At 52.2% G+C, this 87,350-nt stretch carries 64 protein-coding genes and 6 pseudogenes; 28 read left to right on the top strand and 42 right to left on the bottom strand.

The window, feature by feature from the left end:
• Positions 1 to 34: 34 nt before the first annotated feature.
• The 7 genes and pseudogenes from fdnG to fadE all read right to left on the bottom strand — a co-directional run bounded on the left by fdnG (position 35) and on the right by fadE (position 12,118).
• Positions 35 to 3,085: pseudogene (fdnG, locus tag CWM52_RS14625) on the bottom strand (formate dehydrogenase-N subunit alpha).
• 197 nt (positions 3,086 to 3,282) lie between these two features.
• Positions 3,283 to 4,053 (bottom strand): amidohydrolase, encoded by a 771-nt coding sequence (locus CWM52_RS14620; RefSeq protein WP_100684764.1) that lies wholly within the window; start codon positions 4,051 to 4,053, stop codon positions 3,283 to 3,285.
• Positions 4,054 to 4,325: 272 nt separating this feature from the next.
• Positions 4,326 to 5,675: a GntP family permease gene (locus CWM52_RS14615; protein WP_100684762.1), complete on the bottom strand. Its 1,350-nt coding sequence runs from the start codon at positions 5,673 to 5,675 to the stop codon at positions 4,326 to 4,328.
• 43 nt (positions 5,676 to 5,718) lie between these two features.
• Positions 5,719 to 7,686, bottom strand: coding sequence for a YjhG/YagF family D-xylonate dehydratase (locus tag CWM52_RS14610; RefSeq protein ID WP_100684761.1), 1,968 nt, complete (start codon positions 7,684 to 7,686; stop codon positions 5,719 to 5,721).
• Positions 7,687 to 7,697: 11 nt separating this feature from the next.
• A complete protein-coding gene (locus CWM52_RS14605) occupies positions 7,698 to 8,603 on the bottom strand; it encodes a dihydrodipicolinate synthase family protein (protein WP_100684760.1) in 906 nt (301 codons plus the stop codon).
• Between the two features lie 4 nt (positions 8,604 to 8,607).
• Positions 8,608 to 9,396: an IclR family transcriptional regulator gene (locus CWM52_RS14600; protein WP_100684759.1), complete on the bottom strand. Its 789-nt coding sequence runs from the start codon at positions 9,394 to 9,396 to the stop codon at positions 8,608 to 8,610.
• A gap of 277 nt (positions 9,397 to 9,673) precedes the next feature.
• On the bottom strand, positions 9,674 to 12,118 hold the full coding sequence (gene fadE, locus CWM52_RS14595; RefSeq protein ID WP_100684758.1) for an acyl-CoA dehydrogenase FadE: 2,445 nt from the start codon (positions 12,116 to 12,118) through the stop codon (positions 9,674 to 9,676).
• Positions 12,119 to 12,356: 238 nt separating this feature from the next.
• On the opposite strand from fadE, the gene lpcA reads away from it, so the two are divergent.
• Positions 12,357 to 12,938, top strand: coding sequence for a D-sedoheptulose 7-phosphate isomerase (gene lpcA / locus CWM52_RS14590; protein ID WP_004099149.1), 582 nt, complete (start codon positions 12,357 to 12,359; stop codon positions 12,936 to 12,938).
• A 108-nt stretch (positions 12,939 to 13,046) separates the two neighbouring features.
• Positions 13,047 to 13,814, top strand: a complete 768-nt coding sequence (locus CWM52_RS14585; protein ID WP_100684757.1) for a class II glutamine amidotransferase — start codon at positions 13,047 to 13,049, stop codon at positions 13,812 to 13,814.
• On the opposite strand, the gene dpaA is transcribed toward CWM52_RS14585, so the two are convergent.
• Complete coding sequence (dpaA, locus tag CWM52_RS14580) at positions 13,785 to 14,525, bottom strand: peptidoglycan meso-diaminopimelic acid protein amidase (protein ID WP_100684756.1); 741 nt, start codon at positions 14,523 to 14,525, stop codon at positions 13,785 to 13,787. The genes CWM52_RS14585 and dpaA overlap by 30 nt on opposite strands.
• Before the next feature lie 413 nt (positions 14,526 to 14,938).
• Here dpaA and CWM52_RS14570 point away from each other — a divergent pair, with 413 nt between their 5' ends.
• The 9 genes from CWM52_RS14570 (at position 14,939) to CWM52_RS14530 (ending at position 23,023) form a co-directional block, all read left to right on the top strand.
• Positions 14,939 to 16,282, top strand: coding sequence for a Na(+)-translocating NADH-quinone reductase subunit A (locus CWM52_RS14570; RefSeq protein WP_100684755.1), 1,344 nt, complete (start codon positions 14,939 to 14,941; stop codon positions 16,280 to 16,282).
• 3 nt (positions 16,283 to 16,285) lie between these two features.
• Positions 16,286 to 17,524, top strand: coding sequence for an NADH:ubiquinone reductase (Na(+)-transporting) subunit B (locus CWM52_RS14565; RefSeq protein WP_100684754.1), 1,239 nt, complete (start codon positions 16,286 to 16,288; stop codon positions 17,522 to 17,524).
• Entirely contained in the window at positions 17,517 to 18,311 is a 795-nt protein-coding gene (locus CWM52_RS14560; RefSeq protein ID WP_100684753.1) for a Na(+)-translocating NADH-quinone reductase subunit C, read from the top strand. Before CWM52_RS14565 ends, CWM52_RS14560 begins: the two co-directional genes overlap by 8 nt.
• Complete coding sequence (locus CWM52_RS14555; RefSeq protein ID WP_100684752.1) at positions 18,304 to 18,942, top strand: NADH:ubiquinone reductase (Na(+)-transporting) subunit D; 639 nt, start codon at positions 18,304 to 18,306, stop codon at positions 18,940 to 18,942. Before CWM52_RS14560 ends, CWM52_RS14555 begins: the two co-directional genes overlap by 8 nt.
• Before the next feature lie 3 nt (positions 18,943 to 18,945).
• Positions 18,946 to 19,545 (top strand): NADH:ubiquinone reductase (Na(+)-transporting) subunit E, encoded by a 600-nt coding sequence (gene nqrE / locus CWM52_RS14550; RefSeq protein WP_100684751.1) that lies wholly within the window; start codon positions 18,946 to 18,948, stop codon positions 19,543 to 19,545.
• Between the two features lie 11 nt (positions 19,546 to 19,556).
• A complete protein-coding gene (gene nqrF / locus CWM52_RS14545; RefSeq protein WP_100684750.1) occupies positions 19,557 to 20,780 on the top strand; it encodes an NADH:ubiquinone reductase (Na(+)-transporting) subunit F in 1,224 nt (407 codons plus the stop codon).
• Positions 20,781 to 20,782: 2 nt separating this feature from the next.
• Positions 20,783 to 20,998: a (Na+)-NQR maturation NqrM gene (gene nqrM / locus CWM52_RS14540; protein ID WP_004858255.1), complete on the top strand. Its 216-nt coding sequence runs from the start codon at positions 20,783 to 20,785 to the stop codon at positions 20,996 to 20,998.
• A gap of 511 nt (positions 20,999 to 21,509) precedes the next feature.
• Positions 21,510 to 22,565 (top strand): DNA polymerase IV, encoded by a 1,056-nt coding sequence (gene dinB / locus CWM52_RS14535; protein WP_100684749.1) that lies wholly within the window; start codon positions 21,510 to 21,512, stop codon positions 22,563 to 22,565.
• A gap of 5 nt (positions 22,566 to 22,570) precedes the next feature.
• Entirely contained in the window at positions 22,571 to 23,023 is a 453-nt protein-coding gene (locus CWM52_RS14530) for a GNAT family N-acetyltransferase (RefSeq protein ID WP_416308809.1), read from the top strand.
• A gap of 40 nt (positions 23,024 to 23,063) precedes the next feature.
• Here CWM52_RS14530 and pepD read toward each other — a convergent pair whose 3' ends face one another.
• Positions 23,064 to 24,521 carry a cytosol nonspecific dipeptidase gene (pepD, locus tag CWM52_RS14525; RefSeq protein ID WP_100684747.1) on the bottom strand — a complete coding sequence of 486 codons (1,458 nt, stop codon included), beginning with the start codon at positions 24,519 to 24,521 and terminating at the stop codon, positions 23,064 to 23,066.
• Positions 24,522 to 24,778: 257 nt separating this feature from the next.
• Here pepD and gpt point away from each other — a divergent pair, with 257 nt between their 5' ends.
• The 3 genes from gpt (at position 24,779) to crl (ending at position 27,045) form a co-directional block, all read left to right on the top strand.
• Complete coding sequence (gene gpt, locus CWM52_RS14520) at positions 24,779 to 25,237, top strand: xanthine phosphoribosyltransferase (RefSeq protein WP_004858267.1); 459 nt, start codon at positions 24,779 to 24,781, stop codon at positions 25,235 to 25,237.
• A gap of 107 nt (positions 25,238 to 25,344) precedes the next feature.
• Entirely contained in the window at positions 25,345 to 26,589 is a 1,245-nt protein-coding gene (frsA, locus tag CWM52_RS14515; RefSeq protein ID WP_100684746.1) for an esterase FrsA, read from the top strand.
• A 57-nt stretch (positions 26,590 to 26,646) separates the two neighbouring features.
• On the top strand, positions 26,647 to 27,045 hold the full coding sequence (gene crl, locus CWM52_RS14510) for a sigma factor-binding protein Crl (RefSeq protein WP_100684745.1): 399 nt from the start codon (positions 26,647 to 26,649) through the stop codon (positions 27,043 to 27,045).
• 140 nt (positions 27,046 to 27,185) lie between these two features.
• On the opposite strand, the gene gabD is transcribed toward crl, so the two are convergent.
• Positions 27,186 to 28,634, bottom strand: coding sequence for an NADP-dependent succinate-semialdehyde dehydrogenase (gabD, locus tag CWM52_RS14505; RefSeq protein ID WP_100684744.1), 1,449 nt, complete (start codon positions 28,632 to 28,634; stop codon positions 27,186 to 27,188).
• A gap of 567 nt (positions 28,635 to 29,201) precedes the next feature.
• Between gabD and CWM52_RS14500 the strand changes: the two genes are divergently transcribed.
• The 4 genes from CWM52_RS14500 to CWM52_RS14485 all read left to right on the top strand — a co-directional run bounded on the left by CWM52_RS14500 (position 29,202) and on the right by CWM52_RS14485 (position 33,544).
• Positions 29,202 to 30,158: a TRAP transporter substrate-binding protein gene (locus CWM52_RS14500; RefSeq protein WP_227521304.1), complete on the top strand. Its 957-nt coding sequence runs from the start codon at positions 29,202 to 29,204 to the stop codon at positions 30,156 to 30,158.
• Between the two features lie 74 nt (positions 30,159 to 30,232).
• Positions 30,233 to 32,107, top strand: a complete 1,875-nt coding sequence (locus CWM52_RS14495; RefSeq protein WP_100684742.1) for a TRAP transporter large permease subunit — start codon at positions 30,233 to 30,235, stop codon at positions 32,105 to 32,107.
• Positions 32,108 to 32,314: 207 nt separating this feature from the next.
• The gene (locus tag CWM52_RS14490) at positions 32,315 to 33,079 is read left to right on the top strand and encodes an SDR family NAD(P)-dependent oxidoreductase (RefSeq protein ID WP_100684741.1); all 765 of its coding nucleotides are present in this window, start codon (positions 32,315 to 32,317) and stop codon (positions 33,077 to 33,079) included.
• 45 nt (positions 33,080 to 33,124) lie between these two features.
• A complete protein-coding gene (locus tag CWM52_RS14485; protein ID WP_100684740.1) occupies positions 33,125 to 33,544 on the top strand; it encodes an RbsD/FucU family protein in 420 nt (139 codons plus the stop codon).
• Positions 33,545 to 33,606: 62 nt separating this feature from the next.
• Here the strand turns inward: CWM52_RS14485 and CWM52_RS14480 are convergent, their stop codons facing one another.
• Both CWM52_RS14480 and gstA read right to left on the bottom strand, forming a co-directional pair.
• Positions 33,607 to 34,716 (bottom strand): LacI family DNA-binding transcriptional regulator, encoded by a 1,110-nt coding sequence (locus CWM52_RS14480; RefSeq protein WP_117433782.1) that lies wholly within the window; start codon positions 34,714 to 34,716, stop codon positions 33,607 to 33,609.
• A gap of 215 nt (positions 34,717 to 34,931) precedes the next feature.
• Positions 34,932 to 35,570 carry a glutathione transferase GstA gene (gstA, locus tag CWM52_RS14475; RefSeq protein WP_100684738.1) on the bottom strand — a complete coding sequence of 213 codons (639 nt, stop codon included), beginning with the start codon at positions 35,568 to 35,570 and terminating at the stop codon, positions 34,932 to 34,934.
• A 130-nt stretch (positions 35,571 to 35,700) separates the two neighbouring features.
• On the opposite strand from gstA, the gene CWM52_RS14470 reads away from it, so the two are divergent.
• On the top strand, positions 35,701 to 36,036 hold the full coding sequence (locus tag CWM52_RS14470; RefSeq protein WP_100684737.1) for a winged helix-turn-helix transcriptional regulator: 336 nt from the start codon (positions 35,701 to 35,703) through the stop codon (positions 36,034 to 36,036).
• A gap of 26 nt (positions 36,037 to 36,062) precedes the next feature.
• Here the strand turns inward: CWM52_RS14470 and CWM52_RS26845 are convergent.
• Positions 36,063 to 36,191 (bottom strand): annotated as a pseudogene (locus tag CWM52_RS26845) (transcriptional regulator); the annotation flags it as partial.
• Between the two features lie 259 nt (positions 36,192 to 36,450).
• Between CWM52_RS26845 and CWM52_RS14460 the strand changes: the two are divergent.
• Positions 36,451 to 37,656, top strand: a pseudogene (locus CWM52_RS14460) (IS256 family transposase); the annotation flags it as partial.
• A 210-nt stretch (positions 37,657 to 37,866) separates the two neighbouring features.
• On the opposite strand, the gene CWM52_RS14455 reads toward CWM52_RS14460, so the two are convergent.
• The 6 genes from CWM52_RS14455 to CWM52_RS14430 all read right to left on the bottom strand — a co-directional run bounded on the left by CWM52_RS14455 (position 37,867) and on the right by CWM52_RS14430 (position 45,690).
• Positions 37,867 to 39,093, bottom strand: a complete 1,227-nt coding sequence (locus tag CWM52_RS14455) for an MFS transporter (RefSeq protein ID WP_100684736.1) — start codon at positions 39,091 to 39,093, stop codon at positions 37,867 to 37,869.
• An 18-nt stretch (positions 39,094 to 39,111) separates the two neighbouring features.
• The gene (locus tag CWM52_RS14450; RefSeq protein ID WP_100684735.1) at positions 39,112 to 40,812 is read right to left on the bottom strand and encodes an L-tyrosine/L-tryptophan isonitrile synthase family protein; all 1,701 of its coding nucleotides are present in this window, start codon (positions 40,810 to 40,812) and stop codon (positions 39,112 to 39,114) included.
• 419 nt (positions 40,813 to 41,231) lie between these two features.
• Positions 41,232 to 42,002: a DeoR/GlpR family DNA-binding transcription regulator gene (locus CWM52_RS14445; protein WP_100684734.1), complete on the bottom strand. Its 771-nt coding sequence runs from the start codon at positions 42,000 to 42,002 to the stop codon at positions 41,232 to 41,234.
• Between the two features lie 13 nt (positions 42,003 to 42,015).
• Entirely contained in the window at positions 42,016 to 43,662 is a 1,647-nt protein-coding gene (locus tag CWM52_RS14440) for an ABC transporter permease subunit (RefSeq protein ID WP_100684763.1), read from the bottom strand.
• Complete coding sequence (locus tag CWM52_RS14435; RefSeq protein ID WP_040225637.1) at positions 43,659 to 44,657, bottom strand: ABC transporter ATP-binding protein; 999 nt, start codon at positions 44,655 to 44,657, stop codon at positions 43,659 to 43,661. The genes CWM52_RS14440 and CWM52_RS14435 overlap by 4 nt, the downstream gene beginning before the upstream one ends.
• 16 nt (positions 44,658 to 44,673) lie before the next feature.
• A complete protein-coding gene (locus CWM52_RS14430) occupies positions 44,674 to 45,690 on the bottom strand; it encodes an ABC transporter substrate-binding protein (protein WP_100684733.1) in 1,017 nt (338 codons plus the stop codon).
• Positions 45,691 to 46,059: 369 nt separating this feature from the next.
• Between CWM52_RS14430 and CWM52_RS14425 the strand changes: the two genes are divergently transcribed.
• On the top strand, positions 46,060 to 47,415 hold the full coding sequence (locus tag CWM52_RS14425) for an aspartate aminotransferase family protein (protein WP_100684732.1): 1,356 nt from the start codon (positions 46,060 to 46,062) through the stop codon (positions 47,413 to 47,415).
• Positions 47,416 to 47,592: 177 nt separating this feature from the next.
• Here the strand turns inward: CWM52_RS14425 and CWM52_RS14420 are convergent, their stop codons facing one another.
• Positions 47,593 to 48,351 carry an MFS transporter gene (locus tag CWM52_RS14420; RefSeq protein WP_227521302.1) on the bottom strand — a complete coding sequence of 253 codons (759 nt, stop codon included), beginning with the start codon at positions 48,349 to 48,351 and terminating at the stop codon, positions 47,593 to 47,595.
• 410 nt (positions 48,352 to 48,761) lie between these two features.
• Between CWM52_RS14420 and CWM52_RS14415 the strand changes: the two genes are divergently transcribed.
• Both CWM52_RS14415 and CWM52_RS26840 read left to right on the top strand, forming a co-directional pair.
• Complete coding sequence (locus CWM52_RS14415) at positions 48,762 to 49,649, top strand: LysR family transcriptional regulator (protein ID WP_100684730.1); 888 nt, start codon at positions 48,762 to 48,764, stop codon at positions 49,647 to 49,649.
• Between the two features lie 225 nt (positions 49,650 to 49,874).
• Positions 49,875 to 49,982, top strand: a pseudogene (locus tag CWM52_RS26840) (SymE family type I addiction module toxin); the annotation flags it as partial.
• A 178-nt stretch (positions 49,983 to 50,160) separates the two neighbouring features.
• Here CWM52_RS26840 and CWM52_RS14405 read toward each other — a convergent pair.
• Both CWM52_RS14405 and CWM52_RS14400 read right to left on the bottom strand, forming a co-directional pair.
• The gene (locus CWM52_RS14405; protein WP_100684728.1) at positions 50,161 to 50,394 is read right to left on the bottom strand and encodes a hypothetical protein; all 234 of its coding nucleotides are present in this window, start codon (positions 50,392 to 50,394) and stop codon (positions 50,161 to 50,163) included.
• Positions 50,391 to 52,505: pseudogene (locus CWM52_RS14400) on the bottom strand (hemagglutinin repeat-containing protein); the annotation flags it as partial. The gene CWM52_RS14405 and the pseudogene CWM52_RS14400, both read right to left, overlap by 4 nt.
• A 305-nt stretch (positions 52,506 to 52,810) precedes the next feature.
• Here CWM52_RS14400 and CWM52_RS26505 point away from each other — a divergent pair.
• Together CWM52_RS26505 and CWM52_RS26500 are read left to right on the top strand one after the other, a co-directional pair.
• On the top strand, positions 52,811 to 53,056 hold the full coding sequence (locus CWM52_RS26505; protein ID WP_100684727.1) for a hypothetical protein: 246 nt from the start codon (positions 52,811 to 52,813) through the stop codon (positions 53,054 to 53,056).
• Positions 53,057 to 53,067: 11 nt separating this feature from the next.
• Positions 53,068 to 53,208, top strand: a complete 141-nt coding sequence (locus CWM52_RS26500) for a SymE family type I addiction module toxin (RefSeq protein ID WP_100684726.1) — start codon at positions 53,068 to 53,070, stop codon at positions 53,206 to 53,208.
• 104 nt (positions 53,209 to 53,312) lie between these two features.
• Here CWM52_RS26500 and CWM52_RS14385 read toward each other — a convergent pair whose 3' ends face one another.
• The 9 genes and pseudogenes from CWM52_RS14385 to CWM52_RS14345 all read right to left on the bottom strand — a co-directional run bounded on the left by CWM52_RS14385 (position 53,313) and on the right by CWM52_RS14345 (position 71,711).
• A complete protein-coding gene (locus CWM52_RS14385; RefSeq protein WP_206057717.1) occupies positions 53,313 to 53,639 on the bottom strand; it encodes a zinc ABC transporter substrate-binding protein in 327 nt (108 codons plus the stop codon).
• Positions 53,640 to 53,674: 35 nt separating this feature from the next.
• Positions 53,675 to 54,301 (bottom strand): annotated as a pseudogene (locus tag CWM52_RS27160) (adhesin); the annotation flags it as partial.
• A gap of 72 nt (positions 54,302 to 54,373) precedes the next feature.
• The gene (locus CWM52_RS14375) at positions 54,374 to 54,928 is read right to left on the bottom strand and encodes a hypothetical protein (protein ID WP_100684724.1); all 555 of its coding nucleotides are present in this window, start codon (positions 54,926 to 54,928) and stop codon (positions 54,374 to 54,376) included.
• Positions 54,915 to 64,769, bottom strand: a complete 9,855-nt coding sequence (locus tag CWM52_RS14370; RefSeq protein ID WP_227521300.1) for a hemagglutinin repeat-containing protein — start codon at positions 64,767 to 64,769, stop codon at positions 54,915 to 54,917. The genes CWM52_RS14375 and CWM52_RS14370 overlap by 14 nt, the downstream gene beginning before the upstream one ends.
• 12 nt (positions 64,770 to 64,781) lie before the next feature.
• Complete coding sequence (locus tag CWM52_RS14365; RefSeq protein ID WP_100684723.1) at positions 64,782 to 66,443, bottom strand: ShlB/FhaC/HecB family hemolysin secretion/activation protein; 1,662 nt, start codon at positions 66,441 to 66,443, stop codon at positions 64,782 to 64,784.
• Between the two features lie 351 nt (positions 66,444 to 66,794).
• Positions 66,795 to 68,192 carry a dihydrolipoyl dehydrogenase gene (gene lpdA, locus CWM52_RS14360; protein WP_100684722.1) on the bottom strand — a complete coding sequence of 466 codons (1,398 nt, stop codon included), beginning with the start codon at positions 68,190 to 68,192 and terminating at the stop codon, positions 66,795 to 66,797.
• Positions 68,182 to 69,717 (bottom strand): 2-oxo acid dehydrogenase subunit E2, encoded by a 1,536-nt coding sequence (locus tag CWM52_RS14355; RefSeq protein ID WP_100684721.1) that lies wholly within the window; start codon positions 69,715 to 69,717, stop codon positions 68,182 to 68,184. Before CWM52_RS14355 ends, lpdA begins: the two co-directional genes overlap by 11 nt.
• 3 nt (positions 69,718 to 69,720) lie before the next feature.
• Positions 69,721 to 70,740, bottom strand: coding sequence for an alpha-ketoacid dehydrogenase subunit beta (locus tag CWM52_RS14350; RefSeq protein WP_100684720.1), 1,020 nt, complete (start codon positions 70,738 to 70,740; stop codon positions 69,721 to 69,723).
• Positions 70,741 to 70,751: 11 nt separating this feature from the next.
• The gene (locus CWM52_RS14345; protein ID WP_160702574.1) at positions 70,752 to 71,711 is read right to left on the bottom strand and encodes a thiamine pyrophosphate-dependent dehydrogenase E1 component subunit alpha; all 960 of its coding nucleotides are present in this window, start codon (positions 71,709 to 71,711) and stop codon (positions 70,752 to 70,754) included.
• A 255-nt stretch (positions 71,712 to 71,966) separates the two neighbouring features.
• On the opposite strand from CWM52_RS14345, the gene CWM52_RS14340 reads away from it, so the two are divergent.
• Together CWM52_RS14340 and CWM52_RS14335 are read left to right on the top strand one after the other, a co-directional pair.
• Positions 71,967 to 74,732: a LuxR C-terminal-related transcriptional regulator gene (locus tag CWM52_RS14340; protein ID WP_100684718.1), complete on the top strand. Its 2,766-nt coding sequence runs from the start codon at positions 71,967 to 71,969 to the stop codon at positions 74,730 to 74,732.
• A 656-nt stretch (positions 74,733 to 75,388) separates the two neighbouring features.
• Entirely contained in the window at positions 75,389 to 76,042 is a 654-nt protein-coding gene (locus tag CWM52_RS14335; protein WP_100684717.1) for an AbiV family abortive infection protein, read from the top strand.
• A gap of 146 nt (positions 76,043 to 76,188) precedes the next feature.
• On the opposite strand, the gene CWM52_RS14330 is transcribed toward CWM52_RS14335, so the two are convergent.
• The 11 genes from CWM52_RS14330 to CWM52_RS14280 all read right to left on the bottom strand — a co-directional run bounded on the left by CWM52_RS14330 (position 76,189) and on the right by CWM52_RS14280 (position 85,759).
• Entirely contained in the window at positions 76,189 to 78,348 is a 2,160-nt protein-coding gene (locus CWM52_RS14330; protein ID WP_059334104.1) for a YecA family protein, read from the bottom strand.
• Between the two features lie 301 nt (positions 78,349 to 78,649).
• Positions 78,650 to 80,125, bottom strand: a complete 1,476-nt coding sequence (locus tag CWM52_RS14325; protein ID WP_100684716.1) for a relaxase/mobilization nuclease domain-containing protein — start codon at positions 80,123 to 80,125, stop codon at positions 78,650 to 78,652.
• On the bottom strand, positions 80,122 to 80,493 hold the full coding sequence (locus CWM52_RS14320) for a plasmid mobilization protein (RefSeq protein ID WP_100684715.1): 372 nt from the start codon (positions 80,491 to 80,493) through the stop codon (positions 80,122 to 80,124). The genes CWM52_RS14325 and CWM52_RS14320 overlap by 4 nt, the downstream gene beginning before the upstream one ends.
• Positions 80,463 to 80,753 carry a hypothetical protein gene (locus CWM52_RS14315; RefSeq protein WP_100684714.1) on the bottom strand — a complete coding sequence of 97 codons (291 nt, stop codon included), beginning with the start codon at positions 80,751 to 80,753 and terminating at the stop codon, positions 80,463 to 80,465. Before CWM52_RS14315 ends, CWM52_RS14320 begins: the two co-directional genes overlap by 31 nt.
• On the bottom strand, positions 80,750 to 80,926 hold the full coding sequence (locus CWM52_RS26355) for a hypothetical protein (protein WP_164478971.1): 177 nt from the start codon (positions 80,924 to 80,926) through the stop codon (positions 80,750 to 80,752). Before CWM52_RS26355 ends, CWM52_RS14315 begins: the two co-directional genes overlap by 4 nt.
• On the bottom strand, positions 80,923 to 81,297 hold the full coding sequence (locus CWM52_RS14310) for a hypothetical protein (protein WP_100684713.1): 375 nt from the start codon (positions 81,295 to 81,297) through the stop codon (positions 80,923 to 80,925). Before CWM52_RS14310 ends, CWM52_RS26355 begins: the two co-directional genes overlap by 4 nt.
• Positions 81,298 to 81,756: 459 nt before the next feature.
• Positions 81,757 to 82,032, bottom strand: coding sequence for a hypothetical protein (locus tag CWM52_RS14305; protein ID WP_071883304.1), 276 nt, complete (start codon positions 82,030 to 82,032; stop codon positions 81,757 to 81,759).
• Positions 82,033 to 82,043: 11 nt separating this feature from the next.
• A complete protein-coding gene (locus CWM52_RS14300) occupies positions 82,044 to 82,331 on the bottom strand; it encodes a hypothetical protein (RefSeq protein WP_020231154.1) in 288 nt (95 codons plus the stop codon).
• Between the two features lie 1,288 nt (positions 82,332 to 83,619).
• The gene (locus tag CWM52_RS14290) at positions 83,620 to 83,895 is read right to left on the bottom strand and encodes a hypothetical protein (protein ID WP_000711964.1); all 276 of its coding nucleotides are present in this window, start codon (positions 83,893 to 83,895) and stop codon (positions 83,620 to 83,622) included.
• 122 nt (positions 83,896 to 84,017) lie between these two features.
• Positions 84,018 to 84,218, bottom strand: a complete 201-nt coding sequence (locus tag CWM52_RS14285) for a helix-turn-helix transcriptional regulator (RefSeq protein WP_020231157.1) — start codon at positions 84,216 to 84,218, stop codon at positions 84,018 to 84,020.
• Between the two features lie 326 nt (positions 84,219 to 84,544).
• The gene (locus tag CWM52_RS14280) at positions 84,545 to 85,759 is read right to left on the bottom strand and encodes a tyrosine-type recombinase/integrase (RefSeq protein WP_003029571.1); all 1,215 of its coding nucleotides are present in this window, start codon (positions 85,757 to 85,759) and stop codon (positions 84,545 to 84,547) included.
• Between the two features lie 340 nt (positions 85,760 to 86,099).
• Here CWM52_RS14280 and CWM52_RS14275 point away from each other — a divergent pair, with 340 nt between their 5' ends.
• On the top strand, positions 86,100 to 87,305 hold the full coding sequence (locus CWM52_RS14275; RefSeq protein WP_100684711.1) for a tyrosine-type recombinase/integrase: 1,206 nt from the start codon (positions 86,100 to 86,102) through the stop codon (positions 87,303 to 87,305).
• Positions 87,306 to 87,350: the final 45 nt, after the last annotated feature.

The raw sequence follows: 87,350 nt of genomic DNA, 5'->3' as shown, positions 1-87,350 counted from the left end.
TGTCTTGCGATTGATAAGCCATAAGTCGTCTCCGTTACACCTTTTCCACGTTCACAAGGAAAGCTTTGTATTCCGGAGTTTGCGAATTCGCATCGCCCACTGAAGGCGTCAGCGTGTTCGCCAGGAACCCTTTCCGGGTCGCCCCCTCAAAACCCCAGTGACAGGGAATACCGATCGTATTGACCGTACGCCCATCGATGGTCAGCGTTTGCAGACGTTTCGTCACCACCGCTTTGGCCTTGATAAAACCGCGTTTCGAGACGATTTTGACTATGTCGCCGCTCAAAATACCTTTCTCTTTAGCCAGATTTTCGCCGATTTCAATAAACTGCTCCGGCTGGGCGATGGCGTTCAGACGCGCATGCTTGGTCCAGTGACGGAACAGTTCGGTGATCGAATAGGTGGTCGCTACATACGGGAACTCATCCGCATGACCCATATTCGCCAGATCATCGCTAAAGATCCGCGCCACCGGGCTGGAGACTACCTTCGGGTGGAGAGGGTTAGTACCAATCGGCGACTCTATCGGCTCATAGTGCTCAGGGAAGGGGCCATCGTTCATTTTGTTCAGGGAGAACAAACGGCCCACCCCTTCAGGGTTCATGATGAACGGCCCGACGTTGCTGTCCGGTACCGCCAGGCTATAGTCGGCGACATCCATTCCCGCCCAGCGTTTACCGTCCCAGTGCAGCAGCGCGCGCTGCGGATCCCAGGGTTTACCCGCCGGATCGGCGGATGCGCGGTTATACAGGATGCGGCGGTTAGCCGGCCAGGACCAGGCCCAGCCGGGCGTACAGCCCAGCCCGTAAGGATCGCTATTATCACGATTCGCCATCTGGTTGCCCTGTTCAGTCCAGCAGCCGCAATAGACCCAGCAGTAGCTGCTGGTGGAACCATCATCCTTCAATTGCGCAAAGCTGCTGAGCTGCTGGCCTTTTTTGACGATAACCTGGCCCTGGTCATCAACAATATCGCGCAGCGCTTTACCATTGGCCTCACGGGCCACCTCTTCCGGCTGCGGGTCAAGGGGATCGTGATAATCCCACGACATATTCAGCACCGGCGCCGGGTTGGCGCCGCCTTCCTGCCGATAAAGATCGCGCAGGCGCATAAACAGGCGGCCGAGAATTTTGCCGTCGTGGAGCGCTTCGCCCGGCGGTTCAGCCGCCGCCCAGTGCCACTGCAGCCAGCGGCCCGAGTTGGCAATCGAGCCGTTCTCTTCGGCGAAACAGGAGGATGGCAGACGGAAGACTTCGGTCTGGATATCTTCAGGACGAACGTCGTTCATCTCACCGTGGTTCTGCCAGAAGTTCGACGACTCTGTCACCAGCGGGTCAATCACCACCAGGTACTTGAGCTTCGCCAGCGCGCGGGAAGATTTGTTCTTATCAGGAAACGCCGCCAGTGGGTTAAAGCCCTGGACAATATAGCCATTGATTTTTCCCTGCGTCATCAGCTCGGCCTGAGTCATCACATCGTATAGCCGGTCCCATTTCGGCAGCCAGTCATAGCCCCAGTTATTCTCCGCTGTTGCCGAATCGCCCCAGAAACTCTTCATCATGCTGACGAAAAATTACGGCGTATTTTGCCAGTAGTTAACTTCACCCGCGCCTAAGGCCGCAGGGGTGATTTGCGCAATATAGGTTTGATAATCCGGCTGTTTTTCCGATGGTAACGGCATATACCCCGGCAGATTGGTGGAGAGTAGCCCCAGGTCGGTATAGCCCTGAATATTGGAGTGCCCGCGCAGCGCGTTAATCCCGCCGCCGGCCATGCCGATATTGCCCAGCAGCAGTTGCAGCATCGCCGCGGCACGGATGGTTTGCGCGCCCGCCGTATGGTGGGTCCAGCCGAGGGCATATAAGATAGTGGCGGTGCGATTCGCCACGCTGGTGCTGGCCAGAAGCTGACAAATGCGCAGGAAATCGTCGATCGACGTTCCGCACAGGCGGTTGACCATTTCCGGGGTGTAGCGCTCGACATGCTGCCGCATCAGATTCCAGACGCAGCGCGGGTGGCGATAGGTTTCATCGCGCATGGCGAAACCGTTCTCATCCAGCTCGTAGTTCCAGCTGGTTTTATCGTACTGCCGTTGTTCAGGATCAAAACCGCTGAACAGCCCGGCATCGAAAGCATAATCTTCGCGCACGATCATGCTGGCGTTGGTGTAGTGGCGCACGTACTCATGCTGCACCCGATCGTGCGCGATCAGATAGCGAATGACGCCAAGCAGGAAGGCGCTGTCGGAACCGGCGCGGATCGGCGCGTACAGATCGGCTACCGCCGCGCTGCGGTTAAAACGCGGATCCACGACGATGACCGTCGCATTATTTTTAATTTTGGCTTCGATAACCCATTTAAAGCCAACCGGATGTGCTTCCGCCGCGTTGCCGCCCATAATCAGCACAACGTTGGCGTTTTTGATATCCACCCAGTTGTTGGTCATCGCCCCGCGGCCAAAGGTCGGCGCCAGCGCCGAGACCGTCGGGCCATGGCAAAGACGCGCCTGGCAGTCAATCGACACCATCCCCAAGGCGCGGGTAAATTTGCCGTCGAGGATCCCGGTTTCATTACTCGCCGCCGAAGAGCACAGCATGCCGGTGGTCAACCAACGGTTCACGGTGACGCCCTGGGCATTCTTTTCGATAAAGTGGGCGTCGCGGTCGTCTTTCATTAACCTCGCGATGCGATTAATCGCCTCATCCCAACTGATGCGCGTCCATTTATCCGCCCCCGGCGCCCGATATTCCGGATAGCGCAAGCGGCTGTCGCTATGGATATAGTCCAGCACTCCGGCGCCTTTCGGGCATAAAGAACCGCGGCTCACCGGATGATCGGGATCGCCTTCAATGTGGTAAATACTTTCACGTACGTTCTTCGCGTTATCCCCGAGGCTATACATGATGATGCCGCAACCCACCGAGCAGTAGGTGCAGTTATTACGGGTTTCTTTGGATTTTAATAGCTTATATTGACGCGTCTCGGCGTTAGCGGAAAACGCAGGAAGAAAACCAAGCGATGCTACGGTTGTCCCTGCCATCCCACCCACGCAGATGCGAAAGAACTGCCTGCGACTGAGCTCCATTGTATCTCCAGCTTAAACTTAAGACAGGAAAGGGTGCAGCGATTATAAGGTTATTTTGCAGGGCTGCGCCAGAAAACCGGCGTATTAATGCTGTGACCGCGAGCACAGCTAAGCTCATCCGGGGCCTTTTGCGGTGGCGGCGTTTTCAAAAACGAGTGGGAAGGCTGTTCCCCTCGATGACGAGGGGAAGAGGGAAATTAATCCAGGCTAAACGGATCGGCATCCTGCCAGGCGGGGAATTTTTCGCGATACTCGTTGAGCGCGGTGAGCGACAGTTCCGCATCGAGGCGCGTGGCCTGGTGAGGTTCCGCCGTTGCCAGAATCTCCCCCTGAGGGCTGATAATGCGGCTGTCTCCCCGGTAGTGGTGGCCATTTCCATCGGTACCGACCCGATTGCAGCCGGCGACGTAAGCCTGGTTTTCAATGGCCCGGGCGACCAGCAGCGACTGCCAGTGCAGCGAACGCGGCGCCGGCCAGTTGGCCACGTACAGCGCTAAATCGTAGTCGTTATGGTTGCGTGACCAGACCGGGAAGCGCAGGTCGTAGCAAACCAGCGGCAGGATCCGCCAGCCGCGCCACTCGAAAACGACCCGTTCATTGCCCGCCGTATAATGATGATGCTCTTCGGCCATCCGGAACAGGTGCCGCTTATCATAAAAATGGGTTTTACCGCCGGGCTCCACCAGCAGGAAGCGGTTAACCGGGCCGCGTTCGGTTTGTAGCGCAGCGCTCCCCGCAATCAAGGCATTGGTCTGCACCGCTTTCGCCAGCATCCAGTCAATGACCTCTTCCTGCGGCAGCGACTGTTTCGCGGCTTCCATCGCGAAGCCGGTGGTAAACATTTCCGGCAAAACAATCAGATCGCGCCCGCTGACACCTTCCAGCTGGCGATCGAAATGGCGCAGGTTGGCGGGACCGTCCATCCACACCAGCGGTTGTTGCAATAGCGTAATTTTCAGGCCAGGCACAGTGGTGAACTCCATTATCATTAGGCGGTTATAGTTACTTTAACACCATATCAGTCTCTGGATAGTCAGCGGAATATTTTGTTAAAGAAATGCTAATTCTGGAAACGATTTGTGCGGGGAAGGGGTTGCCAGAGGCAAAGGGGGAGGCAAGCCGCAAAGACGGGTTGGGGCGGATTGACTCACGCGGCTTTTTTTAGTTCTACGATGGTGCCCCGTAAACCCGGGCCCGCGAGGGGAGTTTAAGGGGCACTGCGTGAGGCATGGCGCGTGGCTTAAAGCGCCATGCTGGCCAACAGAATGAAGATCAGGCCGCAAAGAGATAGCATTGTTGACATTAACGTCCAGGACAGTAAGGTTTCCTTGATGGTCAGGCCGAAGAAATCCTTTATCATCCAGAAGCTTGCATCATTGACATGCGAGCAAATGCAGGAGCCTGCGCCCGTCGCCAGAGTAATTAAGGCCAGGTTTGTATTTGGGTGTGCAGACAGCAAAGGGATCACCAGGCCGGCGGTGGAGATAGCGGCAACCGTTGCGGAGCCGAGACAAATCCGCAGAAAGGCCGCCACTCCCCACGCCATCAGAATGGGGTTGATATCCGTGCCTGCCACCAGCGTCGAAATATACTGGCCGACGCCAGAATCAATCAGCACCTGTTTGAATGCGCCGCCGCCGCCGATAATCAATAACAGACCGGCAATACCCGCAATCGCTTTCCCGCAGGAGTCCATCAGTTCCGGAATCGTTTTGCCTCTCCCGAGCCCCATGGCCCAAATGGCGAACAGCAGCGAAATCAGCATCGCGATCGTCGAGTTTCCTAAAAACAGGAACACGGAATAGAGCATACCGGGGTCGCCTGCGTCTTTTGGCCGGACCATTTGCATAATGGTGACCAGCGCCATCAGGATAACTGGCAGCATGGCAGTCAGAAAACTTATCCCAAACCCCGGCATTTCGCTTTCGCTAAAACTCTTTGTTGCCCCAAGGGACGCAATATTGCCTTCTTTGGCAAAGGCCTCCGGGATCAGCCGTTGGCATACTTTATTCAGCAGTGGGCCACAGAGAATAAAGGTTGGAATGCCCACGATGATGCCATAAATCAGCACGACACCAACATCTGCGCCATATTCTCTGGCGATGACGGTAGGGCCGGGATGCGGCGGCAGAAAACCGTGCGCCACTAACAAACCCGACAGCATTGGTACGCACATATACATCGGTGATATTTTGGCTTCCCTGGCGATGGCGAATAAAATCGGTACCAGCAGGATTAAACCAACTTCGAAAAATAGCGCAATACCGACAATAAATGCCGAAGTCACTACCGCCCAGTCCAGTCTTTTGACACCAAAATAGTTTAGCATGGTCAACGCAATACGCTGCGCGCCGCCGGCATCGGATAATAATCGTCCGAGCATTACGCCAAAACCGAATATCAAGCCGATATGACCCAGCGTGCCGCCTAGTCCGGATTCGACAGACACAACGACCTTATTCAGGTCCATGCCGCTGGCAATAGCTACGGCCAATGAAACAATAATTAATGAAACAAAAGTATTGAGTTTTATTTTTATGGTTAAAAGCAGGAGTACAGCGATACCTGCCACAACAATTAATAGTGGCATAACGTCCTCTCATTAATAATATTAAATAGTTTTAATTATTCCTTCAGGATTTTTTCATATGCTGGTGCAGTGCTGCGCTAATTTTATGAACGTCGTAGATGCAGCCACGCCAGGTTCCGCCGCTTACTGCCTGGAGCATCGCCCAGAGTTGGGTATCATCTGGTAAATCAGGATCGGGCATTAAATCAGGATGGCTGCTTCTGCCATTTAATATAATAGTCGCCTCCTCGCGTGAGGGGAGAGTCTGAGCGTTAGCGAGACCCAGAAAATTGACCTCTCCCTGGAGTTGTTTGCAGTCGATTTTAATTTCGATGAGATCCCCGCTGCGTAATTTCCCGATGGCACCGCCGGCCAGTGCTTCCGGCCCAACGTGACCAATACAGGCGCCGGTGGAAACACCGGAGAATCGGGCGTCGGTAATAAGAGAAACATGTTTCCCATAGGATAAATGCTTCAACGCGCTGGTCACCTGATAAGTTTCCTCCATCCCGGTGCCGGACGGCCCTGCGCCGATAATAACCAGAATATCGCCCGCTTTAATTTTGTCGTGTTTGATATCATAAATGGCGGTTTTCTCCGAGAGGTACACTTTCGCCACGCCCTGATGATAATAAATACCTTCTTCATTAATGACCGAGGGATCGATGGCCGTGGATTTTATGACCGAACCCTCCGGAGCGATATTTCCGACCGGGAAGGTCATCGTGGAGGTTAACCCGCGTTTTTGCGCCTGTTGCGCAGACATGATGACCTCCTGGGGATCAACCTGCTCCTGGCTGAGCAGCAGGTTTTTAAATATCTGCCGACGCTCGGAGCACTGCCACCAGTCGAGATTTTCTCCTAGCGTACTGCCCGTTACGGTCATGACATCCTCATGCAGAAGACCCAACTGGCGCAGATGCAGCATCACTTCAGGTACGCCGCCAGCCATAAAGGCCCGTATGGTTGGGTGATAAACCGGGCCATTGGGCAGTACGCTGACCAGGCGCGGCACCTGTTTATTTATGCGTATCCAGTCCTCCACCGTCGGAATATGGCAGCCTGCCTGATGGGCAATCGCCGGAATGTGCAGCAGGAGATTGGTGGAGCCGCCGAATGCCGCGTGGACCATCATGGCGTTTTCAATCGCGCGATCGGTGAGGATATCCTTCGTCGTGATGCCCTTCTGGCTCAGCAGCAGCGCGGCCCGCGCTGATGCCCTGGCGATCTCCGTCCAGACCGGTTCACCTGAAGGCGCCAGCGCAGAATGAGGAATCGCGAGGCCGAGGCCTTCAGCGACGACCTGCGAGGTGCCTGCGGTTCCGAGGAACTGGCAGCCGCCACCCGACGACGCGCAGGCCTGGCAGCCCGCCCGACGAGCGTCCTGCAGCGATAATTCGCCGTTGGCAAAACGCGCGCCGATAGTCTGCACCTTGCCGTTATCTTCGCCATGTAAAGCCGGCAGCGTGGCCCCGCCGGGGATCAATACCGTCGCTTTATCATGCTGCGATGCCAGCGCCATCATGGTCGCGGGCAGCCCTTTATCGCAGGTTGCCACGCCAATCACCGCTTTGGCTCCCGGCAGGGAACGGATCAGGCGGCGCATCACCATAGAGGCATCATTGCGATAAGGTAATGAATCGAACATGCCGGTGGTGCCCTGCGTGCGTCCGTCACAGGGATCGGAGACATACACCGCATAAGGCAGGGCGTGATGGTTTTTGATGACCTCCGCTGCCGCTTTCATCTGGATGTCCAGCTCGTAATGTCCCTGATGAAGCGCCAGCGCGACGGGTTTGCCGTCCTGCCCGCGCAGCCCGCCCAGCGTGCTAAGCAGCAGGATACCGTCCTGATTCAATTCATCCGGCGACCAGCCCATCCCGGCATTCATGGTCATGCCAAAAATATCGCCGCTAGGGCGATTGATTAGCATATCCCCGGTCAGCGGCAGTTCGCCCTGCGGACCCGGCGCGTGGGTTCTGACGCGGTAAATGTCCGGGTTATCACCAGCAAAAATATCGTCAATAGACATCGAATGCCTCCTCATGATGTTAAAATGCCCTGTGCGGCCAGCAGCTCACGAACCCGCGCTTTCGCCTCTTCCGACGCCTCCAGAATCGGCGGCAGGCAATAGGTATTCACCCGCAGCCCCACACACTGCATGGCATATTTGATCAGGGAGACAAACGGTGTTTCCAGTGAGTAGATAGCCGGTAGCTGCAGCAATTTTTTATTCAGCGTCGCCGCGGTCGCGAGATCGCCATCTTGCCAGGCGCGAAAAATGCCGACAGACAGTTCCGGCGCGAAGTTTGCGCTGGCGGTAATGGCGCCATCCCCGCCCAGCAGCAGGTTATTGAGTAAATGGTCGTCGAAGCCGCAGAACACGGAGAAATCGGGGCGCACGGCTTTGACGGTGTTAATCATCGCCCGCAGGTGGCCGACGCTGTCGATTGTGTCTTTAATCCCGACGATATTTTCATTTTGCAGCGCCAGCCGTTTGACGATATCGGGGGTGAGATCCTGGCCGGTAAGGTCCGGGAAGTTATAAACGATAGCTGGCAGGCGGACGCTGCTGGCGATGCGGTGGTAATAGTCGTCAAGATTGCTGGCGGCAACTTTCCAGTAATAGGGGTTAATAATCACGATGCCGTCCGCGCCGCTGGTTTCGGCGTGTTTTGCCAGTTCGACCGCTTCGTCAGTGGAGGGGGAGCCTACGCCAATTAATACCGGAACGCGCCCGCCAACCGCCGCGATTGCTGCCTCGGCGAAGTCCATCCTTTGTCCGGCGTTCATCTGACTGAATTCACCGCCGGTTCCCAGATAAAACAAACCGTCGACACCTTTCTTAATAAGAAAATCGGCGACGTCTGCTAAGGCTATTTTATCAATGTTACCGTTGTCATCGAACGTCGTGGAGACCGGTGGAATAATTCCCCTGATTTTTTTCATTAGATCAATTTCCTTTTCTTAAATATTCATTTTCGTTTCTATAACCCAGACCATACGAGATCTGATCGGCGCATTGCCTGAGCAATTCGAGATAGCCATCGATCTTCTTTCCCGAATAAACGATTGGGTCACCCGATAATGAAATGGCATAATTCACGCGATGATACATATCGAAAACCGGCATGCTCAGGCATACGGCCCCGTTGGTCGATTCTTCATTATCTATCGCCCATCCTCTGAGACGCGTTTTCTGTAGCTCTTCACGAAATAACTTTTTATCAGTGAAGGTATTGTTAGTGTGCTTTTTCAGAATTAAAGCATCGAGAAAATAATCCATCTCTTCTCGCGGCTTCCAGGCCAGCAGTGCCTTACCAAGCGCGGTAATATGTAATTCTAGCTTTTTACCGATCCAGCTTTTTTTCGTCGGTACGGAATCCGGGCTCTCGACTTTATCCAGGTAAATGGCGGAGTAACTCTCCATAGCCCCTAAATGGCAGACCAGTCCGCTTTTCAATGAAAGCTCCTGCATCGGGCGCTTGGTTACCTCGAATATGTTTTTCCTGTGCAGCGACTGGCACCCAAGCTCGTAATTTTTTATGCCGAGCGAGTATTGATTACGCTCACTTTTTATTAAAAATCCGCAGTCGACCATGGCATTTAATAAATTCAGCAGGCTACTTTTCGGGTACTGGAATTCTTTTAGCAGCTCCATAAAACTGGCCGCCCCGACATAAGCAATATGGGTCAGAATTTTTTCTGCCCGGATTAATGAATTACATCCCTTACCGCCCATAACGGCCCCCGTTTCTTGTTGGTATAAAGCCTATCGACTCTGGAAAGCGGAAAATACGCCTTGTTCAGCAGGCTGAACCGAGTTGCAGGAGGGAAACGTGATCTACGTAGGTATTTTTATTATTGCGCGGGAATTTGCTGCGCGTGGAGCTGGCCGATTGGCCGCCTGTCGCGCGAGTGCGGGAAATGATTTTTTGCGTAACCGGAGGGCAAAGCAGGGTAAAAAAAAGAGGCGGAGGAAAGCCCCCGCCCCGATCGTGATGTGATTAATTTATTATTCAGGCCGCTTCAATCTTGCGGACTTTCTCCGGTAGCTTTACCGGCTTCGTCGCCAGTTCATCGGCTGCGAAATCATCAACGTTAATGCTGCGCAGACGGCTGGTTTCCGCACGGGTCAGAATATCGGCTTCATCCTGATTGATTAAACCTTTCGCCAGCGCGTTGCGGGCCAGTTCATCCAGACGGGTAAACGGCAGGTTTTTGCCCAGCTCTTTGCAGATACGCTGATGAATCGGATCGGCGGCCATGACCTCGATCAGCGCCTCTTCCAGCAAACCGACCGGGTTATGTTCACTCGGGGTCAGGTACTGACCGCGGCCGATACGTGAACGCGTCGCGCTCGGGACCTGCAGGATTTTCGCCACTTTATGATCCAGCTTATCGGACGGCGCGTTATAGTGACGGCCGGTCGGGAAGATAGCCATGCGCAGGGCGCCCGCGACAAAACGGTTCGGGAAGTTCTTCAGCAGATCGTCAATCGCCTGTTCTGCCTGATATAACGCATCCTGAACGCCCCAATGGACCAGCGGGAGGTCGGCTTCATTGCGCCCTTCATCGTCATAGCGTTTCAGCACCGCAGAGGCGAGATAGAGCTGGCTCAGGACATCGCCGAGACGCGCCGAGATGCGCTCGCGACGCTTCAGGCTACCGCCCAGCACTGCCATGGAGACGTCGGAAAGCAGCGCCAGGTTCGCGCTCAGGCGGTTCATATGCTGGTAGTAACGGCGGGTCGCGTCTTGGGTCGGCGTGCTGCTTGTCAGCCCGCGGGTCAGGCCCAGCCAGAAACTGCGGACTTTGTTACTGCCGACGTGACCGATATGCTTAAACAGCAGTTTGTCGAAAGCGTTAACATCGTTATTTTGCGCGGCAGCCATTTCATCCAGTACATACGGATGACAGCGAATTGCCCCTTGACCGAAGATCATCATGCTACGGGTCAGGATATTAGCCCCTTCCACGGTGATGGCAATGGGCGCGCCCTGGTAGGCACGGGCGAGGAAGTTACCTGCGCCCAGCATGATGCCTTTCCCGCCGGTGATATCCATGGCGTCAATAATTGAGCGTTGGCCGCGATGGGTGCAGTGGTACTTGACGATGGCCGACAGCACCGCCGGCTTCTCTCCCAGCATAATGCCGTAGGTAATCAGCGAGGCGGCGGCATCCATCACGTATGCGTTACCGGCAATACGCGCCAGAGGCTCTTCGATGCCTTCCATTTTACCGATGGAGATTTTGAACTGGCGACGAATATGGGCATAGGCGCCGGTCGCCATCGCCACGGATTTCAGTCCGCCGGTAGCGTTAGACGGCAGGGTGATGCCGCGTCCCACGGACAGGCATTCCACCAGCATCCGCCAGCCCTGACCGGCCATCGTTGGGCCGCCGATGATGTAGTCGATAGGGACAAAGATATCTTTACCCTGGGTCGGACCATTCTGGAACGGCACGTTCAGCGGGAAGTGGCGGCGGCCAATTTCAACGCCAGGAGTCGAGGTTGGGATCAGCGCACAGGTGATACCCAGCTCCTCTTCTCCCCCCAGCAGACGGTCAGGATCGGAGAGTTTAAAGGCCAGACCCAATACGGTCGCGATAGGCGCGAGGGTGATATAACGTTTGTTCCAGGTCAGGCGCATGCCCAGTACCTGCTCGCCTTGCCATTCGCCCATGCAGACGACGCCGCTATCCGGGATAGCGCCGGCGTCGGAGCCTGCTTCCGGGCTGGTCAGCGCAAAACACGGGATTTCCTGACCCCGCGCCAGGCGCGGCAGATAGTGGTTTTTCTGCTCTTCAGTACCGTAATGCTGCAGCAGTTCGCCCGGGCCTAAGGAGTTCGGCACGCCGACGGTAATCGCCAGGATCCCGGAAACGCCGGAGAGCTTTTGCAGCACCCGTGACTGGGCGTAAGCGGAGAATTCCAGACCGCCGTACTCTTTCTTAATGATCATCGCAAAGAAACGATGCTCTTTCAGAAAGGCCCACAGCGCTGGCGGCAGATCGGCCATTTCATGGGTAATTTCAAAATCGTTCGCCATGCGGCAGGCTTCTTCTACCGGGCCGTCGATAAACGCCTGTTCTTCGGCAGTCAGGCGCGGCTGCGGATAGTTGTGCAGTTTCTGCCAGTCCGGCGTCCCGCGAAACAGGTCGCCTTCCCACCAGGTCGTGCCTGCGTCGATGGCCTCTTTTTCGGTACGCGACATCGGCGGCATCACCTTACGGAAGGCGCGGAAGGCCGGTGCCGAGAAAATGGACTTGCGCATCGGCGCAAAGTTGAACGGCAGCAGAATAATCGCCAGCGGCAGCAGCAGCCAGATATTCCACAGCCCGGCAACGCTGAGCGCTGCGGTCCAGACGAGCAAAATCACACTGCTCAGCAGGAGACTAATTCGGTGATAGAAGAGTGCGCCGAGTAAAACAACGGTTGCAACAATACTCAAAATCATCATAGAGAAATGCTCCCTGTCTTGTAGGAGGTCTGACCACTTGTGATGATATGGTTGTAGTGGATGTTATTGTCTTTAGCAATGTGTTTACAAAATAATTACAACCTTGCTCACATTGTTGTATGTAAATGCGGCACGTAAAATCAAAACCCCGGCGGATTACGTCGGCTGCTGCTTCTCGCTTCGGCGCCTATCCGGTACACTGCCAGGGTTATTCCAACCATACTGAAGGATTATCCTCATGTACCAGGATCTTATTCGTAACGAACTGAACGAAGCGGCGGAAACGCTGGCTAACTTTCTGCAGGACGAAGCCAATATTCACGCGATTCAGCGTGCCGCGGTGCTGCTGGCTGATAGCTTTAAGGCCGGTGGTAAAGTCCTCTCCTGCGGTAACGGTGGTTCCCACTGCGATGCGATGCACTTTGCCGAAGAACTGACCGGGCGCTATCGTGAGAATCGCCCTGGCTACCCGGCGATTGCGATTTCTGACGTTAGCCACCTGTCCTGCGTCAGTAACGATTTTGGCTATGAGTACGTCTTCTCCCGCTACGTCGAGTCCGTGGGTCGCGCCGGCGATGTGCTGCTGGGGATCTCCACTTCCGGCAACTCCGGCAACGTGATTAAGGCGATTGAGGCTGCCCGCGCGCAGGGGATGAAGGTCATCACCCTGACCGGTAAAGACGGCGGTAAAATGGCGGGATCCGCCGATGTTGAGATTCGCGTACCGCATTTTGGTTATGCCGATCGTATTCAGGAAATTCACATTAAAGTGATTCATATTCTGATTATGCTGATCGAAAAAGAGATGGTTAAGGCCTGATGACATGGTGTCGGGCGGCACGGTGCGTGCCCGACCAGCGGACTGAGTTGTAGGCCGGGTAAGCTGCGAGCCCACCCGGCACTGCCTGAAAGTGCGAAGAGGTGATGTATGTGCGAATTGCTCGGGATGAGCGCGAATGTGCCAACCGATATTTGTTTTAGCTTTACCGGGTTGGTCCAGCGCGGTGGAGGCACCGGCCCGCATAAAGATGGCTGGGGTATTACCTTTTATGAAGGTAAAGGCTGCCGCACATTTAAGGATCCGCAGCCCAGCTTCCAGTCGCCGATTGCGAAACTGGTCCAGGACTATCCCATCAAATCGTGCTCGGTCATCGCCCATATTCGCCAGGCTAACCGCGGTATCGTTGCGCTGGAAAACACCCACCCCTTTACCCGCGAGCTGTGGGGACGCAACTGGACCTATGCGCATAACGGCCAGCTAGAGGACTATGAGTCCCTGGATACGGGCAATCTCCAGCCGATCGGCGAGACCGACAGCGAAAAAGCTTTCTGTTGGCTGCTGCACTGCCTGACCGAGCGCTATTGCGGAAGTCCGGATGATATGGTTGAGGTGTTCCGCTTTATCGCTACCCTGGCGGGTTCGCTGCGGGAAAAGGGCGTCTTCAATATGCTGTTGTCGGACGGACGTTACGTGATGGCGTTTTGCTCGACCAATCTGCACTGGATAACGCGGCGGGCGCCGTTTGGCGTGGCAACGCTACTGGATCAGGACGTAGAAATCGATTTTCAACGGGAGACCACACCCAACGATGTGGTCACCGTTATCGCCACTCAGCCGCTGACCAGCAACGAGACCTGGCATAAAATCATGCCAGGCGAGTGGGCGTTATTTTGCCTCGGGGACCGTGTAGTTTGACGCCAGCTGTGGCTGGATAACTTCATGGCTAAGCGGTTTGCTGACGATATAGCGGCCATCGGCCACTGAGATAACCGGTGGCTTGTGGGTTTGCTGGAAATAGTCGTAGCCTGGCTTCAGCTGTTTCCAGAAATCCGCATAGTAGGAGTATTTGTGGCGCTCCATATTGGCGTTGGTCATGCGGAAAGGATAAATGCTGACCTGCACGCTGGACTGGCCGAACACTAACGCGCCGGTTACAAACTGGAAAATCTCATCAATGCCGGTATCGGTCATCGCGTAGCAGCCGATGGAGACGCAGGCACCGTGAATCATCAGATACTTACCCTCATAGCCGTGGGCGCGATCGTAGGCGTTCGGGAAGCCGATATTAATGGCTTTATAGAAACGGCTGTCAGGCTTGAGCTGACTGCGCGCCACGGAATAAAACCCTTCCGGGCTTTTGAAGTCGCCCTGACGCTGCTTCGGCCCCAGACCGCCGGAATAGTTACAGATCCGGTAGCTGTCGAGTAGCTGGTAGGTTTCGCCCATTTTGACGTAGAGATCGAGCGTGCGCTCTTCTTTGAAGATCTCAATGTAAACCGGGGAACCCATTAATTGTTGCTTATATTCTTTGCTAACCGGCGTCGTCGAGCCGCCATTGCTGAGTAACCCAGCAAATGAAACGCACGGCAACAGAAGCATCGCAATAAATAATGCGATTTTGCGCATACTGCTTATTCCTTGATAAATCAAAAACCACATTGCCAGGACGGCAAGAGATACCCGAAATCAGACTTTTCTGGATTTAGAGCGCTCACATTAGCATCACGGCAGTTTTTCGCAAGCGCGGCCGCGCCGCGTTTACAATTTAGTTGTCCTTTATAGCGAATCTGGCCGTAAAGCGCAGTCAGAACTTTGCGCAACAGGTCTCATTTTACAGCTTGTTAGTCGTGGTTTATCTACAGCCTTCGCTCACAAAATGTTACACTTACGTTGATTAACGATCAGGGTAAGAAAGGATGCTTCTCTCCCGTCTTGCGCGTCACCAGGACCGCGATTTTCCTTTTTTCTCTGGTTTCCCATCCATGTTGCTGGCCTCGCTCTGATGGCGGGGGTTTAGATTACGGATACCTGCTAACAATATGATTAAAATCACAAAAGGGCTTAATTTGCCCATAGCTGGCATGCCATCACAGCAGATTACTTCGAAAGTTGCGGTTAAACGCGTCGCGCTGTTGGGCGAAGAGTACGTCGGTATGCGCCCTTCCATGATGGTTCGCGAAGGTGAGCGGGTACAAAAAGGACAAACCCTGTTCGAAGACAAAAAGAACCCCGGCGTTTGCTTTACCGCACCTGCGGCTGGGGTGATTGGCGCCATCCATCGCGGCGAACGTCGGGTTCTGCAATCCATTGTTATCGATGTCGATGGCGATGAGGCGGTCTCTTTTTCCCGCTATGCGCCAGGCGACCTGGCGGGATTATCGCGGGAAACCGTGCAGCAGCAGCTGCTGATGTCCGGCCAATGGACGGCATTTCGCACCCGTCCGTTCAGCAAAACACCGGCACCGGGCAGCGTACCGGCGGCGATTTTCGTGACCGCTATCGATACCAACCCGCTGGCGGCAGATCCGCAACCGATTATTCTGGCCCGACGTGAGGCCTTTGACGCGGGGCTCACCGTGCTCACCAGCCTGACGGATGGCAAAGTGCATGTCTGTCAGGCCAGCGGCGGCAAGCTTGGCGGCCACCCGTCAGGGAAGGTGACGTTTAACCAGTTTGCCGGGCCGCATCCGGCCGGGCTGGCAGGCACCCATATCCATTTCCTTGAGCCCGTCAGCCTGAACAAACAGGTCTGGCATCTTAACTATCAAGATGTTATCGCCATTGGCCGGCTGTTTCTCGACGGGGAACTTTACAGCGAACGGGTGATTGCGCTCGGGGGCCCGCAGGTTAAAGAGCCGCGGCTGATCGAGACCTGCTGCGGCGCCAGTCTTGATGAACTGCTGGCCGGTGAGCTGCTGGACGGTGAAAGCCGGGTGATTTCCGGCTCGGTGCTGAGCGGCATCCACGCCCAGGGGCCGTATGCGTTCCTTGGCCGCTATCACCTGCAGGTGAGCGTGGTGAAGGAAGGGCGCGAGAAGGAGCTGTTTGGCTGGGCGATGCCGGGAAAAGACAAGTTTTCGATTACCCGCACCACGCTCGGACATTTTCTCAAACACAAACTGTTCAATTTCTCAACGGATACCCACGGCGGCGAGCGTGCGATGGTGCCTATCGGCAACTACGAACGCGTGATGCCGCTGGATATTCTGCCGACGCATCTGCTGCGAGACTTGCTGGTGGGAGACAGCGACAGCGCGCAGGCGCTGGGCTGCCTCGAGCTGGATGAAGAGGATTTAGCGCTCTGCACCTACGTCTGCCCGGCAAAATATGAATACGGCCCGCTGCTGCGTGACGTCTTAACCCGCATTGAGCAGGAAGGATAAGTGATGGGTTTGAAAAATCTGCTGGAAAAAATTGAGCCGCATTTCACCCACGGCGGCAAACTGGAAAAGTACTACCCGTTGTATGAGGCGGCGGCGACCATTTTCTACACGCCGGGCCAGGTGACGAAAGGGGCTTCTCACGTCCGCGATGCCATCGACCTCAAGCGTATGATGATCCTGGTGTGGCTGGCGGTGTTCCCGGCGATGTTCTGGGGCATGTATAACGTCGGTCTGCAAACCATCCCGGCGCTGCACAAACTCTACGGCGCGGAGCAACTGCAGCAGGTGATCGCCAGCCACTGGCACTATAGCGTGGCGCAGCAGTTGGGGGTGGACTTTGGCCCGAATGCGGGCTGGCTGAGTATGATGGGGCTGGGCGCCGTGTTCTTCCTGCCCATTTATCTCACCGTGTTTATCGTCGGCGGCTTCTGGGAAGTGCTGTTCGCCATCGTGCGTAGGCACGAAATCAACGAAGGCTTCTTTGTTACCTCCATTCTGTTCGCACTGATTGTGCCGCCGACGCTGCCGTTGTGGCAGGCGGCGCTGGGCATCAGCTTTGGCGTGGTGATTGGCAAAGAAATCTTCGGCGGTACCGGGCGTAACTTCCTTAACCCGGCGCTGGCCGGGCGCGCATTCCTGTTTTTTGCCTGGCCGGCGCAAATCTCCGGCGATCTGGTGTGGACGGCGGCGGACGGTTTCTCCGGCGCCACGCCGCTTTCTCAGTGGGCGAGCGGCGGCGGTGAAACGCTGGTCAATGTCGCCAGCGGCCAGCCGATCGGCTGGATGGAGGCGTTCCTCGGCAATATCCCGGGCTCCATCGGCGAGGTTTCGACGCTGATGATCCTGATTGGCGGCGCGATTATTCTCTTTGGGCGTATTGCCTCCTGGCGCATTGTCGCCGGGGTGATGATCGGCATGATTGCCACGGCGACGCTGTTCAATCTGATAGGTTCCGCCACTAACCCGCTGTTCGCCATGCCGTGGTACTGGCATCTGGTGCTCGGCGGTTTCGCCTTCGGCATGATGTTTATGGCGACCGACCCGGTGTCGGCGTCGTTTACGGATAAAGGGAAATGGGGCTATGGCCTGCTGATCGGCGTGATGTGCGTGCTGATTCGGGTGGTTAACCCGGCCTATCCGGAAGGGATGATGCTGGCGATCCTCTTCGCCAACCTCTTCGCACCGCTGTTCGATTATCTGGTGGTGCAGGCCAATATTAAACGGAGGAAGTCGCGTGGCTGAGAAGAAAAGTAACGATAGCACCGGCAAAACGCTGCTGGTGGTGCTGGTGCTTTGCCTGGTCTGCTCCATCGTGGTCGCCGGCTCCGCCGTGGGTCTGAAGTCTCGCCAGCAGGAGCAGCGCGAGCTGGACAAACAACGCAATATCCTCGCCGTGTCCGGGCTGATGACGCCGAGGATGAGCGCTGACGAGGTGGAGGCCGTTTTTGCTGCCCGCATCTCCCCGCGACTGGTGAATTTAGCCAGCGGCGAGCTGCTGGACAAGGATCCGGGCAAGTTCAATCAGGCGCAGGCGCTGAAAGATCCTGAGCAGAGCATTACGCTGGACGCCAGCCAGGATCCGGCGGGTATCAAACGTCGGAGCAATATCGTCGAAATTTACCTCGTGCGCGATGAGCAGCGGCGGATTCAGGAAGTGATCCTGCCGATTTACGGCAACGGTCTGTGGTCGATGATGTACGCCTTCGTGGCGCTGGGCACCGATGGTCGTACGATTAAAGGGCTGACGTATTACGATCATGGCGAAACGCCGGGGTTGGGCGGCGAGGTGGAAAATCCCAACTGGCGTCAGCAGTTTATTGGCAAGCAGGTGCTGGATGATAGCGGCCACCCGGCACTGAGGGTGGTGAAGGGCGGGGCGCACCCGGGGGATATCCACGCCGTTGACGGCCTGTCCGGGGCGACGCTGACCGCGAATGGCGTACAGCATAGCTTTGATTTCTGGATGGGCGAACTGGGCTTCGGCCCGTTTCTGAAAAGAGTGCGTGAGGGGGAACTGAATAATGGCTGAAGCAGGCGATATGAAAGAGATGAAGCGCGTGCTGGTGGGGCCGCTGCTGGCCAATAACCCCATTACGCTGCAGGTGCTGGGCGTCTGTTCGGCGCTGGCAGTGACCACCAAACTGGAAACCGCGCTGGTGATGACCATTGCGGTAACGCTGGTGACCGCCTTCTCCAGCATGTTTATCTCGATGATCCGTCATCACATCCCCAACAGCGTGCGTATGATCGTACAGATGACGATCGTGGCCTCGCTGGTGATTGTCGTCGACCAGCTGCTGCGTGCTTTTGCCTATGAGACCTCCCGGCAGCTGTCGGTCTTTGTCGGGCTTATCATCACCAACTGCATCGTGATGGGGCGGGCGGAAGCATACGCCATGAAGTCGCCGCCGCTGGCCAGCTTTATGGACGGTATCGGCAACGGACTGGGCTATGGCGCCATTCTGATGGTTGTCGGCTTCCTGCGCGAACTTATCGGCAGCGGCAAGCTGTTTGGCATGACCGTGCTGGAGACGGTGCAGAACGGCGGCTGGTATCAGCCGAACGGTCTGTTCCTGCTGGCGCCGAGCGCCTTCTTCATCATCGGTTTGCTGATCTGGGCGCTGCGCAGCTGGAAGCCGGAACAGCAGGAAAAGGAGTAAACGATGACGGCTCACTATCTTAGCCTGTTTGTCCGCGCCGTATTCGTAGAAAACATGGCGCTGGCCTTCTTCCTCGGGATGTGTACCTTCCTGGCGGTGTCAAAAAAGGTCTCTACCGCCTTTGGCCTCGGCCTGACGGTCACCATTGTGCTTGGGCTGGCGGTACCGATCAATAACCTGATCTATAACCTGGTGCTGCGCGACGGGGCGCTGGCGGAGGGCGTTGATTTAAGTTTCCTCAACTTTATTACTTTTATCGGCGTGATTGCCGCGCTGGTGCAGATCCTCGAGATGATCCTTGATAAGTATTTCCCGGCGTTATACCACGCGCTGGGGATCTTCCTGCCGCTGATTGCCGTGCACTGCGCCATTTTTGGCGGCGTCTCCTTCATGGTGCAGCGTGACTACAACTTCCCGGAATCGATTGTCTATGGCTTCGGTTCCGGTATCGGCTGGACGCTGGCGATTGTCGCCCTGGCGGGCATCCGGGAAAGAATGAAATATGCCAACGTGCCTGCCGGTCTGCGCGGGTTAGGGATCACCTTTATTACCACGGGTCTGATGGCGCTGGGCTTTATGTCATTCTCCGGTGTGCAGCTATAAGGGCGGAAAATATGGAAATTATTCTTGGCGTGGTGATGTTTACGCTGATCGTGCTGGTGCTGTCAGGATTGATCCTGGTGGCGCGTTCGAAGCTGGTCAACGCCGGCGATGTGGTGATTGAAATCAATAACGAAGCGGATAAACAGATCCGCACCCCGGCGGGCGATAAGTTGCTGAATACGCTGGCCAGCAACGGAATTTTTATCTCTTCTGCCTGCGGCGGCGGCGGTTCCTGCGGCCAGTGCCGGGTGACGGTGAAGGAGGGGGGCGGTGATATTCTGCCAACCGAACTTTCCCATATCACCAGGCGCGAGGCGAAAGAGGGCTGCCGTCTCGCCTGTCAGGTCGCGGTGAAGCAAAACATGAAGATCGCGCTGCCGGAAGAGATTTTTGGCGTTAAAAAATGGCAGTGTGACGTTATCTCCAATGATAACAAAGCGACGTTTATCAAAGAGCTGAAGCTGCGCGTGCCGGACGGCGAAGTGGTGCCGTTCCGCGCCGGGGGATATATCCAGATCGAGTGTCCGTCGCACAAGGTGGCGTATGCTGACTTCGACGTGCCGGACGAGTACCGCGCGGACTGGGATAAATTTAACCTTTTCCGCTATGTTTCCGAGGTTAAAGAGCCGACGCTGCGCGCCTATTCGATGGCGAACTATCCGGATGAGAAGGGCATCATTATGCTCAATGTACGTATCGCGACGCCGCCGCCGAAAGTGCCGGATGCGCCGCCGGGGATCATGTCTTCGTATATCTGGTCGCTGAAAGCCGGCGATAAGGTGACGATTTCCGGGCCGTTTGGCGAGTTCTTCGCGAAAGAGACTGACGCCGAGATGGTCTTTATCGGCGGTGGCGCCGGAATGGCGCCTATGCGTTCGCATATTTTCGATCAGCTGAAACGGCTGCACAGCAAGCGCAAAATTAGCTTCTGGTACGGTGCGCGTTCGCTGCGTGAAATGTTCTATGGCGATGAGTTTGAGCAGCTGGCAGGTGAAAATCCGAACTTTACCTTCCACGTGGCGCTTTCCGACCCGCTGCCGGAAGATAACTGGAACGGCCACACCGGCTTTATTCACCATGTGCTGTATGAAAACTACCTGCGCGATCACCCGGCCCCGGAGGAGTGCGAATTTTATATGTGTGGGCCACCGGTGATGAATGCCGCAGTGATCAAGATGCTAAAAGATCTTGGCGTTGAGGATGACAACATCATGCTGGATGACTTTGGAGGTTGATGATGCTGACGGTGTTTGTGGCAACCTTTGTCATTTTCGCGCTGGTTATTCTGGGGATGTCTTTGGGATATCTGATAAAGCGTAAAAGTCTCCAGGGCAGCTGCGGCGGCATTTCATCGCTGGGGCTTGAGAAAGTCTGCGACTGCCCGGAGCCTTGCGACGCACGTAAAAAGCGCATGGCTCGCGAAGCGCAGCGCCAGCAAAATCGGATCCTCTGAATTTGCCGTTTCTACAGGCCGTGCCGTTGGGCAAAACGCCGGTTGGCGCTGCGCTAACCCGGCCTGTTATCCTGTGGTTTTGTAGGCCCGGCAAACGTAGTGCCGCCGGGCAAAATGCCGGGTGACGCTGCACTAACCCGGCCTGTTATTCTGTGATTTTGTAGGCCCGGCAAACGCCGTGCCGCCGGGAAAAATGCCGGGTGACGCTGTACTAACCCGGCCTGTTATTCTGTGGTTTTGTAGGCCCGGCAAACGCCATTCCGCCGGGCAAAACGCTGTGTGGCGCTGCGCTAACCCGGCCTGTTATTCTGTGGTTTTGTAGGCCCGGCAAACGCCGTGCCGCCGGGCAAAACATCCGGAGGCGCTGCGCTAATCCGGCCTGTTATTCTGTGGTTTTGTAGGCCCGGCAAACGTAGTGCCGCCGGGCAGCCTTTCTCGCAGCCCCATTCCCGCACTTCTCATTGCTTGTTATTTTACTGTATACTTAACCAGTAATTGTTGAGGGCTGAGTATGCGCAAAATTATCCATGTCGATATGGACTGCTTTTTTGCCGCCGTGGAAATGCGGGATAATCCAGCCCTGCGTGATATCCCCATTGCCATCGGCGGTAGCCGGGTACAGCGGGGCGTGATCAGCACGGCCAACTATCCTGCGCGCAAATTTGGCGTGCGTAGCGCGATGCCAACCGCGATGGCCCTCAAGCTTTGCCCGCATTTAACCCTGCTGCCCGGCCGCTTTGATGCCTACAAACAGGCCTCGTCCCATATCCGGGAAATCTTCTCTCGCTACACATCATTGATTGAACCGCTGTCTCTGGATGAGGCGTATCTCGACGTCAGCGATAGCGTACATTGCCAGGGCTCTGCCACGCTGATTGCGGAAGAGATTCGCCAGAGCATTTATCACGAGCTTCAGCTGACCGCCTCCGCCGGTATCGCGCCGGTAAAATTTCTGGCGAAAATCGCCTCCGATATGAATAAACCCAATGGTCAGTTTGTGATTGCACCGCATCAGGTCGCGGAGTTTGTCCGAACGCTGCCGCTGGCGAAGATCCCCGGCGTGGGGAAAGTCTCGGCCGCAAAGCTGGAAAGCATGGGGCTGCGCACCTGCGAAGATGTGCAGAAAAGCGACCTCGCCATGTTGCTTCGCCGCTTTGGTCAATTTGGTCGTATCCTGTGGGAGCGTAGCCAGGGAATTGATGAGCGGGAGATCAACAACACCCGACAGCGTAAATCGGTTGGCGTTGAACGTACGCTGGTGGAGGATATCCATGAGTGGTCTGCCTGTGAGACCATCATCGAGAATCTTTATCAGGAGCTGGAGCGGCGGTTGCTGAAGGTCAAACCGGACCTGCTGATTGCCCGTCAGGGGATAAAGCTGAAATTCAATGATTTTCAGCTGACCACTCAGGAGCACGTCTGGCCGCGCCTGAATAAAGAGGATTTGCTCTCCACCGCCTACAAAGCCTGGCACGAACGGCGGGGCGGCCGTGGAGTACGGCTGGTGGGGCTACACGTGACGCTGCTCGATCCCCAACTGGAGCGGCAACTGGTACTGGGATTATAACGATGCTGAAGATCAGACCCTATCACGACGACGACTTTACGGCGCTGTGCGCCCTTTTTCTGCGCGCAGTACAAGAGACCGCCTGCCATGATTATTCCCCCCGCCAGATAGCCGCCTGGGCGCAGGTTGACGAGGCCCGCTGGCGACTCAAAATGAGGGATTCTGTGGTGTGGGTCGCAGTGATTGACCAGCATCCGGTGGGATTTATCACCGCCGTGGACCGCTATATCGATCTCCTGTTTGTGGCGCCGGAGTATGGCCGTCGGGGGATTGCCAGCTCGCTACTCAAGGAACTGTTTACCCGGATACCGCACGGTTCCCTGACGGTAGCCGCGAGCATTACGGCAAAACCGTGTTTTGAACGGCATGGTTTCAGGGTCGTGGAAGAACAGCAGGTGGTGGTACGCGGCGAGACGTTGATTAATTACCGGATGGAGAAGGTGAGACAGCCCGGATAAGGCGCCATGCGTCGCTATCCGGACCGTTTATTGCCGTAACTTACTTCGCCGGAATCGCTTTCAGCAGTTCCGTCAGCAGCGTCCAGTACTGGCCGACGCTTTCGATATGCACCTGCTCATCCGGGGAGTGCGGGCCGGTAATGGTTGGGCCGATAGAGACCATATCCATATTCGGGTACGGCTTCTTGAACAGACCGCATTCCAGACCGGCGTGAATAATCTGGATGTTTGGCGTCTTGTTGAACAGACGCTGATAGGTTTCACGCACCAGATGCATCACCGGCGAGTTCGCGTCCGGCTGCCAGCCTGGGTATGCGCCTTTGGCTTCGGTTTTCGCGCCCGCCAGTTTACCCAGTGAATCCAGCATGCTGACCACATAGTCTTTGCCGCTGTCGATCAGCGAACGAATCAGGCAGTGGATCTCAACATTGTCGTCAGTCATGGTGACCACGCCGACGTTCAGCGAGGTCTCTACAACGCCTTTTGCCACGTCAGAGTTACGAATCACGCCGTTTGGCGTGGCGTTGAGCAGACGCACAAAGCCGTCACGGGATTGCGCGGTCAGGGCCGCTTTGTCGTTGGCGACAGAGTCCAGCAGCAGCACCAGGTTTTTCTCTTTCGCCGCCAGTTCGTTTTTCAGGATGTCCTGATAGGCGGCGACCAGCGTTTTCAGTGCATCGACTTTGTCGGCCGCGACGGCGACGGTGGCGAAAGCTTCACGTGGAATGGCGTTACGCAGGGTACCGCCGTTGAAATCCACCAGACGCAGGTCCAGCTCTTGCGCATGGCCTGCGAGGAAGCGGGCCAGCAGCTTGTTGGCATTCCCCAGACCGACGTGAATTTCGCCGCCGGAGTGACCGCCTTTCAGCCCTTTTAAGGTCAGTTTAAAGCTCGGGAAACCCGCCGGAACCGCTTCACGGGTCAAGGCCAGGTTTGAGGTAAAGTCGATACCGCCGGCGCAACCCATATAGATTTCGCCCTCTTCTTCAGAATCGGTATTGATCAGGATATCGGCCTGCAGCCAGTTAGCCTGAAGACCAAATGCGCCGTCCATGCCGGCTTCTTCGGTCATAGTCAGCAGGACTTCCAGAGGACCATGTACGACGCTGTCATCAGCCAGCACGGCCAGCGCAGAAGCCATACCGATGCCGTTATCCGCGCCCAGCGTGGTGCCGCGCGCTTTGACCCACTCGCCATCGATATATGGCTGAATAGGATCTTTGGTGAAGTCGTGAACAGTGTCGTTGTTTTTCTGCGGGACCATATCAAGGTGCGCCTGCAGAACAACCGGTTTACGGTTTTCCATACCGGCCGTTGCGGCCTTACGAATCAGAATGTTGCCAACCTGATCGCGTTCAGCGTGTAAGCCTTTTTCTTTTGCCCAGCCCATGATGTGTTCAGCGAGTTGTTCTTCGTGATAGGACGGATGGGGAATGGAGCAGATTTTGGCAAAAATATCCCAGAGCGGCTGCGGGGATAATTGAGACAATTCAGACACGATGAGTCTCCTTACGATCGCCTGCAAAAGTCTTTTACAGGTCGAGGGTTAGCAATAAAAAATACAACAGGCGCAGGCTTGCGCGGTGGGGTTGAGAATACCACTTTCCACGCCGACTGGTAGTGGAAACAACGCAAAAAGCGCCGGGGAGGCCGCTTAACACTGGTTTTTAGTGCGTCAGATCTCTATAATCTCGCGCAACCATTTTCCCCCTCGAATATCATTTAAGCCGTATAACACAGGCTGGGACACTTCACATGAGCGAAAAATACGTCGTCACCTGGGACATGTTGCAGATTCACGCCCGCAAACTGGCCAATCGTCTGATGCCTTCTGAACAATGGAAAGGCATTATTGCCGTGAGTCGCGGTGGTCTGGTACCAGGCGCATTACTGGCGCGTGAACTGGGTATTCGTCATGTTGATACCGTTTGTATTTCCAGCTACGACCACGATAACCAGCGTGAGCTGACCGTACTGAAACGCGCTGAAGGTGATGGTGAAGGTTTCATCGTGATCGATGACCTGGTTGATACCGGCGGTACCGCCGTCGCTATTCGTGAAATGTACCCAAAAGCGCACTTCGTTACTATTTTTGCTAAACCGGCTGGTCGTCCGCTGGTTGATGATTATGTTGTTGATATTCCGCAGGATACCTGGATTGAACAACCGTGGGATATGGGCGTGGTGTTCGTACCGCCGATCTCAGGTCGTTAATTCATAAGGTGAGTGCTATTTACCACGCCCGGTTATGCCGGGCGTGGTTTTTTTTGCCCGTATGCAGGTTACAATAGCCCGGAGTGGCAACACGATGGAGGCTGCACATGTCACAAGCTAACCTTAGCGAAACACTGTTTAAACCTCGATTCAAACATCCAGAAACCTCTACGCTGGTGCGCCGGTTTGCGTCGGGTTCGCAACAGCCGATCCACTCCGCGCTCGACGGGAGCAATGTCGAGCACTGGTATCGCTTGATTAACCGGCTGATGTGGATCTGGCGCGGGGTGACGCCACAGGAGATCCTCGATGTGCAGGCGCGCATTGTGATGAGCGATGCTGAGCGTACCGATCCGGGGCTTTATGACACCGTGGTGGGCTATCGTGGCGGCAACTGGATTTTCGAATGGGCCAAACAGGCGATGATCTGGCAGCAAAAGGCCGGGCAGGAAGCCGATCCGCTGACCAGCGGGCGCCACTGGCTGCATGCCTCCAATCTCTACAGCATTGCCGCCTATCCGCATATTAAAGGCGACGATTTGGCGGAGCAGGCGCAGGCGCTGGCTAACCGCGCTTATGAAGAGGCGGCACAACGCCTGCCGGGCGAGTTGCGCGAGCTGGAGTTTCCTGTGCCCGGCGGCGCGCCGGTGACCGGCTTTTTACATATGCCGAAAGGCGAAGGCCCGTTCCCGGTGGTCCTGATGTGCGGTGGTCTGGATGCGCTGCAGACGGACTACTACAGCTTGTATGAGAACTATTTTGCGCCGCTGGGGATCGCCATGCTGACGCTGGATATGCCTTCGACGGGCTTCTCGTCAAAATGGAAACTCACTCAGGATACCAGCCTGCTGCATCAGCATGCGTTGCGGCACCTGGAGAATGTTCCGTGGGTCGATCATACCCGGGTTGCCGCGTTTGGTTTCCGTTTTGGGGCGAATGTCGCCGTCCGCCTGGGCTATCTGGAGCCGCAGCGCTTAAAAGCCGTGGCGTGTCTGGGGCCGGTCGTGCATAACCTGCTGGTGGATCCGCTGCATCAGGGCCGGGTTCCGGAAATGTATCTCGACGTTCTGGCCTCGCGGCTGGGCATGCACGATGCGTCTGATGAAGCATTGCGCATAGAGTTGAACCGCTACTCATTAAAAACCCAGGGGTTGCTGGGCCGCCGCTGTCCGACGCCGATGCTGTCAGGCTTCTGGAAAAACGATCCGTTCAGCCCGGAAGAGGAATCGCGCTTAATTACCTCGTCGTCCGCCGATGGCAAGCTGCTTGAGATTCCATTTAAGCCCGTTTATCGCAATTTCGATCACGCATTGCGCCAGATTGCCCGCTGGATCAATCATAGATTTGGTTAATATATTGCTAAATTTTATTGATTTGGTAAAACAGTTGCATCACTAAAGGAGATCGCAATGACGTTACCGAGTGGACACCTCAAGAGTAAGCTGATTAAGAAATTCACGGCTCTTGGCCCTTATATTCGCGAAGAACAGTGTGAAGACAACCGCTTCTTTTTCGATTGTCTGGCAGTTTGCGTCAATGTAAAACCCGCCCCGGAAAAACGAGAGTTCTGGGGATGGTGGATGGAAATGGAAGCACAGGCATCACGCTTCACTTACAGCTATCAGTTTGGCCTGTTCGACAAAGAAGGGGTCTGGCGACCGGTCGCTATCGACGATCCGGAAGTCAGCGAGAAACTTGAGAAAACGCTACGCGATTTCCACGACCGGGCTAACGCCTTGCTGGCGACATTCAGCCTGAAGCTGGAACCCGCCGATGACTTTAGCGAGCCGCTCAGACTGCGGGCCTGATGGCTCATCGTCTTTCGGCTGCAATCTAAAAACATCCACGCGCTTTGAGCGTGGATTTTTTTATTCACGGGCTTCTCTTCTGTTCCGGGATGGCGGCAGCCGATATGCCGGGCTATGTGGCGTTTCGGGGCCGGCGTCGATTAAAGGCCAATACACATGTATTTGATTTCCAGATAGTCTTCAATACCATACTTCGAGCCTTCGCGGCCCAGACCGGAAGCCTTCACGCCGCCAAACGGGGCGACTTCGTTGGAAATCAGCCCGGTATTGATACCGACAATTCCATACTCCAGCGCTTCGCCGACGCGGAAAACGCGGCTCAAATCACGGGCATAGAAGTAGGCGGCGAGGCCAAATTCGGTATCGTTGGCCTGGCGGATGACATCCTCTTCATCTGTGAAGCGGAACAGGGGGGCCAGAGGGCCGAAGGTCTCTTCTTTCGCCACTTTTGCACCGTCCGGAACATCGACCAGGATCGTCGGCTGAAAGAAGTTGCCGCCGAGGGAATCCACTTTCCCGCCGGTGATGACCCGGGCGCCTTTCCCGACGGCATCGGCAATATGTTCCTGCACTTTGGCGATGGCTTTCTCATCAATCAAAGGTCCGGTTGTGACCCCCGCCTGTAGGCCGTCGCCGAGGCGCAGCTGTTCCACCGCCTGCTGCAGTTTCCCGGCAAAACGCTCATAAACTCCGTCCTGCACGTACAGACGATTGGCGCAGACGCAGGTCTGCCCGGCGTTACGAAACTTCGAGGCCATGGCGCCTTCTACCGCTTTATCCAGATCGGCATCATCAAACACAATAAACGGCGCGTTACCGCCCAGCTCAAGCGACACTTTTTTGATGTCCTGGGCACACTGTGCCATCAGCTGGCGGCCGATTTCCGTCGAGCCGGTAAACGACAGCTTACGCACCAGCGGGTTGCCGGTCAGTTCATTACCCACCGCGCTGGCGGAACCGGTCACCACGTTAAATACGCCGTCAGGGATCCCGGCACGTCTGGCCAGCTCGGCCAGCGCCAGTGCCGAAAAAGGGGTCTGGCTGGCGGGTTTGAGTACCATCGTGCAGCCAGCCGCTAACGCCGGACCGGCTTTACGGGTGATCATCGCCGCCGGGAAGTTCCACGGCGTGATCGCGGCGGTAACGCCAATCGGCTGTTTAATCACGATCAGGCGCTTATCGGCCTGGTGGCCGGGAATGGTATCGCCATAAATGCGTTTTCCCTCTTCGGCAAACCATTCGATAAATGAAGCGGCGTAGCCAATCTCGCCTTTTGCCTCCGCCAGCGGTTTACCCTGCTCGAGGGTCATCAGCCGGGCCAGATCGTCCTGGTTTGCCATCATCAGATCGAACCAACGGCGCAGGATAGCAGCCCGTTCTTTTGCCGTTAGCTGTCGCCAGGCGGGAAGGGCTCGATGGGCGGCCTGGATAGCGTCGCGGGTCTCTTCTGCGCCCATTTTAGGTACTGAGCCCAGCACCTCTCCGTTCGCCGGATTGGTCACCGTAATGACATCGCTGCTGAGGGCATCTCGCCACTCACCATTGATAAATGCCTGCTGGCGGAATAAGGTTAGGTCATTCAGTTGCATGGTTATTTCCTGTCTCAGAACGTTAACGGGTGAACGGCGTGCTCCAGCGTAACGGAGAATGAAAAGCGGCGTTTGCGATAGCCTTCACGTTTAGCAACGGCAATCGACGCGAACCCGCGTCATGCCCGCTAAGACCCTTCCGGCCCTCTTCGTCGATACCCCCGTCAGGCACGCCTGTCTTTATTTAGTGTAGTCGCCAGACTCAGATGACAGCGGCGACTAAACAGTGACTAAACAGCGATGACGGCGTTTTACGATGTAAAACCTGCTCCTGAATTCGCGACGCCAGCCACAAAATTCACACATCATGCGCGGTGACGGGGGTTAGCAACTTGCTTTTATCTGGTGAGGCGAATACGGTCTGTAACGTTACACTAAAACGTTACAGAAGAAATTTACTCTCCGGTTATGACTGAAGTCCCTGGCGATTTAGCGAGGCCCGAAGGTGCTACAGACACCTCAACGGTACGTGAAAGGATAACGATGATGAAAATGACACAGTTTTGTTCGGCCAGACGTATTTTAGCTTTTGCTTGTTTGAGCTCGGCCCTGATAGTCGGGAGTGCGGTGAGTACCCTGGCCCATGCGGCTCTCAACTTCCGCGTTTATTCTTCTCTCCCGGCGGACGACTCCTCGGCGCACTACATCTGGTTCAGCCGTTTTCAGGAAAACCTCAACAACAATGCGAAATTGAAAGGGCAAATTAAGCTCAATTATTTTGCCAATGGCATGTTGGGGAAAGAGGCTGATGCGACGCAGCAGGTTCGCATTGGCGCAATTAATATGATGATTTCCGGTACATCCATTTGGGCCACGCTGGTGCCTGAAATGGGCGTCCTGGATCTGGGCTATTTATTTAAAGATTACAATCAGGTAGGGAAAGCACTGGATGGCAGCGCCGGGGAAAAACTCTCCGCCTTAATGATGGATAAAGCCAACGTGATGGTGCTCGGCTATGGCTTCAATTTAGGCGCGCGTAATATTTATACCAAAAAGGCGATCGAAAAGCCGGAGGATTTAAAAAACCTGAAAATTCGCGTGTTACCGGTGCCTAATTTCATCGCCACGCTAAACCATATGGGCGCGGTGGCGATCCCTATGCCGGGCGGCGAAGTCTATTCCAGTTTGCAAATGGGCGTTATTGACGGGGTGGAGCACGATGCCCCGACGATTTATGCGAGCAAATATTATGAAATCGTCAAAAACGGCACCCTGACTCGCCACAGCTACAACCCGCTGATGATTGCGATGAATAAAAAGAGTTTCGAACAAATTCCGCCGGAGTTGCGTGCGGACGTGCTGGCGGCGGCGAAAGAGGCAACGGATTATGAACGCCTGCAAGCGGGCAAAAAAGAACAGCAAGCCATAAAGAACCTTGAAGCAAAAGGGGTGACGTTCCGCGAAACCGATCGCCAGTTCTTCTATCAGCAGGTGCAGCCCGTATGGCAGTCGTTTCTCAACCAGTATCCGGATATGAAGCCCATCGTTGATGAAATCACCGCGGCGGCAAAAGACCCGTCATGACAGGCGCTGCTTGCCCGGCCGCGCGGCGGCAGGGTTAAGCGGTGAGATTGGCAATCTTGTGGAGAAGATTCAACATGGCTGATATCTCTGTTAAAGCAAAGGATGAGTGTATTGTCCTTGCGCTATTGGGCAAGCTGAGCCGGTTTTTAACTACCTTAACCGCCTGGGCCGGGGCGCTGGTGCTGTTTATCAATGTGCTGGTGGTATTCGCATCCGTTATCTGGCGTTATGCGCTGCACTCGCCCATTCATTGGGCTGAAGAGGTGGCCCGCGCGCTGATGATTGCGCTGGTATTTTTCGGCGTGGCCACCTCAACGGCGAAAGGGGGTCATATTGGCGTCGATCTGTTCCTGCGTTTCCTGCCTGAACGGATCCGGCCCTATGTCGTTCATGCCAGCCGCTGGATCCTGTTCCTGGTCTCGGCTGGGCTCGTGGTTTCCAGTTACGACCTGGTGCAGGCCGCGCGCTTGCAAACCACGGAGACCGGTTTACCGCAGACAATCTATGTCATTCCGGTGCTGATTGGCTCACTGGTTATGATGGTGGCGGCGCTGGAGCTTGCCTTGCGAGAACGCATGCGGGTTGTGTTGTTCAGCGGCCTTGGCATTGTGGCTCTGGCGGCCGTTGGCTATATGAAACTCTCGCTGATGGCCGATCCCGCCAGCGCTGCGGCCGGGCTAATGCTCATCTGCTTTGCGCTCGGTATTCTCGCCGGCGTGCCGATTGCGTTTACCCTTGGCCTGTCGGCGATGGTGTTCTTTATCTGCGATCCGTCATTACCGTTTGTCTTTTTCTCCCAGCAGGTTGCGGCGGGGGTGGATCACTTCGTACTGTTGGCTATTCCGTTCTTCCTGCTTGCCGGTGCCGCCATGGAAATCAACGGGATGTCGACGCGGCTCGTTGAACTTATCGTGCGTGGCATGGGGCGTTTTCGCGGTGGCCTCAACATGACCACCGTGCTGTCGATGGCCTTCTTTTCCGGGATCTCCGGCTCCAAGCTGGCAGATGTTGCGGCGGTTGGCGGCGTGCTGATGCCCGCGGTACGTCGGGCTAAGCAGGATGGCGAAGAGGCCGCCGGGGTGTTCGCCGCCTCGGCCGTGATGGCCGAAACGATCCCGCCTTGCGTCAATCTGATTGTCATGGGCTTTGTGGCGAATATCTCGATTGGCGCGCTGTTTATTGCCGGTCTGGTGCCCGCCGCCTGCCTGCTGGTGCTGCTGATGATTGCCGCTAATCGGTTTGGCGGCAAGATCAACGTTAGTGAAGCCTATCCGGTATTACGGCCGCGTACGCAGCTCTATCTTGGCGCCGCCGTTGGGCTGGTCATGATCTTTATGATTGGTCGCGGCGTCATGATGGGGATCGCCACTTCGACAGAAATCTCCGCTTTTGCCGTGATTTACGCCATCGTTGTCGGCCGCCTTGCGTTTCGTGAACTGACGTTCAAAGCAACGGTAAAAATGTTTATCGATATTGCCGCCATGTCCGGCGTGCTGCTGTTTATCGTCGCCTGCGCCACCAGCCTTTCCTATGCGCTGACGATCCAGATGATCCCGCAGCAGATAGCGGAATTACTGGTCAGCATTGGGGTCGGGCAGGGAGCCTGGCTGTTTCTGCTATTGACCATCGTTATTCTGGTTATTTTCGGCGCCGTTCTGGAAGGCGCCCCGGCGCTGATTATCTTTGCGCCCATTCTGGTGCCGATCGCCGTTCAACTGGGCTTCAGTCCGCTGCATTTCGGCATCATTATGATTATGGCAATGGGTTTTGGTTTATTTTCACCGCCCGTCGGGCTTGGCCTTTATACCACTTGCGCCATTTGCGGCGTGGAGATGAAACACGTTATTCGGCCAATGGCAAAATATCTGGCGGTGGTCTTTGTCGGGATTATTATCGTGGCAATGGTGCCGCCATTAACCACATGGTTACCGGGGCTCGCGGGTTATTAATTGTGAATCCAGTCGTCAGCAGTATACCGTTATTTCAAGACGGTTAAAAGAGGCATCCTGCCGGTAGCGGCAGGGCGCAAGGTCAACATCTATCGCTCCGGTTCTGATATTGAGTACGCCCGCAGGTGGGGATAATAACGCCCTGAATCTCGCGTTGCTAAATATTAAGCACCGATGGCGGATTTATTCTGAAGAAAGGAGTATGCAATGGGGTCATTAACGGGAAAGAAAGTATTTATTACCGGCGCTGAGCAAGGTATTGGTAAAGAGACTGCGAGAAAACTGATTGAGGCCGGATGTGATATCTATATTCACTATTTCAGTGGTGAAGACGGCCCCAGAGAATTAATCGCAATGGCCCAACAGCGGGGGAACAAGGCTGCCTGCGGCTATGCGGATTTGACCAGTGAGGCAGACGCGGCGCGCTGCGTTGCCGAGGCGGCGGCATTCTTAGGTGGGATCGATATTCTGGTGAATAACGTCGGGGGAATTATTGCCCGCAAATGGCTCGGTGGCATCGACCCGCAGTTCTGGCGTACCGTCATTGATGTCAATATGACGACCATGCTCAATGTGACCCAGTCGGCGCTGCCGTGGTTAAAAGAAACGGCTGACGGCGCGAGTATCGTGAATCTCGCCTCGCTAGCCGGACGCTCCGGCGGGCACTCCGGATCGCTGGTCTATTCGATGACCAAAGGCGCGGTGCTGACGTGGACCCGCTCCCTTGCCGCAGAGCTTGGCGAGTTTGGTATTCGGGTGAATGCCGTGGCACCGGGGTTGATTCTGGGGACGCGGTTTCATAACCAGCATACCACGCAAGCCTCGGCCGACCGGACTATTGAAGATATTCCGCTGGGAAGGGCCGGTACGCCTGAAGATGTTTCGCGCGCGATCTGTTTCCTCGCCTCCGAATACGATGGCTTTATCTCCGGGGCGACTCTCGATATTAACGGCGGAATTTATCGGGCATAAATCTCAGGGCGGGTTATATCCCGCCCACATGAAGAGAAGGTAGTGATGATCAAATCAGATATTATTCATCCGGATTTACTCCAGGCATTGGCCCAGTGTGGTCATAAAGCCAATATTCTTATCGCCGATGCTAATTATTCCCTTTTAACCAACTCGTCGCTGCGGGCGCGGATTATTTATCTGAATTTTTCCCCAGGTTTAATTAGTAGCGTAGTTATCCTGCAAAAAATGCTCGGCTACATCAATATCGAAAAAGCGGTGCTGATGTCCTGTCCGGATGATTTTGATAATACAATTGCGCGTGAATATCGTACTCTGCTTGCTGAGTCGACCGCACTGGAATATGTTGCCCGGGAGGCCTTTTACGCGCTGGCGAAATCGCCGGATACCCTGCTGGTTGTCGCCTCCGGCGAAACCCGCCGCTTTGCCAATATCCTGCTCACCGTCGGCCCGACGCTACTGTGATTGCGGGAGAAGAAGAGCGCGTGCTTCTCCCGTCACAGGCACAATAAATCGCGGAGCGAGCGTCAGACCTCGGGGGCAGCGCGTACCGACTGACGGCACACCAGGGAAGGCGTAAACAGAAACTCCTGTGGCGGGAGAGACGGGTTGTCCGTTCGCTCAATCAGGCGTTGTACCATGACCTCCGCCATGTCACTCAGCGGAGGCATCACGGAACTCAATCTGGGGTAAACCAGCCCGGATAGCGGGATGTTGTCGATGCCGATGATGGAAATTTCTCCCGGGACGCTAATCCCGGCTTCATGCAGACCGGCCATCAGCCCAATGCCGAGCGCGTCATTAATCGCCACAATACCGTCAGGACGGTGCGCCTGGCGGTAGATTTTTTGCGCCAGCGAGCGGCCCAGTTCGGTCATTTCCGCATCACCGTACGCCGCCTGGGTCTTCTCCTCGACAATCATGCCTTCACGAAATAGCCCATAACGCTGCACCGCACTGAGAAAGCCTTCGATTTTATGGGCGCGGCTGGGGATCATACCGGCGACGGTGGCGAAGGTCAGATATCGGCACCCGCGTTCAATCAGATGCTCTGTGGCTAAGCGCCCGGCTTCGACGTTATCCATGGATACGCTGTCGAGCGCCAGGCCGCCGCAACCGGCGCTGGCCGGCATACGACTGTCGTAGTTGACCATGATCATGCCCTGAGAGGCGGCGCGGACAAAATGCGGTTTTTCAATATCCCCGGCAGCGACAATAATGCCGCGCACGCCGTGGGCGAACATATCTTCCAGAAAGGCTTCTTCTTCTTCAATCTGGCGGTAGGTGTTACCGATTAGCACGCGATAAAAGCGTTTTTTTGCCGCCAGATCCACTTCACGGACCAGCGAGGCGAAGCTGGGGTTGACGATGGACGGAACCAGCAGGCCGATCATTTTCGCCTGGCCTGTTTTAAGCTGCTGGGCGACGCGATTGGGGAAGTAATTGAGCGTTTGCATGCTTTGCTGGATACGCGCCAGCGTCTCTTCGCGCATCTGGTCGGTACGGCCGTTGAGCACGTTGGATACAGTGCTGACGGACACGCCAGCATGCTTTGCGACATCGCGAATGTTTGCCATACCTCTCCTTTGCAGAACCGGGCGAGGGGCGGACGAAAGGGATGCTCCGCGCCTCTTCATACGGGGTCGATAACCCTCATCTTGCTGCACTTTCTTATAGGGATCATCAACAATAACGGTTTAGTGTAACGTTACAGTTGCCGCTGTCAATGCGCTTGCGTGCGGCAACTGATGTATGCCGCGCGACAGCTTTCCAGGGCCTGCGGGAAATCGCAAGCCCTCTGTTTTAACGCGGTGCAACACTCTGCCAGGTATTCTTCCCGCCGGGGTTGCCATCACGCCGTGGCAGTCAGCCCTTCCTCTTTAATCGCCAGCTTAACGGCATCTCGTGCCGCAACGCGTCGATACCACGCTGCTAAATGGTGTAAATCGTCGAGGTGGATATCGAGGTGCATATAAGAGGTTAACCATTCGGCCTGCGCCCAGCCGATTAAGGCAAAAAGATAACAATCAGCAATGGAATAGGCATCCGAAAGGAGAAAGTTTTGTTCGCCGAGCCGATGGTTAATTAATCTGAAACGATCCATCAGCTTCATTTTGGCTCGTTTTATATAGTGTTCTTCAGGAGCGCCATATATCACCGGGATAAACCCTTTGTGTATTTCCGTTGAGAGAAAGTTTAACCATTGCTGTAATTGATAGCGCAGGAGGGTGCCGTTTGGCGGGGCCAGTAAGGATTCTGGTTTTAGATCGGCAAGATACTGAATCACCGCCGGGCCTTCGGTTAACACCGTGCCGTCGGGGAACGACAGGGCAGGGACGGCACCCGCGGGCGAGAGGGTAAAAAAATCTTCGCCATGATTAAAGGTGTGATTGCGTAAGTCGACTTTGACCAGCTCAATATCGAGCCCGGTTTCTTTGATGACAATATGCGGTGATAAAGAGCAGGCTGCCGGGCTGTAATAGAGTTTCATCTCAACTCCCTCATGAATTGATTCATTTGTTTTGGGTAGAAATCAATGTATCGGAGCTGATATATATTTTAAAGAAGGCACTAAATTGTGGTATAGGTACATTTTTTATACCACCTGTGGGAGGACGTTAATGAAAGAGGCGGTAACCGGGTGCCCGGTCGAAGTGGCGATGAGTTTACTGGCGGGCCGCTGGCGCTTGCTGATCGCGTACTTCCTGCTGGAGGGGCCTAAACGCTTTAGCCAGCTACGTCGGGACATGCCCGGTATATCCCAGCGGATGCTTACCCTGGATCTCCGGGCGCTTGAAACTGCGGGGCTGGTGCGGCGAACCGCCTACCCGACGGTCCCTGTGACGGTGGAGTACGCGTTAACCGAGGATGGAAAACGTTTAACGCCCCTGGTCAATGAGATGGCCGTGTTTGGTCAGTGGCTTAAGTTCAGGGATAACGGACACAGCGGGTCCTGAGCGGGCAACTCGCCCGGCGGCAACGCAGAATAGCGCAGCGCATGGGTCATCAACACAAAGGCGGGCAGGTGCTGTTTTCGGCTGAGGTAAGAGAGCTTATAGCCAGGGAAAGTAGGGCACCATTCCTTGAGGGGCTGAATGAGTTCGCCGGAGTGAAACTGTTGCTCAATTTAACCTACAGTTATTCACCGCATTGAATACGCGACCGATTGCTGAACTTTTTTCACGTTCAGATTTCGTCACTTTCACCTTAACCGGATACAGATAACTCAGAGAGGTTTTAGCAACATTAATGTACAACATCATAATGAATATCAATCAGGTCGCCGACGCTGTGGCGACCGAGACTGTAATTAAAATTGTGTAATTGCCTGTTTTTGATATGTTCACTCCAGTAACGGAGACAGGCAAATTATGGACGAAAAGACACTCAAAGCACTGGTGGCTCAACTGGCTAAGGGCCTTAAAAACGAATCCGACCTCAATCAATTTTCTCGTATGCTGACGAAATTAACCGTCGAAACAGCGCTTAATGCGGAGCTGACTGACCACCTCGGGCATGAGAAAAATGCCCCCAAAACAGGTTCAGACACTCGCAATGGCTACTCGTCAAAAACGGTGTTATGCGATGACGGCGAGATCGAACTGAACACGCTGCGTGACCGTGAAAACACCTTCGAACCGCAGCTGATTAAGAAGCACCAGACGCGCATTACGCAGATGGACAGCCAGATTTTATCCCTCTACGCCAAAGGCATGACTACCCGCGAAATCGTCGCCACCTTCAAAGAGATGTACGACGCCGATGTGTCGCCCACGCTGATATCTAAAGTCACCGACGCCGTAAAAGAGCAGGTCACTGAGTGGCAAAACCGACAGCTGGATGCGCTGTATCCCATTGTTTATATGGACTGCATTGTCGTCAAAGTCCGTCAGAATGGCAGTGTGATAAACAAAGCTGTTTTTCTGGCGCTGGGGATCAATACCGAAGGCCAGAAAGAGTTACTGGGCATGTGGCTGGCCGAAAATGAAGGTGCAAAGTTCTGGCTGAGCGTGCTGACGGAGCTGAAAAACCGTGGCCTTCAGGACATCCTGATTGCCTGTGTGGACGGTCTGAAGGGCTTCCCTGATGCGATAAACAGCGCCTTCCCACAGACCCATATCCAGTTGTGCATTATCCATATGGTGCGTAACAACCTGAAATACGTAGCCTGGAAAGACTATAAAGCCGTCACCAGCGGCCTGAAGACTGTTTATCAGGCCCCGACCGAAGATGCGGCCCTGATGGCGCTGGATGCGTTCGCGAAAGTCTGGGACGATAAATATCCGCAAATCAGCAAAAGCTGGCGTGCACACTGGGAAAACCTCAATACGCTCTTCAGTTATCCGCCGGATATCCGCAAGGCCATCTACACGACAAACGCAATCGAATCGCTGAACAGCGTGATCCGGGCCGCGATTAAGAAACGCAAGGTGTTCCCGACAGATGACTCAGTACGAAAGGTTGTTTATCTGGCGATCAAGGATGCGTCGAAAAAATGGAGTATGCCGATCCAGAACTGGCGGTTAGCAATGAGCCGTTTTATTATCGAGTTCGGTGACCGCCTGAGCGATCACCTTTCATACATTGGCAGTTGCACAGAATTACTGACAGGCTCTGTTAGTCACGTAGTTGTGGGAGTTGCGAACTTCCGCTCCTCGCTCAAAGCTTCTCGTCAACTCGTCTGATTAGCCGCACCCGGATCATCGACCCCGATTTGACCCGAACTTCCTGATTCGCCCCCTTCCTTGCGGGTGGGGGCTATTCACAATACCAGGACTAAGCGGGGGTCATGAACCGTCTTCTGCAGGATCTGAGGCGGTCACACTTGCTTTCCTCATCGCCTGGCTGTACTGCCAGGTAGAAACCAGACATATTAGTAAAATCGGTATCATCATCAGACCCAGCAGCTTCCATCCCAGCAGGGCTAACATCACGCCCGCTCCGGATGTGGCTATCGCGGAGAAAATAAAGCGGCTGGTTTCGGCCAGGCCCTGCGCCTTTTTTCGTTCATTATCACGGTAGGACAGACTGAGCAGCGTCGAGCCGCCAACAAACATAAAGTTCCATCCGACCCCCACCAGAAGCAGACTTAAGCTGTATGCCAGCATCGTTTCCCCGGTCAGGTTTATCACGACAGCAGATATGTTGAGCGCAATCCCCGCATACAGCAGAACGGTGAGTCCCAGTTTTCGTATCAGAAGGCCGGTAAACAGTGAAGGGACATACATCCCCAGCAGATGCAGTTGAATGACCAGTGCACCATCATTCATCGAGTGGTGGTGCGTAACGGAGAGGGGGGCCGCCGTCATTAGAAAAAGCATAACGAAGGAGCCAATAACCAGGTGAAACCAGGCCGTACGATAATCCGGACGTTTCATTAATTCCCGACTGGTTGGCGATACTCCCGGGATTGTCCGGGTGTCGGGGGAGGGGATGTCTCTTTTTGAACGATCGAGGAACAGAGCCAAGTTAAGTGCAGACAGAATCCCCAGTCCTGCCACAACGAGATAAACACCGGCAAAGCGAGGAAGTCCGGGGATATCCCGTGCAACAATCGTCAGTAACGGCCCCAGGATAGCGGCCACAACGCCGCCAATCATGACCAGGGAGATTGACTGCCCTTTCACTTCAGGCGGGGAGTGATCGGCAGCAACCAGACGATAGTACTGGCTGAAAGCCTGATAAACACCCACAAGAAAGCAGCCGGTGCAAAAGAGTAAAAAACTGCCGTTCTGCACAGCGAGAAAAGACAAAAATCCGCCCGCGGTACCGCATAAAGAGCCCAGAATAAACGCGAGTTTTTCGTTTCCGCGACCAATCATGCCGGCCGCAAACAGACTCGAGAACGCGCCGGCGACTGTGATGAGTGCAAACGGAACCGTCGCCAGTTGATCAGACGGCGCCAGCTGATAGCCCACCAGGGTGGCAATAGTCAGATCGACAGACACGGCACAGGTAAAAAACAGATTACTGACCGCTAGTATCACGGGGATCCTGCCAGGTATATATCGCATGGTGTCCTCCTATAGGGATTAACTTAACGACAGTAAAGCGAAAGAATCATCGATTAAACGCTGCGTTAACTCTTCCAGGCTGATGCCGGGAGGGACAAAAAAAAGGGGGGACGGCTCACGTCCGGATGGACTGACTCCGGTATACCCGGCTGCGCGAACCTCTCTTTCTAGACGTATATCCAGCAGAAACCCGTTTTGTGTTGGTTCAAGAACAGCCACACCATGCCAGGGGACCCGGGAAGAAGAAGGTGATATCTGTACAGAATAATGCCCGTGTTTCTCATCTTTACGGTGTATTGACATACGCAGGGTGTCCGGGAAAAGGGATCGCACATCATCGAAGCCGGTTGTATTTTTACCTGCCGTATTGCTTTCATAAGCTGCAACGTATCTGGCAACCGCCTGCAGCACCTGATTCAGGATCACCCGTCTCAATAACTCATCATCTTCTTTCCGGGGGGTATAGATATTTTTCATGAACTGACAGTAAAACTCATCGTAATCAAGCGACTGCTCCCGGGCATATATTTCAAGGAGTGGGTAGGGAAGAGCAAAGAGAAGCGGTTCAAAAAGCTGCTGGAGACTGGGATTCAGCTCCCGTAACGTCGTAAGAAAAGCCGCCCTTCCTTCTGCTTCATACAACCCTTCATATTCACTGACACATGCCATCAAAGTACTAAGTTTGGCGGAGTATTCAAGATCATTAAAATACCGGGTTTTCCATGATAAGTTATTCTGGATATCTTCATAGCGGATAAGAGACAGTAAATGATTATCCATATTGACTGTATTCATAAATGCCAGAAGATCGGTGCGATAGTCCCGTATCATTTTTCGGTCAAGCATATCGAAGCACGGATAACGATATTCATCTTGGATAGCATAAATATGTACCGGCGTAATGTCCGCCTGTATCCAATGCCTGAACTGTACCGGAGTCATTTCAGCATCTGAAAGCAGGAGCAAAAATGAGAAGAGATGTTCCGGGCATTCATAATTCAGGCATGTATCATTCTGCAGTATCGAGCGGATAAACTTTCGCCGGCGAATATACTCTTTCCCGGAATAACGATGCTTTAAAGCCTCTTCAATACGAGCCATCGTCTCACCACGTCTACCGGATGAAGGTTCTCCGATTTGCCGTAACAGTGACCTGGCATCATTACCCTGCGCTTTGAGTGCATCGGATACGGAATGAGCCAGGTTAAACAGACTGAGCTGGACCTGTCGGCAGCTGTCAGCCAGAGCATAGAGTATACTCAGGGTGAAGTATTCCCCAAGGTCCGGCAATAAAGAGTCATGTTTGAGTGGTGACGGTGTCCGGAAAGGTAACAATAATATGGAGAACGTCACCCGACCAGATGAGTCAGTCTGAATATCTTCCACCCGTTGTGCGCGAGCCTTTGTGCTTAGAGTTCCTCTTCTGATTAGCCGGGATGTCATGACTTCTGTAATTATCTCGCGAAAATCACAGGGATTGTCCTGACCTGTCCGTGAAAGATTCCGGAGTGTATTATTTGAGATCCTGTCTGTCAGTTGTTTAATCAGAGCGCCATATTTGTTACTTATCCACCTTTCAATTATTTCACCTGGGACAATATAATTTTCTTTTGACGGGATATGTTCAGGGAGTGTTTGCAGTATGCCAAATGTTGAAGCCGTTTCATCAGTATGATATTCGTCATGATCGGGAGTGGAATGATTTAATACAGGTTCCATATTGATTACCTCTCCATTGTGTGAAAAAGAGATAAAGCAAGAATGGTGCCATTAAAAAAACGGATGAGGCCAGATTTTTCCGCAGTTCTTGCACCGACGGGGAGCAAATGTATCATGCCTTGGTGCAATAAATTTAATTGCATATGGTTATTATTGAATTTAAAACATATAAATTATCTTTGGATGTGTTTTCGAATTTAAAAAATAAAGGTTGTCAGGATAACGCGGGTCAGCTATCGAAAACTACGTGTTTGTGTATATGGACGAATGATATATCAACCTAACCATGGATCAGCAGGTGACCTCGGGACTGTATTTGGCTTTTCGGGCAAATGTTTTGACGAAAAAGGACTATTTCCTCTCTCCGAAAAGGTGGCAGTCTAGTCTGGCGGCGAAACTGGTTGCGTACAACTTTAAACTCAGGCGATGAGCGTCTGCGGGCCGCTTTTTTGTAGATTCTGCCACTCCGCAAGTTCGGCACCTACAGGATCGGTAATAATGAGATCTATCTCAGGTATCTGAGCGTAGATAACCCGACTGGTGACGCCGATTTTACTGTGATCCGCAAGAATAATACGTGTTTTAGCGCACCTCACCATCGCACTGGCGATGGCCGCCTCATGATGGGCAAAACTGCTGGCGCCGTCGCGGGCGGTTACCCCGACCGGCGACAACAGGGCTACGTCGGCGCGGTAATGGTGGATTTCGCTGATGGTCCGATCGCCACTGGTGGCCTGTAGCGACGGGCCCATATGGCCGCCGAGCAGGATAACCTCATGCTTAAGGGACATCTCTCCGCCACTGAGTTTGAGAGCCACGTTGAGGCTATTGGTGATAATGATCATGCCAGGCATCGACAGCAGTTCGTCCGCCAGCAGAGTGGTGGTGCTGCCGGCGTCGATAAACAACGTCTGCCCCGGTATCAGCTGCTGCACTGCTGCCCTTGCGATATCGCGCTTCTCTTTCGCGCGTACAGTATTGCGCACTGATAGCGGTGGCTCGGCTTCCTGAGCGATGGAGGCGATCCCGCCATGCACCCGCCGCAGCGCGCCCATCGCTTCGAGCTTCAGCACATCCCGGCGCACCGTCTCGCGGGAGACACCGAGATGCTGGACAACTTGCTCGGTGCTGACCCGGTTGAGGGTGGAGAGCAGCGCACAGATACGGTGAAGGCGGGTCTCTTCTAACATGAATAAAGGTTCTCTATCGGCGCTTGCCGGTTAACAGGTTTAGGAGCAGCGCCATTATAGCGACAATCCCCATGATGCACGTAGAAAAAGCCGCCGCCTGGGAGGTGAAGCCCGCTTCGTCGAGGCGCATCACCGTTACCGCGCCGAGCGGCAGCGAGGGCGTGACGAGGAAAATCACCGCCGAGAGCGTCACCATTGAGCGCATAAACAGGAACATCGCCACCGAGATAATCGTCACCCGCATCGCCGGCAGGTAGACGTCGCGCATTATACGTACCACCCCGCCGCCGAGTACGTTGGTGGCATCCTCCATCGAACCGGGCACGTGGCGCATGCCCATCATCATGGTGGTGAAGCCCTGGGTGTGGTAGTGGTAGTAGTTACACAGCGCCACCAGTAACGCGGTGCCATAGAGCATACCCCAGGGCAGATCGGCACTGTTAAAGGTAAAGACGTAGGCCAGCCCCAGTACCAGCCCGGGTACGCCCACCGGCAGCGCGCTGAGCAGTGTGGCGAAGTCTGCGGTTCGCCCTGGCTGGCGGCGAATGCCGAAGGTGAGCAGGAACAACAGCAACGTGCCGACAATGGCCGCCAGTGCCGAGATCCCAACAGAGGTCCACAGCGGCGTGTAGCCCCCCGCCAGGTCAATATTGTAGTGTTTGAGGGTCAGGTCCAGCCGGTAGGGCCAAAGCCGGATCAGACTGGCCATCACCACCGTGGCAATGGTGGCGACTATTGCCAGAGAAATCAGCATGTTCAGCAGCCAGAACAGAATGTCGCGCCCGCGCTGCGGCGTCGGAACGTAGGGCTGAGCCGAAGCAGTGCCGATCATTTTCTGCCGCCTGGCCGCCGCCCGCTCAATCCAGATTGCCGCCGCCGCCGGCAGCAGCAGCAGAATGCCGACTACCGCTCCCATACCAAATTTCATCTGCCCACTGACCTGGCTGTAAATCTCAGTCGCCAGCACCGGGAAGTCGCCACCGATCACCACAGCGTTGCCGAAATCGGTAATGGTAATCGTGAACACCACGAACCCGGCACTGAGCAAACCAAAGCGCACGCCCGGTAGGGTGATATCGAGAAACTGTCGCCAGCCGCTGGCCCCCAGCACACCGGCCGCCTCATACTGACGGGCGTCGCTGTGGCGCAGAGCAGCCTGAATTATCAGCACAGCCTGCGGCAGGGCATATAGCACGTCGGCAATCAGCAGGCCGTGAAAGCCGTAAATATCCAGCCTCACTCCCAGAATATTACCGACGATACCGTTGCGTCCGAGCAGAAAAATAAGCCCCAGCCCCAGTACCAGAGAAGGTGCCAGCACTGGCAGCGCGGTAGCGAACGTGATAAAGCGCTTCGCAGGCATCACGGTAAACTGCAGGCCGTAAGCGACGATAAAACCCAGTAGCAGGGTAATAATCGTGGTTGCGATGCCCAGCAGCAGGCTGTTGCCGAGTGCCCGCCAGACGCCGGGAGCGTCAAACAGCGTCACGTAGTTATTAAGGCCGACGGCGCCGCTGCGGTCGTCCACCAGGCTGTGCCAGAGGATGCTGAGCATTGGTCCGCCGAAAAAGGCCAGCAGCGCCAGCAGCGGTAGCCAAAGGCAGAGGCGGGAGAGCCAGCGGTCAGCCGCTGATTGCGGAGGAAGAAGTGATCTGCTCATGCCTGCACCCATGCGCAGTCCTGCGCGTCAAAAGAGAGAGTAACCCGGTCCCCAGCCGCCAGCCCCACGGCGCTGCTGGTTTCGACCAGCAGCGGCTGAGATCGCCACAGCACCTGCACTCGCTGAATGCTACCGAGGAAGCTGGTGCTCACCACCATCCCTTCCGCATCCGGAGCCTGGCGAATGCCAATGCGCTCCGGGCGGATAAATAGCTCGGCATCCTCCGGCTGGCCGCCTGCGAGCAAGTCCGGCATCCAGTGTTGCACCACCGCCTGCGGCAGCAGGTTGCTGTGCCCCATAAATTCGGCCACAAATCGTGTGTGCGGCGTGGTGTATAGCTCGCGCGGGCTTCCTTCCTGCATAATGCGACCTCCCTGCATGCAGACGATTTTATCCGCCATGCTCATCGCCTCCTCCTGATCGTGAGTTACCATCAAGGTCGGTATGCCGAGGTGCTGCTGTACCTCGCGCAGCTCCTGCCGGAGTCCGGCCCGCACCCGTGCGTCCAGCGCAGAGAGCGGTTCGTCGAGCAACAGCAGGGAGGGGCTGACCGCCAGCGCACGGGCGATCGCCACCCGCTGCTGCTGTCCCCCCGAAAGTTGGGCCGGGTAGCGATGACCGAAGCCAGCAAGCTTCACCGTTTCCAGCAGATCGCTGACCCGAGCCTCGATTTCAGCAGTCGGTGTGTTGCGTATTTTCAGGCCATAACCGATGTTTTGGGCAATGGTCATATGCGGAAACAGCGAATAGGATTGAAAGACTATGCCAAATCCGCGATCACGGGCCGGAACGTTGACCAGATCCCTGCCGTCGAGGCTGATTTTACCGCCGTCAGCTCCCAGCAGACCGGCGATAATGCGTAGCAACGTTGTCTTGCCACAGCCGCTGGGGCCGAGCAGACAGACAAACTCCGCCTTATCGACTGACAGGTTGATGCGATCCAGCGCAACGTAGCCGTCAAAAGTTTTGTAGAGATTTTCGATTACCAGAGCCATAGCGTCCTTCTCCTGCTTAACGACCGATTGTTTTCTGCCAGGTGGCGAGAATGGCATCGCGCTCTTTGGCGCTTTTGGCGAAGTCCACCGGATAGAGCACCTTAGAGAGGTCCGCTGGCAGGCCTGCAGCCTTCGCTGCCTGTGATTGCGGCACGCCCGGAATGGTGACAATCTCTTTGTATTTGGTGTACTGGGTGGCGGCGTTAGCGGAGAGCGTCCAGTCGAGGAAGCGTTTAGCGTCGGCCTTATTTTTTGACGCCGACATCAGGCCGGAGGCCTCCAGTTCGTAGCCAGCACCGTCTTTCGGGATGACCATCTCAACGGGATAGCCTTCTTCAATGGACTGCATCGCGGCAAAGGCCAACGAGACACCAATTGCGTACTCACCGGTGCGCGCGGCTTTGCAGGGACGGGAGCCAGACTTGGTGTACTGGGCGATATTGCCGTCCAGCGATTTCAGGAACGCCCAGCCCTTCTCATCGCCCTTCGACTGAAGCAAGGCCGCAATCTGCAGATAGCCAGTGCCGGAGGACACCGGGTTCGGCATCACCACCTCGCCTTTATAAACCGGATTAGTCAAATCCTGCCAGGTCTCCGGTACCGGTAAGTTCTTTGCTTTCAGGGCTTCGGTGTTAACGCAGAACGCAGCCATATAGCCAGTGGTGGCAAACCACTTATGGTCCGGTGCGCGGGAGGCGGTACCAAGCTTTTCACTACCTTTTGCGGTGTAGGGCTCCAGTAAGCCCTCAATACGGGGGTCCATCACGTTGGTCAGCGCCCATCCCCAGATAACGTCATTCTGCGGATTTTTAGCCTCCGCGAGAATGCGCGGGCCCAGATCGCCGGTAGAGAGGCGCAGCACGTTGATGGTCAGATCCGGCATATCCTTTTTTGCACTCTCGACGTAGTCCTTAATCTCATCCTCTTCCAGCGAGGTATACACGGTAATGGTTCCCGCATGCGCCGCTCCGGAGAGCGTTGCGAGAGCACAGGTGGCCATCAGGCTGGTACGGCGAAATGAAAAGCGTTTCATTGAACTCTCCTTAATGCGGTTAAAAGTGGTGGTGCGCTGTGCCTTACGCCATGAATACGCTTTTTGTGTATTCACTTATCGATTGCGTTATTAGCAATGTGTAATTATGTGCACTTTCTGTGCCAGGAGAATATTTGTATGTGTACTTAATAAATAACAATTAAAAACAATCATATAAATAAAATATCACCATGAAACTTTTAAATTCATTGGGTTTTTGTGGATTTTATTGCACTTTTTTGGTGTTTTAATTTCACTAATTGAGTGCATAAAAATGTTTTTGTGTATTTTATTGCATTTTTGTAGGGGTCACGTGTAGGCTAAAACCTGTGAGCTTAACCAGCGAGTCAACCGAAACCGGGAGTTATCATGGCGACACGTTCTACCATCATGGATACCAACAGCTTTCGCGCAGAGCATGCGGATGCGCTGGATGCCCAGACACGAAGGCTGACCGACAGACGCGGCCAACTGCTGGGCGAGTCCTACCGTCTGTTTTATCGTAATCCGGTGCATCTGGTACGCGGCGAAGGGCAGTATCTCTGGGATGCGGCGGGAGAGAAGTATCTCGACGTCTATAACAACGTCGCCAGCATAGGCCACTGCCACCCGGCGGTGATTGCCGCTGTGCACGAGCAAATGAGCCAGCTCAACACCCACACCCGCTATCTGCACGAGCGCATCCTGGACTACACTGCCGACCTACTGACTACCGTGCCTGACGTCATCAATAAGGCAATGTATATGTGCACCGGCTCCGAAGCTAACGACCTGGCGATCCGCATTGCCAAAGCCTGGAGCGGCGGCACCGGGATTATCGTCAGCCAGGAAGCCTATCACGGTACCAGCGAGCTGACCTCTGGCGCCTCCCCGGCGCTCGGCAGTGGTCAGCCGCTGGCACCCACCACCCGGCTGGTACCGCCGCCGGATCGCTATCGGGTGGACGCCTCCGATCTCGGCATCTGGTGGGCGCAGGAGATCCAGAAGCAAATCGATGACATGGCCGTCCACGGCATCAAGTTTGCCGGACTTATGGTGGACTCGATTTTCTCCTCCGATGGTGTACTACCTGGTCCGCAGGGCTTCCTGAAGCCGGCACTCGACGTGGTGCACGCCAACGGCGGGATCTTTATTGCTGACGAAGTGCAGCCGGGTTTTGCTCGCACCGGAGAGAGTTTCTGGGGCTTTGGCCGCCACGGCATTGTGCCGGACGTGGTGACACTTGGAAAACCGATGGGAAATGGCATCCCGGTCTCCGGGTTGCTGGCAAAAGCCGACGTACTGGCCGCCTTCAGTGACGATATTCCTTACTTCAACACCTTCGGCGGCAACCCTGTGTCGATGGCCGCCGCCCAGGCCGTGCTGCAGGTTATTCGCGAGGAGAAGTTGCAGGAGCATAGCCTTAGGGTCGGTGAGCTGTTACGTAACGAGCTGGCGCTGCTGGCAGATCGCCACCCGAACGTCGGCGACGTGCGCGGCGCCGGGCTGTTTACCGGCTTCGAGCTGGTAAGCAATCGTGAGAGCAAAACGCCGGACAAAGCGCTGGCGTTGGATGTTATCGAACGCTTGCGCGCCGAGCGAGTGTTGACCTCCGTGGCCGGGCCCTATGGCAACGTGCTGAAGCTACGCCCGCCGATGGCGTTCCAGACAGAGGATATCGACTGGCTGGTAGGATCGCTTGATAAAGTACTGATGGCTTGCACGGCGAATAAACAGCAAAGCTGACGTTCTGGAGAAGCACTGAGGTCAAAGCCACGCTGGGCGCGGCTGGAACATCTTCCTCCGCAGCTTAAACTGGTCGCTATCCAGATTTTGCTGAATCAGATTGACTGTGAAACGGCTGGGAAAAAACAGGCAGAATTAATAGAGCAACTCGAGTTTGATATCACCGCTGCCGAACTGTCAGCGTATCTTTTTAAACCGGGCCATGCCTGACGGCTTACCCGGTACTTTATTATTTTGTAGTCTGACAGACGATATATCTGACAAGAAACCAGAGGGGAAGCAGAGCAAGCATTCACATCCCCGCCCCGGATAACTCACATCAGTCGCTGGATAGCTGCGCGGTAACGCCGTAGTTAAAACTATGCCCATAAGAACCGTCAGGCCCAGCCCTGACCAGAACATGGCACGCCATCCATAATATTCACCGACCGTGCCGGCTAACACCCGACTCAGCAAAATCCCGCAGAGAAGCCCGCTCATTACGATGCCAAGCGTTGCACCGCGGCGGGAAGGCGCTGACAGCTCAGCAGCAAAGGGGACAATTTGTTGGGCAACACTTGCCATAAGTCCGACACAAACTGAAGCCAGTAACAGCGAGCAGGCGTCAGGGGCAAGCGCAACGCCGGTAAGGGCAACCCCAAGACCCGCTGTCTGCATGAGGATAAGACGACGCCGTTCAACACGATCGCCAAGTGGAACCAGCAGAAATAAACCCAACACGTAGCCCAGCTGTGTGGCGGTGGAAATAAATCCGGTTACTCCTTCCTGCGCAGGAAAAGACTTGCGCATCATGCCGAGCAAAGGCTGATTGTAATAGATATTGGCCACCGCCATTCCGCAGGTAATGGCCATTATTAACGTCATACCAAAGCTAATATAATTGTGTCCGGTAGCTGGGTATGCTGCGTTTTTATTCTGAATATTATTATTACTCACAGTTATCTCCATCCATCCGGCGTGGTCATCAGCAATAAACTTTGCGCCTTCAGATGGCTGCAATGAGCAATAACCATTAAAGGGATTAATAAAACTCTTATTTTTTGTATAAATTCATTTTTAATGATCCCAATGCCCCCTGTATTTCGGGCACATTTCAAGGATGCCTGGCACACAAAAAACACGCGCCTTCCTTACTCAGTTAAGAGGAGTAATTAATATTTTTGCAGACAGATATACGTAATCAGGCGAATCGTAAGATTAATTTTGTTAAGCAGGAAATACATTAATTTTCGCGTTGCTGAAGAAATTCAAGAGTAAAATAAACAGTTGTTGCGTTCCAGTGCTTTTTGCACACAATGGTGGTGCATAAAACGCACCACCATGATCACAAGTGAGACAGCGCAAAGATGAAGCACCTTCAGACATACCGGTTCATCAGAACCATCGCCAGAACGGGATCGATCCGACGCGCTGCGGAGCAACTCAATATCACGCCGTCTGCCTTGACGAGGCGGGTTCTGGATTTTGAGGATGAACTGGGCACGACCATTTTTGAAAGAATACCGCAAGGAGTCAGGCCAAATGCAGCAGGAATGATGCTGCTTCAGTTTATCAATGACCAGCTGGCTGATTTTGACCAGCTCCGATCGCAAATAACATCACTAGCCAATACCCAGAGTGGGCATGTTGAGCTCGCCTGCAGCCAGGCGTTTATCGGTAATTTTGTTCCGGATCAGATTGCCGTATTTCGCAGGTCTAACCCCGGCATTACCTTTAACGTGTCAGTAAGGGATCATGCAGACGGCGTGAAGGCACTGGCTAATTTTGATGCAGATCTGGCTCTTCTTCTTGATCCGCCTTACTCGACGGATCTCAGCATTCTGCATTCATCCACCGAATCCCTTTGTGCGGTAATGAACTCTGAGCATCCTCTGGCAGCAAAGGAAAGGATCAGTCTCAGGGAATGTTGCAAATGGCCGTTTGCCATGCCCGTCAGCTCACTGGCTATCAGAGCCACGCTCAACGAAGGGCTGGTACGCCAGCAACTATCACCGGTCATTGCCGTCGAATCAGGCTCGCTGGAGTTTCTTTTTAACTACATCGTTAGAGAACCATTGCTGACTTTTCAGATAGCCATGGGTGTCCCGGAACTCAGGTCAGGACTGTGCGCCAGACAGATCAATTCGGATGAAACCAGGCCAATGCGCATTGTGCTTGCGAAACTGAAAAATCGCTCAGTTTCTCCTGCAGCACAGAAATTCGCAGGGCATCTGTGTGATGTGCTGGACGGTTAAACGGTAGCTACAGAATTAACCTGGCAATTGTGACTTATAAGCAGGGTAGTCTGTTACGGGGAAGCATTAAAACTTTGTTGGGTCTGAGGTAAAAAAGGGGCCGGAATACCGGTCCCGTAACCGAGACTGTACACAGCAGAGGACCCTGTAAATAATTCTGTGTAATTGCCATCCTATTAAAGGTGGTTGCTCAGGCGGTCACCGGACTCGATAATAAAACGGCTCATTGCCAGCCTACGCCTGAACGGTCGCTGGATGGAAGAGGCCGGGTTTACCACGGGCACCAAAATTGATGTTCGCGTGATGCCGGGTTGCCTGGTGATCACTGCTCGTCCAACCGTTACGCCGCTAATGCAAGCATTCAATAAAACCAAAGAATTACCGGAATCTGAGCAACAGCACGCTATGGCATTTTTGCAAGGCATGCTTACTCGAGTGGAGCTGGATAAATTTTGAATTTGCGAAAAACTTTCCCGCCCGGATAGGGCGGGTGTTTTTATGTAACGTGAAGCTAAAAACCTTTAACTTTAAACAGTCTAAACAAAACCACCCCACCGCCAAAAACACTCCCCCCAGCCATACTAATTTTTAGGATCTTCTTGAATTGTTCAACATCCAGAGAAATCGGAATCCCTCCAAAGAAATAGAAAAACACCTCTATTAAAGAGTAAAACAACGCCAGTATGGCAAAAATCCCTATGATTGAGACACAGATCACAATCACCAAAAACATCAACCATTTCATTTTTTTTCTGCCATTTTATCTAATTTATTCTGGATAGCCGTTCCACCGAATTCAGAGACAGCTCCACCTCCGACATCTCCCATCGCACTTGGAATTCTGCTCGGTTGCATCTCTTTTGAGATCCCCATTTGCCCTTTGATCTCCGTATACTTCAACAGATCAGGATTAAACTTCGGATCCCAGCCATTCGTGACCCACTTGCCCGCAGTATTTACAACAGGCTTGACGACATAATTACCAATACCATATCCCATCCAAGCACCAGCGCCATTAGTTATGGCTCCTGTGAGTGGATTGTCACCATTTATCTGGTTAGCGAGAGCACCACCAGCAGCATTCCAGGCAACGGTTCCTTTCCAGCCATTCCCCATCGTAACAACATTCACCCAGCCGGCTACTACAGAGTTCACAGGATTGATTTCTCCACTTCCTGCATACTGAACTCCTGCATTCATTCCTGCCCCAAGCCCCCACATAGCCAAGGCCTCCGCTGAAAGCGAAGCTGTTCCACCAGTAGCAAGAGCCATTGCTACAGCATCTCGTTCATTTTTCGCTTTCTGGCACGCGGCACCTGACGGATTATCGGAACAGCTCGCCATATCGATACCATGCTGTCTTATCCATGCAGCCTGAGCATCCTCATTACCCGCTACAAGGTTATTCTCAACCGCATTCTTCCCGGCAGCAGCCCCTGTAGCCGCACCCGCAGTATTCCCACCTACAAGTCCGCCCGCCATACCGGACGAGATACTCGCCAGCGTACTCAGCGTCTGCTTCTGATCTTCTGTCAGCGTCGACAGATCTTTCACATCCGGGTACAGTGCTTTCGCGATGGCACCTGCAATAAGTTCCCCGCTTGCCGCACCTGCCGCCCCGGCTGCGGTGCTATTACCCTGAAGTGCCGCTGTCACACCGCCGAGAATGGCATGGGCGATAGCTTTTGCAGCTGTGTTGTCATCGATTCCTGCATGGTGGCCGATGATGTTTGCCAGCTCAGGTGCCGAAGCCCCGGCCAGCGCCCCGGCAATATTGCCACCCGCCAGGCCCTGAAGTGCTGCCGTTGCTGCCTGAATACCGCGCTGAATATCGCTACCGGTGCCGTATTTTTCCTGCTCTTTTTTGTATTCCGGCGTGTCACGCAGTTTCGCCAGATATGCCTGCCGCTGCTCTTCCGTCGCATCCGCCGGAACAGGTCCGTATTTATCCTGCGCAGCCTTCAGCGCATTCAGCTCACCCTGCGTCCGCGCAATATCCGCCACCTGGCCGCCGATATCGCTGATCATCCCGATTTCCTTCAGGCGGTTCTGCTCTTTCTCCTTGTCGAAAATCGGGCTGATGCTGTCGTTGGCGTGTTCGGTGTCACGGCTCAGGTTCGCCACGTCCTGCTTCTGGTTTGCCTTGTCGCGGATGGTGATAGTGCCGTCTGCCACAGCGGCCTGGGTGGTGCCTTCGGCATGGCCTTTGTTGCCTGCCGCCGACATCATCCCGCCAGGCATGTTGCCCTTGAACTGGTCGCCGAAGCTACCCGCGCCGCTAATGCTGATGCCGGAGTGCTGGGTTTTGAAATCCGCTTCGTTGTGAATATCCGTGAAGCCCAGCGTTCCGGTATCGAGGCTGTTTTTATCTGCCGTGGCCGTGGAAGCAATGACTGCACCATCAAGCTGGGTGTGGTTGCCGACGGTGATATCGAAACCGCCGTCACCGGCAAACATCCCGGTCTGCTCCGCCACGGAGTCAAAGCGGCTCTTCATCTTGTCCTGACTGGCAGAGATGTAGCCGGAGCCGGTCATGCTGCCGAAGGTGAAGCTGCCGCCCGCCGCCACGCTGGTCTGTTTGCTGTCGTAGTCGTTATTGTCCTGCTGGCTGCGCATCAGCAGGTCGTGGCCCACGTCGGCGACAATTTTATTGCCGTTGACCTGCGCCCCGTTGAGTACGGTGTCGTTCCCGCTCTTAATGGTCACGGTTTTGCCGCTGTCTATCGTCGTTTCAGTCCAGTCGGTACCGTTGCCTTTGTCTTTGCCTTTTGCCGCGTTGACGTTGGCAAACACGCTGATACCCGCACCGTTACCTCCGGCATCGATGCTCACGCCCACACCGCCACCACTGCTCGTTATTGATGGAGGGCAGGGGATAGTTGCTTTTTAAAATGAAGGAATACCGTTACAGAAACAGATAAAAATGCAACGTTACATTAATCAGTAATATTTCCTAAAGCGGCCTCGAAAATATTAACTTTGTTCATGCATCCAGTGCTGTGTTTTTATTCATCAAGGTATAATGGACGCAGCAAAACAACCAAAAGACCGCAACAGGAAAATCGATAAAATAGAAAATTCTGATTATTAAAGAGCGCGACATGAAAGTGTAACCAGCACTTCCATGCCGCTGACCACAGACAACTTAGATGGAGTTGAATATGGCTGACACCAATCTTAAGCCAGGAATCACCATAGCAAAAACACAATCGAAATTTTTGAATGGTAATTCAGAAAATCTTGATGCAGCACGCAAAAATAACGATCGCCGCTTGCCTGAGAAAGCAGAACCCAAAGTATTAAGGGATATGACGGTCAGCTACGTCAGCATCCGTCATTACGATCGCAAAACCAACCGAACTAAACGCTATACCCGAAGCACCAGCCTGCGCCTGAATGGCACCTGAATGGCACCTGGATGGAAGAAGCCGGGTTTACCACAGGCACCAAAATTGATGTTCGTGTGATGCCGGGTTGTCTGGTCATCACCACCTGGCCCGTGGAGACATCTCTGATGAAAGAACTGAACAACATCAGCCAGTTGCCAGAAGAAGAGTAGCAGCAGGCGATAGCATTTTTGCAGGGTGTGGCCGCTAAAGTGGCTCTTGAGACGGCGTAAGTGAGATAAATAAATCCCAGCCACAAGGGCTGGGATTTATTTAATTATGGGCCAACCCACGTTAATTTAGACTTCAAATCGTCAGGCACTATATTAAATAACTTTTTTATATAAATAAGATGTTGATTGTAATTTGGCGATATATCCTCGTTGCATTTTTCAACATAATATTTTGCCTGGTTATTCAAAAACCATATATCATGTTCTGTAAAGTTCTTATCCAAGATAGTAACAGTCAAATTATGAACAAGTTCGGCTTCCAGATAGCAAGATAAATTCAAGCTTTTTTCTTTCTTTTCCAGTCGCTGTAGGTTTCGTATGTAAGGCAGTGCAAGCCCTAACATTTTTACGTATATTTCATTTTTATACATATAGCCATCCTCATGATTAATACGCATAAAATTCATCACTTTCTTGTCGGCATAGAAGAAGCTCCAGCCGGAGCATTTTTAGTCTGAGTCCATGAGCCATTTTGTATAAGCTTTTCTATATACGAAGCATCCCCTGTTTTTTTGTATATTTCCTGAGCTGCAACCATCCTGTGGTTACCTTCAGATATATAATAATTTCCTTTACTATCAACATATCCAGCAACACGCCCTTCAGGTGCTGTAAATTTATAATTACCACTCACCATATCATTTTTAAGCTGATCCACCTGTTGTGGATTCCGTAATCCAACTTACATACTTTTTATTGCGAACGGAATGCCACCTTGGGATAAGTTGGTTACGGTAGTTTTTGCTAGTTGTACTAAATCCTTTGCCAGTAAACCACCCGAAACCAACATGGCCTGATTTTCCGGATCTGAGGCAAATACTGCAAATTTCGTCCAGGTTGGGCTGTTAACATCAATATTCACCAGATCCTGACCGTTCCGCTGCTGAACGTAGGCTTTGGCCTCATCACTGGTTATCACATCCGCGCCAATGTTGCCAAGTCAGCTCGGGCGCTGTGTCATATCATATCCGCCCTCCGCAACTTCCTTATCCCAGCCAACAGCGGTTAAAGGATCATCCTTCAGCCTTTCATCAACACTCATGTTTAATAATATTTCGAGTAACGTGAGCCATCAAGCCAAATTCAGGAAAGTTTCCGGTAATGATTACAAATCCTCTTCCGAAACCACATCCAAAGCCCCACAGGCTTTAAATAACCATTTTAATGCCCCCCAAGGGAAAGGCCATTCCAATACAACGACAGCGACTATAAAGTATGTCTCTCTGATTGGTTCTTCCAATAAAGCTGCATCCCACCAGAACCAAGTTCTGTTTTCGGGTTCCAACCAATATAACCAGCTATCAAGTGACCATTTTTCATCAGCTAGTAATTTTTGCTGTTCTTTCCAAGGTAATGAGTTTCTGTAAGCTATTCGCTTATCCATATCTTCTTTTGATATTTCAGGCTCAAAACTATCAACAAAAAAATCAGGGAGCATTTCTTTCCATGATACTAAATCAGGCCATTCAGTTTCATAAGCGTCACTAATTACTTTTAACACCTCTTTAGCAAGAGACATAATGTGTTCAGCATTTGACTCACATGAAACAACAAACCTCACAGAACCAATACCAGTTGGTTTATCCGATAATGAAGGGGCACAGGCAAGCCTCTTTCTTTCCAGTAGGATCTCATACATTACTTCATTACTTACTGGCATCTTTTCCCGTCCCCTGAATAATTTTGTCTTGTAGATCTTTGATCTTATCAGGTCTAATACCATACTGATCTGGAGCTTTCGTAGGATCAGCAACAATTGGCCTGTTAGGATAAAGTTTAACTTCAGATTCTGATACTGCATTTTTTCGTAAATCGTCTAAGACTGACTTAGGTACGTCAAATGTCTTTACCGTAGCCCCTTCCATGTTTTGCGAAATACGCTTTTGCAAAAACTCTTGTGCACGAGCTTTGTCACCAAAATTCAGGTACAAAGTTGTATCCCCTGTTATGGTTACCTGTCCATTCTCGCCAATTAAAACTCGTGTATTAGGCGTTCCTTCAACACGATATACTGTAACTGTAGCACCACTTTTCGGATCCCTAACTGTGCCGCCTGTTTTTAACACATTCAGGGCTACACTAGTTCCCATACCAGCCAGTATCGATAATCCTTCGGATGCAACTACCAGTCCTTTTCCGAACTCACTCGTATTCTGGTTTATTACCGCATTATCTTTTGCAGTTTCCAGCGCTATAAAATTAGCGACATCAGGGTCTATACCAAGGTATGCACCATCTTCCAGCAACACATTGTAGGCATCATTAGCCACATCACGAGAAAAGCCACAGGTATCCGGATTCTTATTACACGCAGCTTTCATTTTCTCCCGATCTTTTTCCAGAATTTCACGATACTCATTCAGTATTGATGTGATGTCTTCACCATTTTCCTTAGCTTGCTTGACTTTTCTATCCAAAGAAAACATATCGCCAGATAACGCGTTATTTTCCGCCGCATTTTTTCCGGCACCGGCACCTGTCGCGGCTCCGGCTGTATTCCCTGTTGCGATCCCACCAGCCATACCCGCTGAAATACTCGCCAGCGCACTGACTGTCTGCTTCTGTTCTTCAGAAAGTTTATCTACACCAGGGTAGAGCATATTGGCGATTGCGCGTGCCGCCAGCTCTCCGCCCCCTGCACCAATCGCGCCTGCCGCCGCGCTGTTGCCCTGAAGCGCTGCAACCGCACCACCAAGGATCGCGTGAGCGATAGCATTGACCGCAGGGTTACCTTCTGTCGATTTGAGTAAGTGCGCCAGCTCAGGTGCCGAAGCCCCTGCCAGTGCGCCAGCGATATTGCCACCCGCCAGGCCCTGAAGTGCTGCTGTTGCTGCCTGAATACCGCGCTGGATATCGCTACCGGTGCCGTATTTTCCCTGCTCTTTTTTGTACTCCGGCGTGTCACGCAGTTTGGCCAGATATGCCTGTCGCTGCTCTTCCGTCGCATCCGCCGGAAGAGGCCCGTATTTATCCTGCGCAGCCTTCAGCGCATTCAACTCACCCTGCGTCCGCGCAATATCCGCCACCTGACCGCCGATATCACTGATCATCCCGATTTCCTTCAGGCGGTTCTGCTCCTTCTCCTTGTCGAAGATCGGGCTGATGCTGTCGTTGGCGTGCTCCGTGTCGCGGCTCAGGTTTGCCACGTCCTGCTTCTGGTTATCCTTATCGCGAATGGTGATGGTGCCGTTCGCGATGGCGGCCTGAGTGGTGCCTTCCGCGTGACCACTGTTGCCCGCCACCGAAATCATCCCGCCAGGCATGTTGCCCTTGAACTGGTCGCCGAAGCTGCCCGCGCCGCTGAGGCTGATGCCCGAGTGCTGGGTTTTGAAATCCGCTTCGTTGTGAATATCCGTGAAGCCCAGCGTTCCGGTATCGAGGCTGTTTTTGTCCGCCGTGGCCGTGGAAGCAATGACTGCGCCATCAAGCTGGGTGTGATTGCCAGCCGTGATACCGAAACCACCATCCCCGGCAAACATCCCGGTCTGCTCAGCGACGGAGTCAAAGCGGCTCTTCATCTTGTCCTGGGAGGCAGAGATGTAGCCGGAGCCGGTCATGCTGCCGAAGGTGAAGCTGCCGCCCGCCGCCACGCTGGTCTGTTTGCTGTCGTAGTCGTTATTGTCCTGCTGGCTGCGCATCAGCAGGTCGTGGCCCACGTCGGCGACGATTTTATTGCCGTTGACCTGCGCCCCGTTGAGTACGGTGTCGTTCCCGCTCTTAATGGTGACGGTTTTGCCGCTGTCGAGGGTGGTTTCGGTCCAGTCGGTGCCGTTGCCTTTGTCTTTGCCTTTTGCCGCGTTGACGTTGGCAAACACGCTGATACCCGCGCCGTTACCTCCGGCACCGATGCTCACGCCCACGCCGCCACCGCTGCTGCTGTTCTTGCCGCCGGACTGCTGGGTATTCGCCGCGCCGGACAGCAGGATGTTGTTCTGTGCATCGAGCGTGGTGTCGCCGCCTGCTTTCAGCTGGCTTCCGGCAATGGCAATATCGCCGTCACCTTTTTTCCCGTTCGCAGTGATGGAAAGGTTATTGCCCGCGTTCAGGGTGCTGCCCGCCACCGCATCGCTTTCGGCATGCTGCTGCGATTTGGATTTCTGCGTGGTCAGCGAGAGGCTGACGCCCATCGCGTTCGGGTCAGCCGTGGTATCAGCCATATCCACTGCCTGCCCGGCCTGCACGCCAGAGAGCACGGTTTTGGTCGCCTGGAGTGCCTTCAGGCGTCCGTCGCTTTCCTCTCTGGTGTTCTGCGCCGCCGTGACAGCATTATTAATCGCACTGCCCACGGTGCCGGACAGTGCCACTGTCAGCCCGCTTTTCTTCTGCTCGAAAGTTTCATCGCGGGTGCGTTTGTCGTGACCCGGGTCAATGAGCACGCTGCTGCCGCTGAGGCTCATGTCCTTCCCGGCAATCAGGTCCGCGCCACCAATGTGCGCCTGGTTTCCGGCAGCGATAACCACGTTGCCGCCCGTCGAGCCGACAGTGCTGAAGCTCTGGCTTTGCGTGGTGCCCGCTTCACGCAGGTCATGGGTGGATTTGCTGCTGCCGAGGGTGAAGCCGATGCCGCCGCTGCCCATCAGGCCGCTCTTCTTCTCTTCCTTAAAGCGCCAGGAGGAATCGGTGTTGGTGGCCGCCACGATATCGACGTTGTTGCCCGCGCCCAGTGCTACGGTGTTATCGCCCACCACGGAGGAGCCTTTCACCAGCAGGCTATTGCCCGCCTGCACGGTCACGTTATCGCCGGAAAGCAGGGTGCCTGCCTCACGGGTCGCGCTGTCTTCCTCAACAGTGTGGGTCGTTTTCTTGCTGAGGAACCCTTTTTTGGTCTTCGTCTCTTCCTGGTAGTGATAGTCGCTTTCCGTCGCCGTCGTCAGGTTCACATCGCGACCTGCGGCCACGCCGATATCCCCGCTGGCGGTGACCTGCGCGGCCTCGCTGTTGACGTCTCGTCCGGCGAGTATCGTGGTGTTGCCGGAGCTGGCGATTTCAGTGCCCTGCTGGCGCACGGACTCGTCGATAACGGTTTTCTTGCTGCTGTGGCTGCTGCTGCCATTAACCGTCGCTTCGGCCTGCAGATTGACGTCGCGTCCGGCCTGGATGCCGACATTCCCTTCCGCCGCGATGCCTGCCGCCTGGCTGGTCACGTCGCGTCCGGCCACCAGCGTCACGTTGTCGCCCGCGGAAACGGTGGTTCTGTCTGCGCTGTTCTGATGGCTTTCGCTGCCGCCCGTGCGGCTGGTCTGCTGGTTGCCCGCCGCGTTCAGGTTCAGGTCATTGCCTGCCACCAGCTGCGCGGTTTTGCCTGCGTCGATGGCGCTCGCCGTCACGTTCAGGTCGTTGCCCGCCTGCATTACCGCATTGCCGCCCGCCGTAATGCTGCTGCCCTGGTTCGAGGTGGACGACGTACTGGTGTCTTTTTTGCCCCAGAATCCCGACTGGCTGTTGCTGTCGGTAATCTGGTTCGCGGCGATGTTGATGTTGTTGCCTGCCCCCATCGCGAGGTCGCCGCCTGCTGTGACTTTCGCCCCGGTGATGTTGATGTCTTTTGCTGCCGACATACTCAGGCCGTCGGTAGCCGTGATGGCGGCGGTTTGCCCGACGTCGGTGCCGCTGACGTGCACGTTGCCGCCACGGCTGTCGTCGCCCACGCGCCACTGCTGCGTCTGGGTGATGTTGTTGATGCTGCCGCCGACGCTTTCCAGCTGCACGGTTTTGCCGCTAATCGACGAGCCGATGTTGTTGATATCGCCCGGCGCGCTCAGGTCGAGCCCGCCACCGGCGTTGATCAGCCCGGCGTTGAGGTTGCTGAGGCTGTTGCTGCTGTCGAGGGTAAGACCGTTCTGCGCCAGCAGCGAGCTGCCGCTGTTGGTGAGGTTGCCGCCCGCCAGCTGCACGTTGCTGCCGCGGATCACGCTGCCGCTCTGCACCGTCACGTCTTTTGGCGACAGATACACTTTCGGCACCATCACGGTCTGGCCGTTAATGGTCGCGGTTTCATACCACAGGATGCTGTGGTCAAGTGCCGCCACCTGGCTGGCGGTCAGCGCCACGCCAAACTTCAGGCCGAGCGAGCTCTGCGCATCGGCGGCGCTGTCCATCAGGTAGCGCATCTGGTCGAGATCCGAACCGATGCCGTTGATATAGCGCGTTCCGGTCTGGTTCAGCACGGTGTTCGACACATAGCGGGTATCAAACGCCGCATCGCCGAGGAAGCGATAGTCCTTGTCCGGGTTCAGACTGAGGCGGCCCAGCATGTACGACGAACCGAGGAACTGATTCATATCCGTGTACTGGCTGCCCGTCTCGCGCGGGGCCGCGCCCGGATTCATACCCAGCAGCTGATACAGATCGCCAAACAATGAGGGATCGAGCTGACCCAGGCCGTCGAGCTTAGGGTTAACGGTGATCAGATACGGGCTGTCCGGATCGGTCGACGGCACAAAGTAGCCGTTGTTGCCGGAAGGCAGCGGATAGTTGCCATCCATACCGCCTTGAGCCAGCCCCGAGCCACCGCTAATTGCCTGGCTGGCGGTGCTGTCTTTCCAGTCCGGACCGGTGATGGCCTGGGTTCCGGCGTCTGCCAGTGCCTGCTGGCTTGCGCCGCTGCCGATGTTCTGCACCGAAGGCGTATTCAGGTTCGGCTTTGTAATGGTATTGCTGATTTTGCCCGCGTTGGCGGTGGTGTTGGTATTGCTGATATCGCTGGCAAAATTGGCGATAACAGTGCCACCGGCCTGGATGACCGAGCGGTAGATTTCGCCAAGTTCTGTACTTGAGTCATGTCCTTGAAGCGTAAAAGCAATAGACGTGTTTTCGGGCATAACATCCTGATAATTATTCCCGTCCGTCGGATAACGCCCACCCGGCTCGACTGCGTAACCATTCCAACGAGAATCGTACTGATAAACGAACCAGTCAGTGACCGTACCGGACTGCCAGCTCTGGTTGTTGAGCGTGCTCCCTGTCAGGCTGACATCACCATTTGCCAGAATATTGCTGGCAAAATTCTCCAGTGAACCTGCATTAATAGTGAGATTTTTGCCGGAGGCAATTCTTGATGCACCTCCATTGCTGGTAACGTCAGTTCGCGTCTGGCTATTGATAAATTTCTGCTCTGCCGAATCGGCATACATCACGTAATAGAATTGATTCCAGTGGATATAGTTACAGGCTCCATGACCATTACACGGCCCAACCTGTCTTTCTGCCACCCGACTGGTCATGCCGTAAGTACCGTCAGCAAGCTGACTGATATCGACATTAATCGTCGCATCACCCATGCCCGGAATAGTTTGTGCACCATCGATCTGCGTTGTTTTCGTCGTCAACCCATCCCGCGTATTCAGCAAATGCCCGGTCTTGATGGTGATATCGCCGTTGGTGGTCTCGATATTCCCCGATGTATTGATCACCTCGGCGTTCGCCGTGCCGCTGGCGTCTTTCTGCATCACCAGGTTGTTGCCCGCCAGCATATCGCCGTGCAGGTTCTGGATGCTGCTGGCAAAGAGCGACAGGTTGTTGCCCGCATAGAGCAGGGCGGTGTTAACGATCGACCCGGCCGCGTTCAACAGCAGGCTGCCTGCGGTGCCGGTGAACCCGTTGAGGCTGATATCGCCCTGGCTGGTCAGGCTGACGTCGCCGCCTGCCTGTAAACTGCCGCTGGCGTTCAGCGCAATCTGGCTGCCGCGCAATGCCGTGGTGCCGCTGCCTGCGGTCAGCTGGCCGTTGTTGGTCAGACTGCCCGCGGCGCTCAGCGTGATGCCGTTGCCCTGCAACGTGGCTCCGTTGGTGATATCGCCCAGGCTGCTGATGGCGAGCTGTCTGTTCGCGGCAATCACGCCCTGCGCGCTGAAGCCGCTGGTGAGCTTCAGCGTCAGGTTGCCGAGCGCCACCAGCTGGCCCGCGCCGCTGAGCGAGACCATTTCGGCGAGCATATCGCCGCCGCTGAACACCTTCCCGCCCGCGTTGTTAAGGCTGTTCCCTTTGAGCGTCAAACCCTGAGTGCCGAGCAGTGTGCCGCTGTTGGTCACGGTCCCGGTGTTCACGTTCAGCTGAGTGGCCTGCAGAATGCCGTCGTTGGTCAGGCTGTGGCCGGTGAGCGTCGCCTGGTTCGCGGCTATCACGGTGCCGTTACTGGCTAACTTCGCCACGTTCAGCACCAGGTTCGTCGCCTGTAGCCAGCCGCTGCCGCTGTAGTCCGGCGTGGTGAAGGTCAGGTCGCCGCCGGAGAGCATTTTGCCGCTATTGCGGGCCTGCGTTGCCGCGCTGAGCATGGTGCTGCCGTGGCCCTGAATCGTGCCGTCGTTAGTCAGCACCGGCGCGGTGAGGTTCAGCGCGTTCTGGCTCAGCAGCACGCCGCTGGCCTGGTTGGTCAGGGCATCCAGCAGGGTGAGCGTGAGATTGCTGTCGCTCTGCACGCGCCCGCTGTTGGTGAGCGAGCTGGCATTGATTTGGGTATCCGCGCCCTGAAGCTGTCCGCTGTTGCTGATGTCTTTGGCGTTGACGTTAAGTTGCCCGCCGGTCAGCATTTTGCCCTGCTGTTGCAGGTTGCCGTTGAGCGTTACGTTCAGGTCGTTAACGCCGCTGATTTCGCCGCCGTTGCTGAGCGAATCGCCTTTCGCCTCCAGCGTTTTGGCGCTAATCAGACCCTGGTTGCTCAGCGCTTTGCCGCTCAGGCGGGCGTCGCCCAGAGCGGTAATTTTGCTGCCGGTAGCAGCGATCACATCGCTGCTCAGGGTCAGAGCTAAATCCAGCGCGCTCTGGATCGCGCCGCTGTTGTTGAGAGAAGCGCCGTCCAGCGTGATGTTCTGGCCCTGAAGGCGACCGCTGTTAGTCACGTCCCCTGCGCTAACCGCCAGCGCTTTCTGGCTCAGCAGGTCGCCGCTGTTGTTAAGCCCGCCCGTGCTGTTCAGCATCAGGCCGTTCAGGCCAGTCAGCGTGCCCTGATTGTCGATACTGTTCTGGCGAAGCTGGAGCGTGTCGCCCTGAAGCGTGCCGTCGCTGGTGAAGGTTGTCCCGGTGAGCGACAGGTCGCCCGCCGAGAGAATACGGCCGTGGTTGGTCAGCGCGGGCGCGTTCAGGTCGACGTTGCCCTGGCTCATCAGGTCGCCGCTGTTGAGCAACGACGTCGCCAGCGCGGCATTGAGATTGCCGGTTGCCAGTACGGAGCCGCTGTGCGTCCAGCTGTCGGCCTGAGCGGTGAGGTTCTGTCCCTGCGTGCTCCCCGCGGTATTCAGGGTTTTGCTGTTGAGGGAGAGATCGCCCGCCGTCAGCCAGCGCCCGCGGGCCCCCTGCGTGAGCGTGTCACCGGCAAGCGTCAGTGAGCCGGTTCCCTGCACCAGGCCGTCACCGCTCAGCGTGGTCGCGTTGACCTTCAGCGTGTCAGCCATGATTTTGCCGGAATTGCTCAGCGTCGTGGCGTTAAGCGCCAGGCCTTTGTCGCTGGTGATAAGCCCGCTATTGCGGATATCCGGGATATCCAGCGTCAGATTCGCCGCGCTGTAGAGGGTGCCGTTGTGCTGGTTGTCCAGCTGTTGTGTGTCAATGAGCAGGGCCGCATCGCCCTGCATCAGTCCGCTGTTGGTCAGGCGCTGCGACTGCGTGTTCAGGCTGGAAGCCACCAGCACGCCGCTGTTGGTCAGCTCCGACGCGCGAAGGGTGAGCGATGCCGCGCTGCTTTTACCGCTGTGGGCCAGTTTTTCGCGGGCGTTCACCGTCATGGCTTGTTGTGCCGCCTGGGTGCCCGCCAGCGTTGCTTCCCGCGCACTGAGGCTGAGATGACCGCCGCTCTGCAGCTGTGCGCTCGCGGCGGTACTGAGACTGTCGCCCTGCAACCGTAGATCGCCGCCGGCACTGGTTTCCCCGTCCAGCATCGCCGTAGCGGTATTCAGCGTCATGGCCGCATCGCTGTGGGTCACCGAATTTTTGCCGGAGGTCAGGGTCTGCGCATTGACCGTCAGCCCTTTACCGCCGGACAGCACGCCGTTCTGCGTCACATCCTGCGCCTTCAGCGCCAGCACATCGTCGCTGACCAGCGAGCCGGTGTTGCTCAGCTTCCCGCTGGCGGTGATCTCCGCTTTGCCCTTCGCGCCGGTGCTGCCGCTTTGGGTAAAGTCTTGAGTATTAACGGTCAGGTTGCCGCCGCTCAGCAGGGAACCGCTGTTACTGAGCGTTGAGCTGTCCACGCGCAGGGAAGCACCCTGCACGGTGCCGCGGTTATGCAGCGTGCCCGCATTCAACTGAGCGCTGTTCTTCGCCAGCAGCTTGCCGTCCTGGGTCAGGGTGTTGCTGCTTACCGTCAGGTTTTGCCCGGCGGTCATCTGTCCCTGCGTTTTCAGCGTGTCACGGGCGTTAGCCGCAATATCGCGGGCGGCGTTAATCTGGCTGGCGCCATCCTGACGGATGTTTTTCGCGGTCAGCGTTGCATCGCGTCCGGCGGTCAGCTTTTCATTGGCGTGCGAAATCGTGCCGCTGGCGTTGAGTACCAGGTCGCCGTCGCTGTTCAGCGAACCGTTGCTCAGGGCAATGTCGCCCTGGCTGTTGAGCGATATATTGCCGCTGGCTTTATGATCGCCCGTCAGAGCGAGGCTTTCACCTTTGGCGGACAACGCCCCGCTGGCGAGGCTGTCAGTGACCGTCAGTTTGCCGCTGGCATCGAGGGTGATGTCCCCCTGGCGGGCATTCAGGTTTCCGAGATTAACCCCGACGCCTTTTTCGCTGGACACCAGATGAATGCGGTTGGCGTACATCCCGCCCAGCGCGCCGGTATCTACCGCCACCGTGGGGGCGCGGCCTTCACCCTGCTGCGCCTGTACGCTGCCATCTGCGCCAACCCGGTTGGCCCCGGCAACCACCTTTAAATCCCGGGCATGGATGGCGGCGTTCACTTCGGTTGCGCGTGAAATGATTGACAGCGCATCACTGCTGCTGGCATCCAGTCCTTGCCCTTCGATGGTGATGCTGCCTTTTTTCACGTCCAGCGCCTGTAAATTGCCGCTGGCGTCAAAGACCGGTTTCCCCGTGGTCAGCGTGACCTGCGGGGTGTTGATAAATCCGCAGCCGTTGCAGGTAATGCCATACGGGTTCGCCACCATCACGTTCGCCGCTTTACCTGCCACTTCCGTATAGCCCTGAAGCTGTGAACGGTTGCCGCCGGTCACTTCATTGATGATGCCTTTCGCTTCCTTGCCCGCGGTCAGGTTCGGATTGCCGGTGATAACCCCGCCGAGCTGAGTCTGGTTCAGCTTGTCGGTGGCGTTGTTCAGGATCAGACCTTCTTTGCCGACGTTGTAGTCCTGGAACGCGTTGTGCGAAATCCCTGCGCCGTTTGGCGTGGCGATGTTCACCACCGGGACCCCGTTCGCCGCATTGCCTGCGGAGGTGTCGCCCGTTGGCGTCAGCGTGGCGGAAATCGCAGGCAGCAGAGGCTGTCCGGCGAGCAGGGCGCTCATCAGATAGCTGAGCAGGCGATAGGTGAAGCGAACAGGAGGCTGCTGATCCATGGCGATAATCCTTTAAAACGCGACGGCAACGCGGGAGTAAATGCTGACATGATCCGGCCCAAGCCAGCCTGGGTAAACCAGAGGAAGCCCGACGGTGAACGAGGTGGACAGCCACCGGCTGGCGGTTCTCAGCCCTGCGGCGGTGCCCCAGAGCGTGCCTCCGGCATAAGGATCAAGCCTGTCGGAGTGCAACCAGCCACCATCGACGGCGGCTAACGCGCTGACCTGGCCGATGACCGGCAGCGTAAACAGCGTGTAGTTGAGTTCGTTTCGCCAGTACGCGCCGTTGTCACCTGAAATATACTGCTCTTTAAAACCGCGCACGGAACTCTCGCCCCCCAGCGTCAGGCGCTCGCTGCCGTACAGGCGTTCCGGCGACCACTGCCCGTAGGCGCTCGCCAGCCACCACAGATTCTCAGCCACCGGGCGCTGAAAGCTGGCATTAAGACTCCATTTACGGAACTGCGCTTTCGGCAAATCGCCGTTTTTGTTGCCGTCGCTTTCGGCGTTCAGCCACGGCATGCCGCGGCTGAGAGTCGGGTTAAACGTCGCCACGCCACCGAACATTTTCTGGGTATGGCTCAGGCCAAACTGCAGGCTGGTGAGTGTGCGGCTGCTGCTTTTCAGCAGGACATCGTCGAGATAGTTATGGTTGATGCGATGGCTTAAGCCCACGGAGACGCCGGTTTTGATATCGCCGTTGCGGAACAGGACGTGCGAGAGATTGACGCGGTGCGTTTCGGTATCGCCGCTTGAGCGCCAGAAGTCGCCGTTGTTATCGAGGGTGCTGAGATAGTTGTTCCAGCTGTAGCTGTAATCCAGCAGGCTGTAGCCGTAGGGGATGCTGACGCCCGCCGCAAAACTTTGAGCGTCTTTAGCATTCGAAAATGCGCTGCTGCGCCCGCCGTAAACAAACCAGCTGTCGGCCAGCCCCAACAGGTTATTGCCGTTCAGCCCGGCGTTAATTTGCCCGACGCCCGTACTTTTCTGGCCGCTGTTATCGACGCTGACTGAGCCGGAAAGAGGAAATTCTGGTGTGGCGGTCAAATGAACAATCGACCATCCTTGCTTATCGGCTGGCAATATTTCAATCTGAACCGGCGTGGTACGGGCACGGTTAATTTGTTCCATGCCCTGTTCAATATCCCGCAGGTTAAGAATATTGCCTTCCAGTCCTGGAAACGTCATTTTCAGCTCGCGCTCAGGCGCGCCATCCATGCGTATTTTCTCGAGTCGCCCTTCCAGAATAGCCAGACGCAGCTCGCCAGAACGTAAATCCTGCTCCGTCAGAAAAGCGCGACTGGTGATATATCCCCGGCTGATGTACCAGTCAGAAACCGTATTTGTCAGTTGATTAATACGCGCCATGTCCAGGAACTGGTTCAGCCAGGGCGCGACTAATTTCTGCTGTTTGCGGGCATCAATAAGGGTGGCACCATCAAGCACAATACGCGTGATGGTGAAACAGGGGCCGGACGTCGGCACAGGCTGTTCAGGCTGAGAGGGGCGCGCCAGCGGCGCGGTGCGCTCCAGCGACTCACGCTGCTGCTGGTTCTGAAGGAGCAATTGCTGCTGCTGTTGTTCGATACTGTTGCGGTCTGCTGGTGACAACGGGGCTGCGAAGACTGACTGACTCAATGCCAGTAACACCCACACCGGGTATAAAACTTTCATCCCTGATCCTGTATGCCTTTGCGACTTACGTTATGAATGTATTTCATGACATTCATTTACATTTGCGGCTACTTTATACTCAAAGGCGGGGCTATTAAAACAGCAAAAGTACGGATACGGACAATTTTCAGATTTGTCTCCGCGCTGTGTTAAAAAAAATCAGAATATTATGATAAAAAATCCGATGCGATATGTTAAACGCGCTCACTGCTCAGTGAGCCTGAACGGCGGCAATATATCTGCAGGCTGTCACTTCGATAACCGTTCACGGTGAGTCTCTGATAAGGAAAATACAGGAGGGATAACCGGAGATTGACTCAGTATCACGAAGCTATCGCCTCCCTGATTTTCTTATTGATGCAACGGTTGGCCACAGGCAGCCAGTATTGATTCATGCATCGCTTCTGAAAGCGTCGGATGCGCAAAGATCATCGACAGGAGACTTTCATGTGTGGCTTCCAGGTGACGGGCGATACCAAAACCCTGGATCTGTTCGGTGACCTGCGCGCCAACCATATGCGCTCCCAACAACTCGCCGGTTTCAGCATCGAAAATAGTCTTTACAAAACCCTCCGTCTCTCCGCTGGCCAGCGCCTTACCATTCCCCTGAAAGGAGAACTTACCGATCTTGACTGGCCGTCCTCCGGCCAGGGCAGTCGATTCTGTCAGGCCCAGACTGGCAACCTGGGGTCGGGAATAAGTACAACCGGGCACATAGTCGCGATCAAGAGGGTGTGTGCCTTCGACGCCAGCCAGTGTCTCAATGCAGATCACTCCTTCGTGGCTGGCCTTGTGCGCCAGACACGGCGGGCCGGCTACATCGCCGATGGCATAAAGCCCGAATACGTTAGTGCGACAAGCCGTATCCGTCTTGATAAAGCCGCGGTCTAACTCGACGCCCAGCGCTTCCAGCCCGAGATCTTCAATATTAGGCTGTACGCCAACCGCCAGCAGCACACGTTCGACTTCCTGGAAATATTCGGCGCCGGTGTTTTTCATCGTGCAGCGCACCCCTGTATCGGTGAGCTGTACTTGCGTCACCAGAGTCTGGGTATGGACCTGTATGCCGCGCCTTTCAAATGATTTACGCACCGCAGCAGACACTTCAGCGTCTTCAACTGGCAGAATCTGCGGGGCTAGCTCGACCAGCGTCACTTTGCAGCCAAGATCGTTATAAAGGCTGGCGAACTCGACGCCAATCGCCCCTGAACCGATGATTAATAGCGACTTTGGCAATCGCTCAGGCTGCAGTGCCTCGAAATAGGTCCAGATATATTCACCATCTGGCTCTATGCCTGGTAATGCTCGTGGCCGGGCCCCCGTTGCCAGGATCACGTGATCAGCCCGGTAATCGTGCTCTTCCCCTCGGGCATCCGCGACCGTGATTTGTCCCTTGCCGCGCAGTCGCGCGGTGCCATCAATCACCCTGACGCCATTTTTCTTCAACAGGTACTCAACCCCACCGGTGAGCTGTTGCGACACGTTACGGCTAAACTGCACCAGTTTCTGCAGATCGAAATTCACCTCACCCACACTGAAGCCCAGCTGACTGGCATGGGTGATACTGTGCGCGACCTCGGCACCATGCAACAGCGCCTTGGTTGGAATGCAGCCCCAGTTCAGACAGATGCCTCCCAGATGTTGTTTTTCCACTAATGCGGTACGAAGCCCTAGTTGACCGGCACGGATGGCGGCAACATATCCCCCAGGCCCACCGCCGATGATCAGCACATCGTATTTATCGTGCATAGCTCGTCTCCTGGATAAACATCAAGGTTGGTGTTTCAATCAGTCGCTTGAGTTCCCGGAGAAAAGCCGCGCCTTGCGCCCCATCGATGATCCGGTGATCGCAGGATAGCGATACCGTCAGTTGGTGGCGCGCGACGATTTGCCCGTCGCGTACTACCGCCCGGACCTCGCCGGCGCCAATTGCGAGGATTGCGCTTTGCGGTGGATTGATGATGGCGTCAAACTGCCGTACTCCGAGCATACCCAGGTTTGACAAGCTAAAGGTCCCCCCCTGAAATTCTTCGGGCTTCAGCGTGCCCGCTTTGGCTTTGGTCACCAGGGAGTGAATTTCGTTCGATATGTCGCTGACCGATCTGCGGTTCGCCGAGCGAACAATAGGGGTAATTAACCCGCCAGGCAGCGCAACGGCCACCGAAATGTCGGCATCCGCAAAGCGGCGGATACTTTGGGTCGCTTCATCAAACTGTACGTTGACATCCGGCACCGCCACCAGAGCCAGGGCACAGGCCTTAACCAGCAGGTCGTTAACCGAAATCTTGACGCCGGGTACTTCGCTGTTAATTTCCTGACGTAACGCTAACAGTCGTTCCAGATCAAGATCGACACTCAAACGGAAATGGGGTGACTGTTGCTTGGACGTTTGCAGGCGAGCAGCGATAGCCCGCCGCATACCGGACATGGGGATATTCTCAAAGGTTGCCGGGATACTCTCCTGTACAGGACGGGTCTGCGAGTGTTCGTCGAGTAACAACGCCGTGGCCAGCACATCATCACGACTCACCCGACCGCGTGAGCCGCTGCTTCGGCAGTCATGTAAGTTGATACCCAGTTTGCCAGCCAGACGGCGCGCCAGCGGGGTGGCCGATACCTGGCTATCATCGGCATGCGAGCGGGGTGCTTTGCTGCGACGAACGGGGGGCGTTGGAGAGACGATACGGCCACCGGCGGCAACGATCGCGCTTTCCACGTCAGACACAGAGATACGATCGCCACGCCCGCTACCGCGGACCTTTTTCAGGTCGACACCCCAGCGTGCAGACAGACGTAACGCATGGGGAGTGGCATTAACCTGAGTCACATCGGTCACGCCTTGCAGACTGACGGGGACTTCGGTCTGCCCAACGGGCGCCACGGGGTTGTTGGAGGGGAGCGAGACAACGGCAGGCGGCTTAGCGCCTGCCTGCGCAGTTACGTCCGGCTCGGTAGCCTTCGTGCCAGAGGCTGCTGTTTTCTCCGTAGCCAGACTGGCCGCAAATTCGTCCAGTTCAGCATCGCTGACCGAAGCGTCAGCGGCCAGTGCCAGCACGGCTCCTACCTGGAGAGTATCCCCCTGTCGGGCGATTATCCGACGTAATGTACCGGCAAAGGGGGCCTCCAGCACATTGACGATTTTACTGGTTTCAATCTCACAGATTTCCTGCCCTTTGGTGAAGCTGTCACCCTCCTGAATTGCCCACCGGGCGAGCAAACCTTCCTCCATTGAAAGCCCCCATTTGGGCATTTCAAGCGTCTTGATTTCGCTCATAGATTAATCCTCCAGCACTTGACGGACGGCTGCTTCGATACGTTCAACGCCAGGGACCCAGAGTTTTTCGAGAGCAGGGGAGAACGGGACCGGAGTGTGTGGTGGCGTCACCAGCAGAACGGGCGCTTTGAGGAAATGGAATGCCTGGGAAGCAATCAGTGCCGCGACATCATGAGCGAAACCGAAGCGTGCTGCTGACTCGTCGACAATCACTACACGCCCCGTAGAAGCCACCGATTCCAGAATACCTTCTTCGTCCAGTGGCGAAATAGTACGTGGGTCGACCACCTCGACCGAGATCCCCTCCCTGGCCAGTTTGTCCGCAACCTGGTTTGCTTTATGTACCATTGCCGACAAGGCAATGATGGTGACGTCCTCTCCTTCGCGAGTATAGTTGGCTATACCTAGTGGGATGGTATAGCTCTCGTCCGGTACTTCGCCCTTGAGGTCGTAAAGCATTTTATGCTCGCAGAATACCACGGGGTCGTCGTCGCGAATTGACTGGATTAACAGCCCCTTGACGTCATAAGGTGTCGATGGCACCACCACCTTCAGTCCTGGCGTGGTCGCAAAGATATTATAGGGTGACTGTGAATGCTGGGCGGCGGCAGAAAAACCCGCGCCGATCATACCTCGCATCACCAGTGGTGCCCGGGCTTTGCCACCAAACATGTAGCGGAACTTAGCCGCCTGGTTGTACAGCGCATCGTGGCTCACACCAAAAAAATCCATGAACATCAATTCCGCTACTGGCCGCAGACCGGTTGCTGCGGCGCCGGCAGCCATACCGATGATTGCCGACTCTGTAATGGGGGTGTCGATCACCCGCTCAGAGCCGAACTGCGTCCACAGTCCTTTAGTGACACCGAGTACACCGCCAAAGGCTTCTATTTTCGCGTCTTCGGGCGCATTTCCGCCATGACCGCCACGTAAGTCTTCACCAATGAGCACAACGCGTTCGTCGCGTTCCATTTCCTGAGCCAGGGCTTCCTTGACCGCTTCACGATAGGTTTTTATCGTCATTGTTATCACCCTCAGTATGAGACGTATACGTCTGTCAGCAGGTCTTCCGGAGCCGGATAGGCAGCGGCGCGGGCTTTCAATACAGCATCGTTGACAAGCGCTTCTACTTCCTCATCAATTGCCGTCAGTTCTTCCTGGGTGATATGTTGCTTGACCCTGGATGTGAAAATCTTCAGCGGATCATGTTTTTCACGCAGGCGTTGAACTTCACCTTCAGCACGGTATAACGCGGGATCGCCCTCAAAATGACCATGCCAGCGGTAGGCTTTGGCCTCAATGACGCTTGGGCCACCCCCTTCACGTGCGCGCTTGACCGCTTCTGAGGTGGCCTCATAAACGGCAAAGAAATCGGTGCCATCAACGGTCACTGCCGGTAGGCCGAAGCCAGCGGCGCGTCGGGCGATATCACGCCCACCAACGGCGTAGTCATGACCGGTCCCTTCGCCATAACCGTTGTTCTCGAAAATAAAGATGGCTGGAAGCTGGAGCACGACGGCCATATTGATGGCTTCAAAGACCAGGCCCTGATTAGAACCACCATCGCCAGTAAAAGAGACTCCGACGTTGTTGGTTTTAAGCGTTTTTGCCGTCAGCGCTGCGCCGATGGCCAATGGAGGGGCTCCACCAACGATAGCGTTCGCACCCAGCATTCCTTTCGACAGATCGGCAATGTGCATAGAGCCACCCTTACCGCGACATAACCCGCTGTCCTTACCGAATATTTCGGCCATCATGCCGTGAATGTCGCAACCTTTAGCGATACAGTGACCATGTCCACGGTGTGTTGAACCAATGAAATCAGCGCTCGTTAAATTTTCGCAGACCCCCACCGCGATGGCCTCCTCACCGGTATAAAGGTGAATGAAACCTGGGATATCGCCGCTGGTATTTTCCTGATGTAAACGCTCCTCAAATGTCCTGATCTCCCGCATCTTACGGTAAGCCTGCAATAAAGCCTGTTTGCTAAGCATCATTTAATTCTCCTCAATAAAGGTCACCCAGGCGGGGCCAACAGACAGGGAGAATGCACCCTGGCCACACCAATGCAATGAATCTACGAGTGGTTCGAGAGAGTGCGAAGCCACCTTCATGGGGGGGTAGGTGGGGGTTTTCATGCTTGAGGTCAAACTTTATAAATTTTGTGTATCAATCAAGTTTGGTAGCCCCATGTCATCCCGAGGTCTGGCGTACAATTGAAAAAAAACAAAGCGAGTAGACAACCACGGATGAAGCCATCGGATTTAAAAGGTCGCCAATCACCATCGCTGGTCTCCGGACCATTGCGGCTGACGAGAGGCTTGCCGCTCATCCTGACCAAATTCGTCCCGCCTCGCTCCGCGATACAATTGCTGGAGCGTCCACGACTTCTTCAACTTCTCAATCCAGTTCAGCGGTGCCGACTGGGTATCGTTTGTGCCGGCGCTGGATTTGGCAAAACCACGCTATTGGCGCAATGGCATCAGCATATGGTAGCCCAGGGGGAACGTATCGCCTGGCTTAGCCTTGATGAGGATGATGATGACGTATGGCAGTTTATTCCTTATCTGCTGCAGGCATTGCGTCCACTTTATGCTGATTGGGACGTTGATTTCTGGCGCGACATGGAAGAACAGAAGCTCTCCAGCTCCGAGCAGCTGCTGGCCGGGCTAATTAACCAGCTACATTATTGCCCGCACGACTTGTACCTGATTATCGACGACTTTCATGTGATTAATGATTGTGGGGTATATGAAGCCTTGGGTTATTTAATCAGGCATGCGCCTGCCGCCTTGCATTTGATCATTGGCAGCCGTTTCCACCCGAGTCTTTCTTTGGGCCAGCTGCAGGCACAGGACCAGCTGGTGGAAATCTATGATCGAGACCTGCAATTCACGCTCGAAGAAACTCAAGACTATTTTAGCCGCACGGTTGCGGTACCACTCAGCAGCCAGCATGCACAGCGGCTACAGTCTGCGACCGAGGGCTGGATCGCGGGCATGAAGATCGCTTCATTGTCCGCAGAATTGCAGAATGATCCAGAGCATTTGTTGCGCAATATTCATGGAGGAACACGGTCCATTGCCCGTTACCTGAAAGAGGTGGTACTGGATCCGCTGCCGGCAGAGGTTCTCGATTTTCTGGTGAAAACGTCATTCCTCAGCCGGTTAAATGCCGAATTATGTCATGCAGTTACAGGACGTGATGATAGTAAAGCGATGCTGGCATGGATTGAGCGACACAACCTTTTTTTGTCAGCCCTTGACGAACAAGGCTACTGGTTTCGCTACCATCCTCTGTTGCAGGAAAACCTTCGGACTATGTTGCAGCAGAGCAACGATATTGACCGCAAGCAGTTACATGAATTAGCCAGCCATTGGTTTGTCGAACAGAGACTGTGGTCTGAGGCGGTACGCCATGCACTCAGAGCAGGCAAGCCGGTGCATAGCCCCGGGCAGGATGGTGCAAGCGCTCAGTCACTGGCAGAAGAAGGGGATATAGATACCCTGATTTCCTGGATGCATCATTTACCTGCCAGTACGGATCCTTCGCGCATTGACCTGCAAATTAATCTGGCCTGGGCACTGGCGCATTATTTCCACTTTGATGAATCAAGGCAGTTGCTTGATAATCTGGATCAGATGGTAGTTAATCACCGTGATGATTTAACCCGCAGCACCTGGTGCAAATTGCGTGTTGTGCGCGCAATTTGCGAAGCCTTTGCGGAAAACATCCCAGAGAGTCTGGCAATTGTTCAGCCATTGCTGGCCGAAGTGCCCTGCGGGGATACCTGGGTTGATGGTTTGATATGCAATATTCTCAGCTATTGCCATGTTGTTAACCAGCGCTATACCGAAGCTCTGGAGGTTCAACAGCATATGCCCTCTCCAGAAAGTCCCTTAGACAATCTGTTTGTCTCGGTTTACCGCGCTTTTATCATTGCCCAGTGCCATCTTTGTCAGGGTGATCTGGAAAAAGCCGGGTGGTATGCAGAGAAAACATTGCGCCAGGCGGAATGTTATACCGGTACCCAGTCGACCAGTGGAGCGACACTGGCGCCACTGCTGGCGGAGATAGCTTACGAATGCAAGAGTCGTGACTCGCTCGATCATCTGTTAGCCGATCGGCTCGAATTGATCGATCGATTCAGTCCACCCGACGCGCTGAGTCGTTGCTATATCTATCTTGCGCGTCAGGCCTTAGATGACGATATGCCGTATGAGGCAGAGCGATTGCTGGAGCATGCGCAGCGACTTGCCGTGTCTCGCGGATGGCAACGGTTACAGGCTATGTTGTTAGCAGAGCAAGTGCGGGTACGGCTGCAGCGCGGAGATTTCACCGGCGCAGAGCAACTGCAACGACAACTTGCACAAATGGTTGCCAACTTCAGAATTGATGCCGGGCATCCATGTCAACGAGCCATCGTTCGGTATGCATCCCTTAGCCGCAGCCGCCTTCTTCTCGCCAGAGGCCAGGCGCCGCAAGCCTGCATTCTACTGGCTGAAATGGTCTCTGATCAGGAAAGTCGGGGTGACGGGTTAAGCGCAGCACGTCTACGTACGCTCTGGTCATTAGCCTTGTGGAACAGTGGCAAAACTGCGGCAGCTTGCACTACATTGCAGCCAGTACTGCAACTAGCAGAACAACAGCATCTCAAGGGCATCTTTCTTGATGCGGGTGATGCATTACAACCTTTGCTTGCCTGTATGAACGAATCCTCTTCGGTTTGTAAAGAGGAGGGAACAGGACATGGCCACTGGGTAGACAAGAGCGATCCGGCAGGAGGAACACCGTTTAATCGTGGAAGTCTCGATATTAATGGCGAACTCAGTGAGCGAGAACTTCAGGTATTACACCTGATCACCGAAGGGCAGATGAACAAAGAAATCGCTCGCTCCCTCGATATTTCTGTTGAGACGGTAAAATGGCACATCAAAAACATCTACGCGAAGCTCAGGGTGAATAGTCGTACTCAAGCAATGAGTCGGGCGCTGGAAATGAAACTACTGGGTTAACCGTTTGATAGTACGGCCCTGACATAAAATATTATTCAGATGTAATCACTAATAACTAAGTTCCTAACTGGTTGTATATTCTGAAAACAGGCGGGGTTTTCTACACATATACAGGCCACCATCCATTCTACGTAGTATCGGGACGACGCGTAGTCTCGGTTTTTCACCGCATATCGTCTCTGAAAGATGGGCAACAGGCCTGTAAAGCTATGAACGCTCGTTTTAAAATTTGTCGAAGTGTCGACTTCTGCCCATCAGAGAATATCCTGAGCAGTGTATGGCCGTTTGGGGGACCATATCTCAGCGATAAAAACATTGAGTTTAAGTGCGTTGACCCCAGGGGAAAAAGCAACCCTGGCGTAACCCCAGAGAGGAGTTTAAGGAGAGTGGTTTCTTTAACTCTTTGATTTAGATGGTGCGATAATAGGAACAACACCTATGCATTAATTTATTGATTATTAATGAAAATTATATGTTCCATCTTTGGTGATACCCCCGAAGATACCCCCAATAGATTTTTTGTGTTCATGATGTGAGATTATTACTTAATGGTAGTTCCTTTTGAACATCACTCGCTATAGCGGATGGTGGGGAAGTTCCATACTCTATGATAATATATGTTTGTATAGCGAGTTAACCTATGGAATGGAGTTTCTATGAAGAAAGAAGATGGCATCTCAAAATATAAGCTCAACAAAATAGCCACCGAATCGTTAAGAAATACTATACGACTTCATTTTGACTCTATTTTACTCTATAGAAATGGATCATATCCCAGCGCATTTCAGCTTTCCGTGTTAGCTCTTGAAGAGTTTTCAAAGGCTAACTGGGTGGATCACTATATCTGGACATCTGAAACAAATGAAGGCTATCCAAAAGTAGATTTTGAGCAGGAATGGCTTAAGCTCCTATATCAACATCCTAAAAAACAATGGAATTTTGTAGCAAGAGAAACAAATGATTATTCACCAAAATTTATATCATTAATACAAAGTAGAAAACTGGAAGAAAAAAAACAAAACTCTATATATGTTGGACTATCTCGTAGCAAGGGGAAAATAGATACAGACAGTAGAATATCCACTCCTTGGAGAATAAAACAAGGAGATGCAAAGGAAATTATTTCAATAATCAATGATGAGTTAATAAAAATATGTAAAAGAATTGAAGAAGATGAATTCTACTTTGAAGGAGGGAAAAACATGGACGATGTATTCGATTACAAAATTTATAACAACCTATTAAAATGGCCACACAAAAGTGGAATAAAAAACGAAGGGTGGAGAAATAGAAATTTCCCACAAAAATAATAAACACTTTCGAATTTCGGTTGAAAAATACATACGGCTTATCGGAATAAATAGCGAGACATGGACAGATATAATTATCTGCCCATTTATTGTCCATACAAAAATACCTATCAAACCTACAAATTATATTAAGAGTCATTCTAACATCATAGATTATTTTTTATAAGACAGCATTTCTTATATTTTTTACCGCTTCCACATAAACACTTATCATTTCTTCCAAGCTTAACTTTAAATTTCCCCCTTAATTCCTTCGAATCATAAATCATTGGCTTATCCATTTTTGCTTCTTTAACTGCAAGATCCATTTTTGTATCTTTTTGCCACGGAAAGGATAGCTTACATATCGAAGCCACCATACCAAGTCGATCAGCCTCAACCAAAACCCCAAACCATTGATTTTGCTTTGCTAAATATTTTTTTGCATTAACATGGGCCATCAATTTATTTTGAGCTGATTCTAAATCACCAGCTAATGTATGAACGGTTAGACCACCAACCCCATTTTCTAGCTGAATAGTAAAATCATGAGTAAGGTTATCCTGTATGGTTAAGTATTGTATCCTACCTACTGCCTCATTAAGCATATCGACAAACTTACCATTTCCTTTTAAAAGGATCAGGCCCAGATCTGTTAAATCATCATTAGCCAGTCGTTGAATTTTAAAAAGAAGCCTACCAAAGAATCCTGATGTATATTTTTGCAAAATGCCTTTTGGTGTTCCACTACCGGGCAGTGCTAATCTTCGTACCATAAAAGCAGCATCTAAGTCAGAAGCAATATCATCCGCTAGATGCATAAAGGTCATATCATTCTCAATCCATAAATTATATTTTAAATGCATGGATAGAAGAACAATTTCTGTGCTCGCCATTAGAGCGTCATGATAACCAGTACGGCGGTCAACAAAACTCAAGAAAAATAAAGGCTCCGAAAGAAACTCAGTAAGAATATCTAAGAAAAAAATATCCATAATATATGGTGCTTTTAAATGTTCTGTTTTCTCATATTTAAGATGAAGTCGACACTGAAAAGCTAAGGACGGATAACTCTCAGATGTTATACAAACTGGGTAGCAAGATGTAGGCCGATCTTTAAATTCTACCAAATTTCCACTTGCATCCTTAAAGTGAACCCCCGCTTCCATAAGAGCATTGGAGCATTCTATCGCCTGATCATAAGCGTTCTGAAATCCCTTAGTGAAATCATCTTTAACAATCTCAGCTTGTCCTTTTCTTGAGGAAAGCGTCATACCTTTAGATTTTGCTTGTACGATTAAATATTTACTCCCGAATTTAACGAGTATATCGATCTCACCAATTTTCTCTGCCGCATTTTTAAAAATATCAATATTTACATAGACGTTTTCTCTTCCAAAAACAGATACTAATTTATTATATGTGAATGCCTCAGTGAAATTTCCTCTATGCTCATCAGCAAACTTGCGATACGATTTATCTTCACGCATCCAAAATATTGGGCTTTCATACATTGATTGAGCAAGTGATGTTAACTGGAATAAATAATATTTATCATTTAGACATACAATAGGCTTTGCATTAATAATATTAAAATCATCTATTGAGCTAAACGATGTGTTATCATCTTTTGAACTTGTACTAAAAATAGTCAAAAAAGCAATTACTATTTCCTTTGACTGTTTAGATAAACGAATTAGCTCATCAACATTTATTTCATGAAACTGAAGGCGAGATTCTTTATGACTTATTAATTCGCTACGTGATGCAATGGAGTTAAGATTTTCATTAAGCATTTCATTAATAGCTCGATATATTGTATAAGCATCATTCATATCGAAACCAACATGATCACGGAGCCATACTTCATCTTCTATATAACGTTCTCTTGCGAATGATGCAAATTGAAACTCAAATGCCTGCTCAGCACTATAAAATATAAACTCACGAACAACATCTTTTTCCGTAAAAAAACTTTCAAACGAAAGTTTCGGATTCTCAAGAGAGAAATTTTTCATTCCTGAAGTTTTTATGGCCTCATGAATATCTTTTAAAATTTGTTCAGCAGAATCAACATATTGAGTTAGCTTATCGCTGCTTATTTCTACTGCATTATAACCGGACTTGAGCATCAACCCATGCAGTAGTGATAACTCAGTTTTAATCAATCGGTCAGATGAAGTTAGATGGTTCAAATCATCAGTTTCCAATCCTCCTTGGAAACCTATTGTACAGTCTCTTAGGCATAAATATGAATACGCATGAATAAAACCGTCTTGTTTACAAAGTTCCTCTAACTCTAAAAATTTCGCTTGCTCATTATTCATTATTGTCTCCAAATATTTTATTCAGCAATGCCAACGATTATAAACAGCAGGGGAGTGGTTTTTTCAAGAAACTATGTAACTTTTGATAAATTTAGTCAAGTTTAAAATGACAACTAAATTAGACTATATTGGTATATACTGGTAAAAAGTAATTAATTAGACAAATTGCTTTTTAAAGGAATACTTATTCCTTTAATTCATCATCGATGAATGTGCGGTAAAATGTAATTTTAGAAATGACCACATACATTTAAAGTTAATGCATATGATAATTTCTTGATGATACTAAATGCAGATTAACTCATGATTTAAAACCTCTTTGATTGAAAAATATAAACTTGTCCTGATTTTTTTGTTCTAGATATCCATCTTTTAGATTTCCTTTTAACTTAGATTTAAATCTATTTTCATAGTACACTATATATGACGTTTTTTTCATTATTTTTTCTTCAATCACTTTTTCTTTATTCCTTGGCTGAATAACAGGTTTTTTTATACCTAAACGTTCTCTTACCTCTTCGATCTTAACTGCTCTACTATTGAAATTGCTACGGCCTTTGAGTCTAAATTGATGGGTAGCTGTTGTTGCTGTTTCTGCATGATAAAGTATCCTACTGATAGAACCACCAATATATGTATTACTCCTACCACCGAGGCCACTTTTATTATAAGTTTTGATTGGTTCTTTATTGTGTTGTTTTTTAACTCTGTTGCGTATTTGTGCAGCTTTTTGTGTTGTTCTTCTAACTTTAGAGCTTGTTGGTCTATTATATTTTTTGCTGAGTTTAAAGCTGTAGTTGTTGTTTCTAACGAGTTGTTCACCATTGTTAGTGTCTGCTGTGTCTGATTCAATGCTGTGCTGACTGATTCTGATAATATCATCATCGATTCGGTCAGTGGCTCTACTGTCATTGATATTTGGTTCAATAAGTGATCGTCCAATACTATTTGGTTCATCATCTTTTCTTGCTGAGAAACTTCTAACGAGTTCATTATCTCTATTTTTGTCATATTTCACCTTTGTTTTAATAGTGTTCCAACTGAATTTTTTACCAAGAGATGATCCCTTGAAGAAAATATTTTTTTCATTATTTTTGATACCAAATGACACTCCGGCGACGTTGCCAGTAGAAGCAACGTTAAAGGCCGGCTCGATGCCTACAGCCTGCAGACGTTCCAAGAACGTAGACAAATCAGGCTTACCGACTAAAGCCGCTTGTAGTGCGTTCTGTAGCACTAAACGGGCTGGTTTCTCTCCTGTACGTAGGGCTTGCTCGATCTCGTTCTTAGTTGGTGCTGATACGTCTGATTTTTGCCCCTGCAAGCTCTTGGTAATCGTTAAGCTGTGCTTTATCTCCAAACGTTCACAAGCTGCTATTGTATTAAATGCTGAGTGCTGACCGTGCCATACAGAACCATCAAGGCCGATCCTGTTTGCCACTATATGGATATGGTCTTGATCTGTATCTTTATGACGCACACAAATATATTGATGTTTTTCTATATCAATACTCATTTCTTTCAAATAGTCTTTTGCTATCTCTTGCCATTTTTCATCTGTTAAATGTTCATTCTTGGGAAGAGATAAAAAGGCGTGAAAAACTGGTTTTTTTATATCAGGTCTAAAACTGCTTACAGCTTTGAACTCATCAGTTAAATCACTAACATTATTTTTATCTGCTGACATATTACTACAAATGAAATCGTGATCATCTTTTAATATATAATCAACTCTATTTTTAAATGATCTTCCTGTTTTAGCCACATTTCCTTTCATACGGTATAAACCTCACAAGCTTTTAATATCCTTTTCATAAGTTGCTTTATGGCAAAGTTAGCTTCTGCGGCTACAGATTGTTTAAAGTCTTCATTCGTATTAAGCTTTTTAGCAATCTGATTTATATTATTACCTTGATGTTGTATTTCCCTATATAACGATTGCTCAAACTCAGGCATTTTTCTTTTTATTACTGGTTCAGAGTTTAATATTTCTCTTCGGATGTAATGGCCTCTCTCAAGGCCGGATGCTTCAACAAGCTCTTTTAAATATTCAAACTCTGCTTTGTTTACTCTAAACTGTATAGATATATCTCTGCGTTCGTCGTGATTTAATTCTATACGCCCTCTTTTTCTATCTGTTCGCATTCTTTATTCCTCTGGATAATGTAATCATCTGTTGCTCTTATGTAGTCGTTATCATTTTCAATAATTAATGCTTCAATAAGCTCATCAGCTTTATTCTCTTGTATATATCTATGAGCCACAAAATAACATAAATCTCGCTCATCACTATTGATTTCATTAAATGGTATATCTTTGTTTTGTTCTATGTAATAAAAAAATCTTGCCAGTATTTCGAGCTTATATTCTATAGTCATACTATTCATTAAGTTTTCTACATTCATATTCTATTATTCCTTTTATATTTAATCAGTGCTTTTTTATCTATCATTTTTCTAACTTCTGATATTGCTTGCTTTGCTTCGCTTGAAGTGTTTGTTTTTCCAGTACAGCTACGGATCATAAAACCTCCCAACATAATACAAAGTATTACCATTGCTACAGACATAATCATCATAATATTCTTTTCTCCCTGCCTAAAAATCTAAATAGTGTATTATAAGAACCTACTAATGAAATATCTTCAAACCACAATATGATATTTTCAGCTAAAGCAACCTTAGCCCTATTTGATAATTTATTTATTATCTCCACTACTTCGTTTAAATCTTTTATTTCAACTTCTCTATTTGCTTCTTCTCTTGCCTCACCTAAAAAATAGATACTCGCTTCAAGATAATACCTTAAATAATCCAAGTCATAATGTTCATATTTCACAAACTCTTTTTTTGTGTCATCATCACCCAGTATGGCATTAGTTAAATATTGATAATGCTCAAATAAAATTTTCCCATCTATGTTATTTATAAAATTTAAATCATCATTCATTTTAAATACTCCTATAATATTAAACTGTATGGTTTGCCGCCAACCCTTGATAGGGTGATTAGGCGGAAGGGTAGATCTTTTTTCAACCCTCCGAACGAAGTGAGAGGGGGCAATCCGAAGGATTGGGTAAATAGCGGATACGCTATTACACCTTGCCTCAGTTTCCGAACGCTAAAAAATAAAAGCTGAACTCAACTGATATTTAAATAAATAACCGATCTAAAAAACTAGTCAATAGCGGCTACATAAATAAATACACTGCACGATAAATAAAATGCAAATAAAAGACAGGGTAAATAATATATTGTCTTTATGTCAACTTTGGGGGAAATCGTCAAGGGCTAAATCGTGGGGTCCCGCTTGCGGGTTCCGATTTAGTGCTTGATGATATAGAGGAGGAAATAAAATTTATATGGGTGATGGTTCGACACTTCGAGCCATCACCTTGGAAGACGTATTTTACATTCTCCTTCTGAAAGAAATCCTGTCAGAAAAAGCTAACTTGCTAATAATAAACCCAACAATCGCAATGACAAATAAACTAATATTACCAGCCATTATTCCTGAACTCATACCGATCAAAACTGATAATATTAAGGTGCTGAATACTATTAAAAATACACACCAACCCGGCGGAGCACCGTATAATACAGTTGCTTGACATCCAGTGCATACGTGAACCCCTTTCTGACTTTCTTTTAGACAGTATGGGCATTGAATGGTATTATTTTCCATTTCCTATTCCTCTAATCTTTCTTAAAAACCGCACCTTGGTAAACAACTCCATCTTTGACTTTTTCGATTTTAAAAGTCCAAGATCCGAGATTTTTGTTTTGCGTTTTGGCGATATAGATGGGTTTCTTGCTTTCATCCCAGCTTTTAACGGTAAAAACACCATCGCGAAACTTGATCACATCTTTCTGAATATCAAGCCTGACGCCGAACTGTTGATTAACATAGTTGCCATAGATGCCATCATCGCCACACCCTGCTAGCAGGACGGCAAGACCTGCCACTAACATAAATTTCCGCATACCTTTTCCTTCACCAATAGCACAGATCTACGATTGACCTGTAAACGCCTTAGGATTCAATTATTTTCATGTCTAGTCATATCGTTTGTACCGATCGAAAAAATAAACAATGATAGATAAAAACTATCAAAACATAATAACCGATCGTTAAAATCAATTAATAACGATCGATTTAGCGCCTTTTGATTGTTAAAACCTATCAATACTAACATATCGATCTTTTATACCGATCTATTTCTGTTAAGGATTTGGATCTTGAACGGACAACAGCGGGAAAAGTTCTATGGTGGGATATCTGGAACGAGACTTTTTTTATTTTTTTTAGATATATTTTCCTTTTTACTTTATTAGCCCTCGTTTTATAGTTTTTTTGATCTAGCTCTGCTTTATATTTTATTAGTGCCATATAAAACAAGGCACCTTTACTATAAATAAACTTAGCTTTACTGAGAGCTATATACTGCCTTGTGTTCGCCCCCGAAAATGGGACTTCACCCAAGGCTTCGCCTCCTGAAATTTTCAACTTATTTTGTTGAAAATCTATCAAGATTGGCGAAAACCAAGATGAAAAATATGACTTCACCCAAGTTGATCTGGCTTAAAGCTCTACATCGTTTCCAATGTAGGACACCCTACGACACCCCCAGATTCGTTCATGCAGATTAATGTATTGTTATCCCCTATTTATGCTTTCAACAAAGGTAGGGCTTTCTCATAGCTATTCCATATACAACTTCACTTATCTGTTTAGAACTTCGCTTCGGGTTGGTATTACGTCGCTCCCCCTTCTATACCTACAATCAACAAAACATACGGACATCTCTCATTAGCGACTCGCGCTCAATTGCTCCACATATGCAGACCTGATACAAAGGTTTATAATTTGATTGCTTTTGAGGACATTAAAGATTCTGGAAATGGTATTCAAAAGACTTGTAAAAAGCTCAGATTTAGATTTGACAAATATGAAAAGATTATTTAATACTTTATTATATTTGTAATCACGTTAATCCTCTAACTGATTACAAGACTTAAAAAAGTCAGCGAAAACTTTTTTAGTCCTTAAAAAGTCAGATTTAACATCTGGCTTTTTTTGTATCTTTACTTTTTATAGATCTTATATTTTAATAGTCAATAGCAAGATAGGAGATATTTCAAAAAATCATTTTGGTTAACGATAGCAGACTTAATAAAGGTCAGATATATATCTGACCTTTTGCTTAAGATATAAATATTATTCATATAAAATCTCTAAACGCTATACAATCCATTTTGATATGTTTTATTTTCACATATAACAAATCATAATGGCCTCTGTATGCATACACATTATATTTATTCTAACCTCTTCAAAATCTATGTATCTATGCTGACTTTGATCAATACTCTTCTTCGTTTTTTCAATAATATCATCGTAAACGGTTTCCATATAATATTTATCAGTAAATAGATCGAATACTTCATTAGCAGGCTTCGCAAGCACTTTCTTGGTAAAGCGAGAGTATTCTAACAATGCTGTAAGTTCTGCTGAGTTCTGACTATTACATTTATTTTCTTTTTTCATTTTTGGTTCCTTATTTAATCGTTAAGTAAATATCCCCCTACACTTTCATGTATTATTTAAAAGGGATTGTTGTATTTTATAAATATATGTTTATATTGCTTTCACATACTACCCATATATTATTATGCAGCTGTATTACGTGATGAATAGATCAGTTGTTCAATCCATTCATCAATCTCACTTTCAACAAAGGCACTGGCTCTTATTCCAATCTTAATCGGCTTAGGGAAATCCCCCTTACTAATAAGTCTATAGATCCATGCTTTGCTAAATCCTGTTTTATTGATCACTTCCGGCATGCGAATAAGTTTTTTTGTTGTCATATATTTCTCCGTTGTTGTTTTGATGAATGTAGTATCTTCAGATCGCTTATGACGTTCAACCCTCGGAAAATCAGAATTGAACTCGAATTGAGTGTTTTTCATACAAAAACAGATGAAATGGCGGGAGAGCTGTCACTGGGCGGGGTGTAGAGCGATTTAGCAATAAGTGCTATTTATTTTCCTGTTTCAAGGTATTTTATAATTTTCATATTAATCAATTACTTAATAAACATCAGTTTAAATTCTGACTTAATTCTTATCTGCATTAGCCAAGAAAAAGGGCTATGGCCGTTAAGACATAACCCTTCTTTCATCAGCAGTTATCCTTACCCACGCCGATCAAACGCTCCCTGCACCACATTGCTTCCGTTCTCAAGGCTTACCATGTAGTCGGCATACCATTGCAGCATCTCACGTCTACCATCGAGGTATTGCGCATGGTTGTAGGTGCCACGGATAGCATTCTTATCAACATGCGCCAGTTGGGTTTCAATCCATGCGGTGTTATAGCCCTGTTCATGAAGAACGGTGCTCATGGTATGACGGAAGCCGTGACCCGTAACCCGGCCTGTATAGCCAATTCGCTTAAATACCTGATTGATACTGGCTTCGCTCATGGTCTTACTTGGGTCATTGCGGCCCGGAAACAGTAAAGGAAATTGCCCCGTCATTGCTCTGATCTGTTCGATAATGTCTAACGCTTGGGTAGATAGCGGGATGATATGAGGACGGCGCATTTTCATGCGTTCAGCAGAAATTTCCCATAGCGCTTTCTCGGAATCGATTTCCGACCATAAGGCACCACGCAATTCACCCGTTCTTAGGCCAGTAAGGATCAACAATCTCGCTGCCAGCACCATCAATTCACTACCAGAGTAGCCAGCAAGGGCTTTAAAAAAGGCAGGAAGCTCTTCGGTGGTCAAGAACGGGTAATGTGTAGATTCATGCCCCTGCATGGCACTGGTGAGATCAGGCGCGGGATTATACTCGGCTCTGCCTGTCACGATGGCATAGCGAAACACTTCACCACATCGTTGGCGCACTTTCTTTGCTTTCTCTGTTGCACCTCTGGCTTCAATTTTTTTAAGCACATTAAGAAGCTCTAATGGCTTAATGTCCGCAACAGGCCGTTGACCAAGAAAAGGAAAAATATCTTTATTGAAAGCTTCGAGAATGTCAGAGGCATACCCCACTGACCATTTTTTCACTTTCATGCTGTGCCATTCGAGCGCAATTTGCTGAAAGGTGTTTTTGACCTGCGCTTCACGTTCAGCTTTATGTTCTTTCTTAAGCTCTAAGGGATCGATACCCCCAGCGATACCTTTTCGAGCGTCATCACGTTTTGCTCTGGCATCAGCCAAAGACACATCGGGATATACCCCCAGAGCCAATAACTTTTCCTTTCCATCGATACGATACTTCAAACGCCAGTAGCGTGACCCGTTGGTTTTAACCAATAAGTAGAGGCCACCACCATCAGCCATCTTGTAGGGTTTCTCTTTGGGCTTGGCAGTCTCGACCTGTCTGGCATTGAGCTTCATCTGGGGGTATCTCCTTTAGACCGAACAGCGAATACCCCCATTGATACCCCCAACTCACCGTAGATTTCTGTGAACGTGAGTAGACGAGCAGAGACAATAAGGGCCGTGAAACCGCGTATTATAAGGGTTTAAAGGGTGTTTGAGTAGACTTGGGGAGACGTTAAAATAGGTAGGATGGTGCCGATAATAGGAGTCGAACCTACGACCTTCGCAGACTCTAATGAATTATCTACAAAGCCTAGCTAACTGATTGATTAAACTTAGTTAATTAGACTTTTCACCAGCAACAAAAGGTATATATCAACCCTGAAACTGCCCCGACAAAATATCAGGGGTTTACATGACTTACAAGCGTGACAGATATCTGATTCTTGACCATTGTGGGGTTTACATGGTGCGAATCGTTATACCGTCCTACATGAAGGCTTACTTCAACGGTAAGCGCTACTACATGAAATCCACAGCCACCAAAGATATCAGGCAAGCAAGGCTTTTCAGGGATGCTGTAGCGGTAGAGTTCATCAAGCTAAGGGAACAGCTTAAGCCAAAACAAAACGGCTCAAAGGTTGAGCAGATAATCAATGAACTGCGTGGTATCAGCAACTTTGCAAAAGAATCACCAGTGAATTATGGGGCTAATATCGAGCGCTGTCCTACACTAATACAAATACGTGACCTTTATTTGCTGCAATATAGCGATAAACGCAAACTAACAACGCTATCAAAGATAACTAAAGCCGTTGAGTTAATTCTTTCTCACATTAAACAGCGTGATTCACAGCTTCAGGATATTAACAGAACGGTAGTAACCGGATGGCTTGACCAACTGAAAAAAGAGAAAGCAACTCAAACGCTACAAAACTATATAAGCGCACTGGCTCAACTGTTCGATTTTGCAAAGAATCGTTATCACGATGCACCTAAAGATAATCCTTTCAGAGGGCACAGGTTAGAGGCCAAAAGTTCACATGATAGTTATGAACCTTTCCTTATTTCTGAGTTAAGCAAGGTCTTTGAGTTACTTAATGAAGAAATGAAACAGGTTACCTTAATTGGTCTTTATTCAGGGATGAGATTGAATGAAATTTGTAGCCTCACCACTGATGATATTGTGACAGAGGAAAACGTAAGGTGTTTACGCATCTCAAAAGGCAAAACAAAGAATGCTGCCCGATTGGTTCCCATTCATCCTTCAATTAACGGACTTATTGACACGCTGATTCAAAACCATACGAATAAGTTTCTTTTCAGACATGCAGCGTTAACAGACAGGGCTGATGGTAAGCGCTCTACATGGCATACACAGCAATTCACCAGAGCAAAGAGAAAGGCTTTAGGCGAGAAGGAAACGGAGACGAAGGTCTTTCACTCGTTGCGTGGGATGTTCATCACCGAACTTGACCGCCTCAAAGTGCCTGAAGACCGGATAGCGCTTCTTGTAGGCCATGAGCGGGGGAGTACAGAGTCTTTCAAGACTTACAGTCAAGGGGCTTCACTCAAAGAACTTGCTCAGTACGTGGAAAAGGTCAATTTTGAGACCCTGTAAATAATTCTGTGTAATTGCCATCCGATTAAAGGTGGTCGCTCAGGC

Source organism: Raoultella sp. T31, assembly GCF_002806725.1.
Classification (GTDB): domain Bacteria; phylum Pseudomonadota; class Gammaproteobacteria; order Enterobacterales; family Enterobacteriaceae; genus Klebsiella; species Klebsiella electrica.
This window is presented reverse-complemented; position numbering and strand designations above follow the sequence as displayed.

Bases quoted from the DNA above. Each gene is read 5' to 3' on its own strand.
- CWM52_RS14615 (WP_100684762.1), bottom strand. From the start codon at position 5,675: ATGCCACTATTAATTGTTGTGGCAGGTATCGCTGTACTCCTGCTTTTA.
- CWM52_RS14610 (WP_100684761.1), bottom strand. From the start codon at position 7,686: ATGTCTATTGACGATATTTTTGCTGGTGATAACCCGGACATTTACCGC.
- CWM52_RS14605 (WP_100684760.1), bottom strand. From the start codon at position 8,603: ATGAAAAAAATCAGGGGAATTATTCCACCGGTCTCCACGACGTTCGAT.
- CWM52_RS14600 (WP_100684759.1), bottom strand. From the start codon at position 9,396: ATGGGCGGTAAGGGATGTAATTCATTAATCCGGGCAGAAAAAATTCTG.
- fadE (WP_100684758.1), bottom strand. From the start codon at position 12,118: ATGATGATTTTGAGTATTGTTGCAACCGTTGTTTTACTCGGCGCACTC.
- lpcA (WP_004099149.1), top strand. From the start codon at position 12,357: ATGTACCAGGATCTTATTCGTAACGAACTGAACGAAGCGGCGGAAACG.
- CWM52_RS14585 (WP_100684757.1), top strand. From the start codon at position 13,047: ATGTGCGAATTGCTCGGGATGAGCGCGAATGTGCCAACCGATATTTGT.
- dpaA (WP_100684756.1), bottom strand. From the start codon at position 14,525: ATGCGCAAAATCGCATTATTTATTGCGATGCTTCTGTTGCCGTGCGTT.
- CWM52_RS14570 (WP_100684755.1), top strand. From the start codon at position 14,939: ATGATTAAAATCACAAAAGGGCTTAATTTGCCCATAGCTGGCATGCCA.
- CWM52_RS14565 (WP_100684754.1), top strand. From the start codon at position 16,286: ATGGGTTTGAAAAATCTGCTGGAAAAAATTGAGCCGCATTTCACCCAC.
- CWM52_RS14555 (WP_100684752.1), top strand. From the start codon at position 18,304: ATGGCTGAAGCAGGCGATATGAAAGAGATGAAGCGCGTGCTGGTGGGG.
- nqrE (WP_100684751.1), top strand. From the start codon at position 18,946: ATGACGGCTCACTATCTTAGCCTGTTTGTCCGCGCCGTATTCGTAGAA.
- nqrF (WP_100684750.1), top strand. From the start codon at position 19,557: ATGGAAATTATTCTTGGCGTGGTGATGTTTACGCTGATCGTGCTGGTG.
- nqrM (WP_004858255.1), top strand. From the start codon at position 20,783: ATGCTGACGGTGTTTGTGGCAACCTTTGTCATTTTCGCGCTGGTTATT.
- dinB (WP_100684749.1), top strand. From the start codon at position 21,510: ATGCGCAAAATTATCCATGTCGATATGGACTGCTTTTTTGCCGCCGTG.
- gpt (WP_004858267.1), top strand. From the start codon at position 24,779: ATGAGCGAAAAATACGTCGTCACCTGGGACATGTTGCAGATTCACGCC.
- frsA (WP_100684746.1), top strand. From the start codon at position 25,345: ATGTCACAAGCTAACCTTAGCGAAACACTGTTTAAACCTCGATTCAAA.
- crl (WP_100684745.1), top strand. From the start codon at position 26,647: ATGACGTTACCGAGTGGACACCTCAAGAGTAAGCTGATTAAGAAATTC.
- gabD (WP_100684744.1), bottom strand. From the start codon at position 28,634: ATGCAACTGAATGACCTAACCTTATTCCGCCAGCAGGCATTTATCAAT.
- CWM52_RS14495 (WP_100684742.1), top strand. From the start codon at position 30,233: ATGGCTGATATCTCTGTTAAAGCAAAGGATGAGTGTATTGTCCTTGCG.
- CWM52_RS14490 (WP_100684741.1), top strand. From the start codon at position 32,315: ATGGGGTCATTAACGGGAAAGAAAGTATTTATTACCGGCGCTGAGCAA.
- CWM52_RS14485 (WP_100684740.1), top strand. From the start codon at position 33,125: ATGATCAAATCAGATATTATTCATCCGGATTTACTCCAGGCATTGGCC.
- CWM52_RS14480 (WP_117433782.1), bottom strand. From the start codon at position 34,716: ATGAAGAGGCGCGGAGCATCCCTTTCGTCCGCCCCTCGCCCGGTTCTG.
- gstA (WP_100684738.1), bottom strand. From the start codon at position 35,570: ATGAAACTCTATTACAGCCCGGCAGCCTGCTCTTTATCACCGCATATT.
- CWM52_RS14470 (WP_100684737.1), top strand. From the start codon at position 35,701: ATGAAAGAGGCGGTAACCGGGTGCCCGGTCGAAGTGGCGATGAGTTTA.
- CWM52_RS14455 (WP_100684736.1), bottom strand. From the start codon at position 39,093: ATGCGATATATACCTGGCAGGATCCCCGTGATACTAGCGGTCAGTAAT.
- CWM52_RS14450 (WP_100684735.1), bottom strand. From the start codon at position 40,812: ATGGAACCTGTATTAAATCATTCCACTCCCGATCATGACGAATATCAT.
- CWM52_RS14445 (WP_100684734.1), bottom strand. From the start codon at position 42,002: ATGTTAGAAGAGACCCGCCTTCACCGTATCTGTGCGCTGCTCTCCACC.
- CWM52_RS14440 (WP_100684763.1), bottom strand. From the start codon at position 43,662: ATGAGCAGATCACTTCTTCCTCCGCAATCAGCGGCTGACCGCTGGCTC.
- CWM52_RS14435 (WP_040225637.1), bottom strand. From the start codon at position 44,657: ATGGCTCTGGTAATCGAAAATCTCTACAAAACTTTTGACGGCTACGTT.
- CWM52_RS14430 (WP_100684733.1), bottom strand. From the start codon at position 45,690: ATGAAACGCTTTTCATTTCGCCGTACCAGCCTGATGGCCACCTGTGCT.
- CWM52_RS14425 (WP_100684732.1), top strand. From the start codon at position 46,060: ATGGCGACACGTTCTACCATCATGGATACCAACAGCTTTCGCGCAGAG.
- CWM52_RS14415 (WP_100684730.1), top strand. From the start codon at position 48,762: ATGAAGCACCTTCAGACATACCGGTTCATCAGAACCATCGCCAGAACG.
- CWM52_RS14405 (WP_100684728.1), bottom strand. From the start codon at position 50,394: ATGAAATGGTTGATGTTTTTGGTGATTGTGATCTGTGTCTCAATCATA.
- CWM52_RS26505 (WP_100684727.1), top strand. From the start codon at position 52,811: ATGGCTGACACCAATCTTAAGCCAGGAATCACCATAGCAAAAACACAA.
- CWM52_RS26500 (WP_100684726.1), top strand. From the start codon at position 53,068: ATGGAAGAAGCCGGGTTTACCACAGGCACCAAAATTGATGTTCGTGTG.
- CWM52_RS14385 (WP_206057717.1), bottom strand. From the start codon at position 53,639: ATGTATAAAAATGAAATATACGTAAAAATGTTAGGGCTTGCACTGCCT.
- CWM52_RS14375 (WP_100684724.1), bottom strand. From the start codon at position 54,928: ATGCCAGTAAGTAATGAAGTAATGTATGAGATCCTACTGGAAAGAAAG.
- CWM52_RS14370 (WP_227521300.1), bottom strand. From the start codon at position 64,769: ATGGATCAGCAGCCTCCTGTTCGCTTCACCTATCGCCTGCTCAGCTAT.
- CWM52_RS14365 (WP_100684723.1), bottom strand. From the start codon at position 66,443: ATGAAAGTTTTATACCCGGTGTGGGTGTTACTGGCATTGAGTCAGTCA.
- lpdA (WP_100684722.1), bottom strand. From the start codon at position 68,192: ATGCACGATAAATACGATGTGCTGATCATCGGCGGTGGGCCTGGGGGA.
- CWM52_RS14355 (WP_100684721.1), bottom strand. From the start codon at position 69,717: ATGAGCGAAATCAAGACGCTTGAAATGCCCAAATGGGGGCTTTCAATG.
- CWM52_RS14350 (WP_100684720.1), bottom strand. From the start codon at position 70,740: ATGACGATAAAAACCTATCGTGAAGCGGTCAAGGAAGCCCTGGCTCAG.
- CWM52_RS14345 (WP_160702574.1), bottom strand. From the start codon at position 71,711: ATGCTTAGCAAACAGGCTTTATTGCAGGCTTACCGTAAGATGCGGGAG.
- CWM52_RS14340 (WP_100684718.1), top strand. From the start codon at position 71,967: ATGAAGCCATCGGATTTAAAAGGTCGCCAATCACCATCGCTGGTCTCC.
- CWM52_RS14335 (WP_100684717.1), top strand. From the start codon at position 75,389: ATGAAGAAAGAAGATGGCATCTCAAAATATAAGCTCAACAAAATAGCC.
- CWM52_RS14330 (WP_059334104.1), bottom strand. From the start codon at position 78,348: ATGAATAATGAGCAAGCGAAATTTTTAGAGTTAGAGGAACTTTGTAAA.
- CWM52_RS14325 (WP_100684716.1), bottom strand. From the start codon at position 80,125: ATGAAAGGAAATGTGGCTAAAACAGGAAGATCATTTAAAAATAGAGTT.
- CWM52_RS14320 (WP_100684715.1), bottom strand. From the start codon at position 80,493: ATGCGAACAGATAGAAAAAGAGGGCGTATAGAATTAAATCACGACGAA.
- CWM52_RS14315 (WP_100684714.1), bottom strand. From the start codon at position 80,753: ATGAATGTAGAAAACTTAATGAATAGTATGACTATAGAATATAAGCTC.
- CWM52_RS26355 (WP_164478971.1), bottom strand. From the start codon at position 80,926: ATGATGATTATGTCTGTAGCAATGGTAATACTTTGTATTATGTTGGGA.
- CWM52_RS14310 (WP_100684713.1), bottom strand. From the start codon at position 81,297: ATGAATGATGATTTAAATTTTATAAATAACATAGATGGGAAAATTTTA.
- CWM52_RS14305 (WP_071883304.1), bottom strand. From the start codon at position 82,032: ATGGAAAATAATACCATTCAATGCCCATACTGTCTAAAAGAAAGTCAG.
- CWM52_RS14300 (WP_020231154.1), bottom strand. From the start codon at position 82,331: ATGCGGAAATTTATGTTAGTGGCAGGTCTTGCCGTCCTGCTAGCAGGG.
- CWM52_RS14290 (WP_000711964.1), bottom strand. From the start codon at position 83,895: ATGAAAAAAGAAAATAAATGTAATAGTCAGAACTCAGCAGAACTTACA.
- CWM52_RS14285 (WP_020231157.1), bottom strand. From the start codon at position 84,218: ATGACAACAAAAAAACTTATTCGCATGCCGGAAGTGATCAATAAAACA.
- CWM52_RS14280 (WP_003029571.1), bottom strand. From the start codon at position 85,759: ATGAAGCTCAATGCCAGACAGGTCGAGACTGCCAAGCCCAAAGAGAAA.
- CWM52_RS14275 (WP_100684711.1), top strand. From the start codon at position 86,100: ATGACTTACAAGCGTGACAGATATCTGATTCTTGACCATTGTGGGGTT.